Here is a 115343-nt window from a genome sequence, read left to right as displayed (position 1 = left end):
GTTTTCGGCTACTCTGGTGTATTCATTATTTTGATATTAAATGATTTTGTATTATAGCATTAAATTAATGAAAAAAAACAATTTGGAAATACTTTTGCGTTTTTTAAGTAGTTGAATTGTAGTAATTTGATGGTATTGTGTGAGTTTTATTAATGTAATAAGAAAAACACATTACTTAAGTCTAGATATTTGTTTGCTAAAATATTAATCAATTGAAATGTTAGGAACAAGCCTCTCACCGTGTTAAAAAGAAACTATTCCCGCAAACTTGTCATGCTGACGAAGGAAGCATCTCCGCAAGAAACTGACGTTAGTTGGAGTTGCTTAGTTTGTGTGGCGAAGTCAGGAGACTTCGCCTAGCAGGCCTTATTAAAAAATCAACACTTTTTTTATCTCCTCAAAGTTTTTAACCTCTATTTTGCCCTTGGTCGGAATCATATTTTGCCAAACCCAATTATAATGCTCGATTACTTTTTCAGCTTTCAAGTGTGGTCTTTCTCCAGTTGTATGACCATCTTCAACCACTATTATGTTATAATCTTTAGTTAATGCTGACTGTATTGTTGATTCAACACAAAAGTCAGTTGCACAACCTGTGATAAATAATTCATTTATATTTAGTTTGGTTAGTTTTGATTGGAGTAGGGAATTGTAAAACACATCATTAGCGTACTTGTTGATGCAAATATCAGTTGGATTTACTTTTAAATCATCTAATAATTCCCATTCAGTTGTATTTGGTTTAAATTCATTCATTTCTGTACCATCATGTTGAATAAAAATAACAGGTAAGTTAGACTCTCTAAATATTTCAGCAAGAGAATTAATTCGATCTACAATTCCATTTGTGTCAAATCGGGGTGTTTCAGGTGTGAAAGAACCTTTTTGCATATCAATTATCAATAGAGCTTTTTTGTTTTTCATAACAGTCAAAATGTTCTTTTGTAAATGTAATAATTTATAGTATTTACTCTATTTTTAGAGTATTGTTTTTGGCGTAATTTTGGAAAACACTTGCTGCTAACTTGTTTGTACTCGCATAAATTTACCCTGTTTTATTTTAAACTGGCATGTTATGCGTATGTTTTAATTTCTTTTGTTGCGTATTATTTTTTAATAACACTACACAAAAATAAAAATATTACTTACGTATGCAAAAACAGCCGCTTTAAAAACGACTGTGAATGAGTATTTTCTATTTTTTTCTCGAATCTTCGGGACTGCAATCTGCATTCTGCGTTCTGTATTCTAAAATCGAGCTATTTTTCCTTTCCAGCCCAGATACCCATTCCTTGGTAATTCATTGTCTGAATCTGCTAAAACCTGTTCGGTTTGGCTTTTATTAATTGCTGAAAGTTGTTCAATACTGCTGTAAACACCACTTTTAAGACCGGATAAATAGGCGGCTCCTAAGGCGGAAACGTCTGGATTTCGTTGTTTGTTCAACGGAATTCCTAATAAATCGGCTAAAAAATGAATGACAAACTTGTTTTGAGTCATACCACCGTTTACCGAAATTGATTTTAATGTGGCTTGCATGTCTTTTGCCATAGCTTCTACCACATCTTTTATTTGGTACGGAATGCTCTCTAAAGCTGCCCTGACAATATGATTTTTAGTAGTTCCAAAAGTCATTCCTTCAATCGATGCTTTTCGGCTCATTTGCCAGTGTGGCGCACCCAGTCCGCTAAAAGCAGGAATCAGATAAACACCGGCATTGTCCGGAATGGCTTTTGCCATGGCTTCGGTTTCAGCAGGAGAGGAGAACAATTGCAATTCGTTTTTCAGCCATTCGATAGTGGAACCACAGGAAACAATAGCGCCTTCCAGTGCATAATCTACGCGGTTTTCGGTACTCCAGCAAATGGTGGTCAACATTCCGGAATTGGATAATACGGCTTTGTCGCCAATGTTCATCATAATCGAACTTCCTGTTCCCAGAGTGACTTTGGCGGTACCTTTTTCGAAACAGCCTTCTCCAAAAGTCGCCGCATGCGAATCGCCAATTAAAGATGTAATTGGGATGGAAAGTGGGGTTTTATGGTTCAAAATTTGTCCAAAATCAACCATTCCAAAATCATGTGAAGAAGGGCAAGGTTGAGGTAAATTTAAGTTGGATAATCCCCAGGTTTCTAAAATTTCAGCATCCCATTGTAACGTATGAATATTGAAAAGTAAGGTTCGGGAAGCATTGGTGTAATCGGTTTTGAAATGAGTGCCATTGGTCAATTTGTACAAAAGCCAACAATCTATTGTTCCAAAATAGACTTCACTTTTGGTTACTTTTTCTTTTAATTCGGCGTCATTTTCCAGCAGCCAAAGCAATTTGGTACCAGAAAAATAGGGGTCTAATAGTAAACCTGTTTTTAGTTTGATAAAATCATTCTGTCCTTTTTGGATTAAGTCCGTACAAATAGAAATAGAGCGTTTACAGGCCCAAACCACAGCGGGAGCCAATGCTTTTCCGTCTTTGTCCCAAAGGACAAAAGTTTCTCTTTGATTACTGATACCACAGGAAACAATATCTGAAACAGCCAGACCTTTTTGGGTAAAATCATTCACGCATTCAGTTACGGAGTCGAGTACATTTTGGAAGATGTCTTCAGGATTTTGCTCTACAAAACCATTGTCAAAATAATTTGTTTTTAAATCAACGCTGCCTTTAGCCGCAGCCTGTCCTAATTCGTCAAAAAGTATGGTTTTGGTACTGCTGGTACCCTGGTCTATGGCGAGAATATATTTTTTCATTTTTTAGTGTAAAATTTGCCTTTTAAAAGCTCAGTTAAATAATAAACAATTTTTAAAAGAGAACATTGAATAGAAATATTTCCACCATTAAGAAGTTAAGGAGCATTAAGTTTTAATTATCTTAATTTCTTAATGGTGAAAAAAGAATTAATGTTTTTAATTGTATTTTTTGTTGTCACACAATGTTAATCGAAGTGTTTGGAATAATTATCGAAGCCAATCCCAACGTTTAGCCCAATCTAACAGGACATCACTTCTCCATTTTAAAACCGTTTTACCGCCTTGCCAAATATCATCAAAGAGTTCAGGATTTGTTCTGTCTGAATACCAATTCTTACCTAATTTGTAGTCAGTGGAATGGTGTTTCCCCGGCCAAAGATTGCCTACAAAGAAACTTCCGCTTTGCGTTTCAAATCCGGGAATATTCGAAGTAACTTTATATGTTAATTTTTCAGTACGCTTTGGACAATATCTAATCACATAATTTCCATCACCTTGGTAAAATCCGTCCCATTTTTGTTCTCCAATTTCTGCCTGTACAGTCATTGTAATACAAGCAGAATCTTTAGGAATATTGACAACGGGACCTTTAAAGTGAAATTCTAATATAGAAAATACCGGTACTGTATCTTGCACTGATGTATTTCTTTTAAATACAATTCTGGGGCTATGTGGTATTTTTATGTAGCTGCCACCCCAGCTTTCTTTCATTGGATTATTTGGGTTTCCATCCATCATATATAGTAATGATGGTGTATCACCCATTTTAAGCCTGCCTTCATAACGATTGTTTTTATAGTCTTTACCCAAAAAACCAGCTTCGTTAATATAGTTTTTATAGTAATTTTTTTCATTCAAATTCTCGGCAACATTATCTGAGAAAAAACCATAATAGGATGAATTGGATTCTATAAACCATAGGTTTGGAAATTTTTCAGCTATGTACGCATAACTATTTGCACTCCATTTTTTGTTAGGGCCGCCTATCCAGAATACTTTTATATTTTTCTGGATTTCGGGTTTGTCATGCAATGCCTGTGCTACATCTTCAAGACCTCCCCAAACCAATATCCAAAGAGGCTTTTCACTTTTTTTAAGAGCGCATTTGATAATCCAGTCAGAACCTTCCGTTGAAGTTGCAAAGCCTTTTAATGGTGCAGCTCCCTTTTTTCCTTGTTTTGTTATTGAGCGTAAGTATTCGGGAGATGCTAATCCCTGAACGTGCTTTTTTAGTTTCGGTAAATCTTTTTCGTAAAGATCAATAGTTCTGAGTATTTCTTTTTTGTTACCCTCACCGTATGAAGGCGAAGAAACAACCCCTTCAATATCAAACTTTTCATTATACATTAAGAGGTGTATCATGGATTGGTTATCATCCGGATCAGTACCTCCAATATCGGTACTTATCAGAATTCGGGGTTTAACTGGTACAGATTGTTGCGCTATTAGTTTTTTAGAAACAACGCAAAATAGAATCATAAAAATCAGTTTTTTCATATTTTCGATAGTTGTTATTTATTTTTCTGATTCATTTTATCAATAATCACCGCCAATAAAATAACGATACCTTTTACTACTTGCTGCCAGAAAGGCGATACATCCAGTAAAACCAATCCGTTGTTTAAAACCCCAATAATTATCGCACCAATCACGGTTCCGGCAACGGTACCCACACCACCTGATAGCGAAGTTCCTCCAATAACCACGGCTGCGATAGAATCCAGTTCGTAACTCATACCGGCATTAGGTTGTGCTGAATTTAGTCTCGAAGTAACTAAAACACCACCCACAGCCGCCATCATTCCGGCAATTCCATAAACAGCCAATTTGATTTTATTAATGCTGATTCCCGATAAAAACGCTGCTTTTTCATTTCCTCCAATGGCATAAATGTAGCGTCCAAAAGTGGTTTTTTTAGTTAAGAAAACGACAATTAAGACCATGAATAAGGAAATCCAAACCGGTACCGGAATTCCTAAAATCCAACCCGAACCAATAAACTCAAATTCAGGACCTAAATTTGAAATGGGAATACCTTCAGTATAAAGCATCGTTAATCCACGGGCAATTGTTAACATCGCCAGTGTTGCCACAAAAGGAGGAATGGCGAATTTGGTAATCACCCAGCCGTTGAATAAACCCAAGGCCATTCCGATAAGTATGGCTGCTAAAATGGCTCCTAAAACGCTAAAGCCTACAAATAAATCCATGGATTCAAAAGAGAGTCCGCTTTTTAATAAACCGGCACATATTGCTGCGGTAAGCCCCAATACTGAACCTACTGAAAGATCGATTCCAGCCATTAAAACTACCAATGTCATTCCGACAGAAATACAAACATTAACAGAGATTTGTCTCAATACATTCCAAAGGTTAGTGCTTGTCATGAATTTATCAGACAACAAACTGATAAATAAACATAAAAGAAACAGCGCAATTAAGGATTGCGATTTTTTGATAATAGGGTGGTTTAAGGAAATAGTCATAATTATTCAGGTAAGGCTGATTTTAATAATTTATCTTCATTGGCTTCTGCGGCTAAATAGGAAGCTTTAATCTTCCCTTCGGCCATTACTAAAATTCTGTCCGAAAGCGCTAGTATTTCGGGAATTTCAGAAGAAACTAAAATGATACTCATTTGGTTGGTTGCGAGCTCTTTTATTAGATTGTAAATTTCGTTTTTGGCATTGATATCAATTCCACGCGTAGGCTCATCCATCATTAAAATCTGAGGATTGGTTGCGAGCCATTTGGCTAAAACTACTTTTTGCTGATTTCCACCACTTAAATTTTGGCACAATTGCATTTCAGATGGTGTCTTGATGCGTAATTTTTCGATATAATCTTTCGAAGATGCCTTGTCTTTTGACGGATTCAAAAGTCCAAACGTAGGCAGATTAGTCAGGCTGATATTAGACGAAATATCCATGCCTAAAACCAATCCTTCGGTTTTACGATCTTCGGTTACAAAAGCCAATCCGTTACCAATTGCATCTTTTGGCTTTTTGTGGAAAGTGCTTTTTTCGTCAATTTCCAGATTATATTCGCTGTTTACAGGGTGCATTCCGAATATAGTTTCCAAAAGCTCTGTTCTTCCGGCTCCCATCAAACCAAAGATTCCCAGAATTTCTCCCTTTTTTAATTCGAAAGAAATATCGTGAAGGAGCTTTCTTTTTTTATTACTGGGATGAATCAGGTTTAGGTTTTCTACTTTTAGAATGGTGTTTTGAAATTGATTTTCGGTATTTTTTTTCTCGATAAACACATCACGGCCTACCATTTTCCGAATTAATTCCTGCTCGGTGGTGTTTTTCATTTCCCCGGCATCAATGCTGTTTCCGTCTCTCAAAACGGTATAGTTTTCAGCAATTTTGAATAATTCATCCATTTTATGGGAAATGTAAACAATGGTTTTGCCTTCCGCTTTTAGCTCATAAATAATGCGGTGTAAGTTGTCTATTTCTTTGTCGCTCAAGGCAGAAGTAGGTTCGTCCATCAAAATAACATCGGCATTACAAAGAAGTGCTTTTGCAATTTCGACTAATTGTTGTTCGCCTACTTTTAGTTGTTGAACCAAAGTTTTCGGACTAACGTTCAATTGAATTTTTTCAAAAATGCGCTTGGCTTCCGCTTCCATTTTTGAGGAATCTAAAAGTCCAAGGGAAGTCACCATTTCTCTTCCCAGAAATAAATTTTCGGTTACACTAAGCTCCGGAATTAAATTTAATTCCTGATGAATAATGGCAATTCCCGCATTTTGAGCTTCTTTAATATTCGAAAACGTAACGGTTTCACCATTTAATTGAATCTCACCATCGTATTGGGTGTAAACGCCTGTCAAAATTTTCAATAAGGTCGATTTTCCCGCACCGTTTTCTCCCAATATGGCATTGACTTTGGCAGGATAAAATTTAAAATTTACCTGATTCAGTGCTTTTACGCCCGGGAATTCTTTGGATATGTTAATTGCTTCTAACAATTTACTGAAGTTTAATTTGTGATGGAATAATTAAAAGATCGGTAAACAAAGTTTGTTTTTTACTTAGTTTGATGGCTCCTGAAAATGAAACACTATCGCCAATTTGTACCTTTTTAATTTCTTTTGGGATGACTTCATTTCGAACAATATCATTCAACGATTCTGACACTTTGTTAAATTGTGCATTGGTTTTAAAATCAGTCAGTTTTACTAAACCCGAAGCATCTCGCAACGCATTTCCGAAAATGTATTTGGTGTCAATGTAAACGACACCGTTTTTTTCGTCGGCTATTGTGTAAATTCCGTCTTTGATATCAATGATTTTTCCGGTGCTTTGAATCATAAAATAAGCCGAATTTCCTATTCCAAGGCGGTTTCCGTATTTTTTGAAAGCAGCTTCCTGATTGGTTTTTACTGAAGAAATCAAATTGGTTAAAGCAATCGTTTTTTTACTTTTCAAAATACCTTTGTAGTAAATCGAATCGGCGTAAGCTTTAAAATCGAAATTTTCCTTTTTGGCATTTTTTACATCACTCAGTTTTTTGAAATAAACCGAATTGTATCCTAAAATGGCGATTATTACGAAAGCTAAAATATATACATACTTTTTTCTCATCTTTAGTAGTCTTTAATGTTTGCTGCATTTACTAATTCGACTTCTACAGGAACCCTTTGAGGAAACACTTTTCTTCCTTTAAAATACTCATCGGCATATTGGGCAGCTGTTTGAGCCATCACTTTAGGAAATTGCATGCCTGTAGCTATAATTTTCTTTTCCCGAATTTTTTCAATGACATCACCAGCACCATCAAATCCAAAAATTTTGACTTTAGTTTCTTTTCCTGCCGCTTGTAAGGCTTGAAAAGCACCCATTGCCATCGCATCATTACCACAAAAAACACCGTCAATATCAGGATTAGCCTGTAGGATTGTTTCTAAAACTTCCATGGCTTTATTTCGATCGAAGTCGCCACTTTGTTGGGCTACCATTTTTAAATTAGGGAATTTATCCACCACCGAATGGAATCCTCCTGAGCGCGCCCAGGTGTTATTGTCGCCTACTAAACCTAAGATTTCTACATACTTTCCTTTTTCTTTTAATTCTTTTACAAATTCGATTCCGATAGAAACACAACCGGAGTAGTTGTCCGAAAGAATCTGGCTTGTAGCTGCATCATCGGCATTTACTTCTCTATCCATGCAAAACACAGGAATTCCAGCTGTTTTAGCTTTTAAAATATTCGAAATAGAACCGTCAGAATCGGTTGGATTTAAAAGTATGGCATCATAACCCGAAGAGATGAGGTTTTCAAAATTATCCGATTCGATAGCAGGGTTGTTTTGTGAATCAAATATTTTGGCCTCATATCCTAATTTTTTGGCGTTTTCAGCAGCTGATTCCGCCAGCATCACAAACCAGGGATTGTTCAGGGTAGAAACCACAACTGCAATTTTAGGCTTTTCAGACTTCTCTTTCGAGGAACATCCAAAAACTAAAACCAATGTTAGCAGCATTAAGGAAAGGTGTTTTATCTTCATAGGTTGATTGTATTTAAAGCAGTATTTTTTAATCCGTCGGCTGAAATACCATAATGATTGAAAATTTCGATTTGCGAACCTGAAACGGTATGATCATCAGGTAATCCTACGATTTTGAATTTATTAGAGCATCCGTTTTGGAATAATAAAGAAGCCACAGCTTCGCCTAATCCGCCATTGATGGAGTGTTCTTCAACGGTAATAATGGCTTTTCCATTTGAGGCTGAAGCCAATAATAATTTGGTATCCAAAGGTTTAATGGTGTGTAAACTGATTATTTTGCAAGAAATGTTATGTTCTTTTTCCAATAGTTTAGCTGCTTCAACACAGGGAAGTACCGCTTCACCAGTAGCAATAAAAGTCAAATCGTTTCCTTCCTGAATAACACGTCCTTTACCAATTTTAAAATCAGTATTTGAGTTTGTTGCTAAATTAGCAGGCATTGTTTTTTTACCAAAACGCAGGTAAATAGGGCTGGTCATTTCGGCAGCTTGTTTGATGGCTTCGGCAGTTTCAAAATTATCTGCAGGCGCTACAATGATAATGTTATTGATGGCTCTCAGCACCGCATAATCGTGTAAACTATGGTGTGTGGTTCCTAATGCTCCATAACTTACTCCGGCACTAATACCTATTAGTTTCACAGGATTGTCTGAATAAGCCACGTCATTTTTAATTTGTTCCAATGCTCGTGCCGTAAGAAAACAGGCTGGAGAAACGGCAAATGCTTTCTTGCCCATACTGGCTAATCCTGTGGCTACACCTACTAAGTTTTGTTCGGCAATACCCACTTCAACAATTTGTTCGGGATATTTTTGTCCAAAAGGGACTAATTTTCCTGAACCACGAGAATCACTCGTAACCACCATAATATCTCTATCGGTTGCGGCTAATGACTGAAGAACTTCAGAAAAAACTTCGAGGTTAGCGGCGTCAATTGTTTTTATTTCTTCCATTATTTTGAGACAGTTTCAAGTTCTTGTAATTGTTTGTCTAACTCTTCTATAGCCAAATCGTATTGTTCTTTTGAAGGAACGCCATGATGCCATTTCAATACATTTTCCATGTAGCTGATTCCTTTTCCTTTGATGGTATGTGCTATGATAAAGGTTGGTTTTCCTTTTTCTAACGGAAGTCCTCTTAGTGTTTGGGAAAGTTTTTCAATGTTGTGACCATCCACATGTTTTACTGCCCAACCAAAGGCTTCTAATTTTTGATCAATAGGTTCTAAGCCCATCACATCTTCATTAGCAGCTGTGATTTGAAGTTTGTTGTAATCCAAAATAGCACATAGATTATCCAGTTTATAATGAGCAGCAAACATCATCGCTTCCCAATTAGAACCTTCGGCCATTTCTCCGTCCCCTAAAATGGTAAAAACTTTTGTAGGCGAGTTGTCTTTTTTGGCAGCCAAAGCAGCTCCGGCACAAATAGGCAAACCGTGACCTAATCCACCGGTATTTTGTTCAATACCGGGAATAGATTTGGTTGGGTGTCCTATATAAGGCGATTTGTATTGGCACATAGTCAACAAGTCTTCTTCAGGAAAAAAACCTTTGTCAGCTAAAACAACGTACAATGCTTCCACACAATGTCCTTTACTCTGGATAAATCGGTCTCTGGTGTTAGAATCGAAATTCTCAGGGGAAACGTTCATTACATCATTGTACAATACATTCAGAATGTCTAAAATAGAAAGGCTTCCACCGGTGTGACCTGCCTTGGCATTGAAGATGTATTTGAGTATTTTTTTTCTACTCTCAATGGATTTTCGTTTTAAATTTTCGATGTGCATCTTGATTCTTTTAGTGTTTGTAAACTTCCCAGCCCATGTAATTTCCTAAGGCTTCTTCTAAGATGGCTGCTGTTTTTGAAGCATTCATCACCACGTGGTGTTCAAATCCGTTTTTACAAACGTATTGCATTAGTCCTTGCAAGTCAGGAATTTGTGCAACGGCTCTGTTTCCAAAAGTTTCTAAGGTATCGTTTGTCAATTCGCCTTCGCCAATGTAAACCTTAATGATTCCTTTAGGATCATCCGTACTGATTCGACCATAAGTAAGCGGCATAGCAGGTGTTCTTCCGTCTAAGGCTCCATAAGTGTTTTCTACACCTACAGTTGTTCCTAAGATAGGAGCGGTGCCCATTTGAATGTCCGGCAGGAATGATTTTGCCCAGTTTCCACAGTGGAATAAAACACATTTTTCAGGATCATCAGCATAGTTGTTATTCCAGTCTACCAATGCACTTGGAGAACCCGAAGCCAACTGCATTGCATACATACTCAAGGTTCCTGTAACGTCAACTTCACAGGCACTTGGAAGCATGTTTTCACTCATGATACTCATGCTGGTACACACGTTACAACCGTAATTTTGTTGTAATGAAGTCCAACATTGGATAGCAGTGGCGTCTAAGGCGTATTCTTCCATGAAATCTTTCAACACCACATCTAATTTTGCAATTTGAAGCATTGCTTCGTTAGGTGTTTTTCCCTGGGCAACATAGGCGTTTATGGATTCCAAATGTTTTTTTACAGCTGGATCCTCAGCGGTTAATTTATTGGCTTTACCTAAAATTTCAGATAAATCTACAGTAGTAACCGTGATGCCGTTTCTTTGTAATATTTTTTCAGAATAACGCACGGTATTAAAAGCACCCGGTCTTGCACCGATAGCTCCAATACGCACATTGCGCATTCCTTTTACGACTCTACAAACAGCAGTAAAGTCTAATAAATCTTTTTGGAAAATAGGATCCGACGGACTCATTACGTGCTGAGATGTCAACGAGTATTTGATACCGTATTGGTATAAGTTGTTGCAAACCGAGATTTTTCCACACCAGGAATCACGTCTGTTTACCACATTCATTTTTGTCAACTCATCAGGGTAAGCCTGGATTAAAACAGGAACATTTAAGTTGGCTAATTTTAAAGTGTCAGCAACTCCTTTTTCATCACCAAAATTAGGTAGCAATACCAAGACTCCCATAATTTCATCCTGGTGTTTTTTGAATAATTCAGCACATTTTTGTGCTTCTTTATAGGTTTCTACACCGCCTAGTTTAGTATCTGTACTGTCTAATAAAATAGGTTTGATGTTTAATTTAGCAAATATTTCAATGATTTCAAATCTTGCTTTTTCTACTAAACTGTCCGGGAAAAAATCTCTGTTTCCTATGATTACTCCTAATGTTGATGTTGCCATTTTCTTTGCTTTTTTTATGTTTTTTTGTGTTTTGTCTTTTATGCTACGATAACTTCAATTTCGTTATCTCTAAATACTTCTTTGTGTTTTTCTTCAATTCCATTATCGGTAATGATATAATCAATTAAGGATAAGGCGCCTAAACTGGCTAAAGCACTTTTACCAATTTTGGTGCTATCGGCCACTAAATAGGTCACTTCTGCAGCGTCAATCATCGCTTTTTTTACCACTAAATCACTAATACTAGGATAGGTAAGTCCTGATTTTAGTGAGATTCCCGCAGTGGCTAAAAATAGTTTTTGAACGTTTAAGCCTTTGAAGAAATCGGCGGCTTTTTGACCGGTTAACGATAAAGTAGGTGGTTTGAATTCGCCTCCTGTCATAATAACTTCTATATCCTGTTCAGTACCAAGTAATAAGGCAATGTTCAAGGCGTTAGTAATGACTGTTAAGTTTTTGAATCCTTTTAGTTTTTTTGCGATTTCAGTGGTTGTAGAACCGGAATCCAGAATGATAGTGTCTCCATTTTCGATAAATTCGAGACATTTTTGGGCAATAGCCGATTTTAATTCTAAGTTTTCCTGACGAATCAGCGAAAAGCTTCTTACCTGATCAGCAACGTTTTTTATACTCGCTCCTCCGTGTTCTTTGATGATAAGATCTTCGCTTTCCAGTTTTTCAAGGTCTTGACGAATAGTGACTTCGGTTACTTTGAATAAGCGCGCTAAATCGATAACTTTTGCAAATCCATCTTCTTTTAAAAGATCTAAAATTTTCTCCCTGCGTTGATTTGGCAACATAATTTGTTTTCTTTTTGTATTAGTGTTAAAACAAATATAAAAGAAAATAAACGAAAGAAAAAGAAAATAAACGATAATTTTAATTGAATGAACTAAATTTTAAGAAGTCATTTGATTATTCGAAAAAAGAAATGCTTTTTATTGATGTATCGTTATCCAATAAAAAGGAATGAACAGTTGGCTCCTACAGAGCTAAAAAAGAAAAACAACATCGATTGCTACAAACAGAAAGTCCCGATGGGACTTTGACCAACTACGCCAGAAGTGAAATGTTTGTAGAAATAATTAGCATTGCTAAAGTAAGCTCCATAGGAGCGAGCTGTTTCAAGGTGTTGTTATGAATAGAAAAACATTTAAAATTAAGTCAATGCCTAAATTAATTGTAGCAAGTATTAGCTGCAGTATTTTTTAGTCAAGGTTGTGCCAATAATGTTCGCAACCATTTTTACATTCTGTGTTTCTTCTTTCAGTGTCTGTTATTTTAAAAATCCAAACTAGTGAAATTATTGTTTTTTCTCTTTCGCTTTTTGGAAGTTCAACTAATTTATTAAGTGCAATTTTTGGAGGATAGGTTTGTAGAATTGCAATTGTAGTATATGTTGATTTTAAAGGAATTGTACTTATGGCGTTTTGATAAGTTTCTGAATTATAATCTGTTTTATTTGGGATAGAGTTAAATATATAGTCTCTTAAAGTTGCAAAAAGTTCGTCAAAATTAAATGCTTTGTCTTCCAGTAATAACTTTACTCCAAGATTAAAATCTATTTTATCTTGTGAAATTTTATTGATTGCTTTTTCTGTTAGAGTCATTAGTAGATTACAAAAATGTCATCAATTAATTTACCTTCGGAATTATATAATAAAGTATAATTGCCTATTTCAATACTTTTATTAATTATTGGAGTTTGAAAAGAATGCGAATTAATTTCGGTTAGTTTATATTTTAGGTTTTTAGGGTTAATAGATATGTTTTTGCTATTTATATCTATTTCGTCAGAAGCATTACTATAAAGCAAATATTCAAAAGACTTCTGTATTTTATCTTCGATTTTATGAATTCTAATAAATTGATTTATTTCTTCTTCGATCATAATATTCCGTAACGTTTTAGCGCTTGGCAAGGTTGAGGAAATAATAGCAGAGTATTTTCGGCTAAACGAATATATAAATAAAAACGATAAATCCAATAAAGCCCCAATATTGCCAAACGGCTGTTAGAGCCGGTTGTTGTTTTTCTTTTGACTTTTCTATATAAATATCCTTATCCTTTCTGTGGTAAATAAAATTCTACTTTTTCACATTTCGGACAAATGTATAAATCGAATTTTTCTCTGTTAACAAAGGCTTCAAATAAATTTCCAAAAAAACCAATCTTTGCACCTTCGTGAAATTTGTATTCCCCTGAAAATATTAAAGGAATTTTACATCTTAAACATTCTATTTTTCTGCTTATTCTTGTAGTTTCTTTGAATTCAATGACCTTGTTTTCAATCATACTATAATTACAATTCCAGCATAAATCCCAATTATCTTCAATTTCTGATTTGCAGTTTGGACAAGTTTTCATATTTTTTTAAATTATTCTGTATGTTATTTTGGTATTATTTCTTTACAATTGGCTCTAACTAATATATAGTCACTACAAAGTAGCAACAATCTACCCAAATCGGCTTGATTATAGCCATTAATTGCCTGATTCCTAACAAATATAGAAATAATATTTTTATTACAAAATACAGAAAAGACTATAACTGAGAAGGATTTCTAATTGTATAGAAAAGAGAATAAGAAAATAAAGAAAACCTTAAATCATCTTTTTAAGTTGGGCGATATTTTTAAGGGTAATCTTTTTACCTTTTAATTCGATTAAACCTAATTTATTAAAATCAGATAATAAACGAATACAGCTTTCGGTAGCGGTACCAATCATGCTGGCGAGTTCGTCACGGGTTAATTGAATTTTTAGGCTGCCATCTTCATTTTTGCCAAAAGTATCCTGAAGATAAAGTAGGGTTTCGGCAAGGCGTTCTTTTACGGTTTTTTGAGCCATATTCACCATTTGGCTGTCGGCTTCTTTAAGATCGCCGCAAATGGTTCTCATGACATTCATAGAAAACTGATTGTTTTTGTCGAAGAATCCCATGATTTCACTTTTCGGGATAAAACATACTTGCATGTCTTCGAGCGCTACGGCACTAAGGTTTACAGGCTCGTCACTAATCATCGAGCGTTGTCCTAAAAGTTCTCCTTTAGTAACCAGTTTTACAATATGATCTTTGCCATTTGGGCTTAATTTGGTCAATTTACAAACACCATCTTTTACGCAAAAGATACCGTTTACATTTTCACCTTCTTCAAAAATGATTTCGCCCTTTTTTACTAAACGAGACGTCTTACACTCGGCAAGTTTTACTAATTCGTCCTTGTTTAGCGCTTTCAAAGAGCTGAATTCTCTAACGATACATTGTTCGCATTTACTCATTTTAGAAAAGGTTTAATTGTATTGTAAAATTAATCATTTCTATGATATATATCATATTTTACTCAATATTCATTCAAGAGCTTTGTATCAGGTAAAATGAGCAAAGTTATGGACACACAAAACTGTTTCCATTGTGGTTTAGATATTGTAGCGGAAGCTGAAATTATTTTTGACGAAAAAACATTTTGTTGCGCCGGTTGTAAAACGGTTTACGAAATTTTTAGTCTCAATGATTTGACTTCTTATTATGATTTCGAAAAATCACCTGGAGCAACTCCGCAGGATATAAAAGGTAAATATGATTTTTTAGAAAACGAAAGCATCGTTTCAAAATTATTGGAATTTCAGGAGGAAACCACTGCTATTGTTTCACTTAGCATTCCTCATATACATTGTAGCTCTTGTATTTGGATTCTGGAAAATTTACAGCGTCTTCAGGAAGGAATAAATGTTTCTCAGGTTAATTTCCCTGATAAAAAAGTACGGATTAATTATAATCCGCAAATAGTTTCCCTTAGTAAAATTGCGTATTTGCTGAGTTCTATTGGCTATGAACCGTATATCAGTTTAGAAAATTACGAATCAGGAACGCAAAACGTTGACAGAAGTTTAACCTATAAATTAGGGGTTGCTTTCTTTTGTTTTGGGAATATTATGCTGCTTTCTTTTCCGGAATATTTTGAGGTTAAGGAATTTTGGCTGGACAATTACAAACCGTTTTTCAGGTGGTTAATTTTTGCGCTGTCATTGCCATCCTTTTTGTATTCGGCAAGTGGCTATTATGTTTCGGCTTATAAAAGTATTAAATCCAGAATGCTCAATATTGATATTCCTATTGCTTTGGGAATTATCATCTTTTTTATTCGAAGCACCGTAGATATCGTTATGGATTACGGTTCGGGTTTTTTTGACAGCCTGACAGGTTTGGTTTTCTTTATGCTTTTGGGCAAAATGTTTCAAATAAAAACCTATAGTTTTCTGAGTTTCGAAAGAGATTTTAAATCCTATTTTCCGGTTGCTGTTACCCGAATAAACACCGATGCTTCCGAAGAAAGTGTGGCTGTTTATGATATTAAAAAAGGCGACCGATTACTCATAAGAAACCAGGAGTTGATTCCGGTTGACGGAATTTTGATAAGCGAAACCGCAGCAATTGATTACAGTTTTGTAACGGGTGAATTTATTCCGATAAACAAGAATTCAGGCGATAAAGTTTTTGCCGGAGGAAAACAAATTGGTAAAGTAATCGAAATGGAAGTGCTGTTTTCGGTTTCCCAAAGTTATTTGACCCAATTGTGGAGTAATGATGTGTTTCAGAAAAATGTGGAGCAAAAACACAAAAGCATTACCGACAGTATTTCCCGTTATTTCACACCTATATTATTGTTAATTGCTTTTGCGGGATTTGGCTATTGGATTTTTAAAGATGTCAATACGGCTTTTAATGTCTTCACTGCGGTATTAATCGTGGCTTGTCCCTGCGCTTTGGCTTTGACAGCGCCTTTTACTTTAGGGAATGTATTGCGAATTGTAGGCAAGCAAAAGTTTTATCTCAAAAATGCTTTGGTAATCGAACAATTGGCAAAAGTGGATACGATTGTTTTTGATAAAACCGGAACGATAACTACCAATAAAAAATCGAATATTTCGTATGAAGGAAAGCCGCTGTCTGAGACAAATTTGATTCGGATAAAATCAGTGCTTCGTGGGTCTAATCATCCTTTAAGCCGGATGCTATATGACTTTTTACCCGATATGGGAAGAGTAAACATCAGTGATTTTGAAGAAATTACCGGAAAAGGAATTCAGTCCAAAGTGGTAGAGAGTTTTGTCAGGATTGGTTCGGCTGCGTTTACGGGGAAAACAGAGGAAAATACGGCGTTGCAAACTTCGGTTCACATTCAGATGAACGATGAATATTATGGAAAATATGTTTTCAAAAATCAATATCGTGAAGGATTAGAGGAACTTTTTAAAAGTTTGGATAGCCATTATCAAATAAAAGTCTTGTCAGGTGATAATGCGGGAGAAAAAGCCGCTTTAGAACAACTTTTGCCTAAAAGCACTGAGCTTGTTTTTAATCAAAAACCGGAACAGAAACTGGAATTTATCAAGCAATTACAGGATTCAGGAAAAAATGTGATGATGGTAGGTGATGGACTGAATGATGCCGGAGCTTTGGCTCAGAGCAATGTAGGGATTTCGATTTCTGAAAATGTGAATGTTTTTTCACCTGCCTGCGATGCTATTTTAGAGGCGACTCAGTTTCAAAAACTGCATTATTTCCTGAAACTTTCCAAGAAAGCTATGTTAGTGATAAAGATGAGTTTTGGCTTGTCCTTACTCTATAATGTGGTGGGGCTAACTTTTGCAATTACAGGCAATTTGCAACCCTTAATTGCGGCTATTATCATGCCTTTAAGCACTGTTACCATTGTGAGTTTTGTAACGGTGATGAGTAATTATTATGCGAGGAAGTTAGAAGTTAGGAGTTAGAAGAGGGAAGTTGGGAGTAGGGTAATTATACGACTTTCCCTCCTTTGGAGGGGGATCCAGCGGGCGGGGTGGTCTATTTTGAAATAACACGGTATTAAAATTCAAAGCATGATAAATGTCATAGTATGCCCGAAACAGGGAGTCTAATTTTGGGGTATAAATTTTTAAGGTATGAGTGTCATCTATTTATTAATCACCATTAGCATATTCGTTGCCGTGGGCTTTTTTGTCGCTTTTGTTATTGCGGTAAAAAGTGGGCAGTATGACGACGATTATACTCCTTCGGTCAGAATGCTTTTTGACGATGAAATTTCGAAAAACAGAACTCAGAATTCAGAAGGCAAAGAACAGAATGCAGAAGTCTAAAAAGGGACAGAAGCAATAATTTTTAAATCATTTTAATTTTAATATATGGAAATGCAGCAGTTTTATTACGACAACAAAATTGTTAAGAAGTTTATTTATGCTACCATTGTTTTTGGGGTAGTCGGCATGGCGGTCGGGCTTTTATTGGCAATCTTATTTTTATTCCCTAACCTGACTGATGGGGTTTCCTGGTTGAGTTTTGGTCGATTAAGACCTTTGCATACCAATGCTGTTATTTTTGCTTTTGTTGGTAATGCCATGTTTGCGGGGATTTATTATTCTTTGCAACGATTGTTAAAAGCAAGGATGTACAGTGATTTTTTGAGTAATCTTAATTTTTGGGGATGGCAATTGATTATTGTTGCGGCGGCAATTTCTTTGCCTTTAGGATACAGTACCTCTAAAGAATATGCCGAATTAGAATGGCCTATAGATATTGCTATTGCTTTGATTTGGGTAGTTTTTGGTATCAATATGATTGGGACTATTTTAAAAAGAAGAGAGCGTCATTTGTATGTTGCCATTTGGTTTTACCTGGCCACTTTTGTTACGGTAGCGGTGTTGCATATCTTTAATAGTTTGGCTTTACCGGTTTCGGCTTTAAAAAGTTACTCTGTTTACGCAGGAGTTCAGGATGCTTTGGTGCAATGGTGGTATGGTCACAATGCGGTGGCTTTTTTCCTGACTACGCCTTTCTTAGGATTGATGTATTATTATATTCCTAAAGCGGCTAATCGTCCGGTTTATTCTTACAGATTGTCTATTGTTCACTTTTGGTCATTAATTTTTTTATATATCTGGGCTGGACCTCACCATTTATTGTATTCTGCTTTACCTACCTGGGCACAGAATTTAGGAGTTGTTTTCTCAGTAATGTTGATTGCGCCGTCTTGGGGAGGAATGATAAACGGATTGTTGACTTTGCGTGGAGCCTGGGACAAAGTGCGTACCGAACCCGTTTTGAAATTCTTTGTAGTGGCTATTACAGGTTATGGAATGGCAACTTTTGAAGGGCCAATGTTATCACTTAAAAATGTAAATGCTATTGCGCATTTCACCGATTGGATTATTGCTCACGTACACGTAGGGGCTTTGGCCTGGAACGGATTTATGGCTTTTGGTGTTATTTATTGGTTAGTTCCAAGAATGTCAAAAGGGCCTTTGTACTCTCTTAAATTAGCCAATGTTCACTTTTGGATAGGGACTTTAGGAATCATCCTTTATACTTTACCAATGTATGTTGCCGGTTTTCTACAAGCCTCTATGTGGAAACAATTTAATCCTGATGGAACTTTGACTTATGGAAACTTTTTGGAAACGGTAACTCAGATTATTCCAATGTATTGGATGCGTGCCGTAGGAGGGACTTTATACATTACAGGGATGTTTGTGTTAGTTTATAATATTTATAAAACGGTAAAAGCAAACGATGTAATTGAAGACGAATTAGCTGAAGCTCCTGAATTGCAAAAAATCAGCAGCAGAAGAGTACAGGGAGAAAAATTCCACCCTTGGTTAGAAAGAAAACCAATTCAGTTGACTATTCTGGCTACTGTAGCTATTTTGATTGGAGGGATTATCCAAATCGTTCCTACGATTATGGTAAAATCAAATATCCCAACTATTACAAGTGTAAAACCATATACTCCATTAGAATTGGAAGGGCGTGATTTGTATATCCGAGAAGGCTGTGTGGGCTGTCATTCTCAAATGGTGCGTCCGTTTAGAAGTGAGGTAGAACGTTACGGACCACAATCTAAAGCAGGGGAATTTGTATACGATCATCCATTCCTTTGGGGATCTAAACGTACAGGACCTGATTTGTTAAGAGTAGGTGGAAAATACAATGACAACTGGCATTTTAATCACTTGTGGTCTCCACAAAGTACTTCTGCGGGTTCTATTATGCCAGGATACAAATGGTTATTTGACAATAAAGAAATGGATGTTTCTGATATCGAAGGCAAGATGGAAACAATGAGAACACTTGGCGTTCCTTATAGCGATACTGATATTGCCAATGCTCAAAAAGCAATTAAAGAGCAATCTCAGGAAATTGAAAACAGTCTGCATGCCGATCCTGATTTTGTAAAAAGTTATGAAGACAGTAAAAAGAAAGCAGTAGCCAGAGGTGAAAAATTTGTTCCAATGCAGAATAGGGAAATTGTTGCCTTAATTGCTTACATCCAAAGATTAGGAACCGATATTAAAGTGAAAGAATAGTTTTTGAGGTACTGAGTTTCTAAGTAGCTAAGTAAGCTAAAAACTTAGGAACTTAGTCACTCAGCATCTTAGAACCTTAAAATGAAAAAATATGTTTGAACAAATAAAACACAATATGGAAACTATCGCGGGAGTAGCGATATATCCGATACTATCGTTATTGATTTTCTTTTTCTTCTTTGTAGGATTAGCTTTTTGGGTTTTCTCCTATAAAAAAGAAAAAATTAAGGAGTTGAGCCAGATTCCCTTTGAAAGATAGTTTATAGTATAATTTCAAAATAATTAAAATGAAAAAACTAATTCCAGTATATGTTAGAGTGCCCGTGATTTTCTTCATCATTTTTGGTGCAATGGAATATTTTATTGACTCAGGTGATCGGGCTGCATTTATAAAATATCCTATGGTGGATCTTATTTTATTGGTGATTTTATTGCTAATAATTGCAGTAGAAATGATTGTAAGCGCCGTAGATGCTATTGTTTACCAAATATTACCAGAGGAAGAAAAAGCAAAATTAGCTGCCGAAGAAAATTTGAAATTTAAAGAGTCAGAATGGTTTAAAAATTTGATGAGCAAGTTAACCCGAACAGTGCCAATTGAAAATGAGGCTAGTTTATTGTTAAACCACGATTATGATGGCATCAAAGAATTAGACAATAATTTGCCGCCTTGGTGGGTGTATTCTTTTTACGCTTGTATTTTATTTGCCGGGATATATCTAGTGCGTTTTGAAATTCTGGGTGCTGATAATCAGGAAATGGAATTGAAAAAAGAATTGGCTCAAGCCAAAGTAGAAGTGGCCGAATACATGAAAAATGCCCCTGATTTAATGGATGAAAAAACGGTAACACAGCTTACTGAAGCTGCTGATTTAGCTATTGGGAAAGAAATTTTCACGACTAATTGTGCTGCTTGTCACAGAGCCGATGCAGGTGGACAAATTGGACCCAACCTGACAGACGATCACTGGATTCTTGGTGGTGGAATTAAAAATGTCTTTCATACCATTACTAATGGAGGTCGTGATGGAAAAGGGATGGTTTCCTGGAAAACTAATGGAATGAAACCTAGAGATATTCAAAAAGTGGCGAGTTATGTACTCTCTCTTAGAGGTAGTAACCCGAAAGATCCAAAAGCACCCGACGGTGAAATTTGGGTAGAAGATGTTCCAGTTGCTGAAGTGAAATAAATGTTTTTTGCCACGGATTAAAAGAATTTTCACAGATTTTATTTATTGTTGATTCTTAATAATTTGTGGTGTAGAAAAATAATCTGTACTAATCTGTGTAATCTGTGGCAAAATAATTTGAGACAGTTTAAAATTATAAACACCAAACAAAATGTCAAAAATAACCAACGAAGCTTTTAGTCCCGATAGCTATCGGGATACCATTGGAACAATTGACAAAGAAGGAAAAAGGAAATTTATTTATCCTAAAAAACCTTCGGGCAAATTTTACAGTTATAGAAAAGGATTGAGTTATTTTCTATTATTGATTCTAATTGCCAATCCGTTTATAAAAGTAAATGGCAATCAGTTCATGATGTTCAACATCCTGGAACGCCGTTTTAATATTTTTGGTTTTCCATTTTGGCCTCAGGATTTTTATCTCGTTGTGCTTTCTATGCTTATTGGGGTGGTGTTTGTAATCTTATTTACGGTAATATTTGGGCGTATATTTTGTGGTTGGATTTGTCCGCAAACCATATTCCTGGAAATGGTTTTCAGAAGAATCGAATATTGGATAGAAGGAGACAGAGGTGCCCAAATTCGACTAGCAAAACAAGAATGGAATGGCGAAAAAATCAGGAAAAAAGGATTAAAATGGACATTGTTTTTGATTATTTCTTTTGGCATAGCCAATGTGTTTTTGGCTTATCTGATAGGAAGTGATGCGTTGATTGAAATGATTGAAGATAGTCCGCTGAATCATTTAAAAACCTTGATTTCCTTATTGATTTTTACGGGGATATTCTATTTTATTTTTGTTTGGTTTAGAGAGCAGGTTTGTATCATTGCCTGTCCTTACGGAAGGTTGCAAGGCGTTCTTTTAGATAATAAGTCTATAAATGTGGCTTATGATTTTGTTCGTGGCGAAAAAGAAGCAGGACGAGCTAAATTCAATAAAAAAGTAGACAGGGATTCAAGCGGAAAAGGCGATTGTATTGATTGCCGACAATGTGTGAATGTATGTCCTACGGGAATTGACATTCGTAACGGAACCCAACTGGAATGCGTGAATTGCACGGCTTGTATTGATGAATGCGATTCGATAATGGAAAGTGTCGGATTTCCGAAAGGCTTGATTCGCTATGCTTCTGAAGATGAAATAGAGAAAAAAGCCCCTTTCAAATTCACCGCAAGAATGAAAGGTTACAGCGCTATTTTAATCATTTTGATAGGAATGCTAATTGGTTTATTGTTTTTGCGTACCGATGTGGAAGCACTTATTTTAAGATTACCGGGGCAGTTGTATCAGCATAAAGGAGAAAATATAAGTAATGTGTTTACCTATAAAATTATCAATAAGACTAATGACGATTTCAATGCGATTCATTTTAAACTCGATGGTATAAAAGGGACGTTAAAATTGGTTGGAAACCAAATCTTAAAAGTGCCCAAACAAGGCATGAGTAGCGGAACCTTATTTGTTGAAATCAATCAGTATTTATTGGAAAATGATAAAACAAAATTAAAAATTGAAGTGTACAACGGCAATAAAAAAATTGAAACCACCGCAACCAGTTTTTTAAGTCCGAGAACATTTGATTGATAAATAACGGAAGTTTTACTTCGAAAAGATAAGATTATGAAAATTAATTGGGGAACAGGATTAGTAATTGCCATAGCGTTGTTTATGAGTTTTATATTGTATTTTGTAATTAAAGTACAATCCAATTCAAAATACGATAATGAGCTGGTGGTGGAAGAATATTACAAACACGACGCCCGTTTTCAGGAAGAAATGGAACGCGTTCAAAACGCACATGATTTAAAGCAAAAACCAATTATTAACTATACTAGCCAAGGAATTACAATTGTTTTTCCCGAATCGTTTACTTTAAACCAAATTACAGGAACAGTGTCCCTTTACCGACCGTCTAACAAAAAATTAGATTTCGATACTCCGATTTCGTTGTCTAATCCAACTTTGCTCATACCTAAATCAAAATTGGTAGGCGGTCAATGGGACATTAATATGGAATGGCAATACGCCGGAAAAAAGTATTTGACTAAAGAACCTATTTATATACAGTAATTTGAGTTGTGAGTTATGGGTTATGAGTTAAGTGTATATTTCATAGCCCCCAACTCCCTGCTTCCAACTTCAAAAAAATGCTTTATACAGCTTTACTATTCGGACTCATAAGTAGCTTTCACTGCATCGGAATGTGCGGGGCTATTGCTATGATGCTGCCAGTGGATAGGAGCAATCCTGCAAAGAAAGTAACCCAAATTATTACCTATCATTTGGGACGAATAACAGCCTATGCTACAATTGGTTTTGTTTTTGGTTTGCTGGGCAAAGGTTTTTTTATGGCAGGAATGCAGCAAAAATTGTCGATTATTATAGGAATATTGATGATTATAGCGATTGTAATTCCCGAAAAAGAATTCGCAAAGTATAATTTTTCAAAGCCTGTTTTTAGGTTAATTTCAAGAGTAAAACAAGTTTTAGGAAGCCAGTTTAAAAAGAAATCCTATCAATCGCTTTTCACCATCGGGTTGTTGAATGGGTTCTTGCCATGCGGAATGGTATATGTAGCCTTATTTGGAGCCATTGCCATGCAGAGTAGCGGTTTAGGATTTTTATATATGGTTTTATTCGGTTTAGGAACCGTTCCGTTGATGAGTACTGTGGTGTATATCAATTCTTTTTTGACCGTTCCGGTGAGAAATAAAATTCAACAAGTGATACCTTATGTGGTGGTTTTAATAGGAGTGTTGTTTATCCTTAGAGGATTAGGATTAGGAATTCCTTATGTTTCACCTGCCACAATGAGTTTATTTGTTCAGGCAAATCCTAATTGTCATTAGGAGATTTTGATTTTAAATAGTTTTTAATGTAAAAATCTGTTTAACAATTTGTGAAACAGATTTTTTATGGTTTTATAATTTTGAATAGGTTGTGTAATAGTTTACCGTTGTTAGTAACATAATTATTTATGTCCAACTTTTGATTTAATAAATTTTAATTGTTCTAAAGTTAACTTTGTTTTGTCAATAAAATTCCCCGTTTTTTTAGTATGATATAAAATAAGAAATTTATTTATTTCCTTTTGTTTAATAATATGTGACCACAAATATTCTGCTTTACATGTTTGTCCTTCAACAGCTATTCCATTTTCCGTAAAAGTATATTTAATATCATTACTGAAACTTTCGTTTGAAATAAATTGTCTGACTGATAATACTGTAATTAATGATGGAGAAAGAAGAAGAAATAAACACATAAATATTTCAAAAGATGGCGTGTCTGTGTAGAAATTTATAATTTTTAAATAATGAAGTAGAAATGTTATAATATAATATATTCCAAGAATTGCACATACTATAAAAACTGGTTTTTTATGAAGTCCAACAAACATAATTTTAGCATATTCTTTTGTTGTCATTCGTGATTTTATAGTAAAGTTTTCCATTTCGATTGAAGCCTTTAAATTTGTTTTTAATTAGTTAAAGTATGTATTAAAAATGTCAAACTTTATTTTAATTCAAATATATCGTTTTTTTTCTTACAAATTGTTTGGAACTTTGGAATGTAAATTTCAAAAAATAACTTTATCGAGAATTTGTGGCTTTCGTGTGAAGGATTACTTCATTAATTTTATAGGAGTTCAGCGAACACACCACGAAAAAATCCGAGTTGTGGGGACAAATCGGATTTTCTAAAAGCTTTGACAAGCTTTGCATGAAAATAATATTATACCGTCATCGAAAACAAAGCAGTTTCAGGGGCTTTTCGTTTTAGGTGTAAATCAAATGCCATACAGATATTTCTAACATAGGCTTTACCTTTATCAGTAACTTGGATTCCATTTTCTTTGATAATGAGTATACCGTCTTTTTCCATTTCTCGCAATTGTTCTAGAACTTCTGGGATTTCTTTGAAATAAGTAGTGGTTTTGTCCCAGCGGGTTTCAAATTGACACATCAGGTTAAGGATGTGTTTCCTGATGATAAGATCTTCTTCGGTCAATAAATGTCCTCTGAAAACAGGCAGTTTGTCCCATTCTAAAACTTGGTAATAATCGTCCAAGTTTTTCTCATTTTGGGCAAAACTGTACCAGCTATCGCCAATTGATGAAACGCCTAAACCGATCATCAGTTTGGTTTTAGAGGAACTGTATCCCATAAAATTGCGATGCAATTGACCTTTTCTGAAAGACTGATACAAGCTATCGGTTTTTAAGGCAAAATGATCCATTCCTATTTCGTGGTAGCCGTTTTTTTGTAATAATTCTTTGCCTACCTGGTACAATATCCTTTTTTCATTGTCTTTAGGAATGTCTTCGTCTTTAAAACCGCGTTGTCCGTTTCCTTTTATCCAGGGTACATGAGCATAGCTGTAAAATGCCAATCGGTCGGGTTGTAAGGATTTTGTTTTTTCAATCGTATCGACTACATCTTCGATTTTTTGGAAAGGAAGACCAAAAATAATGTCGTGACCAATAGAAGTATAGCCGATTTCCCTAGCCCAAAAAGTCACTTTGGCTACATTGTGAAAAGGCTGCTCGCGATGAATGGCTTTTTGCACTTTTTCAGAATAATCCTGAACGCCAAAACTCACTCTTCTAAAATCTAAGTCGTAGAGTTTTTGTAAATGGGCGTGTGTAGTATTGTTAGGATGCCCTTCAAAACTAAATTCGTGATTCTCGGCTTTCACAGCATAAGCAAAGATACCATTGATTAAATCTTCTAAATTTTGAGTCGAAAAAAAAGTAGGTGTCCCTCCGCCCAAATGGATTTCTTTGATGATTGGTTTTTCATCAAGAAGATTGCAGTACAAGCGCCATTCTTTTAAAACTGCCTGAATATATGGGGATTCTACGTTGTGATTTTTGGTAATTCGTTTGTTGCAACCACAAAAAGTACAGAGGCTTTCACAGAATGGAAGATGAATATATAAACTGATTCCTTCTTCAGTATTGCTTTCTATAAATGTTTTTTTGAAAGATGAAATCCAATCTTCGTATGAAAAATCAGCTTCATTCCAGTATGGAACAGTAGGGTAGCTGGTGTATCTGGGACCAGGTACATTGTATTTTTGAATCAAAGAATTTTTCATGATAGTCTAATTTTAATCATTCAAAAGTAAATCGATTTGAAACCAATTGAAATGATATTTATCATGATTGTGGAAGATAGAAGTTAGAAGTGGGGAGTAGTCAAACATTGTATGATAAAAAAAACAGCGATTCTCAGTTTGAAAATCGCTGTTTTTTTTATCTAGCTTCTGGTGTCTGTTTTTTTACTTCTAACTTCCCACCTCTAACTTCTAACTTTTCCTGTTATTCTTGATTTAGATTTCTAAGTTGTTTTAGTTTTTCTTTCCAGGTGTCAAGGCTTTCTTTGTGAATAGCGATGTTTTTTCGAACTTCTAAAACAATAGAATTCTCTTTTTTAGCGTTTTTGGTATTGGTGAAAAACTGAATGTTATTTTCTAATTGGAAAATTTCGTTTTGTACTTCTTCGATTTTACGAATAATAAAAATCTTTTCGTTTTCTATTTTTCTGTTATCGCCACCTTCAGAAAGATTTTCTATTTTGTTAGTAAAACGCATCATATCAGAATCTTTTTTGCTCAGACTCAATTTGTCAAAAAGGGCATCTAATATTTTATTGAATTTGCCTTCGATATGTCTTCTGGTAAATGGTACTTTTCCAAAGCTTTTCCAGGTTTCAATATGCTGTTTTATGGCATCTAAATCGGTTTTGTGATCTCCTGTTAATTGAAATTCCTTTAAAGATTCCAGATAAGCTTTCTTTTTGTCAAAAGCTTCCATTTCTCCGGCATTTTCTTCACTTTTTTGCTCTTTTAATCGATCAAAATAATGATTGCAGGCTTCTTTAAATTCGGCCCAAACTTTATCAGAATATTTTCGGGGTACATGACCTATTTTTTTCCAATCTTCCTGAATTTGTTTCATGATTGGGGTAGTAGCAGCAAAATCTTCACTTTCTTTTAGTTCATTTGCTTTAGCTACTAAGGCATTTTTTTTAGTCAGATTTTCATTTTGTTCTTTCTTGATGTCTTTGTAAAAAGAGTTTTTGAAAGAATTAAAATTTCTGACGGCAGTTTTAAAAGCTGCCCAGGTTGCTTCGTTAACATCGGAAGGAACTTTTCCGGTGGAGAAAAAAGCCTCTCTTAAAGCTTCCACTTTTTCTATTTGAACGAGCCATTGTGAATGTGCATTGACTTTGATAGTAGCTAATTCTTCAATTTGGGCAATAATAGCATTCTTTTTTTCCAGATTTTCATGCTCAGTTCCTCTGATTTTTTCGAATAGAATCTCGCGTTTGTCGTGCATTTTTTTAGTCAAATCACTAAATTGATTCCAAATTTCATCGCGATGTTCTCTGGAAACAGGACCTATTTCTTCTTTCCAGATACGGTGTAAATCCTGTAATTCTCTAAACGCTTTATTGATATCCTGCTCCTGAAGTAATTCTTCTACACGTGCAATTATTTTTTGTTTTTGCTCTAAATTGTGTTTGAAATCTAAATCTCTGGCTTCACGATCTAAATGTAAATAATCGTAAAAATTCTCTACATGAAAATGATAGTTGTTCCAAACGTGGTTGTATTTGTCTTTTGGAATAGCACCTGCATTTTTCCAACGTTCTCTTAATTCGTTGAAATGTTTTAGGGTATCCTTAATGTTTTCATTTGGATTAATAAGCTCTTTTAGTTCTTCAACTATCGCTAGTCGGACTTCTAAATTGGTTTTTAGATTGTTTTGTAAGCTTTTAAAATGCGTATTTTTATTGTCTTTGTATAAATTGTAAAACTGATCAAATATTGCTTTTAAAGGAAAATGATACTGAAATTCTTCGGTGCTGTCCGGGTTTTCAGCATGGAATTCTTCTTTTTTCTCTTCGATGAAGTGGTTGTATTTAGACAGAAAAGCTTTTTTGATTTCTTCGATATGATCTCTTATAGACATCACTTTTTCATTCGTAACCAGTTTTTGCAGTTCTTTGACTAATGCTTCCATCGATAAAGTGTCGTAATCAAGCATCGGAATCTCGTGACGGGCTTTTAAGGTTTCGTCTTCATTTTCTTCTGCGTTTGATGCTTCAATTTCGTTCAAAGCTTGTTGCTTTTTACAAATTTCAGTAGCTTCATCCACCTCTGCGGAGGTTTGATTTATATCCATTTCAGGATTAGTTGTAGCCTGATCATTCGCTTGAATATCAGTGGCTAAATTTCCTCCGTCTGTCTCTTGCTGTGCTTGAGGCAGGTTATCATTCGTTTCTTCTAACATTTTTTTAAATGTTTAAGGGTTGTTAAAGTTGGTTAATTTGATGTGAAAGATACTAAAGGTCTGTTGAAAAACAAAATAAAAGCGCTGTTAATTAGTTGGCGTAGTTAATAAAGTGATAGCTTTTTAAGGAAATCGTTGTTAATTTTTTGGTTGGTTGGAGGAATTTGGAAAAAATAATTAAACATATAAGTCATATAAGTTTCTGTTTTTACTAAAAACTTATATGACTTATGTGGTAAAAAGAAAAAATTATTCAGTAACAATTGTCCTGAAGGTCAGGTTGATTCTGGGTTTGCTAACTTTTTTAGTAGGAGGAAGGCGGTGCAGCCAATGGGTTTGGGTTTCGTCTTTCATGACTAAGACGCTTCCGCGTTCCAGGATTAAAGAAACGGTTTCTTTGGTTGTTTTATGCTTGAACGCAAATTTTCTTTCAGCACCAAAACTCAGTGATGCAATTGCTCCGTTTTTTTTCAAATCTTTTTCTCCATCGCTGTGCCAGGCCATTCCTTCACTGCCATCGTGATACAAATTGAGCAGGCAGGAATTGTAGGTTTCCCCGGTTTTTTCTTCGACTAAACGTTTTAATTCTTCCAGTTCCGGAGTCCAAAGAAGGGCTTCCTTGGTTATTTTAGAATAACTATATTTAAAATTAGTATTGCCATACCAGGCTACTTTTCGTTTGGTAGTAATGAGTTGGCCAAAAATAATAGCTTCGTCATTTTTCCATTCGATGGTTTCCAGTAAACGATTTAAATAGAATTCTGTCTTGGAATAATCCATGATTTGTCCATAGTAAAGCACCGTTCCGTCTTTAGGCAAAAGATTGGTGTTTTCGTCGAATTCGGGACTAAATAAATCCATGGTTTTTATTGTTATAGCTGGTTAATTGTCAATTTGATTGCTTTCTTTTAGATTTTGTTTTAATAGCATAAAACCAATACAGCCCGCAATTAACGAAGAAAGTAAAATGATAAATTTAGCCTTGTTAATGATGTGATTATCATCAAAAGCAAGCAGGGTAACAAAAATAGACATGGTGAAACCAATTCCGGCCAGAAAACCAACACTGATAATGGTTTTCCAATTGAGATCATTTGGTAGTTTACAAAGACCGATTGATACGGCAATAAAGCTAAACAAAGCAATTCCAAGAGGCTTTCCTATTACTAATCCAAGCAAAATTCCTTTGCTATAATCTAAGCTCAAAGTCGTTCCTATATCTGAGCCTAAAAGGATTGCCGTATTAGCTAACGCAAATAGGGGAAGGATGATAAAAGCCACTGGACTGTGTAAAAAATGCTGTAATTTATACGAAATGGATTTTTTGCTGCCATCGCCAAAAGGAATCACAAAAGCCAATAAAACGCCTGTAATGGTAGCATGAATTCCCGAATTTAGCATAAAATACCACATGAAAACACCTCCTATGAGATAAAGAGTCAGGCTTTTTACTTTCATTCGGTTAAGGATAAATAAAACGAGTAAAATGCCTAAAGCAATAAGTAAATTGTTCCAAAAAATAGTCTTGGTATAAAAAATGGCAATTACCAGTATGGCACCTAAATCGTCAATAACGGCTAAGGCGGTTAAGAAAATTTTTAAAGATAATGGTACCCGATTTCCTAACAAAGACAAGACTCCTAAAGCAAAAGCAATATCAGTTGCCATTGGGATTCCGGCTCCCGATTGAGCATTAGTTCCATAGTTAAGAATCAAATAGAGTCCGGCAGGTACCAGCATTCCTCCTAGGGCTGCAAAAATAGGCAACAAGGCTTCTTTTATATTTGATAATTCCCCCAGATAAATTTCCCGTTCTAACTCTAATCCAATCAATAAAAAGAAAATGGTCATCAAGCCATCGTTAATCCAGTATTCCATGCTTTGACTTCCAATTTTAGTATGCCAGGTATGAAGATATTGTTCCGAAAATGCAGAGTTAGCCAGAGATAAAGAAACTAAGGTGCAACCAATTAGAACCAGTCCACTTAATTTTTCATTTTCAAAAAAATCTTTAAAAAGATCAGAATTATAAAGGCGGTTAATTGTCTTTTTCATCTTAGATTATTTTTGTCATTTAATTAAAGAAATGATTGATTTCTTTTACAATTTAGAAAAATGTAATGACATACAAAAATAACGAAATACTTAGTGAAATCTAGCTTTAAATTGCGGATGCTCTACAAAAATAGGGAAATGCGAAATGTTTTTTCATTGAATGCAGTTAAAAGAATTTAATTCTGCTTATTAATTTGTTTTCAATTAGTATTTTTGAATTGGATAAGAAAAAATGCCAATAGCACTTTATGAAAATAGTAATATCACCCGCCAAATCATTAAATTTTGAGAAAGAACTGCCTACAACCCAGTTTACGCAACCTTCATTTTTAAAAGAATCCAGACAAGTCCATAAAGTATTAAAACAACAATCGCCTAAGGATTTATCTGATTTGATGTCTATTTCAGATAAGTTAGCCGATTTAAACTGGCAACGCAATAAAGATTGGAAAACTCCTTTTAGCCCTGAGAATGCTCGTCCTGCCATTTATACTTTTGATGGAGATGTGTACACGGGTTTAGATGCTTATTCTATTCCTGTTGAAAAATTAGAGGTACTTCAGAGTAAATTAAGAATTCTGTCAGGTTTGTACGGAATTTTGCATCCATTGGATTTAATGCAAGCCTACCGATTGGAAATGGGAACGAAATTGCCTATTGGAGACAAAAAAAATCTATATGAATTCTGGAAAACGACCTTAACGCATTCGCTAAATAAAGAATTGAAAAAAGGGGACTTGTTCATCAATTTAGCCAGTAACGAATATTTCTCGGCTATTGATGCCAAAGCCCTGAAAGTTCCCGTAATCACACCTGATTTCAAGGATTATAAAGATGGAAAACTAAAGATGATTAGTTTTTTTGCTAAAAAAGCCAGAGGAATGATGGTGCGTTATATTATTGATACCAATGCCGAAACTATTGATGATCTGAAAGGATTTAATTATGAAGGCTATCAATTTGATGCTAATTTATCTAAAGGAAATCATTTGGTTTTTACACGATAATTTTTTTACCATATAAGTCATATAAGTTTTTAATTTTTGCCCATATTACCTTAAAAATCTAAGATCATAAAAGACAAAAAAGCCGTCTCGATTCATTTCGGGACGGCTTTTCTATTTTTCTGCTTTCTAAAATCTGCTTTCTGAGCTAGTGCATCGCATCTGCCGGATTGATTTTGTTTTTCCCTTTTTTGATTAATAAAATAAAAGGAATACAACACAAAAAGAGCAAACCGAGATACAGGAAAATATCCATATAAGCTAATACGGTACTTTGTTTCATAACTGAAAAATCCAGTACTTCATAGGCTTTTTTGAGTGATTCGTTTATGGAATAACCTTTAGCCATAAAGCCATGTTGTAACTGTGTAAGGCGGTTTTGCACTTCCAATTTACTACCATCTAAATTAGCCACTAAATTTACACGATGGCTTTGTGATAAACGGGTGATAAAAGTGGTAATAATGGCAATACCAAAAGAACCTCCCAGTTGTCGCATCATCCCGGTAAAGGCAGCTCCTTCGCCAATATTCTTTCCTTTAAGCGTGGAGAGTGATAAAGTGGTAATAGGTACAAATAGTAATCCTAGTCCAATTCCTCTCAAAATTAAAGGCCAATACATGTGCTCAACACCTGTGTCCGGAGTCATGTTGAAATACATGGTTAAAGTAAAAATAAAGAAAATTAAAAAACCTACTGCTACCATATATCCTTGTGGAACTCCTTTTTGAATCATTTTACCCACAAATGGCATCATAATGGCCGTGGTAATCGATCCCGGGATTAATAATAAACCGGCATCGGTGGCGGTCCAACCCAAAATAGATTGGGTATAGATAGGAATAATCAACGTAGAACCATACAATCCGAATCCCATGATGAAACTCATAATGGTACCAATTCTTAGGTTTCCGTCTTTTAATACACTTAAATTCACAATTGGGTATTTGTAAACCAGTTGTCTCCAGATAAAAAGTATCAGTCCAAATAAAGAAACAACACTAAGCGTAACAATTAAATCATCGTTAAACCAATCATCCTGTTGTCCGTGTTCCAATACAAATTGTAAGGAACCAATGAAGGTTGCCAAAAGAATAATTCCGTACCAATCGACCTGATTCGATTTTAATTTCTCACCATATTTTGGACTTCTAACAAACGTAAGTGTCAAAAGCGTAGCAATAATCCCTAATGGAATATTGATATAAAAAATATAAGGCCATGAAAAATTATCTACTAAATAACCTCCTAAAGGCGGACCAAGAGTAGGACCTACAATTACCCCCATTCCGTAAATAGCTTGTGCCATTCCACGTTTAGCAATAGGATAACTTTCGGTAATGATGGTTTGTGCTGTTACCAGCAAAGCTCCACCACCTAAACCCTGAACAAATCGAAAGGCTACTAACTCCCAAATATTCGTTGCATTTCCGCATAAAAAGGAGGAAACAGTAAAAATAATGATTGAAACGGCAAAATAATTACGTCTTCCAAATTGTTGCGAAAGCCAGCTTGTCATTGGGATTACAATAACGTTTGCAATGGCATAGGCAGTAATTACCCAGGCAACATCCGTTAAAGTGGCTCCCAGACTTCCTCTCATGTTGGTCAAAGCCACATTGACAATAGTGGTATCAACAATTTCCAACAAAGCACAGAGTACTGCTGTAATTGTTATGATAACTCTTCTAAAGCCATATTCTACTAAATCGTCGTCTGCTAGTACCATTTTTATTTTATATGTACATCTACATCCACATTCATTCCGGGACGTAATAGTTTTACTTTTTCGATATCATTGCTAGGATCAATACTAATTTTTACAGGCAAACGTTGGATTGTTTTCACAAAGTTTCCAGTGGCATTATCAGGAGGCAGGATAGAAAAACGAGAACCTGTAGCCGGTGAAAATGAAGTCACAGTTCCTGTAAATTCATAATCAGGATAGGCATCTACTTTTAAAGCTACTTTTTGACCCGCAACCATTTTGTTCAATTGTGTTTCTTTGAAATTAGCAATTACCCAGGCTTCGTTGTTGTTGATAATGTAAAACAAAGATTGTCCCGGTTGTACTAATTGTCCTGGTTGGATGTCAATTTTAGAAACCTGACCGTCAATAGCTGCTGTAATAACCGTATAAGTTAAGTTTAATTTAGCCGATTCTAATAAAGCTTGTGCTCTTTTGATATTAGCCGAAGCTACATCAGTTTCTTTGTTAGAAACTACCGATTTAGCCTGGATAACCGATTTTTGAAAAGCACTTGCTCTTTCTTGTTGTTGCAAAATACGCACTTGATTTTCAGCTTCTTGTTTTGCAGCTAAAGCCTGCTCGTATTGTTGTTTTGTAATGGTATGATTTTTATACAAATTGCTGTAACGGTTGAAATCATTGGTAGCCAAACCTAATTTAATTTTAGCAGATTCAATGTTTCCAGATGCCGATTTAACATTTGCATCCGATACGGAGATATTAGCCAGAATACTACCAATATCCGCTTTTGATACTTCAAAATTTCCTTCGGCTGCTGCCAATGCTGCTGTAGCTTCGTCAATTTTTAATTGGTAATCTTTTTGATCAATAGTAAATAAAGTATCTCCTTTTTTTACAAAATCATTGTCTTTAATGTAGACCTTTTTCACATAACCCGAAACCCTAGGAATAATTGGATTCATGTATTTTTCTATCTGTGCATCATCAGTTCCTTCGTGAGATAGAGAGTGAATGTATTTGTAAGAACCATATATAACGCCTAATAGAATTAAAGAACCTATTATAGCGATGAATTTTTTGTTTGTTTTTTTCTTTTCCATTTTAGGTATCGATTATATTTTAGAAAGGTTGAAAGTTTGGTTTAATTGTCCTGTTACTGAGAGTAAGTTGTAATATTTTTGAATCACATTGGCTTTGGCAACTGTGTTGTTGATTTTTGAACTCAGTTGCTCTACGTCGGCTTCTAATAAATCATTAGTATCTGCAAGTCCGTTATCGTATTTATCTTTTAAAATTCTGTAATTTTCAGTCGCCTGTTCTACAGCCTGAGCGTAAACGCCCTTTTGTTTTACTGCCAAATCATAGTCTTCAATTGCTTTTTGAACTTGAACCTTGATGTAATCGGTAAGCATCATTTCCGAAGCCTGTAATTCTTCGGCCTGGCTTTTGGCTACTTTTACTTCAGTTGCATTTTTAAAAATGTTACTTAAATTATAAGAGATTCCAACTCCAAAATTCATCGCATTTTGTACAGTAACCACATTTTTTAAATCCAGAGTAGTATATCCGCCAATGAGTGAAAGAGAAGGGTAGTAGCCACTTCGAGCTACTTTAATACTTGCCTGACTTGCTTTTTCCTGAAGACGAATGGCTTCTAAATCCTTACGGTTTTCCAATGCCGGATTTTCATCGGTAGGAATATTATTCATTTCAAAATTGTAGAAATCACTTTCTCTAATTTCGATTATCGTTTTAGGATCCAGTTTCAAAAAGCTGGTTAGTTCGTAATTTACAACACTTAAATTACTTTTAGCCTGGTCTAAAGACAATTGGACTTTAGAAAGTTGTAACTGTGTTTTTAGCAAATCGTTTTTAGGAACAATTTCGTTTTTTTCCAATTCCGTAAAATCCTTCACACGTTGTTGGGCACTTTTGTAATTTTCGTTCAGTAATTCAACTGTTTTTTGTGCTTTGTATAAAGCTGCATAATAGTTGATGACTTTCATTGCCGTTTCTTCTTTGGTTTGCAAAGCATTAGCCGTTTCAGCCTGATACAAATTATCTGAAACCTTAATGCTATTCTTTAATTTAAAGCCGGAGAAAATAGGCAAAGTGGCATTAATTTGTCCTAAAACCAATTGATCTACATTAGGTGCTTTGTTATCCGAATTGCTGTCGCTGCTGTTAGTTTTCATATTCACAGAAGCTTTGGTCAATCGTTGGTATTGTGCCGAAGCCTTTAAATCAGGATAGATGTTGTTTTTTACCGATTGCAACTCGTATTTTTTAGTCGTCACTTTGGCGTTGGCTAAATTTACTTCGTTGCTCTTCTCCCAAGCCAGATGAATGGCTTCGTCGAGCGATAAACTCTTTTTTTCCTGTGCTTCTATGGATGTTATTCCTAGAAATAAAACCCCAAAGAGTATTAAATGATTAGCTTTCATATATTAGAAGTGCTTTTATTGTTTGTTGAATGTGAGTTTTAAGTTTTGTTTGTACATAATTTTCGAAGTCTTCGTCTGTTTCCAGAACCAATAGCTTTTTGAAATAGGCTTTATTCATGGTGAAGTGAAAAAACGTACCCATTATTGTGGGAGGAATCAGCGGAATGACGACGTCTTTTCTAAAAATTCCTTTTTGTTGTCCTTCGTGAATAATGGCTTCCAATGATTTTAAATTTTTATCCCTTACTTCGTTTAAGACTTTTAATTTATCCTCTTTCTCTTCAGATGAAAATTCAAAATGTAAGATTCTGTAAATTCCTTTATTGCATCTAATACGGTTGACGTATAGTTCAATCAGTTTGTCAATTTTTTCAATAGGATCTAAGTCTTCAACAGATAGATTTTCCATTTGAATTTTTAAATCGGAAGTCCGGTAAACAATCAGTGCTTCCAATAATTTTTCTTTCGAACCAAAATAATAGGAAACCATCGCAACATTAATATCGGCCTCCTTAGCTATTGTTCTAATCGAAGTTCCCTCGAATCCATTCTCGGCAAATAGCGTTTCTGCTATCAGCAGAATTTGAATTTGCTTTTCGTTAAAATCAGTTTTCACTTGGATTTGTTTTTAATTACAGTACAAAATTAAACAACTGTTTAATTTAAACAGTTGTTTAATTTTTATTTAACGTAATATTAACATAGTAAAGCGGAGTCTGTTTCTGTGAAATTTAAGTATAAGTTATTGTTTTTAAGTTGTTTAGTGTGTTCTTGTGTTCGTGTTAGAAAATATGAAACAAAACAATAAGGAGACATTAGGCTTTAATTGGGAACGATAAATTGATGCAGTATTTGTGTTTTCTCCTTTCTTTGGTACCAGTCATTATAGACTAATTCAAGTTTGTTTACTTCAAATTTTCCAAAATCCTCGTTGCGGTATTTTTCCAATAAAGAAATGAGTTTAGTAGTATCGGCAATAGGTTTTCTAAAGCGACAAACACTAATGTGAGCGGTAAATAATGTATATCGACTATCAATACTTTGTTCCAAATTAGTGTTTTTGAATGCTTTTCGAAGTGAATCCCGAAATGAATTTAGACTTTCATTCGTTGGGAAGCCTTGAATCATAATGGTCGAATTGGATGCTGTAATTCCGTTTAGATTAATTTCTAAATTCTTCAAGTGAATTAGATTTTCCTGGATGACAGCAATATATGTTGAAGGATTAATTTGGCTTAAAGAAAAACCGTCATGGCAGGAAATGATAGATAAAACGGTGATGTGCATATCCGAATTGGGATAATAATATTGCTCAGCATCCTCTTTTTTAAGTTCGTTTAAAAACGACTGAATCTTATTTTTTATTGATTCCGACGGGCGAATGAGTAAAGTAATTCCAAAACGATTGTCGTTTTCTGCATCAATTTTAGGGTCTATTACATAATTATTATTCGAAATTGTCTCTGCCGAGTTGGTAAACAATTGATTGTAATGAGCTGCTAAATCCATGAGAAGTTATTGTGAAATGCAAAATTAAGGATTTTTTCAGCAGCTTATTTTATTAAAAGCTAAATGCTTCGTAGTAAAACGGATAGCTTTTTTGATTCAAAATTGTGAATATCTATTTTGATAATTTGATGATTATTTTGCTCTAAAATCTATCTTTGGCATCCTTAAAAAAAGAAATTATGAGCGCAATTTGGTACGAATGCAAAGTAAAATATAGAAAAACAGACGAAACAGGAAATCAGAAAGTTACAACCGAACCGTATTTGATTGATGCGATATCTTTCACAGAAGCCGAAAGCAGGATTAATGAAGAAATGAAAGCTTATATTAGTGAGGAATTTAAAATCACCAACATAAAAGTGGCTAATTATGCTGAGATTCATCCTTTTGAAAATGCTGATCGTTGGTTTAAATCGAAGATTTCTTTACTAGCTTATGATGAGGAAAGCGGTAAAGAACGCAAGACTAACATGTATTTCTTAGTTCAGGCCAATGATGTTAAAGAAGCTTATGATAACACTGTTTCCACAATGAAAGGCACTATGGGTGATTACACCATTCCGGCTATTTCAGAGTCGCCTATTATGGATGTTTTTCCTTATTTTAGTGGAGATGAAGATGAATTGGAGCAATTAGAAAAGTTCAATGCACTTAAAGCTTCTAAACCGGAAATTGTTTCAGAAATAGAAGATCACATGGAATTTGCCGTTGAAGAGGAAGAAGTTTCATAAGGCTTTAGCCAAATAACAATAAAAATCGCCAATTATAGTTTCATTTAAAATGTATAATTGGCGATTTTTTTGTTTTTCTAGTTTAGCATGACTTTAGAAAGAGTAACTATTCCCGTAATTAAAATTAATATCAAAACAATAGATTTGAATTGCTGTTCGGAGATTTGATTTAAGATTTTTTTTCCAATAAAAGTACCTGCTATGCTTACCAAAAGGAGAATAGGAATGAGGTACATGTCGTGTTTATGAACATAGCCGTTGTAGCTATAAACAATGCTTCTACTGGAGTCAATAGCCAAATCAATTATGGCAGAAGTTGCTATGAAAACTTCCATTTTAAGATTATAAGCCGCTAAGGTCATTCCGCGAATTGCTCCTCCAGTACCTAATAAACCTGCAATTAATCCCGAAAAAGTACCTCCAATGACTGAATTTGTTGTTGTTGGTTTTATGATAATGTTTTTGAAAAATAGAAACACTAAACTGGTAATAATCAGGAATGCTGCGAGAGCTATTTCAAGAGTTTTAGAGTCGATAAATTGACTGATAAAAGCCCCTGTAATCACAAAAATAACTGCCGGAATCCCAATAGAAACCAGCAGTTTTTTATCGAAGCCTTTTCTGAAAAAAGCAATTTTACTTAAATTACTTGATACATGAAATAATGCCGTAATGCCTAATACGGAATGAAAATCTAAAAAATAACTGGCAATGGGGACAAAAAACAAGGAAGAGCCAAATCCGCCCACAGTACCAAGGATTTCGGCCAATAGTGCCAATAGTATGAATAAGGCTAAGTTTTCCAATTGTTAATTTGTTATCCTTGTTAATTTAAAAAGGAATTTTGATTTAATAAATTCGGCCGATTTATTTCTTAATATCGACTTGTTTGAGAATTTCCCTTTCGGAATGGCGAACGAGGATTTTGAATTTTTCGTACCAGGGTCTCCAGTCGGTAGCGCCCATGTCTCTGGCAAGTCCTTGTTCAAAATCGGCAAGTGTGGCATAGGATGATTCAAAAATCAGTCGGTAACTTTCTCCGGTAAAGTCAGTTAAAACTCTATTTCCAGCTGTTTGTGGAAATAATCCACCCTGAGTGGCCTCATCAATCAAAGCTTTGGCATCTTTATAACGGCCAAATTGCAGATAAAAAATTTCGCGAACTATATACATGAGTACAAAAATTAGGAGTTAAACAAATAATTTTATACGTATAAAGTTAAGAAATAATACAATTGAATTGTTTTTAATGTATTGAAAAACAGCGTGTTTTTTACTGTTTGTTTTGGCTCTTCATTTTGTGTATCCAAAGAGAAACTGACCAAACTACTGTGATACCGAAGATGATAAATATTAGGGTATAATAGTCATCAAAAAAATCGTGAAAGTATGATCCGATGAAAAGATAGGCCGAGGCAATACAGAGTTTTAATGGAATAAATTCAGCGTTTGACCAACAAGTTTTGATTTTGAAAAAGTTCATATCGCTCTATTTTGGGTTATCAAAATTGATTTTTCTATTTATTTCGCACGTAAGACAGTTGAGCTTCTTTTCGATTAGCGGCGTGGGTTGCTATAAAGCTAATAATAAAAATCTGAAAAGCATGGAAAAGCATGATGGGAAGTAGAATAATTCCCATTGCGCTTGGATTAGGGAATAATATTTTGGCAAATACGGTTCCGTGTACTAATGATTTTTTGGTACCACAAAACTGAGCTGTAATTTTATCTTCGACATTAAATCCAAGTTTGCTGCTTAAAAAACCGGTAAGGAAATAGACCAAATAAAATAAACTGAAAACCGCAACTGAAATAATGACAAAATCAAAAGTGTCTATTCCGCTAAATACATTTTCTTCAAAGGAGCTGGCAAAACTTTTGTAGATAATCAATAAGATAATCGATTTATCAAATAAGGTCAGGTAACTATTGTATTTTTGAGCTAAGTTGCCCCAATAGCGATGCAACAGTAAACCCAGAATTACAGGAACGACAACTTCTACAATCAATTTGATGTAAATATCTCCCAAATCATAGCTTGCAGCGGTATTATTTAAAAAAAGTCCCAACCAAAGCGGTGTAATAACAATTCCTATTAAACCCGAAATACTGGCGTTAAATATGGCTGCTGGAATATTTCCTTTGGCCATAGAAACCATCACTACCGATGAAGAAACCGTTGAAGGAAGTGAGGCCAGGAACAAAAAGGCAAGCCAAATGGTTTTATCGTATTCAGAGTGGATTAAAGGGTGAAAACACAGAATAATGATAGGAAATACCAAGAAAGTGCAGACTTGTACCAAAAGATGTAATTTCCAGTTTTTTAATCCTGATTTTGTTTTTTCGGGGCTTAGTTTGAGTCCGTAGAAAAAGAAGATTAAGGAAACACCAATACTTCCAATTTTGTCTAATGGAATAGGACTTGATTTACTGCCAAATTGAGGAAAAAGATAGGCAAAAAGCACTACCACAATTATTGAAAGGACGAATTTGTCAATTTTAAATTTCATTATCTGTTAACCTTATAGATTTAGTAGGCAAATGTACTAACTTAACAAAGAACCAAAGAAAAATAGTTGAATTTTAGTAGCTTTTTAACGATTTAACCCACTGTATATAGCTATTGTTTATTTGATTTTCTTTTTAAAAAGTCTTATTTTTCATTTTCAAGTTGATTGATTATTCCTTTCAGCATTTTGGGAACAATAAGTTTGTGAAACGGTCTTACCGGTAAAAAATACATTCTTCCAAAGGCGTTGTGGAACTTAACTGTTGTACTGATTACCAATTTGCTTTTGTTGTGATTTTCGGTTTGTTTGTCAATAAAAAGAGAAATTCTGAAATTCAAATGTTTGTCGTCTTCACCTAATATTAGCTCGTCTTCCGTTTTGCTAAAAACTTTGAATAGTCCTAGTTGTTCACCTTCCTGACATTTAAAATTATCTAATTGTGCTTGTCTGTCATTGCTGTTTCCTGAGGTTTTAAGTCCAAACAGACTCACAATCTTGTTTCTTAACGTAAAAAGTTTTCCAACCCAATTTGGAGCACTTGTAAAAAAGGCTTTTCCTATTGTGGCACTTGTAATAGTATTTTTATTGTCGCTGAACTCTCCAACAAAACTGTCAACGAAATCATAGTTTACTCCGTCATTTTTTAAAATTGATTTATTTGGAAGTACTGTTTCTATTATTTTCATTTTCTAGGTTGTTTCTTGAAGTATAAATATAGTTGATTTGTATTACAAATATTTTTCAGAAAAGAGTTTTTGTTCCTTAAAATAAATAAAGGGGCTTAAATTGCTGTTGTTCTAGCCCCGATAGCAGCGGCATCCTTTATGTTCTTTCTTTAAGAACATAAAGATAGAGTGGAGAGCGGGAAATAGCTTCTCATTTTAGCATTTGTTATGACTATGACAGTCCTGTTTTCTGTTTTTGCAAGTCTGTCAGTCAGTTTAAAATGTCATATTGTCAGCTAATTTTGCGGCAGTTTAATATTTTATGACAATTTACAAGGGGCTTTGATATTGGCACAAAGATTGACTTAAGCAGCTTGAGTTATTAAAACGAGTATATAATAAAAATTAAATATATTAAAAATGGGTAAAATAATCGGAATTGATTTAGGTACGACCAACTCTTGTGTTTCTGTAATGGAAGGTAGTGAAGCAGTTGTTATTCCTAATGCAGAAGGAAAAAGAACAACGCCATCTATCATTGCTTTTGTTGAAGGTGGAGAAATTAAAGTGGGTGATCCTGCAAAAAGACAAGCGGTAACTAATCCAACTAAGACTATTGCTTCTATCAAACGTTTTATGGGACATTCATTTGCTGAAATTACTGAAGAAGCAAAAAGAGTTCCTTACAGTGTAGTAAAAGGAGACAACAATACTCCACGTGTGGATATTGACGGTCGTTTGTATACTGCTCAAGAATTGTCAGCTATGACACTTCAAAAAATGAAAAAAACTGCTGAAGACTATTTAGGTCAAACAGTAACTGAAGCAGTTATTACTGTTCCTGCTTACTTTAACGATGCACAACGTCAGGCTACTAAAGAAGCTGGTGAAATTGCTGGTCTTAAAGTTATGCGTATCATCAACGAGCCTACTGCTGCTGCATTAGCTTACGGATTAGATAAAAAAGGAACTGATCAAAAAATTGCTGTTTACGATTTAGGTGGAGGTACTTTTGATATCTCTGTTCTTGAATTAGGAGACGGAGTTTTCGAAGTATTATCTACTGATGGAGATACTCACTTGGGAGGAGATGATTTTGACCACGAAATTATTGACTGGTTAGCTAATGAATTCTTAGCTGAAGAAGGTGTTGACTTGCGTTTAGACCCAATGTCTTTACAACGTATTAAAGAAGCTGCTGAGAAAGCTAAAATTGAATTATCTGCTTCTGCTGAAACTGAAATCAACTTGCCATATGTAACTGCTACGGCTTCAGGACCAAAACACTTAGTTAAAAAATTATCTAGAGCTAAATTTGAGCAATTAACTGATTCATTAGTTAAACGTTCTATGGCACCAGTTGCTAAAGCATTGAAAAATGCTGGTTTATCAGTTTCTGATATCGACGAAGTTATCTTGGTAGGAGGTTCTACTCGTATCCCAAGAATCGTTGAAGAAGTTGAGAAATTCTTTGGTAAAAAAGCTTCTAAAGGAGTTAACCCTGATGAGGTTGTAGCTATTGGAGCTGCTATCCAAGGTGGTGTACTTTCTGGAGATGTAAAAGATGTATTGTTACTTGACGTTACTCCATTATCTTTAGGTATCGAAACTATGGGTGGTGTAATGACTGTTCTTATCGAAGCTAACACTACTATCCCAACTAAAAAATCTCAAGTATTCTCTACTGCTGCTGATTCTCAACCATCTGTTGAAATCCACGTTTTACAAGGAGCTAGAGCAATGGCTGCTGATAACAAAACTATCGGTCGTTTCCACTTAGACGGTATTCCACCAGCACCAAGAGGAGTTCCTCAAATCGAGGTTTCTTTTGATATTGATGCTAATGGTATCATCAAAGTTTCTGCTACTGATAAAGGAACTGGAAAATCTCACGATATCCGTATCGAAGCTTCTTCTGGTTTAACAGCTGAAGAAATCGAACAAATGAAAAAAGATGCTGAAGCTAATGCTGATGCTGATAGAGCTGCAAAAGAAAGAGCTGAAAAATTAAACGAAGCTGATAGTACTATTTTCCAAACTGAAAGTCAATTGAAAGAATTGGGAGATAAAATTTCTGCTGAGAACAAAACAGCTATCGAATTTGCTTTAACTGAATTAAGAATGGCTCACCAATCTCAAGATATTGCTGCTATCCAAAAAGGTTTAGATAATGTAAATGCTGCTTGGAAAACTGCTACTGAAGCTATGTACGCTCAAGGAGAGCAAGGTCAAGCTGCTGCTGAACCACAAGCTGAAGGTGATAACGTTCAAGACGTAGATTACGAAGAAGTAAAATAAGCAGAGAACCAATTTTTTGAATAAAAAATTGTGTGAATCGCTTATCCCGATTTTTATCGGGATCTTTTGAAGAACATAAATAATGAAAAACCGAGTCAGGAATGGCTCGGTTTTTTTGTTTATTAAACCCGACAGCTTTTTAAAAGCTGTCGGGTTTGTTTGTTAATTAAAATTATTTCCAAAACATGATTTATCTCATAAAAGAAAATAGGATTTCAAATTACTTTTGTCAGAGTTAATCCGTGTTTTTAAATTGTTAAGTTGTACTTTTTTGCCAAAAGTTTTTTGTAATATTACTGTTAAATGATTTTTGTATGAGAAAAATAAAATATAAAAAGGCTAGAAAAGTACATTTAAATCAATTAGAGTACACAGGAAAACACAAGAAGCTGGAGTCAAAAATGCAGCTGTTTGTGTATGACGATTTGGATTTTACAGAATACCAGGATTTAGCTATTTCAGATTTTAGAGAATGCATCGATAATACAAAAACAAACTGGCTTAATTTACATGGTTTAAGCGATATTAAAACAGTGGAGGGAATTGGAGAATTTTTTGATATTGATAGTTTTCTGCTTTCGGATATTTTAAATACTGCAAGAAGGACAAAAATGGAAGAATCAGCCAGTAGTTTGTTTTTTAATATAAAGTCGATATTGCCAACAGAAAACTCTGATAATATTAGTTCCGAGCAGATTAGTTTTTTGATAAAGGATGGAATTTTGATTTCTTTTCAGGAAAAAAGCAGTGATTTTTTTACGCATATTAGAGAAAGGATACGGACCCATTCAGGGGTTGTGAGAACTAAAAAGGCTGATTATTTGCTCTCTCTTCTTTTAGATGCTGTTATGGAAAATTTCTATATTACTATTGAGGATGAGGAAGAAAAGGTAGAGGAATTGATTAATCTGTCTAAGAGTAGTACTAATCCTGATATTTTGGTACGAATTGAAAAGCACAGGGATAATTTAAGTTTTTTAAAACGCTCGATTATTCCGCTTAGAGATTCATTATACGGTATTAAAACATTAAAAGAAGATGTTGTTTGCAATGTAATTCAAATGGATTCCTATGTTTATTTTTCGCGATTGCATCAAAAAAGTTTAGAGCTTTTGGAACAAATTGAATCAGATATGGGGATGCTGGAAGGTGCTTCAAATTTCTTTTTTTCTTCTCAATCGCATAAGATGAATGAGATTATGAAAACGCTTACGATAGTGTCAGCTATATTTATTCCGTTAACGTTTATTGTTGGTGTTTACGGGATGAATTTTGATTACATGCCCGAACTGAGATATGAAAAAGGTTATTATACTGTCATTGGTATAATGGTTTTAATAGGGATTCTGATGATTATTTATTTTAAAAAGAGAAGATGGTTTTGAGAACAATTATCGGTTGAATGTTGTCAGTAAAATTGTAAAAGGAATTGAAAGAATAAAATAAGTTTAAATATTTATAAAATGAACAAAGCCATTTATATCGCGACTTCAGAAAGTAATAGCGGGAAATCGATTATTACCCTTGGATTAATGAGTATGCTTATTGGTAAAACTGCCAAGGTGGGCTATTTCAGGCCTATTATTGAAGATTTTGAAGATGGAAAATTAGACAATCATATCGAAACGGTAATATCTCATTTTGGTTTGGATATCCGATTTGAAGATGCTTTTGCCATCACCAAGAGTCAGTTAATCAAGAAAAAGAATAAGGGAAAAATAGGCGATGTTTTAGATTTGATTATTGAAAAATTCAAACATTTAGAAGAGAGGTTTGATTTTGTATTGGTTGAAGGTACAAGCTTTAGTGGAGAAGGAACGGCTATCGAGCTTGATATGAATGTTCTTATTGCTAAAAATTTAGGGATTCCAACTATAATTGTTGGTTCAGGTGTTGGGAAAACTCTCGAAGAATTTTTGGATGGAGAATATCTTGCTTATGATTCTTTTAAAAATAAGGAAGTTGAAGTGTTGGCTTTTATTGCCAATAAAATCCAACCCGAAAACTTGAAATTAGCAGAGGATGGTTTGCGAAGTGTTTTGCCCAAAGAAGTTTTGGTGAGTGCTATTCCTGTTGTCTCAAGTTTAAATAATCCTACGGTTAAGGAAATAGTGGAGGAATTGGATGCTAAGATTCTTTTTGGCAAGGATTTTATCAATAATGAAGTAGGCAGTTTTAGTGTGGGGGCTATGCAATTGCGAAATTATTTATTGCATCTAAAAGAGAATGCGTTGGTCATTACTCCGGGAGATAGAGCCGATATTATTTTGGGAGCTTTACAGGCCAATGAATCGGTTAATTATCCTTCTGTTTCCGGAATAGTTTTGACTGGAAATATTCTTCCTGAAGATAGTATTTTGAAGTTAATCGAAGGTTTGAATGGAGTTGTACCAATTATTTCGGTAGAAGGAGGGACGTATCGAATAACTAATAAGATAGGTTCAATACAGTCTAAAATTTATGCCGAGAATATTCATAAAATAGAAACCTCAATAAGCACCTTTGAAAAGTATGTTGATTTAGATGAACTGTCGGATAAATTAAGTGCTTTTGAAGCCGAAGGAATGACGCCAAAAATGTTTCAGTACAATCTGGTAAAAAGAGCCAAACAACACCGAAAACATGTTGTCCTTCCGGAAGGAAATGATGATCGAATAATTATTGCGACCTCTCGATTATTAGCGATGGATGTGGTAGATATTTCTATCATTGGAAACAAAAAACAAATAGAAAATAAAGTAGCCGAATTAGGAATAGCTTTCGATTTTTCGAAAGTGAATATTATTAATCCTATAGCATCTCCTTATTATGATGATTATGTAAGTACTTATTATGAGCTTCGAAAAAATAAGAATGTTTCTATGGCTATGGCCAAAGATTTAATGGAAGATGTGTCTTATTTTGGAACGATGATGGTGTACAAAGGCCATGCGGACGGAATGGTTTCCGGGGCGGCACATACCACACAACACACCATTTTACCGGCTTTACAATTCATTAAAACCAAGCCTAATTCGAGTGTGGTTTCGTCAATATTTTTCATGTGTTTAGAAGACAGGGTTTCTATTTTTGGAGATTGTGCCATTAATCCGAATCCTACTGCTGAACAATTGGCCGAAATTGCAATTTCTTCTGCCGATTCGAGTTTAGCTTTCGGAATAGAACCTAAAGTGGCCATGTTGTCTTATTCTTCGGGTTCATCAGGAAAAGGAGATGAAGTTGAAAAAGTGCGAACAGCAACTGAAATTGTAAAGAAAAAACGTCCCGATTTAAAAATAGAAGGCCCTATTCAGTATGATGCGGCCGTTGACATGGAAGTAGGGAAAAGCAAAATGCCAAACTCAGAAGTGGCAGGGCAGGCGAGTGTACTTATTTTTCCGGATTTGAATACAGGAAACAATACTTATAAAGCTGTTCAGAGAGAAACAGGAGCTTTAGCGATTGGACCAATGCTGCAGGGGTTAAATAAGCCTGTTAACGATTTAAGTCGTGGTTGTACCGTAGATGATATTATTAACACAGTCGTGATTACAGCGATTCAAGCACAAGGATTGTAAAATGAAAATAGTTATTATAAATTCAGGAAGTTCATCTATAAAATACCAATTAATTGACATGCCATCAAAAGAAGTAATTTGTAGCGGTATGATTGATAGAATAGGTTTAGAAACTTCAAATTTAATGTATAAAACTAATAAGGATTCATTGGAAGAAATGCTACCGATTCCGAATCATAAAATAGGATTGGAGAAAATTGCTCAATTGTTGTTGGATGAAACTATTGGTGTGATTAAAAGCACCCAAGAAATTGGTGCAGTTGGACATAGAGTTGTTCATGGCGGAGCTAGTTTTTCGGACACTGTTATGATTGATGATGAAGTAAAAGAAAAGATAAAACAACTTTTTGAATTGGCTCCTTTGCATAATCCGGCCAATTTAGAAGGGATAATCGTTGCCGAGGAAGTTTTTCCTTCGGCTAAACAAGTGGCTGTTTTTGATACTGCTTTTCATCAAACTATGCCCGAAGTGGCTTATCGATATGCAATTCCAAATTACTTATTGACCGAAAATAAAATCAGAGCATACGGTTTTCATGGGACGTCTCATAAATATGTTTCGGAAAAAGCAATTGGGTTTTTAGAGAAAAGCGACAAAATAATTACGATTCATTTAGGAAATGGATGTAGCATTACCGCTGTAAAAGACGGTAAAAGTATTGATCACAGTATGGGATTTGGCCCTATGAATGGATTAATCATGGGGACTCGAAGTGGTGATATTGATCAGTCAGTCATTTTTTATATGGTAAATACTTTGGGATACAAATTAAATGAGGTAAATACGGTATTGCAAAAACAAAGTGGAATGCTGGGACTTACCGGTCATAGTGATTTAAGAGATATTCAGGCCAATGCCGAAAAAGGAGATGTGAATTGTCAGTTGGCTCTGGATATGAATGTGTATCGTATTAAAAAATACATTGGTTCTTATGCGGCAGTTTTGAACGGAATTGACGCCATTGTTTTTACAGCAGGAATAGGAGAGAACTCTGCTTATATCAGGAAATCGGTATGTGCCGACATGCAGTTTTTAGGTTTGGAACTGGATGAAGCTAAAAATGAAATCCGTTCGAGTGACATTCGCGAAATAAATACTCCAAATTCTAAAACTAAAATTTTAGTGGTGCCAACCAATGAAGAATTAGAAATAGCCAATCAGGTTTATGATTTAATTTTGAATTAAAAATGATTAAAAAGCTTCTCTGTAGAGAAGCTTTTTTTATACTTATCTATTGAATAAATCTAATTATATTTGGATATAAAACCATGAATTTTGAAAACATATATACTTAGATTAATCTTTCTCTATTTTGTATCCTCTCAACTTTATGCACAAGAGTTACTTCCTTTTGTAGAAAATTACAATAAATCGGTTTATCAGGGCGATAATCAAATATGGAATGTCGCTCAGGGTAAAGATAAGGCTATGTATTTAGCTAATAATCATTATTTATTGCGATATGATGGCGTTGTGTGGGAAAAATACTCTCTTCCTAATAAAACTATAATTCGTTCAGTTTTAATAGAAGGTGACCGAATTTATTCTGGTTCTTATAAAGAATTTGGTTATTGGTACAGAGAAAATGGCAAAATGCGCTATGTTTCTATTACTAATAAACTTCATCTGTTTAATGACAATGATAATGAGGAAATTTGGAAAATTTTCAGATATAATGGCTCATTATATTTTCAGTCTTTTAATAGCGTTTTTATTTATGATGGAAAACATATTAAAAAAATAAAATTTCCATTTTTAATATCATACTGTTTTGTAGTAGACAATAATCTTTACGTAGCTTCAGTAGAGAAAGGTCTTTTTGAAATGAATGGTTCTGGTATTATAAGCATAAAAGGCTGGGATGTCCTAAAAAATACAGTCGTTCATGCTATTGAAAAGTACAAAGGGCAAATTTATATTTTTACCCAAAAGAAAGGGGTTTTTTTAGTCGAAAATAATGGTCTCAAACCTTGGGAGAATCCATTAAATGAAACCTTAAAATCTAATGGAATAAATGTAGCTAAGTTTACTAAAACCAATAAACTGATTGTTGGTACAGGTAATAAAGGGGTTTTTATATATGATTTTAAGGCAAATACATATAAAAACATTAATCGGAACAATGTTTTGATGAATAATTCAGTTTTGTGTATTGGTTTTGATAAGGAAGAAGATTTATGGTTAGGGCTAGATAGTGGAATTGCACATGTTGAAATTAATTCGCCAATTTCATTTTTCTATGATAATTCAGGAATTTTAGGGTCAGTGTATTCAGTCGCAACAATAAACAAAGGGTATTTAATTGCGTCAAATCATGGAATTTTTGAGTTTGATTCGGGAAATTTTAAAATGTTGCCTAATACCCAAGGTCAAGGTTGGAATATTACTAAAATTGGAGAAAAATATATTATTGGTCATAATGATGGAACTTTTTGTTATGAAAAAGGAGTGCTGACCAAAATTAATAAGGTAAGCGGTGGCTGGAATTTATCGAAGAGTATTATTAATGATACTTATTTTCAGTCAACATACAGTGGTGTTTTAGTGTATGAGAATGCTTCAGAACTGAATCAAATTAAAATAATCAATGATTTTTACAAACCGATAAAATATGTAGCCCAAAATATAAAAAATGAAATTTGGGCGGCAGATAATTATCGGGGATTATACAGAGTGTTTTTAGATGAGAATTTCAAAACTAAAAAAGTTGAAAATATTACCCAACAAAGTAAAATTAAGAATGACTTTGGGGTTAAGATTTTTGAATTTAGAAAAGAAATTCTCTTCCTGATTAATAATGTTTGGTACACATTTAATTCCATTTCAAATAAATTAGAAGAAAATGAATTGTTTAATGCCAACTTTAAGAATATTTCGGATGTTGTTGCAATAGATAAGGATCATTTTATTGTACTTCAGGAAGGTATTTTATATCATATCTATGCAAATGGTAATGATTTTGTATGGAATATTATTCAGGAGAAGTATTATAAAGGAAAATTAATTAATGAAAACCTGAGAATTTTTAAAAGTGGGGATCATTATTTATTGAACCTTGATGACGGATTCATTTCACTTCAGTTAACCTATAAAAATAAGCAAAATAAAGGAGTTAAGGTTGAGGTTTATAATGAAAATGAATTGTTAGCTAAAGATGGAAAAATAAAATTTAATACTGAGCTTCGGATAAATGTAATTTCTGGAGTTTATGGTGCAAGAAAGCCAAATTTGTTTTATCGGGTTGATGATGAGAAAAAATATCTCTCGGTTTCAAATGGGGTAATTGTTTTGAACAATTTGAGTAGTGGTTCACATTCGGTTGCAATTTTTAAACATGAAGGAGCTAATTATGAAAAGGTTTCCGGTTTTGATTTTAGAGTTGCACAGCCCTGGTATTTTTCATTTTGGATGATTTTACTTTATTTATTGGGAATAGGAGTTGTGCTGTTCCTCTATTATAAATGGAATAAATTACGTTATACTCAAAAATTAAAACTGCAAGCCGAAGAGTTGAAACATCAACGTGAGATATTGGAAATGGAGTTAAATGCAAAGAATGAGTTAAATATACAGGAATATCAAAGGCATATTTTAGAACTGGAACTGAAGACTAAATCTTCAGAAGTAGCTGGAAAATCCTTATCAATAGCTAAGCAAAGTGAGATGATTACTAATATCCAACGAATTTTGGATACTGAAAATGATTTTAATAAGCTTAAAAGCGAAATTAATAAAGCAATCAAAATAAACGAAGTGTATAAACATGAGTGGGAGATATTTGAAACTAATTTAAATCAAATCCACAATGAATTCATAATTAAGCTTTCAAAAAAATATCCACATTTAACTTCAAAGGATATAAAACTTTGTGTTTATCTTAAAATGAATCTTTCGTCTAAGGAAATTGCACCTTTAATGAACATTACTTTTAGGGGTGTCGAATTGCACAGATATCGTTTAAGAAAGAAATTAAGTTTGACTCAGGATGAAAATCTGTCGATTTTTTTATTGAATATATAATATTTTGTTTTATTTTTTACATATTTTATGTTTTTTATTCTCTTTTTTTATGTAATTCTAACCCATCATTACTACATCATAACGATGTATTGGTGAATTTAGTCTTTTTTGTAATCTGTTTATTTACAGTTGTTTGTGTGGGTTTTTTGATGTAATGATGTAGCTGTGTAGTGGTGGTATTTGATGAGTTATAGGGCTTTAATTGTTAAATTTGGTTCTACTAACTTTAACAATTATTAACCATATGAAAAATTTTATTTTTAGCTTTTTAGCACTCCTATTGCTTCCAGCTTATATGTCTGGACAAGTACAAGCAATTAAAGGAAAAGTAGTTGACAGTAGTGGAATGGGGCTACCGGGAGCCAATATTATTGCAGCCGAGTCCAAAACATCTACTGTTACAGATTTTGATGGGAATTTCACTATTAATGCTAAGGCAGGAGAAATTTTAAAAATTTCGATGCTAGGTCTTGAAACAGTTTCTTTACCTGCAGAGAAAACACTAATGACAATTACTTTAAAAGAAGCAGCAGATACTGTTTTAAAAGAAGTTGTAGTAATTGGGTATGGTACCAGAAAAAAAATTGATAATACTTCGGCAATTACTTCTTTAAAAGCTGAAGAAATTACAAAAACAAAGGTTTTAAATGCATCACAGGCTATTCAGGGTAAAGCAGCCGGGGTTCAGGTTACTTCTTCAGATTTACCGGGTAGTACACCTTCAGTAGTTATCAGAGGATTGGGGACCGCTTTGGGAGGAAGAACTCCTCTTTATGTAGTCGATGGGATGCCTACAGAAAATATCAATAATATTAATTCAAATGATATTACTTCTTATGAGATTTTAAAAGATGCCTCAGCATTAGCTATCTATGGAACCAGAGCTGCAAATGGGGTTATCATTATTACTACTAAAAAAGGTAAGGGAGATAAAGTTTCTGTTGAAGTTGAAAGTTTTATCGGTTTTAGAGAACCGCTTAAAAAAGTAAAAATGGCAGGTAGTAATAAGTATGCACATTATACTAATTCGGCTTTGCAATCTACTACTTTTTCTCAGGATCAACCTATAAATACGGATTGGTTTGATGAAATTACAAGAACTGGTAATTATATCCAGAACAACGTATCTGTTTCAGGAGCAACTGAAAATATTAAATATTTTTTCAGTTTAGGTAATTACGAAGAAAAGGCTGTCTTAGATGGTTTGGCTTATGGTCGTACTACTTTTAGAAATAATAATGAATATAAAATTTCTAAAAAGCTGACTTTAAATCAAAATTTTAGTTTGACATCGACTAAATCTACCCCAAAACCATTAAGTGCTTTTACAAATGCTTACAAACAGTCTCCGATAGTTCCTGTCTATTTTCCTGATGGTAAATATGGGGTTTCAAGAGTAGGCAATGACGGTTTTGTAAGTCAATCAGGTTCATCATTTAATAATGTTGGTAATCCTGTAGCACAACTTGATTTTTTTGATGAGCAACAAAGAAGCATAACCTTGCAAGGAGGTTTAAAATTAGATTACGAAATTTTAAAATCATTAAAATTTACGTCACAATTCAACGGGGAGTTTTATACATGGAAACAGTATAATTATGAGGATAACAAAAATATCTGGTTAGCTGCAGATCCAACACGTGTAGCATCAGCTTATCCAACAACTTCAAATATAAATACTCTAACAAAAGGAAGAGAGCAATATTACAATTGGAATTTGACGAATTATTTAACCTATAATAAATTATTTGCTGAAATTCATGATGTTGAAGTAACGGCAGGTATTGAAACCAGTGTTAAAGGAGCTAGAGAAAAACTAACAATAAAAAGAAAAAATGTAAATGCAAATTCTAATTATTGGGCTTTAAAAGATGTTGAATATGCTGCAAATGTTACCAGTTATAAAGATGAGGTTTTTAACGAAACTAAATTAGCTTCATATTTTGGGCGTTTTCAATATAAGTTGATGGACAGATACCTGGTTTCAGGAACAATTAGACGTGATGGATCATCTAATTTTGCTAAAGATTACCGTTGGGGAACTTTCCCGGCTTTTGGTTTAGGTTGGATTATTTCTAAAGAAGCTTTTTTAGCAGATTCCAAAACCATCAATTTATTGAAATTAAGAGGAGGTTGGGGTAAATTAGGAAATCAAAATGTACCTCTTAACAGTCAGGCTTATGCTTCAGGTTTAAATACTTATTTAGGAGGTTCTATCTTAAATGAAGGAACAACTATTAGCTCTCAAATTGATCCAAGTTTGTCTTGGGAAATTACAGAAGAAGCTTCAGTAGGTTTAGATATTGAGTTGTTAGATCATAGATTAAAAGGTGGTTTTGATGTTTATGATAAAAAAACAACAAATGTAATTTTAAACACTAAACCTTATTTTACTTCAGGAATTACTAGTGCTTCACCAGCACATGTAGGTGAGGTCTCAAATAAAGGATTTGAGGTTTCTTTGCGTTGGGACGATAAAATCAATGATGATTTTAGTTATTTCATTGGAGGTAACTTTTCTCACAACAAAAACGAACTTACAAACTTGAAGAATGTTGTTTTATCTCCGGTTATTGGAGGAGGTTTAGGCAACGGTCAAGATACAAAGTTATTAGATAATACTACTGTTGGTCAGCCTTTAGGAAGCTTCTATATCTATGAGTATGCTGGTTTTGATAGTACAAATGGACAAATGTTATACTATAATGCAGCAGGAGACAAAGTAACCCAGGATGCATTGAGTGCAACTACAGATAAAAAGTATGTTGGCTCTAGTTTACCAAAATCTAATTATGGAGTTTCTTTAGGATTTAATTATAAAAACTTTGATTTTTCTGTTGATGGATATGGAACAGCAGGGGCAAAGGTGTATAATGGTAAAAAAGCACAACGTTTTTCAGGAGAAAATATAGAAGCATCTGTGGCAACCGATTTTTGGACACCAAATAATTTGACAGCTTCTAATCCGGCACCATTCAACCAAGTGCCTGTTGCTTCGACTTATTATTTAGAATCAGGTGATTTTTTCAGAATCAATAATATCACTTTAGGATACAAATTACCAATACAAAGCAACAGTTTTATTAATGCCTGCAGAGTTTATGTAAATGCGATTAATCCATTTATAACCCAAAAATTCTCAGGATTTTCTCCGGAATTAAATGGAGACGGAAATCCTTATGGAACTCAGGGAGTTGAGCTTGATGCTTACCCTACTTTAAGATCATTTGTAATTGGTGCTAACTTAAAATTTTAATACTATGAAAAAGATATATATGGCAACGTTTGTATTATCAGCATTGTTTTTTACTGGCTGTGCAGACGATTATTTAGATGTAGATCAAACAGAATCTATTTCAACTAATGATATTGAGTTGTTTAATAATGATGCTGGTGCAGCTTCATTTGTAACTTCAATTTATAATAAATTTTTGAATTGGGATATGACCTCATTTGGTTGGATTGGATTATCAAGTATAACATCAGATGATGCCGATAAAGGATCTTCACCAGGAGATACAGGGACCGATAAAGATGTATTGGATGCATTAACTTACAACGCATCAAATCCTTCTGCCGAAAGTACTTTTATTGCCAATTATGATGGAATCAACAGATGTAATCAGGCATTAAATATTATTCCAAAGTTAGATAAGGCTGATGCCAATTTAAGATCGAGATTAATAGGGGAAGCTAAGTTTTTAAGAGCTTTTATGTATTTCACTTTAGTAAAATGCTATGGAGGAGCGCCTATTGTGGATCATTTGCCAGTTCCGGGTTCAGATTCAGACAGAATTATGCAGTTAACACGTAAAACTTCTGCTGAGGTTTATGCTTTTATCGAAAGTGATTTGAAAGATGCTATTGCAGCATTACCGGAAAAATCGGCTTATGGAGCAAATGAAAAATCAAGAGCGTCAAAAGGAGCTGCTTATGCTTTATTGGCAAAAGTAAGTTTGTATCAAAAAAAATGGCAGGATGTGGTTGATAACTGTAATAAAGTTACAGGTTACTCAATTGTAGGTGATTACGCTTCAATGTTTAAAGCTTCCGGGAAATTTGATTCAGAATCAATTTTCGAAATTTATGCCCAAGGTGCTGTTCCGGCTAAAGGTATCGAAGGTTACTCTAACACACAGGGAGCTCGTGGAGCCGGTGGTTGGGGTTGGGGGTTCAATACACCATCTCAAAGCTTGGTAAATGCCTATGAACCTGGCGATGTTAGAAAAGCAGCAACTATTATTTTTAGAGGATCAACTTTATACGATGGAAGAGTAGTGCCTAATACTGTTGAAAACGAACGCTATAATTATAAAGCATATTCGTCTACCTATACTGATGCCTGGGAAACCGATGTAGATATCAAGTACTTAAGATATGCTGAAGTTTTATTGATGAAAGCAGAGGCTTTAAACGAATTAGGTCAAACAGCAGAAGCAATTCCGTTGTTGAACCAAATTAGAGGGAGAGCGAATTTAGGAGTTACAACAGCAACTACCCAAGCCAATGTCAGAACGGCAATTTGGAAAGAAAGAAGAGTAGAAATGGCCTTTGAACACGATAGATTTTTTGATTTAGTACGTACAGGTCAGGCCAAAGCTGCTTTTGCTGTTGATGGGAAAACATTTATCGAAGGAAAACATGAATTATTTCCTATACCAGCATCTTTCATAAAACAAGCAGGTGGTTTATCGGCTCAAAACCCTAATTATTAATCCTTAAAAACAATTAAAAATGAAAAAAAATAAATCTGTTTTCTTACTTTCTTTTGTTTTAGCTTCTATAGTTTTGGTAAGCTGTGAGGATAGTATTGATAAAGTAAATAGTCCAATTCCCTATGAATCAATTGGGGGATATGATAGTTCTGATGATGTTGCAGCGACTCATTTAGTTTCAAAATTAAGTTTTGATGGAAACATTGCAGATTCCAAAAGTGGTGTTACGGGTGGAGTAGGAACTAATGTAACCTATGGAACAGGAATAAAAGGCGAAGCTTATCAAGGGTCTTCAACTTCATTTATTGCTTATGCTAATGTTGCAAATTCCGTAATAAATTTAAAACATATCTCTGTTTCAATGTGGATAAAAACAAATCCACATACTGGTGGAGCGCAATCAATATTTATGCTTCCAAAGAAAACGGATTTCTGGGGGAACATTTTTACATTGATTGAAGGTACTGGACCTGCAACAACAATGTTGATGAAAAATCATATTCAAAAAGACGTTGTACCGAGTATTCCTTGGGCAGGACAATTTATTGAACATGCAGGAGCAAATGTTTTGAATAATATGTTTGGTGCCTGGAAACACATAGTTTGGACATATAATGGGACAAATTCCACTTACAGTCTTTATATAGATGGTCAAAAATTAGCTTTGCCTGCATCTATTTCAAAAAGATATGCAAGTGATCCTTTGACAGGAGGAGTTGGATATGGTGAATTAGCCAATTCTGAAGTTTCAAAATTTATTATTGGAGGTTATCAACAACATTTAGGTTCACCTTGGGGGACTCCTGATGGTTGGATGCTTAACTATACCGGTTTATTAGATGAATTTAGAATTTATGATTCAGCTTTAACCGATAATGAAGTTACGGCTCTTTATAAATTAGAGAAGGATAAAAGATAGAAGCCTTTAATAAAATACCTAGAGTGAAAACTCTAGGTATATTTTTTCATTTAATCAATACAATACCAAGCAAGTTTAAATATGAAAAGTAGTTTATACATAATCCTTTTTTTGAGTGTTTTTGCATCATGTTCTTCTTCTCCCGGAGGAGGGAGCGGTACAGGAACCCCCTTACCAACAAATCAGCTAAAACCTTTGACTGATGTTGAAGCATTAGATCAGGTTCAAAAAGATGCTATTAAATATTTTTGGGATTATGCTGATCCAAATTCAAAATTGGCTCGGGAGAGATACCTGACAGAAGATCCAAATTTCGAATCGAATATTATCACCACAGGAGGTTCCGGTTTTGGATTGATGAGTATTATTGTTGGAATAGAAAGAGGTTTTCTACCTAGAGCAGAAGCTGTTTCCAGACTTTCAACAGCTTTAAATTTTCTTGAAAAAGCAGATCGTTTTCATGGTGCATGGCCACACTGGATGGATAATAAAGAAGGAAAAGTAATTCCATTTGGAACAAAAGATAATGGAGGAGATTTAGTAGAAACTTCTTTTGTTTGTCAGGCTTTAATAACCATAAGGGAATATTTTAAAAATGGTAGTACTTCCGAAAAAGAATTGGCAGCCAAGGCTGATGTACTTTGGAAAGGGGTTGAGTGGGATTGGTACACCAAAGGAGAGGATGCATTATACTGGCATTGGTCGCCAAATTATGCTTGGGAAATGAACTTTAAATTAGAAGGTTATAATGAGTGTTTAATTACTTATATAATGGCTGCTTCATCACCAACACATCCAATTTCTGCAGAAGCATATCATAAAGCCTGGGCAAGAAGTGGAGCTATAGTAAACAGCGGTTCTCAATATGGAATTCCGGTTGTTTTAAATTACAATGGAGCAACAGGAAACGTTGGACCGATGTTTTGGTCACATTATTCCTATTTAGGTTTAGATCCAAACAGTTTAATAGATAAATATGCTGATTATGGAGTTTTGACTCAAAATCATGCTAAAATTATGGTACAGCATAGCATTGTAAATCCAAAAGGATGGAAGGGATACTCAGATAAATGTTGGGGGTTGACAGCAAGTTATACTAGAAATTCCGATGGGACAACAGGTTATACCGCACATCAACCTAATAATGATACCGGAGTGATTTCGCCTACAGCGGCTTTGTCCTCTTTTCCTTTTGCAGCTGTTGAAGCAATGAAGTTTTTACATTATTTATATGATGAAAATAAAGCACAATATGTAGGGATTGCAGGTCCTTATGATGCTTTTTCTCCTCATTATAATTGGGTAACGCCGCGATATTTGGCGATTGATCAGGGTACAATTGCTCCTATGATTGAAAATTATAGAAGTGGTTTATTATGGAAATTGTTCATGAATGCATCAGAGACAAAACAAGGATTAACAAAACTTGGATTTAAGTCTGAAAAATATGGGATTTAAGAATTTATATGAAGTACAAGTTAGTTTTTCTATTGCTGCTATTCGAATCATATAGCTTTAGTCAAAGTGAGATAACAGGAAAAATCAATACAGTTGTGACAAACAACTATGAGCTTGGTTATATTTTGCATCGTCCTGAAATTATTAATGACAAAAAGCCTTTAATAGTTTTTATTCCGGGTGATGGAGAAAAAGGAACTGACATTGAAAAAGTAAAAACACATGGTCCTTTAAAATATTTGAAGAGACATTTTATAGATGCTTATGTATTAGCTCCACAATGTAAAGAAGATGAAAATTGGAATATAAAATCCATTTATGAGCTTATTTTAAAAGTTCAAAAAGAGAACAAAATAGATTCTAACAGAATATATGTTACAGGTTTAAGTTCTGGGGGGTGGGCAGCATGGAATTTAGCATTTTCATATCCGGATATGTTTGCAGCAATTGTACCTATTTCTGGTTTTGTTGATTTGACTGAATTAGAAAAGGCTTGCGCAATTGCAAATATTCCAACCAGAATTTTTCACGGATTATTAGATGATGTGGTAAAGGTTGATTACGCGATATCTATATACAAAGAATTAAAAAAATGCAATGCCAAAGATGTACAGCTAAGCATTTTTGATGATGCGGGGCATGACAGCTGGACAAGGGTTTATGACAATCAGGAAATATACGACTGGATGTTTAAACAGACAAAATCGAATACAAATAAATAAATATCATAAAAATGAAAAATAAATTAGTTTTACTTTTTTTAGGATGTGCTGTTTTGGGGTATTCCCAAAAAAAGAACGCGCAAAGTATAGTAAAAATCAAACCCAAAGCTGAATTTGTAGCCGAATTGATGTCTAAAATGACATTGGAAGAGAAATTAGGTCAATTAAATTTACCCAGTTCAGGTGATTTTACTACGGGTCTGGCAAAAAGTTCTGATATATCTAAAAAAATTGCCGAAGGAAAAGTAGGAGGTTTGTTTAATATTAAATCAGTTGAGAAAATAAAAGAAGTACAAAAGATTGCAGTTGAAAATAGTCGTTTGAAAATTCCATTAATTTTTGGGATGGACGTTATACACGGTTATGAAACAACATTTCCTATTCCTCTGGGATTGTCTTGTACATGGGATATGAATTTAATCGAAAGAAGTGCTCAAATTGCTGCTCAGGAAGCAAGTGCAGATGGAATAAATTGGACATTTTCTCCAATGGTTGACATATCTCGTGATCCTCGTTGGGGAAGAATTTCTGAAGGTTCCGGGGAAGATCCTTATTTAGGAAGCCAGATTGCTAAAGCAATGGTTAATGGATATCAGCAGCATGACCTTTCAAAAAACACTTCCATTTTAGCCTGTGTTAAACATTTTGCATTATATGGTGCGCCAGAAGCGGGTCGTGATTATAATACCGTAGATATGAGTCATATCAGAATGTTCAATGACTACTTTCCTCCTTACAAAGCAGCTGTAGATGCAGGGGTGGGTTCGGTTATGGCTTCTTTTAACGAAGTTGACGGAATTCCTGCAACTGGAAACAAATGGTTGATGACGGATGTTTTAAGAAAACAATGGGGATTCAAAGGATTTGTAGTGACTGATTTTACCGGAATCAATGAAATGATTGATCACGGAATGGGAGATTTGCAAACTACTTCTGCTTTAGCGATGAATGCAGGTGTAGAAATGGACATGGTAGGAGAAGGATTTTTGACTACTTTGAAAAAATCTTTAGATGAGAAAAAAGTTGCCATGGAAAGAATAGATGCTGCCGTAAAACTTATTTTAGAAGCAAAATATGATTTAGGTCTGTTCCATGATCCCTATAAATATTGTGATGTAAAAAGAGCTAAAACAGAAATTTTTACTTCAAATAGCAGAAATGAAGCCCGTAAAATTGCCGCTCAATCATTGGTTTTATTAAAAAATGAAAATCAAACTTTACCTCTGAAAAAATCAGGTACAATTGCTCTTATTGGTCCTTTGGTTGATGCCGAAGAAAATATGTCGGGTACCTGGAGTGTGGCAACCCAAAAAGGAAGTTCAATAACTTTATTGAAAGGAATTAAAGAAGTAGCCGGAAAATCAGCAACAATACTTTATGCTAAAGGAAGTAATTTAGATTACGATGAAACTTTTGAAACAAACGCAACGGTGTTTGGTAAAACGTTACATCGTGATGCCCGTTCAAAAGAAGAATTAATTGCAGAAGCTTTAAAAGTAGCCAATCAATCGGATGTAATTGTGGCTGCTTTAGGAGAATCTGCTGAGATGAGTGGAGAATCTAGTAGCAGAACAAAATTAGAAATTCCACAAGCCCAAAAAGATTTATTGAATGAATTATTGAAAACAGGGAAGCCGGTAGTTTTAGTTTTATTTGATGGTCGCCCTTTGGTAATTAAAGATGAAAATAATACTGTTCCTGCTATTTTAAATGTTTGGTTTGCCGGTACAGAAGCAGGTTATGCTATTGCTGATGTTTTATTTGGTGATGAAAATCCTTCTGGAAAATTAACGACTACTTTTCCTAGAAGTGTTGGTCAGGTACCAATTTATTATGCACACAAAAATACAGGAAGACCTCTTTCTAATAAAGAAGGCAAATTTGAAAAATTCAGATCAAATTATCTTGACGAAAGAAATGAGCCTTTATTTCCGTTTGGATTTGGTTTAAGTTATACCACTTTTGATTATTCAAACCTGAAAATTTCTTCTGATAAGATGGATTTTAGTGGAAAATTAAAAGTAACGGTTGATGTAAGCAACACAGGAAATTTTGACGGAAAAGAAACAGTTCAATTATACATTAGAGATATAGTGGGTTCAGTAACAAGACCCGTTAGAGAGTTGAAAGGTTTCCAGAAAATAGCACTTAAAAAAGGTGAAAAACAAACGGTAAGTTTTGATATTACTGTTGAAGATTTAAAATTTTATAATTCTGATTTACAATTCGTAGCAGAATCTGGACAGTTTGATGTTTTCGTTGGAGGAAATTCAAATGCCGATAAGAAAGTTAGTTTTGAATTAACTAAATAGTTGGTTTGTTATTAGTAATGGCCCTTCGTACTGGTTATACGAAGGGTTTTTTTATAAGCAATTATAAATTTAATTTAAAAAATGAAACGAATTAAAATATTTGGAGGACTTCTTTTTACGCTATTAATGGTTCTTTTATCTTCTTGTAATGTGAAGAAAAATGCGGTTGTAGCACATCGGGGCGCATGGAAAAAAAATAATCTGCCTGAAAACTCCATTGCATCTTTAAGACATGCGATCGACTTAAAACTTACCGGTTCAGAATTTGACGTTTGGAGAACCGCCGATGATTCACTTGTAATCAACCATGATGCACATTACAACAAACTGTTTATTGAAGAAACGAATTATGCTGATTTAATAAAGTTTAAACTTTCTAATGGAGAGAAGCTGTCTACTTTACACGAATATATTACAGAAGGCAAACGAAATAATAGGTATACGCTTTTGGTATGCGAAATAAAACCGTCGGAAATCAGTAAAGAAAGAGGAAAAAAGACGGCTTTAATGGCGGTTGAAATGATTAAAAAACTGCAAGCCGGAAAAATTAGCTGCTACATTAGTTTCGATTATGACATTTTAAAACAAATCAGAGCAGTTGATGCAAAAGCTTCTTTACAATATCTGGAAGGGAATAAATCTCCAAAAGAAGTTAAAGCTGATAATATTAATGGTGTTGATTATCATTATTCGGTATTTAAAAAACATCCTGAATGGATTAAGGAAGCAAAGGAGAATAATATTATTCTAAATGCCTGGACGGTTAATGAGATTGCTGATATGGATTGGATTATAGCTCATAAATTCAATTACATCACAACAAACGAACCTGAACTTCTCAATGAAAGATTAAAGAAGAAAAAATAGATCATTATCATTTTACTTTAAGAAATGGAATTCTATAGAAATTTAAAAAGAATACAGATGAAAAAGATGTTGATGTTGCTTTTAATTACCTGTACAGTAAATGTATGGGCACAAAATACTAGTATTCCCGGAAAGACAGAATGGTTTGATCCTAATAAACCCGCAACTACTTATTGTAATCCAATTAATATTGGATACAATTATACAACATACAATCATAATGGAATTTCTGAATCGCGTCGTTCAAGTGCCGATCCTGTAATTATCACCTACAAAGGCGAATATTATTTGTTTGCTACTAATCAGGCAGGTTTCTTTTGGAGTAAAGACATGTCCGACTGGAATTTTGTATATGGAAGTTTTCAAAGACAGCCTGGTGACGATGACCAATGTGCGCCAGCCGCCTGGGTTGTAAATGACACTTTATTTTATGTGGGCTCAACCTGGAAAAGAGATCATCCAATCTGGAAAACTGCCGACCCAAAATCAGGGAGATGGATACGTCATGTAGACAAGGCTATGCTGCCAACTTGGGATCCTGCCATCTTTCAGGATGATGACAAGAAAGTGTATATGTATTATGGTTCAAGTGGAAAATTACCTCTAGTGGGGGCTGAAGTGGATTATAATACTTGGCTTCCAAAAGGAAATCAGGCAGATTATGAACAATTGTATAAAGCAACAGAAGTTGAAGATATTCAACGTCCCTATGGTCAAATTAAAGAAGTTGCTGTTTTAGATCCTTCAGCTCATGGCTGGGAGCGGTTTGGACCCAATAATGATATGGAACCGGCACCCTGGGGAAATTTTATTGAAGGAGCCTGGATGACAAAACACAACGGTAAATATTATATGCAATATGGAGCCCCAGCAACCGAATTTAAAGGTTATGCCAATGGTGTTCACGTAGGCGATAAGCCTTTAGGACCTTTTGTATATCAAAAACACAATCCGATGTCGTACAAACCGGGAGGATTTGTAATTGGAGCCGGACACGGAAATACTTTTGCTGATAATTATGGGAATTATTGGAATACAGGAACTTGTAAAATATCCATAAAAGATCGTTTTGAGCGTCGTATAGATATGTTTCCTGCCGGATTTGATAAAGACGATGTAATGTATTCCATCACTTCTTATGGAGATTTTCCAATTGTACTTCCAACGCAGCAGCGTGATCAGACAAAAGGAGCTTCGTCTGGATGGATGTTACTCTCTTATAAAAAGCCGGTTATCGTTTCTTCTTCTGAAGATTGTATGGAAGTCGAAACACACCGAATGGATAATGGTGGCAAAAAAGTTTATGAGAAATTCTGTTATGATCCTGAAAATTTAACCGATGAGAATATTCAAACTTATTGGTCTGCAAAAACCAGTAATCCAGAGGAATGGCTTCAAATGGATTTAGGAAGACAAATGGAAATTAATGCTTTGCAGATTAATTATGCCGATCATAAAGCAACACAGTACAATAAGGCGATGGATATTTATTATCAGTATAAAATCTTTATGTCTGATGATGCGCAAAATTGGACTTTAGTTGTTGATAAATCTAAAAATACAAAAGACGTTCCTCATGATTATGTAGAATTAATAAAAGCGTTCAAGGCGCGTTACATCAAAATGGTAAATATTCACAATGCGTCAGGATTGTTTGCTATTTCTGATTTCAGGGTTTTTGGGAATGGATTGTTAGAAAAACCAAAAGTTGTTGCTGCGTTTAACGTTGATAGAAATAAATTAGATTCGAGAAACGCTATGATTTCGTGGAAAAAACAAAATGATGCTGTTGGATATAACATTTATTACGGAATTGCCCCTGATAAATTATATAACAGCATTATGGTTTACGACAATAACTTATATGATTTTAGAGGCTTAGATAAAGGGACAAAGTATTATTTTACAATTGAAGCTTTTAATGAAAATGGAATTGGAAAAAAAGGCAAACTCATTGAAGTTAAATGAGGGAATTATTAAACTATCTCCACCCAATGGATGAAATGTAATTAGGGGTATTCATAATAATCTAAACTACACATTCTAAAACAACAAACCCCGTAATTGCTCAAAATAGAGTCGAAAACGGGGTTTGTTTTATAGTTGAGAAAGATATTATAATTTATTCAGAGACTGTTATTTCAAACATTTTGTCCCAATTCTTTCCTGTTACAAAAATGGTTTTGTTTTTTGGATTGTAGGCGATTCCGTTTAATACATCCTCTGAAGTTACACTTTTAAGTTGTTTGCGTAATTTCGATAAATCGATAATTCCTTCAACAGCACCATTTGTAGGGTTGACTACTGCTATAGCATCTTTTTGCCAAATGTTAGCGTAAAATTTTCCATCAATAAGTTCTAATTCGTTTACCGATTTAATTTTAGAATTTCCAGAGTAAACATTGATATGATCAATCATTTTTTGAGTAGTAGGATCCATTTTCCAGATTTTCTCTGTCCCATCCGATTGGTAAATATATTTCCCGTCATTAGTCATTCCCCAGCCTTCAATATCTTTGGTAAAAGCAAATGTTTTTTCCAGTTTTAAGGTGTTGGCATTATAAATAAAACCTGTTTTATCTTGCCAGGTCAACTGTAAAAGTTTTTCGTTTATAAAAGTAATTCCTTCTCCAAAGTATTTATCATCTAAATTGATTTGGTTGAATATTTTTCCTGTTTTATAATCGTACTTTCTTAAATAGGATTTACATTTATTTCCTGAACCTGAGCTTCCTGAACCTGTGCTTTCATATAAGGTATCTTTATAAAATTCCAATCCTTCAGTGAAAGAGTTTGTGTCGTGAGGGTATGTATTTACAATCTTGTAATTTAATAATTTAGGAGTCACATTAGAAACAACTTCAATTCTGGTTGTAGTTTCGGCATTTTCACCTTCAAAATAAACCAAAGCTTTGATGTTTTGGTAGCCTAGTTTTTGGTTTTTTAATTCAAAAGAAAGTTTTTCCAGTCCTTTTACCGTTTTAACCTTAGCATCGTTAATGTAGTATACAGTGCTGTCAACTTGTTTTGATTTGGGGTTTAAAATGCTTAAGTCAACAGTCTCTTGAGGCTGATATTGTGCCGAAATTTTAGAAGAATCAAAATTAAATATAGTGTTTTCTCTATTTTTTGTATCTCCACAATTAGAAAGGATAGTTCCTAATAAAATGAAAGATAGTAAGTTATGTTTTTTCATGTTACGAATTTTAAAAGCCCTAATATACAATGTTATTTTAAGCACACAAAAGGGCTTGCAAAAATATAAAAAGATTGTATATTTGCACCGGCAAGTCCTACACGACCAGCTCCTGCAGACTCCCCCAGGATGGGAACATAGCAAGGGTACGTGGTTGAGCGGTGCGATGTAGGTCGCTTGCCTTTTTTTATTTAATCTGTTCGACACAGTGAATCAGATTCTTTTTCAGAATTAAAACAAAAGTAGTCTTCCTTCGGGAGGATTTTTTTATTTTTGGCCCAGTCTAACAAAAAACCAATTAAACAATGAGCAAAGTAGTATTGATTACTGGAGGTTCTTCAGGAATAGGAAAATCTATTGGGGAATTTTTACATCATAAAGGCTTTATTGTTTATGGAACCAGCAGAAATCCGGAAAAGGTTTTGAATTCGGTTTTTCCGTTAGTGGCTTTAGATGTTAGAAACGTGGAAAGTATTCAGGCTGCTGTTGCTAAAATAATTGCTACAACTGGAAGATTAGATGTGGTGATTAACAATGCAGGAGTAGGGATTACAGGTCCATTGGAAGAAATTCCAACGGCAGAAATCAAAAATAATTTCGAGACTAACTTTTTTGGTCCTATCGAAGTGATGAAGGCGGCGTTGCCACAAATGCGCCAACAAAAATCAGGATTAATTATCAATGTTACTTCAATTGCAGCTTATATGGGGTTGCCATATAGAAGTGTTTATTCGGCATCCAAAGGTGCTTTGGAGTTAATTACCGAAGCCTTGCGAATGGAAGTAAAGTCTTTTGGAATTCAGATTACCAATGTAGCTCCGGGGGATTTTGCTACTAATATTGCTTCGGGACGTTTTCATGCGCCTTTAATAAAAGGTTCGGCTTATGAAGTTCCTTATGGAATGACTCTAAAAATGATGGACGAGCATGTGGATAGTGGAAGTAATCCGGATGAAATGGCTGTAGCGGTTTATAACATCATTCAGGCAAAGAATCCTAAGATACATTATAAGGTTGGTGTCTTTATGCAAAAGTTCTCAATTGTATTAAAACGTTTATTGCCAGATAAAATTTTCGAAAAAATGCTGATGAATCATTATAAATTGTAAATTTGCAAACGTCGAATAAAAATTAAGTGTAAAAAAAACACTTTTTTAAAGATGAACTAAAAACAATTAAATATATAAATTATGAAATTTTTTATTGACACGGCTAATTTAGCTCAAATTAAAGAAGCACAATCTTTAGGTGTATTAGATGGTGTAACTACAAACCCATCTTTGATGGCTAAAGAAGGTATCACAGGAAAAGATAACATCTTGAAACATTATGTTGACATTTGTAATCTTGTTGATGGTGATGTAAGTGCTGAGGTAAATGCTTTGGACTTTGAAGGAATGGTAAAAGAAGGTGAGGAATTAGCTGATTTACATGAGCAAATCGTTGTGAAATTGCCTATGACTAAAGAAGGTGTTCAGGCTGCTAAATATTTCTCTGATAAAGGAATTAAAACTAACGTAACTTTAGTATTTTCTGCTGGTCAGGCTTTATTGGCTGCTAAAGCTGGAGCTACTTATGTTTCTCCATTCTTAGGAAGATTAGATGATGTTTCTACTGACGGATTAAATTTGATTCAGGAAATTAGAGAAATCTATGATAACTACGGTTACGAAACTCAAATTCTTTCAGCTTCAGTACGTCATACAATGCACATTGTTAACTGTGCTAAAATTGGTTCTGATGTTATGACTGGACCTCTTTCTGCAATCTATGGTTTGTTGAAACACCCATTAACTGATATTGGATTGGCTCAGTTTGTTGCTGATTTCGAAAAAGGAAACAAGTAATTAGTTACTTTCTATATCAATAAAAAAAGTCCCATTTGAATTTCAAATGGGACTTTTTGTTTTATGTGATATTAAGATTATTTTCTAACGAATGGAGGAAGTAATTTGCTGGAAACTTCTCCAAAACCAATGCGAACCTGACTATTTTCGCAAAAACCTTTTATAGTTACAGTATCGTTATCGTTTATAAATTTACGTTCGCTACCATCATTCAGTTTCAGTGGTTTTTCTCCTCCCCAGGTTAATTCTAACATCGAGCCATAACTATCTTCAGTAGGGCCGGAAATAGCACCAGAACCCATCATGTCACCCGAATTCACCCGACAACCATTAGAAGTGTGGTGTGTCAGTTGTTGGTTCATAGTCCAATACATGTGTTTAAAATTAGATTTAGACACAATGGTTGGTTCAGCATCTTCAGGTTGTATCGTTACTTCAAGATTGATGTCAAAAGAGTGTTTTCCTTTTTGTTGTAAATAAGGAAGGGGACTCGGATTTTGTTTTGGGCTGGCAACTCTAAATGGCTCTAAAGCATCCATAGTCACAATCCATGGCGATATGGAAGAGGCAAAGTTTTTAGATAAAAAAGGGCCTAAAGGCATGTATTCCCATTTTTGAATGTCGCGTGCAGTCCAATCATTTAATAAAACCATTCCAAAAATATAATCTTCGGCTTCGCTGATAGGAATCATTTCTCCCATTACATTAGCGTCGGTAGTTATGAAAGCGGTTTCTAATTCGAAATCAACAGAACGGGAAGAACCAAAAACAGGAGTAGATTCTCCTTGTGGTAGTGTTTGTCCAAAAGGTCTGTGTACAGGAATTCCTGAAGGAACTATTGTAGAGCTTCTTCCATGATAACCAATAGGCATTTGAGGCCAGTTAGGTAATAAGGCGTTTTCTTCGTTGCGAATCATTTTTCCCACATTCGAAGCATGGATTTTACTCGAATAAAAATCGGTATAATCACCAATCAATACCGGCAATTGCATTTCGATTTCATCCATTTTAAATATAATGATGCTTTTGTGGTCTGGATTGTCTCGTAATGTGGAATTATTTTCGTCAAAAATATCAGCAATACGGTTGCGAACTAAACGCCATGTTTTTTTTCCATCCGAAATGAAATCGTTCAGGGTGTCCTGAATGAACATATCGTCGGTTAGTTCAATGCCGGAAAAATACCCCAGTTGTTGTAATGCTCCTAAATCAATAGCCGAATCTCCAATACGAGTTCCTACTGTTACGACGTTTTCTTTCGTTAAGAATACACCAAAAGGAATGTTCTGGATTGGGAAATCACTGTTTTGAGGAACTTCTATCCATGATTTTCTTTTGGTATCGTTGGCTGATATTGGCATGTTTTGTTAATTTTTTGTTGAAAATTATATATCAAATATATCATAATCTAACTGTTTAGCAAACGTTTTTTTGTATTTTTGCGCTAAATTATTTAAAATCTAAAAAATGCAACGCGACAAACAAATTTTTGAACTTATTCTTGAGGAACAAGATAGACAAATACACGGCTTAGAACTTATTGCTTCTGAGAACTTTGTAAGTGACGAAGTAATAGAAGCTGCTGGTTCAGTTTTGACAAATAAATATGCAGAAGGATATCCTGGTAAAAGATACTATGGAGGTTGTGAAGTGGTAGATGTTATTGAGCAAATTGCAATTGATAGAGCTAAAGAATTGTTTGGTGCTGAGTATGCTAACGTACAGCCTCACTCAGGTTCTCAAGCTAATGCATCTGTATTTCACGCTTGTTTGAAACCAGGTGACAAAATTTTAGGTTTTGATTTATCTCACGGGGGTCACTTGACTCACGGTTCTCCTGTAAACTTCTCAGGACGTGTTTACAACCCGGTTTTTTACGGTGTTGACAAAGAAACAGGTCGTTTAGACTATGATAAAATTCAAGAAATTGCTACTAAAGAGCAGCCAAAATTAATTATCGCTGGAGCTTCGGCTTATTCTCGTGATATGGATTTTGCTCGTTTTAGAGAAATAGCTGATAGCGTAGGTGCAATTTTAATGGCTGATATTTCTCACCCGGCAGGATTAATAGCTAAAGGATTATTGAATGACCCAATTCCTCACTGTCATATTGTGACTACTACAACTCACAAAACTTTACGTGGTCCTCGTGGTGGTTTGATTTTGATGGGGAAAGATTTCCCAAATCCATGGGGATTAACTACTCCAAAAGGTGAAATCAGAATGATGTCGGCTTTATTGGACTTAGCTGTTTTCCCTGGAAATCAAGGTGGACCTTTAATGCACATCATCGCTGCTAAAGCGGTTGCTTTTGGTGAAGCTTTGCAAGATGAGTTCTTTACTTATGCACGTCAATTGCAAAAGAATGCTAATGCAATGGCTGACGCTTTCGTAAAAAGAGGATATAACATCATCTCTGGAGGTACTGATAACCACATGATGTTAATTGATTTAAGAAACAAAGGAATTTCTGGAAAAGATGCTGAAAATGCGTTGGTAAAAGCAGAAATCACTGTAAATAAAAACATGGTTCCATTTGATGACAAATCTCCATTTGTTACTTCTGGTATCCGTGTAGGAACTGCTGCAATCACAACTCGTGGTTTAGTAGAAGAAGATATGGAAGTTATCGTAGCTATGATTGATAAAGTATTGACAAATCATACTAACGAAGATGTTATCGAAGAAGTAGCTGAAGAAGTAAACGAAATGATGAGCGAAAGAGCTATTTTCGTTTTCTAATAAAATAAGCTACAAAATTTTTTAAGTCGAAAGTCGAAAGTATAATTTTTGACTTTCGACTTTTGCTTTTCAGGACTTTTAACCTTAAGATTAAAAACATGGGCGTATTACGATTACAATTACCAACCGACCCAAGATGGGTAAATATTGTAGAGAAAAACATAGAGGAAATCTTGACGGATCACGCTTGGTGCGAGCAAAAAGCAGCAACAAACGCCATTACAATTATCACCAATAATTCAGAACACCAGGATTTGGTTAAAGATTTATTGGCTTTAGCCAAAGAAGAAATCGATCATTTCGAACAAGTACATAATCTAATCATCAAACGCGGATTAAAGTTAGGTCGTGAGCGTAAAGACGATTATGTAAACGAATTATACCAATACATGAAAAGAAGCGGAAACGGAAGCCGTGTTTCAGGTTTGGTCGAAAGATTGCTTTTTTCGGCAATGATTGAAGCCAGAAGCTGCGAACGTTTCAAAGTACTTTCTGAAAATATTCAAGACGAAGAATTGGCTGTTTTTTATAGAGAATTGATGGAAAGTGAAGCAGGACATTACACCACTTTTATTACTTATGCCCGAAAATATGGTGAAGGAATTGATGTAGAAAAGCGCTGGAGAGAATGGTTAGAATTTGAAGAATCCATTATTTCTAACTACGGAAAAAACGAAACGATTCACGGGTAGTTTTTAGTGATCAGTATTCAGTCTTGGTTTTGTTTGTAATCCCGAGTAAAGCCTAAAAGCGTTAAATTAGAAAGCTTGGTGAATCTCTGTGGGGTTTTAGTGAATCTTTTGCGGAATTTTTTAGAATCCGTCTCATTCACGGTTAATATATAGTTGATAAGTCTCTTTTTTCATTGCATAATTCTCGCGTAAAATTCATTACTTTTAAGAATAATAAAAGTTATTTTCCAATAACCGTTTAAAAAGTGATAATTATGCGAATAGAAACCGATTTGAAATTAGGCTTTAAAGATGTAATGATAAGACCCAAACGTTCTACACTAAAAAGTAGGGCTGAGGTTTCTCTGGAAAGGGAATTTAAGTTTTTGCACAGTACCGCTAAATGGAACGGAATTCCCATTATGGCAGCCAATATGGATACAGTTGGGACTTTTGAAATGGCTAAGGAATTAGCCAAACACAAATTGTTTACTGCCATTCATAAGCATTATTCGGTTTCAGAATGGAATGCATTTCTTGAGGATGTGGCTCCTGATTTTTATGATTATATCGCCGTTAGTACGGGAACGGGAAAAAATGATTTCAAAAAGGTAATTGAAATTATTACTGCTAATCCTTTGTTGAAATTTATCTGTATTGATGTTGCCAATGGTTATTCGGAACATTTTGTGAACTTCTTGAAACAAACCCGAAAACAATTTCCCGACAAAGTAATTATTGCCGGGAATGTAGTTACTGGCGAAATGGTGGAAGAATTACTTCTAGCTGGCGCCGATATTATAAAAGTTGGAATTGGTCCAGGTTCGGTTTGTACTACCAGAATAAAAACGGGTGTGGGCTATCCACAACTTTCGGCAATTATTGAATGTGCTGATGCTGCTCATGGACTGGGAGGTCACATTATCAGTGATGGTGGTTGTACGACTCCGGGAGATATAGCGAAAGCCTTTGGTGCCGGTTCTGATTTTGTGATGCTTGGTGGAATGCTCGCCGGACATACCGAAAGTGGGGGAGAATTACTGGAAATTAACGGTAAAAGATATAAACAGTTTTACGGTATGAGTTCTACCACAGCCATGAACAAACATGTGGGTGGCGTTGCCGAATACAGAGCCAGTGAAGGAAAGGTAGTGAAAATTCCTTTTAAAGGTGATGTGGCAGATACGGTTTTGGATATTTTGGGAGGTTTACGCAGTAGCTGTACTTATGTAGGTGCGTCCCGACTAAAAGAATTGACTAAAAGAACCACTTTTATACGCGTGAGCGAACAGGAAAACAGAGTTTTTACGAATGAATAACAAATGATAAGTATTACTAAAGCTACAGTCGCCGATTTAAAAATTATTACCGAAATAGCCCATAAAACCTGGCCGCTTACTTATGGCGAAATTCTATCCCAGGTACAATTGGAGTATATGCTCAACGCTTTTTATTCTGACGAAGCCTTGCGAGCCAATATGGAAAACGGACATGAATTTATTCTTGCTAAGGAAGATGATATTTGTTTAGGTTTTGCTTCTTTCGAACATCATTATAAAAATGAAAATACTACAAGAATCCATAAAATTTACATTCTTCCAGAAACCCAAGGAAAAGGAATCGGTAAGTTGTTGATTGATTCCGTAGCTCAATTTGCAAAAGAAAACAATGCTACTACACTTTTATTAAATGTCAACCGGTTTAATAAAGCCTTGACTTTCTATCAAAAACAAGGTTTCGAAATCATTGAAGAAATTGATATTGAATTAGAATACGGGTATTTAATGGAGGATTATGTTATGGAGAAGAGGATTTGATATATATATTATTCTAAAGCAAAGTTTTTTATTTAATATAAGATTCGGGTGTAATACAGTTCTAAGTTTCCACAAACAATTTCAGATCTTCCAATTTCTTTATCCTCTCCAGTATTTACTTGTCTTAGTTTATTTGTTTTTGGATTTACAGAAAAGTACCAAATTTGATTGTCAGAAAAAACAAATTCGTAGGAATAAAAATTTTCGTTTATCCCTTTTGAGAAATTCATTTTTTCTGATTTGACTAATTTAATTTCTTTGGTTTTTACATTTTTTTCGTAAAAATGAAATTTGTTTTCGTCAATAATTAAAATTTTTTCAATCAAAGTATCTTGAGTTTTTTCCATTCCCCAATTAGAACCTGTTTCAGCTAATTTCCATTTTCCAATTAAGCTTTCTTTCAATTTTTGTCTTGCGATGGGTCTTAATGAATCTGATTTTTTTAATGCTATTTTTCCAATTTCATTTTTAGGATTTAATTCATTTACATACTGGAATGCTCCGGCGGCACTAGAATATTCTAATTTTTTTAAATATTCATTAGCTTCATCAAATGTTTTTTTCTGGTATTCAAGTGATTTATTTTCTTGACTCCAAGTTTGAAGAAATAGGAGAGTAAATAAAATGGAGAAGTTTTTTTTCATTTTAAGTTTTAGGTATACAGTTTGTTTTTCATAAACGTCTAGCTACTACAGTAGTTTCAGGACTTAATTAATTCTATTATTCGGATTTGACAAATCATCCCAAATACAAAACCAACTTTCCATTAAGCAAATTGCCCAAATCCGTTGTATTAGTTGTTATGCACAGTATTTTATCGTTCAGATTTTTCTAATCTTTTGTATTCTATTTTGCCTTGTTTTATAAATTTTGAAATACTGTCATTATTATCTAAATCTAATAATGAATTTGCAATTTTCAAATTATAAAGAGAATCATTTTTGATTGTACATTCAATTAAAAAATAAGATGTTCCGATTCCTCCTTGTATGTAAGACAATCTCCATTCGTTGTTTTTCACAGCTAATAATTTTAACTGTCTAATTGGTAAATTTTCATTTCCTATATTGTCTGTTGCTTCAAAATCTTCATTCGGATTTGCAATTTTCAGATTCCCATTTATAGAAAGTAATACATTGTTAAGTTGTTTCGGAATTGAATCTTTGGTGTTAATTTCTCTCCAATCATTATTTACGCTCTCTTTCTTCGAGCAACTCAAAAACAGTAATAAAAAAATGATAGATATATTTTTCATTGAAGTCTTTTTTCTACGTCGGTTCTGAATATTGTGCATAACTCGTTTATATGTATGACAAAATCATATAAAGCCACATGTTTTTGGGTAGATATGTATGACAACTGTTATAAATTATTTTTTAGCTAATATATAGATAAATCATTACAAAAATTAAAGTAGATTTATTATTTCCGAAAGCAATTGGGAAGTTATTGATGGATATATAGCTCCGTTTACAAAAGAAAATACAATCTGTATCATATTAGCAGTTTGGCTGATTTTTGTGCATCGTTAACGAGTTAATCAATAATTTTCTTTAACAAAATCATAAAATTAATTTTTTACTTTCAATCTTTGCTTACATTTGCTACCGAAATGAGAGTAACTGTATTTTTTATTTTTCTGTGTTCATTATTTTTTTCTAATAGAACACATGCTGTTGTTAACAAGGCACACTTTTACAGTGTATGCCATTCTTCGTCTCATAATCAAAACCTTGATCAATCATATTCTTTAGATAATTCGGTAGATTCAAACAGAATTATTGAAGATTCTAATGAAGACAATACTAATTTTGATAAGTCAAATAAAATTTGTTCTGTTAGCAATGATTTTGCTAATCAATGGCAATTGGACTTTTTAGGTTTAACTTTCTTCAAAAATAATTTTAAAGGCAATAAATACTTCAAGCCTTTACATGCCTATTCGCAGCCAATTTATATTTTACAACGCGTTTTAAGGATTTGATAATACACACTTATCGGTTTTAAAAGCATGATTTATTGCTATTCATGTAAATAAATTAATCCGTAGGTCGTATTGTTTTATTGAATTTTTTGTTCTGTCATTCTGAGCGAAGTCGAAGGATATTCTGTTAAAGAACTGGATTGTTCCAATTGACGAATAATTATCATAAAAACGATTAATTCTGTTGAAACCAAAGGTTTCTCGCTAACTTTTATTCGATACAAAGTAACATTATGACTTTGTTTTGTTTTTTCATAAAAAACATTCGAATGCTTGTTTGAATAATTTACCCTATGGAATATTTACTAAAGCATTCTTAAGCTTTTAATGGTCAGCAATGACCTTTTTTAAAAATTAAATTTCCAAACACTAAATATCAATTATTCAATTTCTTTAAAAAAATTATGAAGAGAATTGCCATTTTATCAGGGTTTATAGCCCTTGTATGCTTAACGAGTTGTAACTCTAAGAAAGAAGAAAAAGAAGAAGCTGAAAAATTCACGGTAACTAATCCGGTTCGAATTGACACTTCATTTACCAAAGAGTATGTTTCACAAATTAGATCTTTTAGAAACATTGAAGTGAGAGCTCTTGAAAAAGGGTTTTTACAAAAAATATATGTTGACGAAGGTCAATATGTGAAAGAAGGTCAGGTATTATTCCAAATTTTACCAACGATGTATGACGCTGAATACCAAAAGTCAAAAGCTGAAGTGAGAACAGCGGAGATTGAACTTCAGAATACAAAAAGCCTTTCTGATAAAAATGTTGTTTCTAAAAATGAATTGGCTCTTGCGCAAACCAAATTAGATCAGGCCAGAGCTGAAATGGCTATGGCTAAATTTCATTTGTCTGCCACAGTAATCAAAGCTCCATTTTCAGGAACTATTGACAGACTTCCAAAAAAATTAGGAAGCCTTATCGATGAAGGTGAACTGTTAACGAGCCTTTCTGATAACTCTCAGATGTTTGCTTATTTTAATGTTTCTGAACCGGAATATTTGGATTACGAAACCAATATAAAAAACAGAGCCGATAGCAAAGTGAGCTTACTTTTGGCTAATGGTGAGCGTTTGAAATACAAAGGAAACGTAGAAGTTATCGAAAGTGAATTTAATAGCGAAACAGGAAACATTGCTTTTAGATCCCGTTTCCCTAATCCTGATAAATTGCTTAAACACGGTGAAACCGGTAAAGTATTGATGGAAGTTCCTTTGCATAACGTAATTGTTATTCCACAAAAAGCTACTTACGAAATTCAGGATAAGAAATATGTTTTTGTGGTAGGTAAAAATGATGTGGTAAGTTCCAGAGAAATCAAAATTAAAGGTGAAATCCCTGATTTATATATGATTGAAGGAGGGATAACTGAAAATGACAAAATTTTATTGGAAGGTGTTCAGAAGGTAAAAGAGAAAGATAAAATTAAATATGAATTCCAATCTCCTCAAACAGTAATTAATCATTTACGAGTAAAAGCAGAATAGGTATAATTGGTTTAATCATAAAAAAATAAAAACAAATGTTTAATAAATTTATTCAAAGACCAGTTTTGTCGATAGTAATATCGCTCATCATTGTCTTTTTAGGGGTGTTGTCGGTAATAAGTTTGCCTATTACCCAATTCCCTACCATATCGCCACCAATGGTGAATGTTACTGCCGATTATCCTGGGTCTAACGGGGAATTGATGGTTAAATCGGTTATCATTCCTTTAGAAAGAGCTTTAAATGGAGTTCCGGGAATGAAATACATGAGTTCTGATGCAGGAAATGATGGTGAGGCTAATATAAAAGTGGTGTTTAACTTAGGTACCGATCCTAATCAGGCCGCGGTTAACGTTCAAAACCGTGTAGCTTCGGTTACTAATAAGCTACCACCATTAGTAGTAAGAGAGGGACTTAAAATTTCCCGTGAGGTTCCAAGTATGTTGATGTATGTTAACCTTTATAGTACGGATAAAAATACCGACATGAAGTTTTTATACAACTATGCCGATATCAACGTATTGTCAGAATTAAAAAGGGTAAATGGTATTGGATCCGGAGATATCTTAGGAACACGTGAATATGCCATGCGTATTTGGTTGAAACCTGACCGTATGCTGGCTTATAAAATTTCTGCTGAAGAGGTAATGGAAGCTTTATCAAGTCAGAGTTTGGAAGCCTCTCCGGGTAAAACAGGGGAAGCCTCAGGGAAACGTTCGCAGGCATTTGAATATGTATTGAAATATTCAGGTCGTTTTACAACTAAAGAGCAATATGGTAATATTGTATTAAGATCGAATCCAAATGGGGAAATTTTACGTTTGAAAGATGTTGCCAATGTGGAATTTGGTAGTTCGATGTATGATATTTATTCGAACTTAAATGGAAGACCATCAGCGGCAATTGTATTGAAGCAATCTTTTGGTAGTAATGCCAATCAGGTTATTGAAGAAGTAAAAGCCAAACTGGAAAAAATAAAACAAAAGTTTCCAAAAGGAATGGATTATGAAATATCGTATGACGTTTCTAAATTCTTAGATGCTTCTATCGAAAAAGTAATTCACACCTTAGTGGAAGCCTTTATTTTGGTGGGATTGGTTGTGTTTATTTTCTTGGGCGACTGGCGTTCCACTTTAATCCCGGCCATTGCGGTACCGGTATCGTTAATTGGAACATTTGTGTTCATGACATTTTTCGATATTTCGTTGAACTTAATTACATTATTTGCTCTTGTTTTAGCTATTGGGGTCGTTGTCGATGATGCCATTGTGGTTATCGAAGCCGTACATGCTAAGATGGAGGAAGAGCATCTTTCGGCTTTAAAAGCAACTAAAAAAGCCATGCACGAGATTGCAGGGGCAATTGTGGCTATTACGTTCTTGATGGCGGCGGTATTTGTTCCGGTAGCGTTCATGTCAGGTCCGGTTGGGGTATTTTATCGTCAATTCTCTATCACAATGGCAACAGCTATTATCCTTTCGGGAATTGTGGCATTGACATTAACACCGGCACTTTGTGCGATGATGTTGAAAAACAATCACGGTGCTGCTAAAAAGAAGACGCCTATTGATATGTTTTTGGATGCCTTTAATAATAAATTCAATTTTATTTCAGATAAATACCAAAAGCTATTAAGAAAGATTGTCAGCAGAAGAACAGTTACTATGGTAACCTTGCTTGCTTTTTGTGCCGGAATATGGATTACCAGTAGTACGGTTCCTTCCGGATTTATTCCAAATGAGGATCAAGGGATGTTTTATGCCGTTATTCAAACGCCTCCGGGTTCATCACTAGAAAGAACGAATAATATTGCCGAAAAGCTGCAAAAAATTGCAGAAGGTGTAGAAGGAGTGAAATCAGTTTCTTCATTGGCAGGTTATGAGATTTTGTCTGAAGGTACAGGTGCCAACTCAGGAACCTGTTTGGTTAACCTTAAGGATTGGAACGACAGAAAGCAATCTGTTCGTGAGATTATGACCGAATTAGAAGAAAAATCCAAAGACATTTCAGGAGCTAATATTGAGTTTTTCCAACCACCTGCTGTACCTGGATATGGAGCTGCAGGAGGATTTGAACTTCGTTTATTGGACAAAACAGGTTCAGGGGATTACAAAAAAATGGAGAAGGTAAATAATGAATTTGTTGCCGAATTGAACAAGCACAAAGAGTTATCTAACGTATTCAGTTTCTATAGTTCCAGTTTCCCTCAGTACATGATGAAGGTTGACAATGATTTGGCACAACAAAAAGGAGTGTCTATTGAAAATGCGATGAATACCTTATCTACTTTAGTGGGAAGTAACTACGAGATCAGTTTCATTAAATTCGGTATTAACTACAAGGTAATTGTTCAGGCAGCACCGGAATACCGTGCCTTGCCAGAGGATATTTTGAAATTGTATGTGAAAAATGACCGCGATGAAATGGTTCCTTTTTCAGCTTTTATGAAATTGGAAAAAGTGTATGGTCTATCGGAAATTACAAGACATAATATGTACACTTCTACGCAGATTAGTGGTTCTTCGGCACCAGGGTACAGTAGTGGAACGGCCATTAAAGTTATTCAGCAAGTGGCTGCTGAGAAATTACCTAGAGGTTATGATATTGACTGGGCGGGTATCTCTGCCGATGAGGTAGCACAAGGAAACCAGGCTATTTGGGTTTTCTTGATCTGTTTAGGATTTGTATATCTGGTTTTGGCAGCACAATACGAAAGTTTTATTTTACCATTATCAGTAATTCTATCGTTGCCTGCGGGAATCTTTGGTGCGTTCATGCTGTTAAAATTAACCGGTTTAGAAAACAATATTTATGCACAGGTTGCCATGGTAATGTTGATTGGTTTATTAGGTAAAAATGCCGTTTTGATAGTAGAGTTTGCTATACAACGACGTCTTGCCGGAAAATCAGTGCTGGAAGCTGCCATGGAAGGTGCTAAAGCAAGGTTCCGTCCTATTTTGATGACTTCCTTTGCGTTTATTGCTGGTTTGATTCCGTTAGTTTTTGCTACCGGACCAGGAAAAATTGGAAACAGAACCATCGGTACGGCAGCAGCAGGAGGAATGCTTGTAGGAACAATTTGCGGAGTATTCATTATTCCGGGCTTGTACTACATATTCGCTAGAATTTCGGAGAAATACAAGATGATTAAAAATGAAAATGAAAATCCATTAACTGAAGAAATTGATAACAATCATGTATAAAGTTCAGCTAAATAAATACGTTGTTGTACTTGGTTTAAGTGCACTAGTAGTAGGATGTAAGGCTCCATCGATTATGGAAAGCACTGCTAAAACGGTGGTTCCTGAAGCATATAATTCGAGTAAAGACACTACCAATACCGCTACGGTACAATGGAGAAATTTCTTTACTGATACCAATTTGCAAAGCTTAATTGATACTGCCTTACAAAACAATCAGGAGTTGATGATTACCTTACAGGAAATCGAAATTGCTAAAAACGAAGTTCGTCTTAAAAAGGCGGCTTTGTTCCCAACCGTAGGTTTGCGTGCCGGTTCAGGAATTGAAAAAGTAGGACGTTATACCAGTCAGGGTGCAGGTGATGCTTCTACTGAAATCACTCCGGGAAAAGAAATGCCGGATCCATTAGGAGATTTTATTGTTGGAGCTTATGCGAATTGGGAAGTGGATATTTGGCACAAACTCCACAACTCTAAAAAAGCAGCTTTAACAAGATATTTGGCCACTGTAGAAGGTAAAAACTTTGTGTTGACTAATTTGGTTGCCGAGGTCGCTAATTCGTATTATGAATTACAGGCATTGGATAACCAATTGCTGATTGTGCAACAAAATATAGCCATTCAGAAGAATGCTTTAGAAATTGTGCAATGGCAAAAAGAGGCTGCAAAAGAAACTGAATTAGCAGTACAAAAATTCAAGGCTGAAGTCTTGAAATCAAGAAGTTTGGAATTTGATATTCGTCAAAATATTAAAGAGACTGAAAACAGAATCAACTTTTTGTTAGGACGTTATCCGCAAGAAATTCCTAGAGATAAAGCTTCAGTTTTGAGTGTTGTTCCTAAAACAATTGCTGCGGGTATTCCATCACAGTTGTTAAGCAATCGTCCGGATATTAAACAAGCCGAATTAGAATTGGTAGCAGCCAAAATTGATGTGAAAGTAGCCAGAGCAGAGTTTTTCCCTTCTTTGGAAATTTCGGCAGGAGTAGGATTCAATGCGTTCAAACCTTCTTATTTGTTTAGAACTCCAGAGTCTTTACTGTACAATTTGGTAGGCGATTTAGCTGCACCTTTGATTAACAGAAATGCAATTAAAGCCGAGTTTAACTCTGCTAATGCAAGACAACTTCAAGCTTTGTACAACTATGAAAAAACGGTTTTGAATGCTTATTTAGAAGTTTCAAACCAACTTTCTAAGATTGATAATCTGGAAAAAAGTTATGATTTAAAATCACAACAGGTAGCTGCCTTAGATCAGTCTATCAATGTTTCCAATGATTTGTTTAAATCGGCGAGAGTTGATTATTTAGAAGTTTTACTAACGCAGCGCGATGCTTTAGAAACGAAACTGGAATTGATTGAAACTAAAAGAGACCAATTGAATGCCGTGGTTAATGTGTATAAAAACCTTGGTGGAGGTTGGAAGTAACAACATTTCCCCATTTTTATAAACGAAGAGCCGAACATCACGTTCGGCTCTTTTTTGTTTAGTAATTTCTTTATTTAAGGTTGTTTATTATTGACTCGGTTGATTCCTGACTGAGATTCTTGTAAGACTGCCCCGTCCATAGGTTAACGTATTCCAATAGCTGTGCATTTCTGGCTGCTTTTCTAAATGGAGCAGTTAACTTGTTTTGATAAGGATAAGGCAGTACATAATCAGAATTTTCAAATAGCTCTATAAATTCATTTTTTAAACCTCTTGCATAACGACCTGAAAAACTTCGGGTGAGGATAATTTCTTTCTCAGAAGCTTTAAGTAATCGTTGTTTTTCGGCGGATGTCAGAGCACTTTCTTTCGAACACAGAAGGAGGGTTCCTATCTGAAAACCATCGGCACCTAAAACCGACAGGGATTCCATTGTTTTTTTACTGGTAATGCCACCGGCATATATTAAAGGAATATCGGTTATAGCTCTAACGTTTTGTAATAATGACAAACCGCCAATTTTAGGAATGTTTTCGGTGCTGAATGAACCCCGATGACCACCTGCCTCAATACCCTGAAGACTGATAATGTCAATTCCGGAGTTAATCAGGAGTTGTGCTTCTTTTTCGCTTGTACAATTTCCTATTAGTACAATTCCATGGTTTTTTAATGTATTGATGGAGTCGTTGTCCAGATTTCCGAATGTAAAACTCAGGATTTTAATGTTTTCGTCTATTATTGCTTCAATTTGTTGTTGGTATCCTGCAGGTTTAATTTTTTCTATCTCAGGTAAATCAACTTCGAGATAGAGTTTTTCCGCCAATTGGTAGAGATAGTCTTTTGTTTTGCTGTATTTGATTTTCAATTCCTCTGTGATTGGAGGTATCTCATTTACAAAAATGTTTGCGGCAAAATTAGCAGCGGTTAAATTTTTACACTCCCTAAGGATTTGTATAGTGCTGTTGTAATCTAAATCGCCAAGAGCAGCCGATCCTAAACATCCTGCTCTATTCGCCGCAGCGACCATTTCGGGAGTAGTCACACCAAACATGGGAGCCTGGATAATAGGATAACTTATCCCTAACTTATTTAGTAGTATAGTACTCATTAGTGATTTAAAATTTGGTAAGCGCGGAATTATTTAATTATTTTTCCATCTTTCCAGCTTAGGAATGCCTTTTGTAAAGAATCCAGCTAAGAAACCTGGAAAACCAAATTCTTTAAGTTTTCCTTTTACCAGCTCTTTCATTTCGTCAACTGTTATATCTGGTAAAGTGAAATTTCCATTCTCAAAACATTTTGAACAAAACATTCTACTTTTTGTCCCGTCTGCATTAGTCCCCCCGCCATTCTTGTCTTTATTCAATGGCATTCCACAACTTTGGCAATTTTTATATGTTTTCTCCATATGTCTATCAAGATTATTTAGAGTTATATTTAATGTTACGCATAGTAGTGTTTTACTAATTTAGTTTTAAAGATAAGTAAAAATTCAACGTACTAATTAACTGCTGAAAAACTACAGAACTATGGTTTTAAACAACTTTTAGTGCAGCTGTTTCTTTTTAGTAACAGATTTAAAGCCAAATAACCACATCTATTTCTTTTTCGGCTTCTATATTTTCTTTTTTTCTTATTTCAGCTTTTATCGGCAACAAATAAATTTTATTTTTTGTATCAAACCATATAGCCGTTTTCCATTCACTTTTTCCAATCTTAGCTATTGCTTTTAATCTTCCTCAGCCTTCTTCTTCAGATTTTAACACGCTTCTGATTTCTTTTGACATTTCTTTTGGAAGCGAAACAAAATACCAACCTCCAGATGAAGAATGTCGCCATGGCTTTTCTGAAAACTCATATTTTATTTTTCCGTTCATTTGGATTTTGTTTAGAGGCCGATTTTGAAAACAATTATTGTTAATTTGTATGTATAATAGAGACTTGCTCCCCACTATTATAGATACATTTATGGTTAGATTCTAGTAGTAATTTACTTTTTTATTTCAAATATATTAAAATATTCTTACAAAATGTATTTGGGAAAGGATGGGTGGATTTTTTGGAATAGTCGTAAAAGATTAAACACCTTAAAACATAAGTTTTTCAGTGTTTTGTTGAGGTTTGTTAACCTTTTTGAGTAGAAAGAGATGGATCTCAATGAAAATTAAGTCTTGTCACCTTAATTTTTGGAGGTACCTCAATGGTTGTTTTTCTTGTTTTTCTAGCCTTTTTAGACCTCAGGATTCATAACCTTGAGGTCACGGATTAACTCTTGTATTTTAGATTCAGTTAGCTGTATAAAACTAAAAAACCCGAAATTTTCATTTCGGGTTTAAAATACTGGCGGAGAAAGAGGGATTCGAACCCCCGGACCTGTTACAGTCAACAGTTTTCAAGACTGCCGCATTCGACCGCTCTGCCATTTCTCCAGTATGTCGCTATCATTTTGTGATTGCGAGTGCAAATATAGGAGGTTTTTCCAGATAAAAAAATATATTTGGATAAAAAAATCAGCTATTTTTTGATAGCTGATTTAAATGATTTATTCTGTGTGAGTTAATGGGTTTTGCTTTTTTAGAATAATTACTTAATAGTGTACATATTCTGTAATTTCTAAGCCATAACCAATCATTCCCACACGTTTGGTTTGGGTACTATTAGATACCAATCTTATTTTTGAAATATCTATATCGTGTAATATTTGTGCTCCAATTCCGTAATCTTTGATGTCAATAACAACTTTAGGTGCTTTCATGGTTCCTTCGGCTTGTAGTGTTTTCAATTCGGTGATACGGTTAAGCAAGTTTACAGCTGACATATCCTGATTGATGAAAATTACTGCTCCACGACCGTTTTCGTTGATTATTTTAAACATATCGTCTAATTGTTGGTCAACGTTATTGGTTAAAGTGCCTAATAAGTCGTTATTTACCTGTGAAGAGTGAATTCTTGTCAAAATAGGCTCTCCTGTATTCCAGGTTCCTTTTGTTAAAGCAATATGGATTTGTTTATTTGTTATTTGTTCGTAAGCTCTTAAGCGGAAAGTACCAAAACGGGTATTGATATCAAAATCTTCTTTTTTAACAATGATACTGTCGTGTTGCATTCGATAGGCAACAAGAGCTTCGATCGAAACAACTTTGATGTCGAATTTTTTAGCAATTTTAACTAATTGTGGTAAACGAGCCATAGTTCCATCCTCGTTCATTACTTCAACAATAACACCGGCTGGTTTAAAGCCTGCTAATCTGGCAAAGTCTATCGCAGCTTCAGTATGTCCGGTTCTTCTTAAAACACCACCTTCTTTTGCAATTAAAGGGAAAATATGTCCTGGTCTGGCTAAATCCTGTGGTTTTGTTTTAGTATCGATTAAAGATAGTACCGTTTTTGCGCGATCGGCAGCCGAAATACCTGTAGTTACTCCATTCCCTTTTAAATCAACTGATACCGTAAAAGCAGTTTCCATATGGTCGGTATTATTGGTGACCATTGGTTTTAAATCTAATTCTTTACAACGTTTTTCGGTTAGTGGGGTACAAATTAATCCACGACCATGTGTGGCCATAAAGTTGATCATTTCAGGAGTTACTTTCTCAGCCGCTGCTAAAAAATCGCCTTCATTTTCCCTGTCTTCATCATCAACAACTAAGATTATTTTTCCTTGACGGATATCCTCGATTGCTTCTTCAATTGTGTGGAGTTGTATTTTATCGTTGGCCATTTTTGGTAGTTATTTTTTGTTAGGTATGAATTTCTGTAGTAGTTTCTGTAGTGGAGCCAATACAACATCCATGTTGATTAAACCAATGTCGTTTGTGGCTCTGTAAGTTAGTAATATAGCGAGTGGAGATAAGATAAAGGAAGACATCCAGGCTCCTAAGAAAGGAGTCATTCCGTTTTCCTGTGAAAATCTTTTTCCAAAAGTATTAATAAAGTGAAAGGTAATAAAAATTAATACGGCAAAAATAATTGGCAGTCCAAGTCCTCCTTTTCTAATAATTGCCCCTAATGGTGCTCCGATAAAAAACATCATAAAACAGGCAAAAGCAATTACAAACTTGTCATAGAAAGCCAATAAGTGGTTGTTGATGTTTTTTTGTTTGGCTTGCAAATTGGTTCTGCTGCCGTCTATACTATAACCAATACTGCTAAGATTACTGCTGGCTGTTTTTAAAATTTCTGATTTCTTTTTGTTATCATATAAAGACAGAATATCAGTAGGAAGTGTTTTTCTTTTTCGAACCAGTTCTTTGTTTGCTAAATCATTAAAGGTTTTGTTTTCAATGGTGGTTCTTAAGCTGATGTTTTCGGAATAAGAGGCTACTTCGGTTTTGAAATTTTTGTTTAATGAATCTAAGGTGTAATTCAGTTCATTAACCGTTAACATGGTATTGGTATTGTTAACTTTTTCGTCGTCTACATTTGCTTTGTTTAAGTATGACAAATCAATGTTTATTGTGTATTTTTTAAACGAACTTTTAGCAAAAGGAATTTTATTTCGGTCTGAATAATTTTTAGGAGTAATGTCTTCGTAGTAGTTTCCGTCATTCAATACCATTTGTAAAACACTTGAATTTTCGCTACTAATCAGTTCTCCTTTTTTAGCTTTTATGACTGTTTTACTGCCATCGCCGTTCATTGATTTTTTATGAATGGTAATTCCGGTTAGTTTATTCCCATTTTCGCCTGATTTTTTATTGACTTTGATATTGTAATAACCCACATCGCTAAATTGACCTTCGGTGATTGCCATTGCAGGTTTCAGTTGGGCAATGTTTTGTCTAAAATTGATAAATTTATATTCGGCAAAAGGGATTACATTATTGGCAAAAAAGAAAGCCACAATACTCAATACAACAATGAATAAGGTAAGGCTTCTCATGGCTCTCTGTAATGAGATACCAGAGGATTTCATTGCTGCAAATTCGTAGTTTTCAGCCAGATTTCCAAAGGTCATAATCGAGGAAAGCAGAATAGATAAAGGCAATACCAACGGAATAATTCTAGGCATTGAAAATAGTAAGAACTTAATAACTAATCCAACATCTAAATCTTTTCCGGCCAGCTCAGCAATAAAAAGCCAAATGGTTTGAAGTATGAATATAAAAAACAAGATTACAAATACCGTGGTAAATGTAATCAGGAATGTTTTTAATAAGTATTTGTCAAGGATTTTCACGAAATGAATTAATCTAATTTATTGATGTAGTAATTTGGATATTTGCTAGCTACAAAGGTAAATTGATTTTTTGACAAAGGCTGATTGGTTTTAAAAGAATTAACGGTTAAAGTTGTTTTTGTGCCTTTTTTACCGGTTTCTATTAAATTGTAGATGTGTTTGGTTTGTACATCAATACCCAACAAAATTTCTTTTCTTTGATCCTTAGAGCTTGTTGGAATCAATTTTACATATTGTATTTTTCGACCTTTTACATTTTGTAAAATATCCATAGAATATTTGTAACCACTGTTAAAGAAAGTCAGCATTTTTGAAGGAGTAACGGCGTTGTCATCTTTCTCATTTACTGTCGAAATATTTACTTCTTCGTCTTCAGGAACAATAGTGTAGGTTTTTTTTCCATCAAAAATTTTGGTCATTCCCATGAAATTCAACACATATTGATTGTTTTTTAAGGTAACATTTCCTTTACTGTCTTGATTAATGTTTTCTCTGCTGTTGTTTAGTGAATATTTAAAATCGATTACAATGTTATCATAACTTTTTACTTTGGCGGTAACTTGGTCTAAAAGGCTTTTTGCTTTTTTGTCCTGTGCCTGTACAGAAAAACAAATTAGTAAGATAAATGTAATTTGGATAAACTTTTTCATTGTATTAATTATTTTCTTCATTATTAAAAAACTGATCAAGAGCATGCATGTCCAGAATGTTTACGCTGCGGGCTTTACTTCCTTCAAAAGGGCCTACAATTCCTGCGGCTTCTAATTGATCAATTAATCGACCGGCTCTATTGTAACCTAGTTTCAGTTTTCGCTGTAACAAAGAGGCCGAACCTTGTTGCGCGTTTACTATAATTTCTGCAGCTTCTCTAAACAGCGTATCTCTTTCAGAAATATCAATATCAAGATTAATGCCATTTTCCTCTCCTATATATTCAGGAAGCAAATAAGCGGTTGCATAGGCTTTTTGAGAACCAACAAAATCTGTAATTTTTTCTACTTCGGGAGTATCGATAAAAGCACATTGTACACGTACCACATCATTTCCATTGGTGTATAATAAATCCCCGCGACCTATTAACTGATCGGCTCCCTGAGTATCCAAAATGGTTCTGGAATCAATTTTAGAAGTTACTCTAAAGGCAATTCTAGCCGGGAAATTAGCTTTGATTAAACCTGTAATTACGTTTACCGAAGGTCTTTGGGTTGCAATAATTAAGTGGATACCAATGGCACGGGCTAACTGGGCCAAACGCGCAATAGGAACTTCAACCTCTTTTCCGGCAGTCATAATCAAGTCGGCAAACTCATCGACAACTAATATGATGTAAGGTAAAAAGCGGTGTCCGTTTTCAGGGTTTAATTTTCGAGATTTGAATTTTTCGTTGTATTCTTTGATGTTACGCACCATGGCGTCTTTTAACAAAGAATAACGGTTGTCCATTTCCACACAAAGCGAATTTAAAGTGTTTACCACTTTAGCATTATCGGTAATAATAGCGTCTTCGGTGTCTGGTAATTTGGCCAGATAATGTCTTTCAATTTTATTAAAAAGAGTTAATTCTACTTTTTTCGGGTCAACCAATACAAATTTTACTTCGGCTGGATGTTTTTTGTATAAAAGCGAAGTTAAAACCGCATTTAATCCAACCGATTTTCCTTGTCCTGTAGCTCCGGCCATCAATAAGTGAGGCATTTTAGCCAAATCGACAACAAAAGTTTCATTTGAAATGGTTTTTCCAAGAGCGATTGGCAATTCCATTTCAGCTTCCTGGAATTTAGCCGAACCAATAACAGATTTCATCGAAACCATAGTAGGATTCTTGTTTGGAACCTCGATACCAATGGTTCCTTTTCCGGGAATAGGAGCAATGATACGAATTCCAAGTGCCGAAAGAGACAATGCAATATCGTCTTCTAAGCTTTTGATTTTAGAAATTCGAATTCCTGCTTCTGGCACAATTTCGTATAAAGTTACCGAAGGTCCTACTGTTGCTTTAATTTGGGCGATTTCAATTTTATAATTACGAAGCGTATCTACAATTCGGTTTTTGTTTTCTTCTAATTCTTCTTGATTAATGGTAATTCCGCCAGTTGAATATTCTTTTAATAAATCAATTGTTGGGAATTTATAATTCGATAAGTCCAGTGTTGGGTCAAATAATCCAAAATCAGAAACTAAGCGGGCAGCCAGATTTTCTTCGATTACTTCTTCTTCAGGAGCAGTTTCGATAACAAAATCGTCATTGGCTACAGCCATTGTTGTTACAGCAGTTTTTTCAACTGCAAGCGGTTTAGAAATTGGATTTAAATCAATTTCAGATGAATGATTAATGGTAGGTTTTAGCGCTTCTTTGTTGATTTCGAATTGAGAAGGTTTGAATTCCGGAATTATTTCTTTTTCAGGTTCAGCTTCTTCTTCAGTAACCGCAAATTCTTCTAAGTTATAAGCACTGTCATCGGTTTTTTGAGAAAAAATAGTGTTGGTATCTGAGATAATCTCTTTTTTGTTGTTTTCAAAAAAAGACTGCACTTTTTCAGTAGATAATCTTAGTTTGAAAATAACATAAATAAGAATTCCAAAGAGAAGCAACAATAGAGTTCCTGTTTTTCCAATGTAATCTTGTAGAAATAAATTCAATTCGTAGCCAATTGTTCCGCCTAATTCAGGTAATGAAGTGGCAAAAAAGCCAAATAATACGGATACATTAATCATGACAAATAAATCCCAAAACCAGATGTTTTTTAGTTTTCGGCTGGAAATACCCAGTATTAGAAAGATTCCCGTTAAGAAAAATAATCGGACGAATAGGAAAGAAGCCAATCCGAAGCCTTGGTATACTATTAAATCAGCCAGGAAAGCACCAAACTTTCCTAGCCAATTTTTTACAGTTTCTGTTCTGTTTGTTAATTCTAAAACAGCACTTTGATCTTCTTGTCCATAAACATAGAAAGATACAAAAGCAACTAATAAAGCAATAGAAAATAAGATGAGTAAACAGCCTAAAATTGTTTTATGCTGTTTAGATATTTCCCATGATTCGAAAACTTTAGGGCTAGAATTGTCTTTCGGATCTAAAGATTCTTTTTTTGTTGTTTTTGCCATTCTATATGTAACTAAGCCTCTAAATAAAGTGAGGTACGTATATGATTAAACCAATAATTATTGCTGTAATTGCTGCAAAAAATACTGAACCGGCAGCAATATCTTTTATAAAACCAATTCTTTCATGGTAATCCGGATGAATAAAATCGGCTACTTTTTCTATTGCTGTGTTTAGTCCTTCAATACTTAAAACTAAACCGATAGCAAAAGTTTGAAAAAGCCATTCGGTAGGAGTAATTCCTATTACAAATCCTGCCACTGTTAATATAACTCCCAAAGAAGTTTGCACCATCACACTGTGTTCAGTAGTGATTAGTTTTATAGCTCCTTTTAGGGCATAGCTTACACTTTTTAATCTTCCAGTAACAAAGGTATTGTCTTTTTGAAATGCCATTAAGTAGAGATTAAAGTACCGCTAAAGCAGCTTCGTAATTTGGTTCGTTTGCAATTTCAGCAACTTGCTCTGTATGTAAAATTGTTCCTTCAGCATCAGCAACAATTAATACTCTTGAGTGTAATCCTGCTAAAGGACCATCAACGATTTCTAATCCGTTAGCCTTTCCAAAACTTCCTTCCTGAAAGTCAGATAAATTAACTACATTTTCAATTCCTTCTGCTCCACAAAAACGTTTTTGAGCGAATGGTAAATCTCTAGAAATACATAAAACAGCAGTGTTATCTAATTTAGCAGCAGCTTCATTGAACTTTCTTACTGAAGTAGCACAAGTTCCTGTATCGATACTTGGGAAAATATTTAAAACTAATTTTTTTCCGCTAAAATCGCTTAAAGAAGCAACAGAAAGATCGTTTTTTACTAATTTAAAATCGGCAAGTTTTGAACCTACTTTTGGTAATTCTCCTGCAGTGTTTATTGGATTTCCTCCTAATGTGATTGAAGCCATAATTAAATTTTTTAATGAGGTTCAAAAGTATGAAAATTATTTAAGAATTAGGATTTCTAATTTAAGATTTTAAAACCCTGGAGGAATCAGTTTTAAAGTAATGTTTATTTGGAGAGTAGGGATAAATGCAAAAAAAATGCAACTGTCTGAGATGCATTTTAGTTGCTGTTTTTATAACAGTATTATTTGTCGATAGAACCCAATACTCTTTTCATAAAAGTATTTAGTGCTTCTTTTTTATCGGTTCCGTTTTTGACTAATTTATGTACTTCAAGTGCACCGTACATATTCGAAATTAACTCACCAATAACATCTAATTCTTCATCTTTAAGTGAAGAAATCTCAGTCAGTGCTTCTAAAACTTCAATGGTTTCGATGATGTAATCCTGGTCGTTTTCTTCGATAAATTGAGTCAGTTGTTTTATTACGGGTAATTTCATTTTTTGTTTGAGGTTTGTAGTTTGTTGTTTATGGTTTGTTGTTAGAGTTTTGGGTTGAACCATAAACTATAAACAACAAACTCTAAACTTTTTAAACAATTTCGTTTACTAAATCAATTAGTACTTCTTGTTTGTTAGTTTGGGTTTCGTTTACCAATTTTCCGTTTACAAAAGTAGCAAAGGTTGGTAAGTTGCTTACATTGGCTAATTTTCTTGATTCAGGAAAATTTTCTGCATCAACTAAGGCAAAAGTGATGGATTCATTTTCGGTAGCCAGTTTTTTGAATTTTGGTTTCATAATACGGCAATTACCACACCATGATGCCGAAAATTGAACTACTACTTTTTCGTTTTCAGCAACTAAATTTGCTAAAGTGTCTTCGTTTAATTCGATTAACATATCTTAAAAAATTTCAATGTCAATTTCAATGTCAAAAAACAATTTTTGGATGATACAATTTCATGATAAGTCTTTCAATCTTGAAATTGTTATTGATTTTTGCAATTGCAATTGAGATTATTGTTATTGATTTTTTTGAAGTGAAATTTCAATTTAGAAATTCCAAATCCCAAAATTGGAATTTGGAATTTCAAAAAATTGAATTTATTCTTAGTTAGCGCTTAAGTAAGCAGCAGTACTGTTTCTGTCAGCAGTCATTGCTTCTTTACCAGATTCCCAGTTAGCAGGACAAACTTCACCTTTTGTTTGTACGTGAGTGTAAGCATCTATTAGACGTAAATATTCGTTTACATTACGACCTAATGGCATATCATTTACACTTTCGTGGAAAATTTTTCCGGTTTCGTCCACTAAATAAGTAGCTCTGTAAGTTACGTTAGAACCTTCTACTAAATAAGTATCAGCATCTTCGTTGTAAGCACCAGCTTCAGCATCTAAAATTCCTAAAGCAGCAGATAAATTTCTTGTAGTATCAGCTAAAAGAGGGTAAGTAACACCTTCGATTCCACCGTTGTTTTTTGCAGTGTTTAACCACGCAAAGTGTACTTCGTTAGTATCACAAGAAGCACCAATTACAACTGTGTTTCTTTTTTCAAATTCTGGTAAAGCAGCTTGAAAAGCGTGTAATTCAGTTGGACATACGAAAGTAAAATCTTTTGGATACCAAAACAAAAGTACTTTTTTGTTGTTGTTTACTGCTTCTTCGAAGATGTTGATTTTTAAATTATCACCCATTTCAGAAATGGCGTCAACTGCAATACTTGGGAATTTTTTTCCTACTAATGACATATTATTTATTTTTAAAGTTATTATTTGTTGCTGCAAAAATAAGTCTTAAAAAACGGTTTTAATAATAGTAGTTGATTATTAATATTTATTTAATAATAATTTTTAACTATATTAAACTTGTTTCTTAGTTTAATTTATTGAATTTCAATAGAAACAGGGAGTTTCCCAAAGCAATCCGCATCAGATAAAAATTGATTCGCTGCATTGATTTGAAATTCGCTAAAATCCTGATACGCCTCAATAAGTCTTGAAGCCTTAGATAAATTAGGAATTAAAGGCAAGGCATACGGATTTCCAAAAACGTAAATCGCGCATTTTTTTGTAGCCAATAATTTTTCCAATAATTTAAAAATGGCATCATCAATTTCAAAATTATTCAGCGGTTTTGCCTTTGGAACAAATAGCGAAATAATGAGGTAATCAAAGGATGCTGCTATTTTTTCGAAAGTTGCAAAATCAAAATCCAATATCGATTCAATCGTAAATTGAGGACAATGCAATTTGGAATTGATGGTTTTTGAAAAATCATTTTCCGCATTTTTATAGATAGATAATTGGGCTACTTTTTTCTCGGTATTGGCTTTTTGTATGCTTTCGAAATCAATGTTGTCAATAATTTTTGTAATACTGAACTTAGCGATTTGATTATTTAAAATCTTAGCTTTTTCGAAATTCAGAATGCTATCATTTTCAGGAACAGGGTTTAAAATCCCAACTTTTTCCTTGCATTTCATAATTCGATTAAAACTTTCATCGATGCGTTCCGCAGAAGCATTTTCTAAAATAGCTTGGATTCCTTCGGGAACATTTTCGGCAAAACACAACACATCGTTTCCGGCGTTGAAAGCTTCCCATTCCAGTTGGCCTTTAATGTCGTATAATTTAGAAACACTGTGCATGTTCAAAGCATCTGAAATAATCAAACCATCATAACCCAATTGCTCTCTTAAAAGTGTTTGGATAATATTTTTAGACAAGGTTGCCGAAGTATCTTTTCCTTCATTTAAAGCAGGAACAGCCAAATGTCCAATCATAATTGAATCGACATTATTCTCGATTCCTTTGATAAATGGATACAATTCGTTTGCCAATAATTGTTCCAGGTTTTCTTCTAAAATAGGCAATCCTAAATGGGAATCGACATTGGTATTTCCATGTCCAGGGAAATGTTTCAAACAGCCTAAAACGCCTGCATCAGTTATTCCGCGTAAATATTCAAGCGCAAAATTGGCGACTTTATTTTTGTCTTCGCCAAAAGAACGATAGCCAATAACAGGATTATTTGGGTTGTTATTGATATCAGCCAAAGGAGCCAAATTATAATGAATCCCCGCCGATTTTAAGTCTGATGCAATTTGTTTTCCAACTTCATAAACCAAGTCTTTTTGCTCTTCTGGTAATGCGCCTAAAGTAATTGCATAAGGATATTGCGGTGTTTTTTCGACACGCATGGCTAAACCCCATTCGGCATCAATACTCATCAAAAGTGGAGTGGAAGCGCATTTTTGATAACGGACAATTAATTCTTTTAATCGAAAGTAACTGTCATCGTTGAATTCAATTTTTTTCTTCGATTCGTAGTTTGTAGCTGCACTGGCACGACTGTGAAAAAAAGTCAATCCTCCAATGTTGTATTTTCTTATTAGTTCTTCGGTTGTCTGGATATTTTCTTCGCTGTCATTGATAAAAACAGCAGGAAAAAAGAATTGTCCTATTTTTTGTTCTAATGTCATTGTTTGGAATTTTGCATTGGTTAAAATTATTTTAATTTACTCAATGCATTTGTATTGATAAGGGATTTCATTTGGCTAATAGCAATTTCATTCAGTTTTATAAGCCGTTGCTGTTGTGTTATTTCTTGTTGTATTAGCATTGCATTGATACTTTCAAGATTGGATAATAAGACTAATTGTTCGATTGTAGCGGTATCTCTAATGTTTCCTTTTTCGTTTGGATTTTCGGTACGCCATTCTTTGGCAGTTTTACCAAATAGCGCCACGTTTAGTATATCGGCTTCGTCTGCATAAATAAAATTCTTTTGATTTGCCGTCAGACTTATCGGAATTAGATTTTCTTTTATAGCATCGGTATGAATTCTATAATTGATTTTTGAAATGGTTCTTTGTAAATTCCATTCGAGTTTTTTGCTGCTGTTTTCTTCTTCTTTTAAACGTTGAAACTCTTTAACTAAATAAATCTTGAATTCGGCACTAATCCACATCCCAAATTCAAAAGCTATATCTTGATGAGCGTAAGTTCCTCCATACCTTCCAGAAGTAGCTTTAATACCTACGGCATTAGTTTTTTCAACCCACTCTTTTACACTTAACTTGTAATTGTTTAAACCTGCTTGACTTTTAATTATGGCAAATTCGCCATAATTAAAATCTGGATTATGAATTCGCTCCCAGATACCTAAATATTCAATGGTGTTTCTATTTCTTAACCAATCTGAAATAAAGAAGTCTCCATCTTTAGCTTTTAACATATCGGTAATAGAAATATAATCCTGATTGTTGGATTGAATTATATTTATTTCTTTTCCTTGTACGTTTAATTTTGCCATATTTTATTGTATTTAATTCCATCGAATTCGATGGAATTAGAAAAACACTATTCCACCTTCTTCCCAAAATCCTTTGGAAAAATTAAAAATCGGGATAAAATTAATCCCGGAATAGTAGCTATTAAAACCCAAATAAAGAAGTTGCCATACCCTAAATATTCCTGAATGTAGCCGCTAAGCATTCCCGGAAGCATCATTCCTAATGCCATAAAACCAGTAGCAATAGCATAATGTGAAGTTTTTGATTCGCCTTCGGCAACATAAATTAAATACATCATAAAAGCGGCAAAACCAAATCCGTAACCAAACTGTTCCAGAATAACTACCGCATAAATGTAATATACCGAAGCAGGATGAAAATTTGCCAGTAAAATAAAGCCAATAATAGGCAAGTGCATGGTTAAAATCATTGGTAGCATCCATTTTCCTAAGCCTTGTTTAGAAATCGCTATTCCGCCTAAAATTCCACCAACAGTAAGTGCAATTAATCCGAAGGTTCCATATATTAATCCCACATCTTCAGTTTCTAATCCCAATCCGCCAACATCAGTTTTATCAACTAAAAAAGGAGTCAGCATTTTAAGTAGTTGGGATTCTCCTAAACGAAATAAAAGGATGAAAGCAAGAGCCAATCCGATTTGTTTCTTTTTGAAAAAACTGGCAAAAACAGTTGCAAAATTTTTCTCTTCGGTTTCTCCTGCTTTAATTGGTAATTCGGCTTTTGGAGTAGCAAAGTAGTTGTAAATCGTTAAAAAGGTCATTACCAATCCAACGAATACCATCGTGTATGACCAGGCTTTTTGATTGTCGCCATATTGATGTTCTAAATAACCCGCCAATAGGATAATTAGTCCATTTCCGGTTAGCATAGAAGCTCTGTAAAAAGTGCTTCGGATTCCTAAAAAGAATGATTGTTGGTCTTTAGTTAAGGCTAATAAATAAAAACCGTCACTGGCTACATCATTAGAAGCAGAAGCAAAGGCAGCGACCCAAAAAATAGCCAGGCTCAACATAAAAAACTGGCTCGTTGGAATAATAAAACCAACAATTAAAAAGGCAATGGAAATGAATAATTGCATACTCAAAAACCATTTTCGTTTAGTGCCGTGTAACTCAATAAACGGACTCCAAAGCGGTTTAATTACCCAGGGCAAGTATAGTAAACTGGTGTATAAACCAATGTCCTCATTGCTGATTCCGAGGTTTTTGTACATTAATACCGAAACGGAAATTATAATTACATACGGAAAGCCCGAAGCAAAATTTAATAATGGAATCCAATACCAAGGGTTTTTATCTGTCTTCATTCGTTTTTAGGTTTTGATTGTTTGCCTTCAATAAAGTCGCCTGACTTTCATTTCCAAAATAATCAACAAAAGTTAATGCACAGTTGTTGTGCTTTTCAAGATACAGTTTTGGTATTTTGACAGCAATGCTGTCCTTGGTTTCTTTAAAAGCGATTTTATCAATAATCTGGCTTGGATCATTAACGTTAATCAGGTTTTTATTAGTACTACCATAAACGATTACATAACGAATTTTACTTTGCGTTGGAAAACCTAAAGTAACTACAGTGCTGTCACTCTGATTATTGATATTAGTTACATTAGGCGTGTCTAAAACTTCTTTTTTAGAATTTGGAACTACAAAAGCTAAAGCCGGATATTGGTATTGATTGTCTTTTAGCAATTGGGTTACAGCATTGTTTTTATTTACAAAAGACTTGGCACTGAAAAAAGCATTTCCATTGATATTATTGAAACTACGGGTTAAATCAATTTGATTAGGAATTTCATTTGGATCGGACCATCTTTTATCCGAATCGGCGTTGATTTTATAACTTCCGTTTCCAATATAAAGTGCGGTATTTTTATTGGTGTTTTCTGACCACCATTTCGATAATTTAGCATAAGAAGCTTTCGGATGGTCGATGCTCCAATACAATTGAGGCAAAAGATAATCAATGTAATTACCTTCCATCCAGGCCATTGGGTCGGCATACAAATCATCATAGTTGGTTTGTCCTGCCTGAGTGTCAGAACCTTTAGGATCAACGGATTTGTTTCTCCAAACTCCAAATGGACTGATGCCAAACTGTACCCAGGGTTTTAGTTTTTTGATGGAAGCATAAGTGTTTTTTAAATAAGTGTTGACATTATCACGACGCCAATCTTCAAGTCCCATGCCTTTTCCGTATTTTTTGTAAGATGCAGTATCGTTAAATGATTCTCCCGGTATTCTGTATGGATAAAAATAATCGTCAAAATGGACGGCATCCACATCATATTTACTCACAACTTCGTCAACTACATTAATTAAATGTGCCTGAACTTCAGGCAAAGCCGGATTGTAATAGTATTTTCCACCGTATTTAATCATCCATTCAGGATGTTTGATTATATCGTGAGTTCTGCTCAATTCAGCTGTGTTTAAATCCATGCTCGCTCTGTAAGGGTTAAACCAGGCATGAAATTCAAATCCGCGATTGTGGGTTTCAGTAATCATCCATTCCAAAGGATCATAAAAAGGGTAAGGAGCTTGTCCTTGTTTGCCGGTTAGATATTTAGACCAGGGCGCTAAATCAGTTGGATACATGGCATCGCCTGTACTGCGAATTTGCACAATAACCACATTGTAATTCAGCTTTTTATAAGTATCTAAAATTTCAATAAAATCGGCTTTTTGTTTTTCGACAGCATCGGTGTTTTTTATGGGCCAGTCAATATTGGCAACCGTTGCAATCCACACGGCTCTGAATTCGTTTTTTGGATTAGCGGTTTTATTTTGTGCCTGGCTGTAGCCAAAAGACAACAACAAAACGGAGATAAATAAGCAGATTTGGTTTTTATGATTCATTGAATTCGATGTTTTAACAGTTACCAAAAATAGTTTTTTTAGCGAAGTTTATCAGATAATTTAGGATTAATTTTCCTTATGTTTTTTAGTTATACAATTTTTTTGCCAAAACCGGAAGTAGCATATTTTTTTCTTTGTTAAGGCCACAGGACAATAAAAAATATTAAATAGAGTAATTATGATTTTTTAAAAACTGATATATTTATATTTGTCAAATAATTTTTTAGAACTGTATTAAATACACAAAAGATATTCTATTTATGTCTCATTCACACTCGTTAAAGCAATTGTCCGATTCTTTAGAAGGAAGCCTTTTATATGATGATCTTCATAAAACTTTATATGCCACTGATGCTTCGGCGTACCGAATTGTTCCTTTGGCGGTAGCTTTGCCAAAATCAACGGAGGATATTGTAAAATTAGTGCGTTATGCCATTCAAAATAAAACGACATTAATTCCCAGAACCGCTGGAACTTCTTTAGCGGGGCAAACTATTGGTGACGGAATTGTTGTAGATGTATCGAAACATTTTACAAAAATTGTCGCTTTTGATGCCCAAAAAAAGACCGTTACAGTACAACCGGGTGTTATTAGAGACGAATTGAATTTGTATTTAAAACCACATGGCGTGTTTTTTGGCCCTAATACTTCTACTTCTAATCGTTGTATGGTAGGAGGAATGGTGGGGAACAATTCATCAGGAACTACTTCTATCCGTTACGGAGTAACCCGTGATAAGATTATTGAGATAAAAACGGTGTTGGCTGATGGTTCCCAAGTTGTTTTTAATACCATTACTTCGGCTGAATTCGTAGAAAAAACCAAAGGCGATTCTTTAGAAAGTGCTATTTACAGAAAGCTTTATGAAGAATTGTCCAATGAAGCCAACCAGCAAGAGATAAAAAACGAATTTCCAAAACCGGAAATCCACAGACGAAATACCGGTTATGCGGTTGATGTGTTGTTGAAATCGGATTTGTTTGGAGGAACTGAGCCTACGATAAATGTAGGGAAGTTGCTTTGCGGTAGCGAAGGAACATTGGCTTTTACAACTGAAGTTACTTTACAATTAGACGATTTACCGCCAACGAATAACATCATGGTAGTGACTCATTTTACCAGTATTCAGGAAAGTTTAGAAGCGGTAATGATTGCTATGAAGCATCATTTGTATACCTGCGAAATGATTGACGATACTATTTTAGATTGTACGAAACACAACAAAGAACAAAGCAAAAATCGCTTTTTTATTCAGGGTGAACCCAAAGCGATTATGATGTTTGAAGTGGCTTCCTATATCAGTATGGATGAGGCCGAAAAACAAGCAGAAGCTTTGATTAAAGATTTAGAAGACAACAATTTTGGTTATGCTTCGGTAAAATTATATGGAGCCGATGTTGATAAAGTAAACGAACTCCGCAAAGCAGGACTTGGGCTTTTAGGAAGTATTGTGGGCGATGACAAAGCAGCCGATTCTATTGAAGATACTGCGGTGGAGTTGAGTGATTTGCCTAATTATATTGCCGATTTTTCGGCTATGATGAAACGCCACGGACAGGAAGCTATTTATTATGCTCATGCCGGTGCGGGAGAATTGCACCTGCGTCCGGTGTTGAATTTAAAGACTAAGGAAGGCGTTTACCAATTTAGAAATATCGCTACCGAAGTGGCTATTTTGGTAAAAAAATATAGAGGTTCCTTAAGTGGAGAACACGGTGACGGAATTGTAAGAGGGGAATTTTTGCCTTTTATGATTGGTGAAAAAAATTACGGATTATTAAAGCGTATCAAATTGGCATTCGACCCGAATTCGGTTTTGAATATGGGGAAAATTGTCAATGCGCTAAAAATGGATGAGAATTTCCGTTTTGAAACCGATAGGGTAGAACCGGATATTAAAACCATTCAGGATTTCTCAGACAGCATGGGGATTTTGAGAGCTGCCGAAAAATGCAATGGTTCCGGTGATTGTAGAAAATTGCCTTCGGCGGGAGGGACTTTATGCCCGAGTTATCGCGCTACCCGAAATGAAAAAGATACGACCCGTGCCCGTGCAAACGCTTTACGCGAATATTTAACGCATTCTGAAAAAGACAATAAATTTGATCACAAGGAATTGTATGAAGTTTTTGAATTGTGTGTAAGCTGTAAAGCCTGTGCCAGCGAATGCCCGTCTAATGTGGATGTGGCGACTTTAAAAGCCGAGTTTTTGTACCAATACCAAAAAGCGAATGGTTTTTCGTTTCGAAATAAAATCTTTGCCAATAATGCCAAGATGAATAAGATGGGAAGTCTTTTTCCTGCCCTTACTAATTTTGTTTCCAATCTTTCCATTGTGAAAAAAGGAATGGGAGTGGCACAGAAACGTGAAGTTCCGCTATTAGCCAAACAGACTTTTAGAAAATGGCTTAGCAATAACAATGTCAATAACAATAAGGAGTATCCAAATGGTAAAGTGGTTTTATTTTGCGATGAATTCACTAATTATTATGATGTAAATGTCGGGATTGATGCCTTCGAATTGTTGACAAAATTAGGTTACGAAGTGGTAGTTGTGGAGCATGAAGAAAGCGGAAGAGCTTATATTTCGAAAGGATTCCTGGAAGAAGCTAAAATGATAGCCATTAAAAACGTAGCTACTTTTGCACCGATTATTTCAGATGATTGCCAGTTAATAGGGATTGAACCTTCGGCAATATTGACTTTCAGAGATGAATACTTACGATTGGTAGAAGACAAAACTGCTGCTGAAAAGCTGGCTAAGAACGTTTTAACTATCGAGGAGTTTTTCAAGAAAGAAATTGGAGCAGGGAAAATCCATGCGGGACAATTTTCAACCAACGAAAAGCAGATTAAAATTCACGGACATTGCCACCAGAAATCATTGAGTGCTGTTGAAGCTACTTTTGCGATGTTGAATGTGCCTAAAAACAATTCGGTTACTATTTACAACTCCGGTTGTTGCGGAATGGCGGGTTCTTTTGGCTACGAAGAAGAACATTACGAAATAAGTATGCAAATGGGGGAAGATACCTTGTTCCCAAAAATCAGGGCTACCGATGAAAATGTGTCTATAGCAGCAGCAGGAACCTCTTGCCGCCATCAAATTTATGACGGAACCAGCCGAAAAGCACAACATCCCGTATCGATTTTAAAAAGTTGTTTACAATAAAAAAAAGATTTTATACTTATTAGTTAAAAAACACAAAAGCCATGAGTAAGTTCATGGCTTTTGTGTGTGCGGTTTGTAAAACCGTATTAACGTTTGTATATACTGAGTGCGACAGGTATTTTTTATCTAGTATAAAAATCGTAATGAGTTTTTTATTTACAACTTCGATTATTACCCTCCACCTCTTTTTATGTTATATTTTCCATTAGTTATCCTGATAATTTTGTTTTCTGAATTTATCAGTTCAAGATCAAAAGTACCATTGATATCAAAAATGGTTTGTTCATACCATTTACCCGTAAAAAAATCAAATACTTTATATGTTGAGTATATTTTACTTGTGTATGTTTGATTTCCAGATTTATAAAAGTAAACGGAGACAGGGTCAATAGGAATTCCATTTAAAGTAAGTTGACATTGGAATAATTGATCAAGATTATTGTGTACAGGGCTAAAAAAAGTGCAATTGGTATCCTTAAAAAGTATAACACCACCAAAAATATCGGGTCTATTGATCCAAATGAAATTGTCTAATGCAATCCATGGATGTTCTGGCCCAACTACTCCGCCTGTTCCGTTGTTGAATTCACCTAAATCGTATTGTTTACCGTTATAAGTAAAACTAAAATAACTTTTAGGAATTTCTGTGTTATCATCATTCGTATCACAAGACGTTAAGAAAAATTGTATTGTATATATTAATATGATGTAAACGTAAAATATAGATTTCTTCATGTTTCAATATATTTAGTGTTTTTCTATGATAATTATTGCAGAAAAATATAATTGATATACAAATAACAAAATTAGGAGTCTAACCTAAAAGAGATTGTTGATTATGTTAATTGAGGGGGTAGGGCTTTATTAGTCTATAAATTTATGAATTAAGACGTTTTAAATTAGTGTGTTATGTTTTTTGTTGTGAAAAAGTGGATTTGTTTAATGGCTTTTTTTATTTCTACTTATTTAATTCTGTTACCGATGCTGATGTGGCTATTGCCGCAGCAGAAACCAGTTGTCGTCATCAAATTTTTGATGTTACCAGCCGAAAAGCACAGCATCTCGTATCAATTTTAAAAAGCTGTTAAGGCAAAAAAGAATAGTTTTTTAGACTACATTGTTTTTTAGTTGATCGCTGGTTTTATTTTTCAAAAACAACTTCATCAGCAGTTGCACCCAATTCAATCAATAAATTGCTGATGTTTTTTACAAAAGCAGATGGCCCACAGATGTAAAAATGTTGACTGAAATCGGCAATATTTTCTATCAGGTATTTACGGTCTATTCTTTTACCCACAAATCCGGTGACGTTTTCCCGGGTAAAGATATTTATGAAATCATCGTTGAGCATTTCCTGTAATTCCTCAGCAATGATGACATCTTCCGAGGTTTTATTGGAGTAGATGAGTCGGTTTCCTTTTAGTTGGTTTTTTTGGTACAAATCCCTGAAAATAGCAATAAAAGGAGTGATTCCTGCACCTCCGGCAATAAATATTCCCGGTTTTTTGTATTGGATAGCACCCCAAACATCGCGAATAATCAATTCGTCACCTTTGTTAACACGGCCTAACATGGCAGTAACCCCTTTATGGTCGTTGTAAATTTTAATTATGAATTCGAGATGGTTCTCCTCTCCTAAACAGGTAAATGTAAAAGGTCTTAATTCATCTTTCCATTCCGGCAGATTGATGGAAACTTCTGTTGCCTGACCGGGAATGAAATGATATCCTTCCGGTTTTTCAACAACAAAACGTTTTACATCATGGGTGATAAAAACAGCTTGCAAGACTTTAACAACATAGTTATCCATGGTAATTGTTTTTTGATGGTTAAACTCAAGTGGATACCAAAACTTTAAAAACGAGTATTAAATTTACGAAAAAAATGATTAAGTTTTGTGAAATTACAAGTGGTTAAGTGGTTGTTTTTTAGATTTATAATTTGTTTTTTAGTTGGTTTGAGAATCCAGAACACTCTGATTTACCACAATCGTTAGCGTAATTTTGTTATGTATTGGGATTGTGCCCACAAATTATAATAATTCAAAAAAGTTTTAACCGCAAAGTGCGCAAGGTTTTTTCTATTGCTTGTGTTGAGAAACCGCAAAGTATACAAAGCTTTGCGCACTTTGCGGTTAAAAAAAATAAGCAATTTACACCATATCTTCCGGTTTTACCCAGGCATCAAAATCCTCAGCAGTTACATAGCCTAAGCGAACTGCTTCCTCTTTAAGAGTTGTGCCGTTTTTATGGGCGGTTTGCGCTATTTCGGCGGCTTTATAATATCCTATTTTAGTGTTTAATGCGGTAACCAACATCAACGAATTATCTACTAATTCTTTGATACGTTTGTAATTCGGTTCAATGCCTTGAGCGCAATGTTCGTCAAAAGAAACACAAGCATCTCCAAGCAATCGAGCCGATTGCAGGAAGTTGGCAGCCATCAAAGGCTTAAAAACATTCAATTCGTAATGACCTTGCATGCCTCCAACGCTGATGACAACATCATTCCCCATTATTTGAGCGCAAACCATAGTCAGGGCTTCGCATTGGGTGGGATTTACTTTTCCGGGCATGATGGATGAACCGGGTTCGTTTTCAGGAATCAGGATTTCTCCAATTCCCGAGCGTGGTCCCGAAGCCAGCATTCGAATATCATTGGCAATTTTATTTAAAGAAACAGCCAGTTGTTTTAATGCACCATGCGATTCCACAATAGCATCATGAGAAGCTAAGGCTTCAAATTTATTTTCGGCGGTTACAAATGGAAGTCCTGTAAATTGAGCGATGTATTCAGCCACTTTTACATCATAAGCTTTGGGTGTGTTTAACCCTGTTCCGACTGCTGTTCCGCCTAAAGCAATTTCGGATAAATGGGCTAAGGTGTTTTTCAGTGCTTTTAATCCATGATTTAATTGCGCTACATAGCCTGAAAGTTCCTGTCCTAAAGTCAATGGAGTGGCATCCATTAAATGGGTTCGACCAATTTTTACCACTTTTTTGAATTCATTTGCTTTAGCATTGAGTGTATCACGCAATTTTTCAACTCCAGGAATTGTGATGTCAATAACAGCTTTGTAAGCCGCAATGTGCATGGCAGTAGGGAAGGTGTCATTAGACGACTGTGATTTATTGACATCGTCGTTGGCCTTGATAAATGGTTCTCCCTGACCAATTTCAAATCCTTTTAGTACCTGGGCACGATTAGCAATCACTTCGTTCAGGTTCATGTTGCTTTGCGTTCCGGAACCTGTTTGCCAAATAACCAAAGGAAATTGTTCGTCTAATTTTCCAGCGAGGATTTCATCACAAACTGCGGCAATGGAGTCTCTTTTTTCGATGGATAAAACGCCCAAATCACAATTAGCATAAGCAGCCGCTTTTTTTAAATAGGCAAAACCGGCAATGATTTCCTGTGGCATCGAGGCTGATGGGCCTATTTTAAAATTGTTTCTTGAACGCTCGGTTTGGGCGCCCCAGTATTTATCGGCTGGGACTTTCACTTCGCCCATGGTGTCTTTTTCAATTCGGTATTTCATAGTTGTTGTTAATTAAATAATTTTAGAAAATAAGTTCTTGATGAAAACTATTGCTATAGCCCTGACCTGTCTGCCGACAGGCAGGTGGAAACGGCATCCTTTTATGTCTTTCTTTAAGACATAAAAGATAGAGTGGACAGCAGGAAGAAGCTCCTAAAAACAAAAAGTAGCTTAAATGTACGCATAAATGTATTTTTATGAAAATTGAGTGTTGTTTTTATTGCTAAGAAAAAAATTAACTATTACATTTGTGGCTACATTCAAAATTCCGGAAAACATGTTTGAATTTTCACAGTATTTAGGCTTTTTACTTTTCTTAACCATCCTTACAATGGGATTTTGGTTAATGTTTTTCCTTGTTAGTTTCGTATCTTACTGGGTAGGAGGAGCAACTTGGGAAAGATTCAAAGAAAAGAGAGCAAAAAAACAACAATCACTATAAATTTTTGATTGTTCATAAAAAAGGATTCGTGAAAACGAATCCTTTTTTTATTCTAAAAAAATTAAATTCCAATAAAAAAATTCCAAATTCCAACTTTTACATTTTGGAATTTGGAATTTTTTTATTGGAATTTTCTATATATTATCCAGGGAAATCTCCGCCGCCTTCACCGCCGCCATCTCCATTGTTTTTTGGCATGTTTTTGTCTTTGTCTGTTTTTTTCATGTTCAGACGGTAAGTGAATGACAGATTGAATTGTCTTCTTCTAAACTGAAATTCACTGTATGAACTAACACTTGGTAAATTAGTTTCCGATTTCATTCTTCTGGAATTGAAAAGATCACTTACGTTAAATGCAATAGTCGCTTTGTCTTTTAGGATGTCTTTGCTAAAAGCTGTGTTAACCACATAATTTCCTAAGCTTTTTCCCTGAGCTGTATTTCGTGGTCCAAAATACATTCCGGTTAATTGCCAGTCAATTTTGGCAGGAAGTGTTAAACGGGAGTTTAGTCTTGAAAACCAGGAGAAAGTCTCGTTGTTTAAGTTTTGAGTAATTTCTATGTTTTTAGAATTTTCATAAGTATATGATCCCGTTGTTTTAACGTTAGCAAGGTTAAAACTACTGTTGATTTTCCATTTTTTTAGTGGAGTATAGTTTAGGGTAAATTCAAAACCAAATTGTTGCTCCTTAGCTAAATTGATTGGAGAACTTAAAATTACTGGATTGTTTCCAACATATTCTCCTGTTTCTGTACGAACAAATGAGAATACATCTTTAGTGTTTTCAAAAAACATTGAAGTACTGAAAGTGACTTTTTCCCATTTTTTCAGGTATCCTAAATCAAATTTATCGGTGAAAGAAGGATTTAAATCAGGATTACCTCTAAACAAGTTGATGTTACTCGAATAGTTAGTTGCAGGGTTTAAGAAACGTCCTCTAGGTCTTGATAAACGCTTGCTATAACTTAAAGAAAGACTGCTTTCATCTGATATTGCATAGTTTATAAAGGCACTAGGAAAGAAATTGTTGTATTTTTTAGTATTGAAATCATTAGTATCTAATAAGTTCACATTAATTTTAGTGTCTTCCCAACGTAAACCAAATAGGTAAGAGAATTTGTTTAATTTAAAACCATATTGAGTGTACAATGCATTGATACGCTCATTGTATTCTAAGGTATTAGAAAGATAACCATCGATAGGATTTCCGCTATTATCAGTAGTAACATTATATTTGTTATCCAGATTGTTAAAGTTTCCTTTGTAACCGGCTTCAAACTGGCTTCCATTTTCAAAAGGTAATACATAATCAGTTTGTAGCTGTAACTGATTTTGTGTTTGGTTGTTAAAAGTAGTGTTGTATGTAGCTGGGTTTCCACTTCCTATAGTTTCATCGGTAATAAGAGCGTTTTCGTTGTCTTTATTAGTAGCATAAGAGAAATCCATAGTTAACTTATGACCTTTGTCGTTGAAATTCTTTAAGAAATTAGAAGCAAATTCCAAGTCTTTTCCATTATCATCCCCTTCGCTCAAACGGTAACGGGTATTAGTGAAATTATTGTTAGCATCAAATGAGTTGTAGTTTACCAAATCATTGTTAGAACCTCTATTATCACGGTAACTGATAGAGTTTGTCCAAAAAGTGTTAGGAGCTACAGTCCATTCTACTCCTGTTTTGGTAGAAATTCCTTTTCTTAGACGTTCAGTATTCTTGTCTTCATTAGTGTAGCCAATAATGTCTTTATTACTATCTAATAGTTTTGAGTTAGTCAAACCTTTACCTTTGCTTGTTCTGTAATCGTATCCTGTAGAGGTGAAAAAGTTTAATTTTTCGGTTTTGTAATTCAAATTGGTACTTAATCCATAAGTTTCTGGAATTCCAGTTGAAGCAATAAAACTTCCGTTGAAGCCCTGATTTCTACCTTTTTTCAAAATAATATTTAGAATTCCGGCTCCACCTTCGGCATCATAACGTGCAGATGGATTGGTAATTACTTCCACTTTATCAATCGCATCAGCTGGAATTTGACGCAAAGCATCGGCCATATTCAAAGAGTTTGAAGGACGACCATCGATAAAAATACGCACGTTTTCGTTTCCACGCAAACTTACATTTCCTTCAACATCTACCGTAACCGAAGGAACATTTTCCAGTACATCACTTACTGTTCCTCCTTTTACAATCATGTCCTGACCTACATTGTACACTTTTTTATCTAATTTAATTTCGACAGTCGATTTTTCGGCACGAACTACCACTTCGTTTAGTTGCGCTACATCTTCGGCAAGGGTAATAGTTCCTAAATCGGTGTTTTTTTGTATGTCACGTTGATTAAATTGAACTGACTTGAAAGAAATAAATTCAATTTTTATGGTATAGATTCCCGGAGCGACTTCTATGGAAAAATTACCTTTAGCATTAGTAATTCCACCGGCAATAGGCTTTGGATTTTTAGTATCGGTAATGGTTATTGTAGCATATTCAAGGGGTTGTTTGCTTACTTTTTCAATTACTGTCCCTGATATTTTTACTTTTTCTTTAGCAGGGTCTATTACAGGATCTCCTATTTTAGCAAAACTGCTCAGAAAGGTAAAAAGTAAGCTGAGACTTAAAATGAATTTTAATGGTTGACGCATTTTCTAAAATTTTATGTTTGTGTTAGGAATCGAAAAACACAATTTGGTTTAACAGTGATATATTAAATAAATGTTAAAATGACTATTGTGCTTCGAAAAAAGCTTCTATTTTATCGGCTTCTCGGGCTATGATTGCCTTGTTCTCTTTTATGATTATGGGTCTTTCAATCAAAGTAGGGTGTGTTATCATGGCTTGAATTATAGCTTCGTCGCTCATTTCCTGATTTTTAAAATTATCAATCCAAATTTTTTCTTTTTGACGAACTAATTCAATAGGTTTGAGGTCTAATTTTTTTAATAAAGAAGTAAGTTCTTCCTGGGTAGGAACGTCTTCCAGATATTTAATGATTTTATATTCTTGGTTTGAATTTTCTAAAAAAGCCAGACAATTTCTTGATTTTCCACAACGCGGATTATGATATACTTCAATCATGAGTACTATTTTTAAAGTTAGAAACGAGTTTAAAATAAAATAAGTATTTTCGAAGAGGCAAAAATAGCTTTTGAAAGTTAAATAGTACTACTTTAATTCATAAAATAGATGTTTATAGAACAGGGGATTCGTCCGGAGAATAAATTTTGGAAATATTTACTGGGCTCAGTATTTATTATTACTGCTTCTTTTGTAGGACAGCTTCCTTTGTTAATAGCTGTTATTGGAAAAACAATTCTGACAGGAGCCACTTATCCGTCAACCAATGATGGAATTATGCGCTTTTTCGAACCTAATCTGACTTTTTTCCTGCTCTTAATTTCATTTGTATTCGCTTTGGCAGGCATTTATTTTGTGGTCAGGTATTTGCATCAGCAAACATTTCTTTCGGTAACCACTTCCAGAAAAAAAGTCGATTGGAGCAGGATTTTATTTTCATTCGGGCTTTGGGCTGTATTTTCGATTGCGTCTACTATGGTGTTTTATTTTTCAAATCCAAGTTTATATGTTTTAGATTTTAAACCTGTTCCTTTTGCCATTTTGTTTGTTATTGCCGTGGCGCTGGTTCCTATTCAAACCAGTACCGAAGAATATGTGTTTAGAGGATATTTGATGCAGGGTTTTGCTAATTTGGCTCAAAATAAATGGTTTCCTTTATTGATGACTTCGGTTATTTTTGGAGGAATGCACTTTTTTAATCCCGAAGTGGAAAAAATAGGAAATATCGTTTTTGTCTATTATATAGGGACGGGATTGTTTCTGGGAATTATCACTTTAATGGATGAAGGTCTCGAATTAGCTTTAGGTTTCCATACGGCCAACAATCTAATTGGAGCTTTACTGGTTACTTCCGATTGGTCGGCTTTTCAAACGCATTCTATTCTTAAGGATTTGTCAGAACCTCAGGCCGGAATAGATATTATTTTGCCGGTGGTGTTGGTTTACCCGCTGCTTTTATTTATTTTTAGTAGAAAATACCAATGGACGCATTGGAAGGAGAAATTGACAGGAAGAATCGATGTAAAGCACTAATTCATGAAAAAAGTTACTTATAAAAATATTCATAATTTTTTTAAATTCAATGGCGTTCATTTTGATAGTAATGGATTGCGAATAGCCGCTTATTATTTGATAAAAGAAGGAAATGAGCAGGAAAAGGCTATTGGGGATTTTTTACTCGATTGGTTTGATGAGAATCCGTATATCGATTTGAAAACTTCCGGAACTACGGGAGTACCTAAGATAATTCGAAAAAGTAAACAGGCTTTGGTTAATTCGGCTTTAGCAACCGGAGATTTTTTCGAATTAAAACCCGGAGACAGTGCTTTGTGTTGTTTGCCTGTTCAATTTATTGCCGGAAAGATGATGCTGGTAAGAAGCTTTATTTTAGGTTTAGCAATTGATGTTGTTTCACCAAATTCACATCCTCTGGCAACTATTGATAAAGAATATGATTTTGTTGCCATGGTTCCCTTACAGGTTCAGAATTCATTGAACGAATTGCATAAGGTTAAAAAGCTCATTATTGGCGGTGCTAAGATGGCTAATTCTTTAGAAAATAAACTCTTAAATGTTAGCACTAAAGTTTACGAAACCTACGGGATGACCGAAACGATTACACATATAGCCGCTAAGAAAATAGGGGAACGGGCTTTTTCTATTTTGCCCAATGTAAGCATTTCTCAGAATGAAAATGATTGTTTGGTTATTGATGCGCCACAGGTGAGCGAGGAACGTTTGTTTACCAACGATTTGGTTCAAATAATCAATGATAATCAGTTTGTGCTTTTGGGGCGTATTGACAATGTGGTGAATAGTGGTGGTGTCAAACTGATTCCTGAAAAAATAGAAGAAAAATTAGCCGATGCAATTGCGGCTCGTTTCTTTGTAGGTGGTATTCCGGATGCTGATTTAGGAGAAAAATTAGTTTTGCTTGTTGAAGGAGAAAAACAGGAGCTTGACGAATCTATCTTTGCTGTTCTGGATAAATACGAAAAACCCAAGGCAGTATTTTTTGTCCCGGAATTTGACACAACCGAAAGCGGAAAAATCAAGCGAAAAGCCATTTTGACGGCTTTAGAATAGTTTTTATTTGTGCTCTATAATTTCGGCATTCAGTTTGTCCACTTGCAATAAACCAATTTTTTTATTGACTATTTTGATAACACCTTCTTTCTTTAAACTTGAAAGAATACGCGTTACCTGTTCATCAGTAGTTCCGGCAAAATCGGCGATTTCTTTTCTTGAAAGATTGATGTTTAACAGGTTATTAGTGTGACCAAATTTTTTTAGCAAATACAACAAGATGTCGATGACTCTTTCGCGCACATTCATTTGGGCGATTTTTTTGACCCTGTTTTCACTTTTATTCAATTCTTCAGCATAAAAAAGCATCATGTCATAGGTAAACTCAGGAATCGATTTTAGAATGGAGTGCATAACATCATTACTAAAATTGCACAAAACAGTATCTTCAATAGCTGAAGCGGCAATCAAATAACGATTACTGGTTCCAAAACCCCTGAACCCCAACGTATCTCCGTCAGTTGTAAGACGCACAATTTGTTCTTTTCCGTAAATACCTGTTTTTAGAACCTTTACTTTTCCTTTGTATATAAAATAAAGTCCTTGCATAGGAGCACCTTCAATCATGAATTGTTGTCCTTTTTTGCAGGTATAATTGGTTTTTTCTAAAACAAAATCCTGCATCTTTTCCAGATGCAAATGTTTTTTTATAAAACAATTAGCATTGATACAGCTAGTACAGTCGGTAGTAATTCCTCTCATTTGTTCTTTAATTGATGAGTTGAACTCAAGTTTGAATAGAACAAATGTAAGATAAAAATAAGTATAAATACGTATTTTTAAATCAAAATTACTTAGATTTAGATGTTTTTATGGATTTAGAAATTGAAGTGCTGCTTTTTACAGGAATCTTATTTTTTAGATTAAAAATCTATCAGATTCCTATTGTAGTTGTTTTTATTCGAATTCCTCATACATTTTTAGCAACTGATTTACCGTATTCCAGTTTCGGATTGTGGCAATGAGATTCAGTTTTTTCTCGATATATTTTTGATCTAATCTGGTTTTTCCGGCTGAAACAGCATATTTAATGTAAATTCTGTTTTTGTCAATATGAACTTCATCAGGTTTTACAGCACTCATTTTAAGGTCGTGAATTCGGTCTTTGTGTAATTCCATCGATACAAAAGCCACATAGAGTTTTTTAGTATCAACCTCTTTTTCTTTTAGAAAGAGATTGTTATTTAAACAGGATTCTAAATCGGCTTTATTGATTACCACTACAGGAACATCGTGACCAAAGGTTTTGAAGATTTCCTGTTTGATTTTGAAACCTACAGCGGCCGGATTTTCTTCTTCGGTTGTTACGAATACATTTCCAGTTTGGATGTAAGTGGTTACGTTGGTGAATCCAATGTTTTCGAGCATTTTTTGCAAGGCATCCATTTTCATCATGTTGTGCCCAGAAACATTAATACCGCGAAGTAAAGCCAGATGTGTAGTCATAATTGAGTTATTGTAAAAGTAAATTAAGTTGCGCCATATCATCAAATAGCGGAATATTCATTTGCTGTAAAGCATCAAAATTAGCGTAATTTGTAAAACCAAAAACGTCAAAACCTCCAGCTAAAGCAGCCTGAACACCGGCAGGACTGTCTTCGATAATAACGCAATCTTTGACTTCAAATCCCATTGAATCTGCAGCATGAAGATACAATTCGGGATTGGGTTTCCAACTGTTAATGTCGTAAGCACTAAAAATATTCCCCTCAAATTTATCAATCAATTTTGTGGTGGTTAAATTGAGTCTTATTTTATCGGCAGGACCATTGGAAGCTACGCCTATTGGAACGTTCATTTTGGCTAATAATTCATGAATTCCTTTTATAGGTTTCAAATCTTTTTGAAAAGCTTCGAAAGTGCGTGCTCTAAATTCCTCTTCAAAATTAGCCGGCAATTTTTTGTTAGCCAAATCAGCAATATAGTCGAAACAAAATTCAAGTGATTTTCCTAAAAACAATTGGTGTGCTTCGGTTTCATCGATGATTGCTCCATGTGATTTTGCCATGCTCACTAAGGTGCCAATAGAAATTGCTTCGCTATCTACCAGTACGCCATCGCAATCAAAAATGATGCATTTGTATTTCATAGTTTCTTTCAAATTATAAAAGTTCCAATAATTCCAGTGGATGATTGATGATTGATTGAGCACCTTCGGCAACTAATTCTTCTTCTGGTCTGTAACCCCAAAGTACACCTACTGCATGCATATTGGCATTTTTTGCCGTTTGCATATCAATACCAGAATCACCAACATAAAGGAATTCTTCAGCAGAAAAGCCTAAATCTTTGCTGATTTCAATGGCAGCTGCCGGATTTGGTTTTTTTGTTGCCTCGCTCTTTAAACCCATTACAATTTCAAAATAATCAGGGAATAATGTAAGTCCAATTTTCTTGGTCAGCTCATCGGCTTTATTGGATAATACAGCTAATTTGATATTTTTAGATTTTAACTCATCTAAAAGTTCTATAATTCCGTCGTAAGCTATGGTTTTGTTGGTACAATTCTCGCGGTAGTTTGTCATCATGGCTTGAAAAGTACTTTCGATAGTTGCTTCGTTTTTATGGGTTTCCGGAAGTGCTTTGGTAACCAAATTTCGAAGTCCGCTACCTATAAAATCATTAATAACGGCATAGCTATGAGTAGGGAAGTTGCTTTCTTGAAGCACCTTGTTAATCGAATCGGCGATGTCTATAAGTGAGTTAACCAGGGTTCCGTCCAAGTCGAATAGTACTGCTTTAAATTTCATTTTTGTATGTTGATATTGCGTAATAATTTTAACCGCAAAGTTCGTCAAGTTTTTCGCAAAGTTCACAAAGTTTAAAATAAAAAAAAGTTTTACACAGATTTCACTAATTAGCACAGATTTGAATGCAGCTAAATTGTAATTACACAGATTTTTTCTGCCTTTGGCAGATTCGTGAAATTAAAACTAAAAGTATTTCGTGTAAATTAGTGTAATTCGTGTGGAAACATAACGTCTTACTTTTTATCCACCACAATTCGGTTTTCTCTATTGGCTAATTCCCAGGCAATGTTAAATGCCAATTGGGCTCTTTTTGCCAAAGCATCGTATTCTATTTTATCAGGTGTATCTGTTTTTCTGTGATAATCAGCGTGTACGCCGTTGAAAATAAAAACTGACGGAATGCCGTTTTTGGCAAAATTATAATGGTCTGAACGGCGATAGAAATTATTAGGGTCGTTTAACGCATTGTATTTGTAATCCAAATTCAAATGAACATATTTTTCATTAACTGAGGTGCATATTTGATCCAATTCAGTCGAAAGTCTATCAGCTCCAATTAAATAAACATAGTTGTTTGAAGTAGCGTGCGCTTCGTCACGCCGACCTATCATGTCGATATTAATATCGGCAACGGTGTTTTTTAATGGAAATAAAGGGTTTTCGCTATAGTAGCGTGAACCATGCAGGCCGTGTTCTTCGCCGGTAACATGTAGAAATAAAATAGAACGTTTTGGGCCGTGTCCTTCTTTTTTGGCTAATTGGAAAGCTTCAGCAATTTCGAGCAAAGCCACAGTTCCGGAACCATCATCATCGGCGCCATAAAATATACTATTGTCTTTTTTACCTACATGATCATAATGTGCAGAAATAACAATCACTTCGTCTTGTTTTTCAGAGCCTTCTATGTAGGCCCAAATGTTTTCAGAATCGGGTAGGTTATCATTATTTTTAGCATTAAGATATGCTGCAGGAATGTGCTGGTAATAATTTTGAGTTCCTTTAGGAAAAGGGATTTTGTCTTTTTGATATTGACTAATGAGGTATTTGCCTGCTTTTTTTTGTCCAATAGAACCTGTTTCTCTTCCTTCCATAGAATCGCTGGCCACAATGTACAGATGTGTTTTTAATTCATCGGCAGTAATGGTATTGCTATATTTTATTGGAGAAAACAGGCTTTTAGTGGCTGTTTCTTTAGTACTTTGACAAGATGCGATACAGCTAAAGGCAAGAAAGTAAATTATTTTTTTCATCTTATAAATGCTAACAATTAAATAAGGGCTTATTTACAAATATCTGAAAATTAATTTAATAAAATAAGAATTAGCTATATCTTAGAAAAACTTCTTTTTATCGATTGAAAATAGCGCAATTGTCTTCTTTTATTGGTGTTCGAACTCTTTGACTAAGGTTTTGATAGGCAATAAAATATACGTAATTTTGTAATCTTAGAATATAATATAAATACCATGGAACAAATACAACAAATTCTCTCTTCAAAATCAGAAGCCTTAATTAATAAAGAAAACAATTATGGGGCACATAATTACCATCCGTTACCTGTAGTTCTTGATAGAGGCGAAGGAGTATTTGTTTGGGATGTTGACGGAAAGAAATATTATGATTTTTTGTCGGCTTATTCAGCAGTAAATCAGGGGCATTGTCATCCTAATATTGTAGGTGCGATGATTCAACAAGCGCAAAAATTAACACTGACTTCCCGCGCTTTTTATAATGACCAATTGGGTGTTTATGAAGAATATGTCACCAAATATTTTGGTTTTGACAAAGTATTGCCAATGAATACAGGTGCCGAAGCAGTGGAAACGGCTTTGAAATTGTGTAGAAAATGGGCGTATGAAGTAAAGAAAATTCATGAAAATCAAGCGCAAATTATTGTTTGCGAAAACAATTTCCATGGAAGAACGACTACCATTATTTCGTTTTCTAATGACGAAACGGCTCGTAAGAGTTTTGGTCCTTTTACCGATGGTTTTATAAAAATTGAGTATGATAATCTGGATGCTTTAGAAAAAGTATTGGAATCATCTAAAAATATTGCCGGATTCCTGGTTGAACCTATTCAGGGCGAAGCAGGAGTTTATGTTCCCAGCGAAGGTTATTTGGCGAAAGCCAAAGCATTATGCGAAAAGTACAATGTATTATTTATTGCTGATGAAGTACAAACCGGAATTGCGCGTACCGGGAAATTATTGGCTGTAAACCATGAAAATGTGCAACCCGATATTTTGATTTTAGGGAAAGCAATCTCGGGAGGTGTTTATCCTGTTTCGGCAGTTTTGGCTAATAATGCCATTATGAATGTGATTAAACCAGGACAACACGGTTCTACTTTTGGCGGAAATCCTGTGGCAGCAGCTGTTGCTATTGCTGCGCTTGAAGTGGTAAAAGAAGAAAAATTAGCCGAAAACGCTGAACGTTTAGGAGTAGTTTTAAGAGACGGATTGAATGCTATTGCTTCAAGAAATCCTTTAATTTCTTTGGTAAGAGGAAAAGGATTATTGAATGCCATTGTGATTGATTGCGATGAAGAATCTGATTTGGCCTGGGAAATTTGTTTGAAATTCAGGGATTATGGTTTGCTTGCCAAGCCTACTCATGGAAACAAAATTCGTTTGGCTCCGCCATTGGTTATCACCGAAGATCAAATTCAGGATTGTCTTTCTATTATCGAAAAAGCGTTAAACGATTTTAAATAAAACACTATGGATCGGGTTGTTAAATTAATAAAAAATCGCTCGGATATTGGTGGTGGAACCCGTGGTTCTGATTTAGGGGTTGATGCATTGGAAGTTGCTGCAATTAATCACGGGAGTGAGTATTTTAACCAATTTACTTTTGAAGATGTAAAAACGCATAACGAAAGTATTTATGATAAGAATAGAAATACATTTGCTAAGCGAATCGAGTTTGTTTTAGAGCAATGTACCCGTGTTTCCTATACCATAAAACGAAATTTAGAAGCTGATTTTTTGCCTATCGTTTTATCAGGAGATCATTCTTCGGCATTGGGGACAATAAGCGGTATTAAAGCCGTTTATCCTCATGAAACCTTAGGTGTGGTTTGGATTGATGCCCATGCCGATTTGCATTCGCCTTATACTTCTCCATCTGGAAATATTCACGGAATGCCTTTGGCGGCAGCCTTAGCTTTGGATAATTTGAAATGCCAAATTAATGAAGTCATTCCCGAAACTCAACAGCATTGGGAGGAGATGAAACACATTGGGATTGAAGCGGCTAAGATTGATCCGGAACATCTGATCTATTTTGGTGTTCGCGATACTGAAGAGGCAGAAGACAAACAAATCGCCGAATTAGGTATTAAAAATTTCAGGGTCGAAGAAGTTAGGTATAAAGGTTTAGAAAATTGTGTCGAAAAAGCTTTGTCACAATTGTCTAATTGCGATATGATTTATATTTCTTTTGATGTGGATTCTTTAGATTGTGATTTGATTTCTAATGGAACAGGGACTCCTGTTTCAAAAGGTTTTGATCAATATGAGGTGATTGCAATGATCAATCAAATTATCATGTCACGAAAAGTAATTTGTATCGAATTTTGCGAAATCAATCCGCTTGTAGATACTAAAGGAAATAAAATGGCTGAAACTGCTTTTGAGATTTTAGAACAAATTACATCCAGTTTGGTTTTGCCTAATGAATAGCTTTTTAGGCGGTTTTAGCAAACAAAATTCTAAATTTAAAGTGCTTTTGTGAAAACACACTTTAAAGATTTGTAACAAAAAGCAATTAAAAATTTGTT

98 protein-coding genes, 1 tRNA gene, 1 other RNA gene and 1 pseudogene are annotated in these 115343 nt (G+C 34.6%); 40 read left to right on the top strand and 61 right to left on the bottom strand.

The annotated features are described in order from the left end of the window. Positions 1-369 precede the first annotated feature (369 nt). The 11 genes from EOD40_RS08745 to EOD40_RS08695 form a co-directional block, all read right to left on the bottom strand. Positions 370-924 (bottom strand): isochorismatase family protein, encoded by a 555-nt coding sequence (locus EOD40_RS08745; RefSeq protein ID WP_128194664.1) that lies wholly within the window; start codon positions 922-924, stop codon positions 370-372. 324 nt (positions 925-1248) lie between these two features. Beyond that, a complete protein-coding gene (locus EOD40_RS08740) occupies positions 1249-2748 on the bottom strand; it encodes an FGGY family carbohydrate kinase (RefSeq protein WP_128194663.1) in 1500 nt (499 codons plus the stop codon). A gap of 207 nt (positions 2749-2955) precedes the next feature. Further along, positions 2956-4245 (bottom strand): nucleoside hydrolase-like domain-containing protein, encoded by a 1290-nt coding sequence (locus EOD40_RS08735; RefSeq protein ID WP_128194661.1) that lies wholly within the window; start codon positions 4243-4245, stop codon positions 2956-2958. Positions 4246-4259: 14 nt separating this feature from the next. Next, positions 4260-5234: an ABC transporter permease gene (locus EOD40_RS08730; protein WP_071185843.1), complete on the bottom strand. Its 975-nt coding sequence runs from the start codon at positions 5232-5234 to the stop codon at positions 4260-4262. Positions 5235-5236: 2 nt separating this feature from the next. Next, a complete protein-coding gene (locus EOD40_RS08725; protein WP_128194659.1) occupies positions 5237-6727 on the bottom strand; it encodes a sugar ABC transporter ATP-binding protein in 1491 nt (496 codons plus the stop codon). 1 nt (position 6728) lies between these two features. Beyond that, on the bottom strand, positions 6729-7343 hold the full coding sequence (locus tag EOD40_RS08720; RefSeq protein WP_128194658.1) for a DUF2291 domain-containing protein: 615 nt from the start codon (positions 7341-7343) through the stop codon (positions 6729-6731). Positions 7344-7345: 2 nt separating this feature from the next. Then, complete coding sequence (locus EOD40_RS08715) at positions 7346-8266, bottom strand: D-ribose ABC transporter substrate-binding protein (protein WP_128194656.1); 921 nt, start codon at positions 8264-8266, stop codon at positions 7346-7348. Continuing rightward, positions 8263-9222 (bottom strand): transketolase family protein, encoded by a 960-nt coding sequence (locus EOD40_RS08710; RefSeq protein WP_128194654.1) that lies wholly within the window; start codon positions 9220-9222, stop codon positions 8263-8265. Before EOD40_RS08710 ends, EOD40_RS08715 begins: the two co-directional genes overlap by 4 nt. Continuing rightward, positions 9222-10061, bottom strand: coding sequence for a transketolase (locus EOD40_RS08705; protein WP_128194653.1), 840 nt, complete (start codon positions 10059-10061; stop codon positions 9222-9224). Before EOD40_RS08705 ends, EOD40_RS08710 begins: the two co-directional genes overlap by 1 nt. Positions 10062-10071: 10 nt before the next feature. Continuing rightward, positions 10072-11475 (bottom strand): L-fucose/L-arabinose isomerase family protein, encoded by a 1404-nt coding sequence (locus EOD40_RS08700; protein WP_128194651.1) that lies wholly within the window; start codon positions 11473-11475, stop codon positions 10072-10074. A gap of 38 nt (positions 11476-11513) precedes the next feature. Then, positions 11514-12275, bottom strand: coding sequence for a DeoR/GlpR family DNA-binding transcription regulator (locus tag EOD40_RS08695; RefSeq protein ID WP_071185836.1), 762 nt, complete (start codon positions 12273-12275; stop codon positions 11514-11516). Positions 12276-12490: 215 nt separating this feature from the next. On the opposite strand from EOD40_RS08695, the gene EOD40_RS18285 reads away from it, so the two are divergent. Further along, positions 12491-12616 carry a hypothetical protein gene (locus EOD40_RS18285; RefSeq protein ID WP_262707531.1) on the top strand — a complete coding sequence of 42 codons (126 nt, stop codon included), beginning with the start codon at positions 12491-12493 and terminating at the stop codon, positions 12614-12616. A 67-nt stretch (positions 12617-12683) separates the two neighbouring features. Here EOD40_RS18285 and EOD40_RS08690 read toward each other — a convergent pair whose 3' ends face one another. From EOD40_RS08690 to EOD40_RS08675, 4 genes are all read right to left on the bottom strand, one after another. After that, a complete protein-coding gene (locus EOD40_RS08690; RefSeq protein WP_128194650.1) occupies positions 12684-13085 on the bottom strand; it encodes a DUF5958 family protein in 402 nt (133 codons plus the stop codon). Continuing rightward, positions 13085-13366 carry a hypothetical protein gene (locus EOD40_RS08685; RefSeq protein WP_128194648.1) on the bottom strand — a complete coding sequence of 94 codons (282 nt, stop codon included), beginning with the start codon at positions 13364-13366 and terminating at the stop codon, positions 13085-13087. The genes EOD40_RS08690 and EOD40_RS08685 overlap by 1 nt, the downstream gene beginning before the upstream one ends. A gap of 170 nt (positions 13367-13536) precedes the next feature. Further along, the gene (locus EOD40_RS08680; protein ID WP_128194646.1) at positions 13537-13842 is read right to left on the bottom strand and encodes a hypothetical protein; all 306 of its coding nucleotides are present in this window, start codon (positions 13840-13842) and stop codon (positions 13537-13539) included. 237 nt (positions 13843-14079) lie between these two features. Next, the gene (locus EOD40_RS08675; protein ID WP_128194644.1) at positions 14080-14757 is read right to left on the bottom strand and encodes a Crp/Fnr family transcriptional regulator; all 678 of its coding nucleotides are present in this window, start codon (positions 14755-14757) and stop codon (positions 14080-14082) included. Between the two features lie 108 nt (positions 14758-14865). On the opposite strand from EOD40_RS08675, the gene EOD40_RS08670 reads away from it, so the two are divergent. From EOD40_RS08670 to EOD40_RS08635, 8 genes are all read left to right on the top strand, one after another. After that, positions 14866-17253, top strand: coding sequence for a heavy metal translocating P-type ATPase (locus EOD40_RS08670; protein ID WP_128194642.1), 2388 nt, complete (start codon positions 14866-14868; stop codon positions 17251-17253). A gap of 171 nt (positions 17254-17424) precedes the next feature. Then, positions 17425-17619 (top strand): cbb3-type cytochrome oxidase assembly protein CcoS, encoded by a 195-nt coding sequence (gene ccoS, locus EOD40_RS08665; RefSeq protein WP_128194640.1) that lies wholly within the window; start codon positions 17425-17427, stop codon positions 17617-17619. A gap of 45 nt (positions 17620-17664) precedes the next feature. Then, positions 17665-19842, top strand: a complete 2178-nt coding sequence (gene ccoN / locus EOD40_RS08660) for a cytochrome-c oxidase, cbb3-type subunit I (RefSeq protein WP_128194639.1) — start codon at positions 17665-17667, stop codon at positions 19840-19842. 91 nt (positions 19843-19933) lie between these two features. Beyond that, a complete protein-coding gene (locus tag EOD40_RS08655; RefSeq protein WP_128194637.1) occupies positions 19934-20101 on the top strand; it encodes a CcoQ/FixQ family Cbb3-type cytochrome c oxidase assembly chaperone in 168 nt (55 codons plus the stop codon). A 28-nt stretch (positions 20102-20129) separates the two neighbouring features. Next, positions 20130-21032: a cbb3-type cytochrome c oxidase N-terminal domain-containing protein gene (locus EOD40_RS08650; RefSeq protein WP_128194635.1), complete on the top strand. Its 903-nt coding sequence runs from the start codon at positions 20130-20132 to the stop codon at positions 21030-21032. Positions 21033-21183: 151 nt separating this feature from the next. Continuing rightward, positions 21184-22617, top strand: a complete 1434-nt coding sequence (gene ccoG, locus EOD40_RS08645; RefSeq protein WP_128194633.1) for a cytochrome c oxidase accessory protein CcoG — start codon at positions 21184-21186, stop codon at positions 22615-22617. 36 nt (positions 22618-22653) lie between these two features. Beyond that, entirely contained in the window at positions 22654-23103 is a 450-nt protein-coding gene (locus tag EOD40_RS08640) for a FixH family protein (RefSeq protein WP_128194631.1), read from the top strand. A 77-nt stretch (positions 23104-23180) separates the two neighbouring features. After that, positions 23181-23882 (top strand): sulfite exporter TauE/SafE family protein, encoded by a 702-nt coding sequence (locus EOD40_RS08635; protein WP_128194629.1) that lies wholly within the window; start codon positions 23181-23183, stop codon positions 23880-23882. Between the two features lie 122 nt (positions 23883-24004). Here the strand turns inward: EOD40_RS08635 and EOD40_RS08630 are convergent, their stop codons facing one another. From EOD40_RS08630 to nhaA, 5 genes are all read right to left on the bottom strand, one after another. Further along, on the bottom strand, positions 24005-24460 hold the full coding sequence (locus tag EOD40_RS08630; protein WP_196781425.1) for a YcxB family protein: 456 nt from the start codon (positions 24458-24460) through the stop codon (positions 24005-24007). Between the two features lie 308 nt (positions 24461-24768). Continuing rightward, positions 24769-26133: an oxygen-independent coproporphyrinogen III oxidase gene (gene hemN, locus EOD40_RS08625; protein WP_128194626.1), complete on the bottom strand. Its 1365-nt coding sequence runs from the start codon at positions 26131-26133 to the stop codon at positions 24769-24771. A gap of 223 nt (positions 26134-26356) precedes the next feature. Further along, the gene (locus tag EOD40_RS08620; RefSeq protein WP_128194624.1) at positions 26357-28333 is read right to left on the bottom strand and encodes a DUF349 domain-containing protein; all 1977 of its coding nucleotides are present in this window, start codon (positions 28331-28333) and stop codon (positions 26357-26359) included. Positions 28334-28582: 249 nt separating this feature from the next. Further along, positions 28583-29194: an alpha-ketoglutarate-dependent dioxygenase AlkB family protein gene (locus EOD40_RS08615; RefSeq protein ID WP_128194623.1), complete on the bottom strand. Its 612-nt coding sequence runs from the start codon at positions 29192-29194 to the stop codon at positions 28583-28585. A gap of 21 nt (positions 29195-29215) precedes the next feature. Further along, positions 29216-30388, bottom strand: coding sequence for a Na+/H+ antiporter NhaA (nhaA, locus tag EOD40_RS08610; protein WP_128194621.1), 1173 nt, complete (start codon positions 30386-30388; stop codon positions 29216-29218). 248 nt (positions 30389-30636) lie between these two features. On the opposite strand from nhaA, the gene yaaA reads away from it, so the two are divergent. Next, positions 30637-31395, top strand: coding sequence for a peroxide stress protein YaaA (gene yaaA / locus EOD40_RS08605; protein ID WP_128194619.1), 759 nt, complete (start codon positions 30637-30639; stop codon positions 31393-31395). 145 nt (positions 31396-31540) lie between these two features. On the opposite strand, the gene EOD40_RS08600 is transcribed toward yaaA, so the two are convergent. The 5 genes from EOD40_RS08600 to EOD40_RS08580 all read right to left on the bottom strand — a co-directional run bounded on the left by EOD40_RS08600 (position 31541) and on the right by EOD40_RS08580 (position 37056). Further along, a complete protein-coding gene (locus tag EOD40_RS08600; protein ID WP_128194617.1) occupies positions 31541-33121 on the bottom strand; it encodes an MDR family MFS transporter in 1581 nt (526 codons plus the stop codon). A 2-nt stretch (positions 33122-33123) separates the two neighbouring features. Continuing rightward, positions 33124-34203 (bottom strand): HlyD family secretion protein, encoded by a 1080-nt coding sequence (locus EOD40_RS08595; RefSeq protein ID WP_128194615.1) that lies wholly within the window; start codon positions 34201-34203, stop codon positions 33124-33126. Between the two features lie 12 nt (positions 34204-34215). After that, a complete protein-coding gene (locus EOD40_RS08590) occupies positions 34216-35547 on the bottom strand; it encodes a TolC family protein (protein ID WP_128194613.1) in 1332 nt (443 codons plus the stop codon). Beyond that, the gene (locus EOD40_RS08585) at positions 35537-36163 is read right to left on the bottom strand and encodes a TetR/AcrR family transcriptional regulator (protein WP_317127911.1); all 627 of its coding nucleotides are present in this window, start codon (positions 36161-36163) and stop codon (positions 35537-35539) included. Before EOD40_RS08585 ends, EOD40_RS08590 begins: the two co-directional genes overlap by 11 nt. Positions 36164-36369: 206 nt before the next feature. After that, a complete protein-coding gene (locus tag EOD40_RS08580) occupies positions 36370-37056 on the bottom strand; it encodes a 2'-5' RNA ligase family protein (protein WP_128194610.1) in 687 nt (228 codons plus the stop codon). A 179-nt stretch (positions 37057-37235) separates the two neighbouring features. On the opposite strand from EOD40_RS08580, the gene EOD40_RS08575 reads away from it, so the two are divergent. Continuing rightward, positions 37236-37787 (top strand): DUF4494 domain-containing protein, encoded by a 552-nt coding sequence (locus EOD40_RS08575; RefSeq protein WP_128194608.1) that lies wholly within the window; start codon positions 37236-37238, stop codon positions 37785-37787. A 77-nt stretch (positions 37788-37864) separates the two neighbouring features. Here EOD40_RS08575 and EOD40_RS08570 read toward each other — a convergent pair whose 3' ends face one another. The 4 genes from EOD40_RS08570 to EOD40_RS08550 form a co-directional block, all read right to left on the bottom strand. Next, complete coding sequence (locus EOD40_RS08570) at positions 37865-38593, bottom strand: sulfite exporter TauE/SafE family protein (protein WP_128194606.1); 729 nt, start codon at positions 38591-38593, stop codon at positions 37865-37867. A 61-nt stretch (positions 38594-38654) separates the two neighbouring features. Beyond that, a complete protein-coding gene (locus EOD40_RS08565) occupies positions 38655-38960 on the bottom strand; it encodes a hypothetical protein (RefSeq protein ID WP_128194604.1) in 306 nt (101 codons plus the stop codon). Positions 38961-39304: 344 nt separating this feature from the next. Further along, on the bottom strand, positions 39305-40297 hold the full coding sequence (locus EOD40_RS08555; RefSeq protein ID WP_128194600.1) for a bile acid:sodium symporter family protein: 993 nt from the start codon (positions 40295-40297) through the stop codon (positions 39305-39307). Positions 40298-40440: 143 nt separating this feature from the next. Then, the gene (locus tag EOD40_RS08550) at positions 40441-40983 is read right to left on the bottom strand and encodes a DUF2867 domain-containing protein (RefSeq protein WP_128194598.1); all 543 of its coding nucleotides are present in this window, start codon (positions 40981-40983) and stop codon (positions 40441-40443) included. 399 nt (positions 40984-41382) lie between these two features. On the opposite strand from EOD40_RS08550, the gene dnaK reads away from it, so the two are divergent. The 13 genes from dnaK to EOD40_RS08485 all read left to right on the top strand — a co-directional run bounded on the left by dnaK (position 41383) and on the right by EOD40_RS08485 (position 63799). Next, positions 41383-43260, top strand: a complete 1878-nt coding sequence (gene dnaK / locus EOD40_RS08545) for a molecular chaperone DnaK (RefSeq protein WP_128194596.1) — start codon at positions 41383-41385, stop codon at positions 43258-43260. A 314-nt stretch (positions 43261-43574) separates the two neighbouring features. Continuing rightward, positions 43575-44645, top strand: coding sequence for a magnesium/cobalt transporter CorA (gene corA / locus EOD40_RS08540; RefSeq protein WP_128194594.1), 1071 nt, complete (start codon positions 43575-43577; stop codon positions 44643-44645). Positions 44646-44723: 78 nt separating this feature from the next. Further along, positions 44724-46817: a phosphate acetyltransferase gene (pta, locus tag EOD40_RS08535; RefSeq protein WP_128194592.1), complete on the top strand. Its 2094-nt coding sequence runs from the start codon at positions 44724-44726 to the stop codon at positions 46815-46817. 1 nt (position 46818) lies between these two features. Further along, positions 46819-48003: an acetate/propionate family kinase gene (locus EOD40_RS08530; protein WP_128194590.1), complete on the top strand. Its 1185-nt coding sequence runs from the start codon at positions 46819-46821 to the stop codon at positions 48001-48003. Positions 48004-48093: 90 nt separating this feature from the next. Then, positions 48094-50838, top strand: a complete 2745-nt coding sequence (locus EOD40_RS08525) for a helix-turn-helix and ligand-binding sensor domain-containing protein (protein WP_128194588.1) — start codon at positions 48094-48096, stop codon at positions 50836-50838. A 244-nt stretch (positions 50839-51082) separates the two neighbouring features. Then, the gene (locus EOD40_RS08520; protein ID WP_128194586.1) at positions 51083-54094 is read left to right on the top strand and encodes a SusC/RagA family TonB-linked outer membrane protein; all 3012 of its coding nucleotides are present in this window, start codon (positions 51083-51085) and stop codon (positions 54092-54094) included. Positions 54095-54098: 4 nt separating this feature from the next. Next, complete coding sequence (locus EOD40_RS08515; protein ID WP_128194584.1) at positions 54099-55553, top strand: RagB/SusD family nutrient uptake outer membrane protein; 1455 nt, start codon at positions 54099-54101, stop codon at positions 55551-55553. A 19-nt stretch (positions 55554-55572) separates the two neighbouring features. Then, positions 55573-56472: a LamG domain-containing protein gene (locus EOD40_RS08510; protein WP_128194582.1), complete on the top strand. Its 900-nt coding sequence runs from the start codon at positions 55573-55575 to the stop codon at positions 56470-56472. 81 nt (positions 56473-56553) lie between these two features. Next, positions 56554-57930: a glucoamylase family protein gene (locus EOD40_RS08505; protein WP_128194580.1), complete on the top strand. Its 1377-nt coding sequence runs from the start codon at positions 56554-56556 to the stop codon at positions 57928-57930. Positions 57931-57938: 8 nt separating this feature from the next. After that, positions 57939-58652, top strand: a complete 714-nt coding sequence (locus EOD40_RS08500; protein WP_128194578.1) for a carboxylesterase family protein — start codon at positions 57939-57941, stop codon at positions 58650-58652. Positions 58653-58663: 11 nt separating this feature from the next. Further along, the gene (gene bglX / locus EOD40_RS08495; protein ID WP_128194576.1) at positions 58664-60964 is read left to right on the top strand and encodes a beta-glucosidase BglX; all 2301 of its coding nucleotides are present in this window, start codon (positions 58664-58666) and stop codon (positions 60962-60964) included. Between the two features lie 81 nt (positions 60965-61045). Beyond that, entirely contained in the window at positions 61046-61831 is a 786-nt protein-coding gene (locus EOD40_RS08490) for a glycerophosphodiester phosphodiesterase family protein (RefSeq protein ID WP_231129600.1), read from the top strand. A gap of 57 nt (positions 61832-61888) precedes the next feature. Next, positions 61889-63799: a discoidin domain-containing protein gene (locus EOD40_RS08485; protein WP_128194574.1), complete on the top strand. Its 1911-nt coding sequence runs from the start codon at positions 61889-61891 to the stop codon at positions 63797-63799. A 154-nt stretch (positions 63800-63953) separates the two neighbouring features. Here the strand turns inward: EOD40_RS08485 and EOD40_RS08480 are convergent, their stop codons facing one another. Then, positions 63954-65027: a glutaminyl-peptide cyclotransferase gene (locus tag EOD40_RS08480; protein WP_128194573.1), complete on the bottom strand. Its 1074-nt coding sequence runs from the start codon at positions 65025-65027 to the stop codon at positions 63954-63956. 88 nt (positions 65028-65115) lie between these two features. Here EOD40_RS08480 and ffs point away from each other — a divergent pair. The 3 genes from ffs (at position 65116) to fsa (ending at position 66874) form a co-directional block, all read left to right on the top strand. Then, positions 65116-65213: signal recognition particle sRNA small type (gene ffs, locus EOD40_RS08475), an RNA gene on the top strand. A gap of 119 nt (positions 65214-65332) precedes the next feature. Next, positions 65333-66136: an SDR family oxidoreductase gene (locus EOD40_RS08470; protein ID WP_128194571.1), complete on the top strand. Its 804-nt coding sequence runs from the start codon at positions 65333-65335 to the stop codon at positions 66134-66136. Between the two features lie 81 nt (positions 66137-66217). Continuing rightward, entirely contained in the window at positions 66218-66874 is a 657-nt protein-coding gene (gene fsa / locus EOD40_RS08465; RefSeq protein WP_128194569.1) for a fructose-6-phosphate aldolase, read from the top strand. A gap of 77 nt (positions 66875-66951) precedes the next feature. On the opposite strand, the gene fahA is transcribed toward fsa, so the two are convergent. Then, positions 66952-68235, bottom strand: a complete 1284-nt coding sequence (gene fahA, locus EOD40_RS08460; RefSeq protein ID WP_128194567.1) for a fumarylacetoacetase — start codon at positions 68233-68235, stop codon at positions 66952-66954. A gap of 106 nt (positions 68236-68341) precedes the next feature. On the opposite strand from fahA, the gene glyA reads away from it, so the two are divergent. The 4 genes from glyA to EOD40_RS08440 all read left to right on the top strand — a co-directional run bounded on the left by glyA (position 68342) and on the right by EOD40_RS08440 (position 72104). Continuing rightward, entirely contained in the window at positions 68342-69616 is a 1275-nt protein-coding gene (glyA, locus tag EOD40_RS08455; protein WP_128194565.1) for a serine hydroxymethyltransferase, read from the top strand. A gap of 98 nt (positions 69617-69714) precedes the next feature. Next, positions 69715-70308, top strand: coding sequence for a tRNA-(ms[2]io[6]A)-hydroxylase (gene miaE / locus EOD40_RS08450; RefSeq protein WP_071185853.1), 594 nt, complete (start codon positions 69715-69717; stop codon positions 70306-70308). A 254-nt stretch (positions 70309-70562) separates the two neighbouring features. Continuing rightward, positions 70563-71606: a GMP reductase gene (locus EOD40_RS08445; RefSeq protein ID WP_128194563.1), complete on the top strand. Its 1044-nt coding sequence runs from the start codon at positions 70563-70565 to the stop codon at positions 71604-71606. 3 nt (positions 71607-71609) lie between these two features. Beyond that, positions 71610-72104: a GNAT family N-acetyltransferase gene (locus EOD40_RS08440; protein ID WP_128194561.1), complete on the top strand. Its 495-nt coding sequence runs from the start codon at positions 71610-71612 to the stop codon at positions 72102-72104. Between the two features lie 32 nt (positions 72105-72136). Here the strand turns inward: EOD40_RS08440 and EOD40_RS08435 are convergent, their stop codons facing one another. After that, entirely contained in the window at positions 72137-72748 is a 612-nt protein-coding gene (locus EOD40_RS08435; RefSeq protein ID WP_128194559.1) for a hypothetical protein, read from the bottom strand. A 170-nt stretch (positions 72749-72918) separates the two neighbouring features. After that, positions 72919-73359, bottom strand: a complete 441-nt coding sequence (locus EOD40_RS08430; RefSeq protein ID WP_128194557.1) for a hypothetical protein — start codon at positions 73357-73359, stop codon at positions 72919-72921. A 357-nt stretch (positions 73360-73716) separates the two neighbouring features. On the opposite strand from EOD40_RS08430, the gene EOD40_RS08425 reads away from it, so the two are divergent. The 4 genes from EOD40_RS08425 to EOD40_RS08410 all read left to right on the top strand — a co-directional run bounded on the left by EOD40_RS08425 (position 73717) and on the right by EOD40_RS08410 (position 80204). After that, a complete protein-coding gene (locus EOD40_RS08425; RefSeq protein WP_128194555.1) occupies positions 73717-74088 on the top strand; it encodes a hypothetical protein in 372 nt (123 codons plus the stop codon). A 404-nt stretch (positions 74089-74492) separates the two neighbouring features. Then, the gene (locus EOD40_RS08420) at positions 74493-75575 is read left to right on the top strand and encodes an efflux RND transporter periplasmic adaptor subunit (RefSeq protein ID WP_128194553.1); all 1083 of its coding nucleotides are present in this window, start codon (positions 74493-74495) and stop codon (positions 75573-75575) included. A gap of 35 nt (positions 75576-75610) precedes the next feature. Further along, on the top strand, positions 75611-78778 hold the full coding sequence (locus EOD40_RS08415; protein WP_128194551.1) for an efflux RND transporter permease subunit: 3168 nt from the start codon (positions 75611-75613) through the stop codon (positions 78776-78778). Beyond that, positions 78771-80204 (top strand): TolC family protein, encoded by a 1434-nt coding sequence (locus EOD40_RS08410; RefSeq protein ID WP_128194549.1) that lies wholly within the window; start codon positions 78771-78773, stop codon positions 80202-80204. Before EOD40_RS08415 ends, EOD40_RS08410 begins: the two co-directional genes overlap by 8 nt. 70 nt (positions 80205-80274) lie before the next feature. On the opposite strand, the gene EOD40_RS08405 is transcribed toward EOD40_RS08410, so the two are convergent. From EOD40_RS08405 to EOD40_RS08325, 18 genes and pseudogenes are all read right to left on the bottom strand, one after another. Continuing rightward, entirely contained in the window at positions 80275-81312 is a 1038-nt protein-coding gene (locus tag EOD40_RS08405) for an NAD(P)H-dependent flavin oxidoreductase (RefSeq protein WP_128194547.1), read from the bottom strand. Positions 81313-81345: 33 nt separating this feature from the next. After that, positions 81346-81612 (bottom strand): zinc ribbon domain-containing protein, encoded by a 267-nt coding sequence (locus tag EOD40_RS08400; protein ID WP_128194545.1) that lies wholly within the window; start codon positions 81610-81612, stop codon positions 81346-81348. 169 nt (positions 81613-81781) lie between these two features. Then, positions 81782-81931 (bottom strand): annotated as a pseudogene (locus tag EOD40_RS18230) (DUF1905 domain-containing protein); the annotation flags it as partial. Between the two features lie 12 nt (positions 81932-81943). Beyond that, complete coding sequence (locus EOD40_RS18225) at positions 81944-82081, bottom strand: hypothetical protein (RefSeq protein ID WP_231129599.1); 138 nt, start codon at positions 82079-82081, stop codon at positions 81944-81946. A 464-nt stretch (positions 82082-82545) separates the two neighbouring features. Beyond that, positions 82546-82633 (bottom strand) — tRNA-Ser (locus EOD40_RS08390). 158 nt (positions 82634-82791) lie between these two features. Continuing rightward, the gene (gene ribB / locus EOD40_RS08385; protein ID WP_128194543.1) at positions 82792-83925 is read right to left on the bottom strand and encodes a 3,4-dihydroxy-2-butanone-4-phosphate synthase; all 1134 of its coding nucleotides are present in this window, start codon (positions 83923-83925) and stop codon (positions 82792-82794) included. 9 nt (positions 83926-83934) lie between these two features. Beyond that, positions 83935-85383, bottom strand: a complete 1449-nt coding sequence (locus EOD40_RS08380; RefSeq protein ID WP_128194541.1) for an LptF/LptG family permease — start codon at positions 85381-85383, stop codon at positions 83935-83937. An 8-nt stretch (positions 85384-85391) separates the two neighbouring features. After that, complete coding sequence (locus EOD40_RS08375) at positions 85392-86033, bottom strand: LolA family protein (RefSeq protein ID WP_128194539.1); 642 nt, start codon at positions 86031-86033, stop codon at positions 85392-85394. 4 nt (positions 86034-86037) lie between these two features. After that, positions 86038-88488, bottom strand: coding sequence for a DNA translocase FtsK (locus EOD40_RS08370; RefSeq protein WP_128194537.1), 2451 nt, complete (start codon positions 88486-88488; stop codon positions 86038-86040). Positions 88489-88507: 19 nt separating this feature from the next. Further along, positions 88508-88882, bottom strand: coding sequence for a diacylglycerol kinase (locus EOD40_RS08365; RefSeq protein ID WP_128194535.1), 375 nt, complete (start codon positions 88880-88882; stop codon positions 88508-88510). Positions 88883-88892: 10 nt separating this feature from the next. Beyond that, the gene (tpx, locus tag EOD40_RS08360; RefSeq protein ID WP_128194532.1) at positions 88893-89390 is read right to left on the bottom strand and encodes a thiol peroxidase; all 498 of its coding nucleotides are present in this window, start codon (positions 89388-89390) and stop codon (positions 88893-88895) included. Between the two features lie 182 nt (positions 89391-89572). Then, positions 89573-89830 (bottom strand): DUF6952 family protein, encoded by a 258-nt coding sequence (locus EOD40_RS08355; protein ID WP_128194531.1) that lies wholly within the window; start codon positions 89828-89830, stop codon positions 89573-89575. Positions 89831-89921: 91 nt separating this feature from the next. Further along, the gene (locus EOD40_RS08350) at positions 89922-90230 is read right to left on the bottom strand and encodes a thioredoxin family protein (RefSeq protein WP_128194529.1); all 309 of its coding nucleotides are present in this window, start codon (positions 90228-90230) and stop codon (positions 89922-89924) included. 210 nt (positions 90231-90440) lie between these two features. Further along, the gene (locus EOD40_RS08345; RefSeq protein ID WP_128194527.1) at positions 90441-91079 is read right to left on the bottom strand and encodes a peroxiredoxin; all 639 of its coding nucleotides are present in this window, start codon (positions 91077-91079) and stop codon (positions 90441-90443) included. A gap of 134 nt (positions 91080-91213) precedes the next feature. Then, on the bottom strand, positions 91214-92812 hold the full coding sequence (locus EOD40_RS08340) for a glycoside hydrolase family 3 protein (RefSeq protein WP_128194526.1): 1599 nt from the start codon (positions 92810-92812) through the stop codon (positions 91214-91216). Positions 92813-92838: 26 nt separating this feature from the next. Then, on the bottom strand, positions 92839-93645 hold the full coding sequence (locus EOD40_RS08335; protein WP_128194524.1) for a KilA-N domain-containing protein: 807 nt from the start codon (positions 93643-93645) through the stop codon (positions 92839-92841). 47 nt (positions 93646-93692) lie between these two features. Then, positions 93693-94952: an MFS transporter gene (locus EOD40_RS08330; protein WP_128194522.1), complete on the bottom strand. Its 1260-nt coding sequence runs from the start codon at positions 94950-94952 to the stop codon at positions 93693-93695. After that, positions 94939-96501, bottom strand: coding sequence for a glycoside hydrolase family 10 protein (locus tag EOD40_RS08325; protein ID WP_128194520.1), 1563 nt, complete (start codon positions 96499-96501; stop codon positions 94939-94941). The genes EOD40_RS08330 and EOD40_RS08325 overlap by 14 nt, the downstream gene beginning before the upstream one ends. A gap of 260 nt (positions 96502-96761) precedes the next feature. Between EOD40_RS08325 and EOD40_RS08320 the strand changes: the two genes are divergently transcribed. Beyond that, positions 96762-99674 (top strand): FAD-binding and (Fe-S)-binding domain-containing protein, encoded by a 2913-nt coding sequence (locus EOD40_RS08320; protein ID WP_128194518.1) that lies wholly within the window; start codon positions 96762-96764, stop codon positions 99672-99674. A gap of 171 nt (positions 99675-99845) precedes the next feature. Here EOD40_RS08320 and EOD40_RS08315 read toward each other — a convergent pair whose 3' ends face one another. From EOD40_RS08315 to arsC, 5 genes are all read right to left on the bottom strand, one after another. Then, positions 99846-100409: a hypothetical protein gene (locus EOD40_RS08315; RefSeq protein WP_128194516.1), complete on the bottom strand. Its 564-nt coding sequence runs from the start codon at positions 100407-100409 to the stop codon at positions 99846-99848. A gap of 406 nt (positions 100410-100815) precedes the next feature. Then, on the bottom strand, positions 100816-101484 hold the full coding sequence (locus EOD40_RS08310) for an FAD-binding oxidoreductase (protein WP_128194514.1): 669 nt from the start codon (positions 101482-101484) through the stop codon (positions 100816-100818). 342 nt (positions 101485-101826) lie between these two features. Further along, positions 101827-103212, bottom strand: a complete 1386-nt coding sequence (gene fumC / locus EOD40_RS08305; protein ID WP_128194512.1) for a class II fumarate hydratase — start codon at positions 103210-103212, stop codon at positions 101827-101829. Between the two features lie 583 nt (positions 103213-103795). Further along, positions 103796-106291 (bottom strand): outer membrane beta-barrel family protein, encoded by a 2496-nt coding sequence (locus EOD40_RS08295; RefSeq protein WP_128194508.1) that lies wholly within the window; start codon positions 106289-106291, stop codon positions 103796-103798. Between the two features lie 82 nt (positions 106292-106373). Then, positions 106374-106724, bottom strand: coding sequence for an arsenate reductase (glutaredoxin) (arsC, locus tag EOD40_RS08290; protein WP_128194506.1), 351 nt, complete (start codon positions 106722-106724; stop codon positions 106374-106376). A 108-nt stretch (positions 106725-106832) separates the two neighbouring features. Between arsC and EOD40_RS08285 the strand changes: the two genes are divergently transcribed. Both EOD40_RS08285 and EOD40_RS08280 read left to right on the top strand, forming a co-directional pair. Beyond that, the gene (locus tag EOD40_RS08285) at positions 106833-107756 is read left to right on the top strand and encodes a CPBP family intramembrane glutamic endopeptidase (RefSeq protein ID WP_128194504.1); all 924 of its coding nucleotides are present in this window, start codon (positions 106833-106835) and stop codon (positions 107754-107756) included. 3 nt (positions 107757-107759) lie between these two features. After that, entirely contained in the window at positions 107760-108809 is a 1050-nt protein-coding gene (locus EOD40_RS08280; protein ID WP_128194502.1) for an AMP-binding protein, read from the top strand. Positions 108810-108812: 3 nt separating this feature from the next. Here the strand turns inward: EOD40_RS08280 and EOD40_RS08275 are convergent, their stop codons facing one another. From EOD40_RS08275 to EOD40_RS08255, 5 genes are all read right to left on the bottom strand, one after another. Then, positions 108813-109511: a Crp/Fnr family transcriptional regulator gene (locus EOD40_RS08275; RefSeq protein ID WP_231129598.1), complete on the bottom strand. Its 699-nt coding sequence runs from the start codon at positions 109509-109511 to the stop codon at positions 108813-108815. A gap of 195 nt (positions 109512-109706) precedes the next feature. Next, the gene (locus tag EOD40_RS08270; protein WP_128194500.1) at positions 109707-110255 is read right to left on the bottom strand and encodes a DUF1697 domain-containing protein; all 549 of its coding nucleotides are present in this window, start codon (positions 110253-110255) and stop codon (positions 109707-109709) included. Positions 110256-110262: 7 nt separating this feature from the next. Then, the gene (locus EOD40_RS08265) at positions 110263-110898 is read right to left on the bottom strand and encodes an HAD family hydrolase (protein ID WP_128194498.1); all 636 of its coding nucleotides are present in this window, start codon (positions 110896-110898) and stop codon (positions 110263-110265) included. A gap of 13 nt (positions 110899-110911) precedes the next feature. Continuing rightward, a complete protein-coding gene (locus EOD40_RS08260) occupies positions 110912-111559 on the bottom strand; it encodes an HAD family hydrolase (protein WP_128194496.1) in 648 nt (215 codons plus the stop codon). A gap of 233 nt (positions 111560-111792) precedes the next feature. Then, positions 111793-112809 carry a M28 family peptidase gene (locus EOD40_RS08255; RefSeq protein ID WP_128194494.1) on the bottom strand — a complete coding sequence of 339 codons (1017 nt, stop codon included), beginning with the start codon at positions 112807-112809 and terminating at the stop codon, positions 111793-111795. Between the two features lie 216 nt (positions 112810-113025). Between EOD40_RS08255 and rocD the strand changes: the two genes are divergently transcribed. After that, positions 113026-114276: an ornithine--oxo-acid transaminase gene (gene rocD / locus EOD40_RS08250; protein ID WP_128194493.1), complete on the top strand. Its 1251-nt coding sequence runs from the start codon at positions 113026-113028 to the stop codon at positions 114274-114276. 6 nt (positions 114277-114282) lie between these two features. After that, positions 114283-115245: an arginase gene (locus tag EOD40_RS08245; RefSeq protein ID WP_128194491.1), complete on the top strand. Its 963-nt coding sequence runs from the start codon at positions 114283-114285 to the stop codon at positions 115243-115245. Positions 115246-115343 lie beyond the last annotated feature (98 nt).

This window comes from Flavobacterium sufflavum (assembly GCF_004016525.1).
Lineage (GTDB): Bacteria > Bacteroidota > Bacteroidia > Flavobacteriales > Flavobacteriaceae > Flavobacterium > Flavobacterium sufflavum.
This window is presented reverse-complemented; position numbering and strand designations above follow the sequence as displayed.

What these genes read in the sequence shown, in the direction of transcription:
- EOD40_RS08415 (WP_128194551.1), top strand. Translation starts at nt 75,611, where the DNA reads ATGTTTAATAAATTTATTCAAAGACCAGTTTTGTCGATAGTAATATCG.
- EOD40_RS08480 (WP_128194573.1), bottom strand. Translation starts at nt 65,027, where the DNA reads ATGAAAAAACATAACTTACTATCTTTCATTTTATTAGGAACTATCCTT.
- EOD40_RS08680 (WP_128194646.1), bottom strand. Translation starts at nt 13,842, where the DNA reads ATGAAAACTTGTCCAAACTGCAAATCAGAAATTGAAGATAATTGGGAT.
- glyA (WP_128194565.1), top strand. Translation starts at nt 68,342, where the DNA reads ATGCAACGCGACAAACAAATTTTTGAACTTATTCTTGAGGAACAAGAT.
- EOD40_RS08375 (WP_128194539.1), bottom strand. Translation starts at nt 86,033, where the DNA reads ATGAAAAAGTTTATCCAAATTACATTTATCTTACTAATTTGTTTTTCT.
- EOD40_RS18225 (WP_231129599.1), bottom strand. Translation starts at nt 82,081, where the DNA reads ATGAACGGAAAAATAAAATATGAGTTTTCAGAAAAGCCATGGCGACAT.
- EOD40_RS08485 (WP_128194574.1), top strand. Translation starts at nt 61,889, where the DNA reads ATGAAAAAGATGTTGATGTTGCTTTTAATTACCTGTACAGTAAATGTA.
- EOD40_RS08420 (WP_128194553.1), top strand. Translation starts at nt 74,493, where the DNA reads ATGAAGAGAATTGCCATTTTATCAGGGTTTATAGCCCTTGTATGCTTA.
- EOD40_RS08410 (WP_128194549.1), top strand. Translation starts at nt 78,771, where the DNA reads ATGTATAAAGTTCAGCTAAATAAATACGTTGTTGTACTTGGTTTAAGT.
- miaE (WP_071185853.1), top strand. Translation starts at nt 69,715, where the DNA reads ATGGGCGTATTACGATTACAATTACCAACCGACCCAAGATGGGTAAAT.
- dnaK (WP_128194596.1), top strand. Translation starts at nt 41,383, where the DNA reads ATGGGTAAAATAATCGGAATTGATTTAGGTACGACCAACTCTTGTGTT.
- EOD40_RS08580 (WP_128194610.1), bottom strand. Translation starts at nt 37,056, where the DNA reads ATGGATTTAGCAGCTCATTACAATCAATTGTTTACCAACTCGGCAGAG.
- EOD40_RS08265 (WP_128194498.1), bottom strand. Translation starts at nt 110,898, where the DNA reads ATGAAATACAAATGCATCATTTTTGATTGCGATGGCGTACTGGTAGAT.
- EOD40_RS08720 (WP_128194658.1), bottom strand. Translation starts at nt 7,343, where the DNA reads ATGAGAAAAAAGTATGTATATATTTTAGCTTTCGTAATAATCGCCATT.
- EOD40_RS08745 (WP_128194664.1), bottom strand. Translation starts at nt 924, where the DNA reads ATGAAAAACAAAAAAGCTCTATTGATAATTGATATGCAAAAAGGTTCT.
- nhaA (WP_128194621.1), bottom strand. Translation starts at nt 30,388, where the DNA reads ATGAAAAAGACAATTAACCGCCTTTATAATTCTGATCTTTTTAAAGAT.
- EOD40_RS08635 (WP_128194629.1), top strand. Translation starts at nt 23,181, where the DNA reads ATGCTTTATACAGCTTTACTATTCGGACTCATAAGTAGCTTTCACTGC.
- EOD40_RS08370 (WP_128194537.1), bottom strand. Translation starts at nt 88,488, where the DNA reads ATGGCAAAAACAACAAAAAAAGAATCTTTAGATCCGAAAGACAATTCT.
- EOD40_RS08555 (WP_128194600.1), bottom strand. Translation starts at nt 40,297, where the DNA reads ATGAAATTTAAAATTGACAAATTCGTCCTTTCAATAATTGTGGTAGTG.
- EOD40_RS08705 (WP_128194653.1), bottom strand. Translation starts at nt 10,061, where the DNA reads ATGCACATCGAAAATTTAAAACGAAAATCCATTGAGAGTAGAAAAAAA.
- EOD40_RS08275 (WP_231129598.1), bottom strand. Translation starts at nt 109,511, where the DNA reads ATGAGAGGAATTACTACCGACTGTACTAGCTGTATCAATGCTAATTGT.
- rocD (WP_128194493.1), top strand. Translation starts at nt 113,026, where the DNA reads ATGGAACAAATACAACAAATTCTCTCTTCAAAATCAGAAGCCTTAATT.
- ccoN (WP_128194639.1), top strand. Translation starts at nt 17,665, where the DNA reads ATGGAAATGCAGCAGTTTTATTACGACAACAAAATTGTTAAGAAGTTT.
- EOD40_RS08730 (WP_071185843.1), bottom strand. Translation starts at nt 5,234, where the DNA reads ATGACTATTTCCTTAAACCACCCTATTATCAAAAAATCGCAATCCTTA.
- tpx (WP_128194532.1), bottom strand. Translation starts at nt 89,390, where the DNA reads ATGGCTTCAATCACATTAGGAGGAAATCCAATAAACACTGCAGGAGAA.
- EOD40_RS08590 (WP_128194613.1), bottom strand. Translation starts at nt 35,547, where the DNA reads ATGAAAGCTAATCATTTAATACTCTTTGGGGTTTTATTTCTAGGAATA.
- EOD40_RS08735 (WP_128194661.1), bottom strand. Translation starts at nt 4,245, where the DNA reads ATGAAAAAACTGATTTTTATGATTCTATTTTGCGTTGTTTCTAAAAAA.
- EOD40_RS08500 (WP_128194578.1), top strand. Translation starts at nt 57,939, where the DNA reads ATGAAGTACAAGTTAGTTTTTCTATTGCTGCTATTCGAATCATATAGC.
- EOD40_RS08710 (WP_128194654.1), bottom strand. Translation starts at nt 9,222, where the DNA reads ATGGAAGAAATAAAAACAATTGACGCCGCTAACCTCGAAGTTTTTTCT.
- EOD40_RS08655 (WP_128194637.1), top strand. Translation starts at nt 19,934, where the DNA reads ATGTTTGAACAAATAAAACACAATATGGAAACTATCGCGGGAGTAGCG.
- EOD40_RS08280 (WP_128194502.1), top strand. Translation starts at nt 107,760, where the DNA reads ATGAAAAAAGTTACTTATAAAAATATTCATAATTTTTTTAAATTCAAT.
- EOD40_RS08255 (WP_128194494.1), bottom strand. Translation starts at nt 112,809, where the DNA reads ATGAAAAAAATAATTTACTTTCTTGCCTTTAGCTGTATCGCATCTTGT.
- EOD40_RS08440 (WP_128194561.1), top strand. Translation starts at nt 71,610, where the DNA reads ATGATAAGTATTACTAAAGCTACAGTCGCCGATTTAAAAATTATTACC.
- EOD40_RS08505 (WP_128194580.1), top strand. Translation starts at nt 56,554, where the DNA reads ATGAAAAGTAGTTTATACATAATCCTTTTTTTGAGTGTTTTTGCATCA.
- EOD40_RS08575 (WP_128194608.1), top strand. Translation starts at nt 37,236, where the DNA reads ATGAGCGCAATTTGGTACGAATGCAAAGTAAAATATAGAAAAACAGAC.
- EOD40_RS08595 (WP_128194615.1), bottom strand. Translation starts at nt 34,203, where the DNA reads ATGGAAAAGAAAAAAACAAACAAAAAATTCATCGCTATAATAGGTTCT.
- EOD40_RS08365 (WP_128194535.1), bottom strand. Translation starts at nt 88,882, where the DNA reads ATGGCATTTCAAAAAGACAATACCTTTGTTACTGGAAGATTAAAAAGT.
- EOD40_RS08350 (WP_128194529.1), bottom strand. Translation starts at nt 90,230, where the DNA reads ATGTTAATCGAATTAAACGAAGACACTTTAGCAAATTTAGTTGCTGAA.
- yaaA (WP_128194619.1), top strand. Translation starts at nt 30,637, where the DNA reads ATGAAAATAGTAATATCACCCGCCAAATCATTAAATTTTGAGAAAGAA.
- EOD40_RS08320 (WP_128194518.1), top strand. Translation starts at nt 96,762, where the DNA reads ATGTCTCATTCACACTCGTTAAAGCAATTGTCCGATTCTTTAGAAGGA.
- EOD40_RS08675 (WP_128194644.1), bottom strand. Translation starts at nt 14,757, where the DNA reads ATGAGTAAATGCGAACAATGTATCGTTAGAGAATTCAGCTCTTTGAAA.
- EOD40_RS08330 (WP_128194522.1), bottom strand. Translation starts at nt 94,952, where the DNA reads ATGAAGACAGATAAAAACCCTTGGTATTGGATTCCATTATTAAATTTT.
- fumC (WP_128194512.1), bottom strand. Translation starts at nt 103,212, where the DNA reads ATGAAATACCGAATTGAAAAAGACACCATGGGCGAAGTGAAAGTCCCA.
- EOD40_RS08670 (WP_128194642.1), top strand. Translation starts at nt 14,866, where the DNA reads ATGGACACACAAAACTGTTTCCATTGTGGTTTAGATATTGTAGCGGAA.
- arsC (WP_128194506.1), bottom strand. Translation starts at nt 106,724, where the DNA reads ATGATTGAAGTATATCATAATCCGCGTTGTGGAAAATCAAGAAATTGT.
- EOD40_RS08685 (WP_128194648.1), bottom strand. Translation starts at nt 13,366, where the DNA reads ATGATCGAAGAAGAAATAAATCAATTTATTAGAATTCATAAAATCGAA.
- ccoS (WP_128194640.1), top strand. Translation starts at nt 17,425, where the DNA reads ATGAGTGTCATCTATTTATTAATCACCATTAGCATATTCGTTGCCGTG.
- EOD40_RS08515 (WP_128194584.1), top strand. Translation starts at nt 54,099, where the DNA reads ATGAAAAAGATATATATGGCAACGTTTGTATTATCAGCATTGTTTTTT.
- EOD40_RS08520 (WP_128194586.1), top strand. Translation starts at nt 51,083, where the DNA reads ATGAAAAATTTTATTTTTAGCTTTTTAGCACTCCTATTGCTTCCAGCT.
- EOD40_RS08405 (WP_128194547.1), bottom strand. Translation starts at nt 81,312, where the DNA reads ATGAGTACTATACTACTAAATAAGTTAGGGATAAGTTATCCTATTATC.
- EOD40_RS08295 (WP_128194508.1), bottom strand. Translation starts at nt 106,291, where the DNA reads ATGCGTCAACCATTAAAATTCATTTTAAGTCTCAGCTTACTTTTTACC.
- EOD40_RS08640 (WP_128194631.1), top strand. Translation starts at nt 22,654, where the DNA reads ATGAAAATTAATTGGGGAACAGGATTAGTAATTGCCATAGCGTTGTTT.
- EOD40_RS08695 (WP_071185836.1), bottom strand. Translation starts at nt 12,275, where the DNA reads ATGTTGCCAAATCAACGCAGGGAGAAAATTTTAGATCTTTTAAAAGAA.
- EOD40_RS08740 (WP_128194663.1), bottom strand. Translation starts at nt 2,748, where the DNA reads ATGAAAAAATATATTCTCGCCATAGACCAGGGTACCAGCAGTACCAAA.
- EOD40_RS08270 (WP_128194500.1), bottom strand. Translation starts at nt 110,255, where the DNA reads ATGACTACACATCTGGCTTTACTTCGCGGTATTAATGTTTCTGGGCAC.
- EOD40_RS08550 (WP_128194598.1), bottom strand. Translation starts at nt 40,983, where the DNA reads ATGAAAATAATAGAAACAGTACTTCCAAATAAATCAATTTTAAAAAAT.
- EOD40_RS08400 (WP_128194545.1), bottom strand. Translation starts at nt 81,612, where the DNA reads ATGGAGAAAACATATAAAAATTGCCAAAGTTGTGGAATGCCATTGAAT.
- EOD40_RS08620 (WP_128194624.1), bottom strand. Translation starts at nt 28,333, where the DNA reads ATGTTAGAAGAAACGAATGATAACCTGCCTCAAGCACAGCAAGAGACA.
- EOD40_RS08700 (WP_128194651.1), bottom strand. Translation starts at nt 11,475, where the DNA reads ATGGCAACATCAACATTAGGAGTAATCATAGGAAACAGAGATTTTTTC.
- EOD40_RS08425 (WP_128194555.1), top strand. Translation starts at nt 73,717, where the DNA reads ATGAGAGTAACTGTATTTTTTATTTTTCTGTGTTCATTATTTTTTTCT.
- EOD40_RS08600 (WP_128194617.1), bottom strand. Translation starts at nt 33,121, where the DNA reads ATGGTACTAGCAGACGACGATTTAGTAGAATATGGCTTTAGAAGAGTT.
- EOD40_RS08470 (WP_128194571.1), top strand. Translation starts at nt 65,333, where the DNA reads ATGAGCAAAGTAGTATTGATTACTGGAGGTTCTTCAGGAATAGGAAAA.
- EOD40_RS08345 (WP_128194527.1), bottom strand. Translation starts at nt 91,079, where the DNA reads ATGTCATTAGTAGGAAAAAAATTCCCAAGTATTGCAGTTGACGCCATT.
- EOD40_RS08690 (WP_128194650.1), bottom strand. Translation starts at nt 13,085, where the DNA reads ATGACTCTAACAGAAAAAGCAATCAATAAAATTTCACAAGATAAAATA.
- EOD40_RS08355 (WP_128194531.1), bottom strand. Translation starts at nt 89,830, where the DNA reads ATGAAATTACCCGTAATAAAACAACTGACTCAATTTATCGAAGAAAAC.
- EOD40_RS08490 (WP_231129600.1), top strand. Translation starts at nt 61,046, where the DNA reads ATGAAACGAATTAAAATATTTGGAGGACTTCTTTTTACGCTATTAATG.
- pta (WP_128194592.1), top strand. Translation starts at nt 44,724, where the DNA reads ATGAACAAAGCCATTTATATCGCGACTTCAGAAAGTAATAGCGGGAAA.
- EOD40_RS08650 (WP_128194635.1), top strand. Translation starts at nt 20,130, where the DNA reads ATGAAAAAACTAATTCCAGTATATGTTAGAGTGCCCGTGATTTTCTTC.
- bglX (WP_128194576.1), top strand. Translation starts at nt 58,664, where the DNA reads ATGAAAAATAAATTAGTTTTACTTTTTTTAGGATGTGCTGTTTTGGGG.
- EOD40_RS08445 (WP_128194563.1), top strand. Translation starts at nt 70,563, where the DNA reads ATGCGAATAGAAACCGATTTGAAATTAGGCTTTAAAGATGTAATGATA.
- EOD40_RS08430 (WP_128194557.1), bottom strand. Translation starts at nt 73,359, where the DNA reads ATGAAAAATATATCTATCATTTTTTTATTACTGTTTTTGAGTTGCTCG.
- EOD40_RS08335 (WP_128194524.1), bottom strand. Translation starts at nt 93,645, where the DNA reads ATGGCAAAATTAAACGTACAAGGAAAAGAAATAAATATAATTCAATCC.
- EOD40_RS08310 (WP_128194514.1), bottom strand. Translation starts at nt 101,484, where the DNA reads ATGGATAACTATGTTGTTAAAGTCTTGCAAGCTGTTTTTATCACCCAT.
- fsa (WP_128194569.1), top strand. Translation starts at nt 66,218, where the DNA reads ATGAAATTTTTTATTGACACGGCTAATTTAGCTCAAATTAAAGAAGCA.
- EOD40_RS08340 (WP_128194526.1), bottom strand. Translation starts at nt 92,812, where the DNA reads ATGACATTAGAACAAAAAATAGGACAATTCTTTTTTCCTGCTGTTTTT.
- EOD40_RS08435 (WP_128194559.1), bottom strand. Translation starts at nt 72,748, where the DNA reads ATGAAAAAAAACTTCTCCATTTTATTTACTCTCCTATTTCTTCAAACT.
- EOD40_RS08715 (WP_128194656.1), bottom strand. Translation starts at nt 8,266, where the DNA reads ATGAAGATAAAACACCTTTCCTTAATGCTGCTAACATTGGTTTTAGTT.
- EOD40_RS08245 (WP_128194491.1), top strand. Translation starts at nt 114,283, where the DNA reads ATGGATCGGGTTGTTAAATTAATAAAAAATCGCTCGGATATTGGTGGT.
- EOD40_RS08260 (WP_128194496.1), bottom strand. Translation starts at nt 111,559, where the DNA reads ATGAAATTTAAAGCAGTACTATTCGACTTGGACGGAACCCTGGTTAAC.
- EOD40_RS08615 (WP_128194623.1), bottom strand. Translation starts at nt 29,194, where the DNA reads ATGGATTTATTTAGTCCCGAATTCGACGAAAACACCAATCTTTTGCCT.
- ribB (WP_128194543.1), bottom strand. Translation starts at nt 83,925, where the DNA reads ATGGCCAACGATAAAATACAACTCCACACAATTGAAGAAGCAATCGAG.
- EOD40_RS08325 (WP_128194520.1), bottom strand. Translation starts at nt 96,501, where the DNA reads ATGAATCATAAAAACCAAATCTGCTTATTTATCTCCGTTTTGTTGTTG.
- EOD40_RS08285 (WP_128194504.1), top strand. Translation starts at nt 106,833, where the DNA reads ATGTTTATAGAACAGGGGATTCGTCCGGAGAATAAATTTTGGAAATAT.
- ccoG (WP_128194633.1), top strand. Translation starts at nt 21,184, where the DNA reads ATGTCAAAAATAACCAACGAAGCTTTTAGTCCCGATAGCTATCGGGAT.
- EOD40_RS08315 (WP_128194516.1), bottom strand. Translation starts at nt 100,409, where the DNA reads ATGAAGAAATCTATATTTTACGTTTACATCATATTAATATATACAATA.
- EOD40_RS08530 (WP_128194590.1), top strand. Translation starts at nt 46,819, where the DNA reads ATGAAAATAGTTATTATAAATTCAGGAAGTTCATCTATAAAATACCAA.
- EOD40_RS08510 (WP_128194582.1), top strand. Translation starts at nt 55,573, where the DNA reads ATGAAAAAAAATAAATCTGTTTTCTTACTTTCTTTTGTTTTAGCTTCT.
- fahA (WP_128194567.1), bottom strand. Translation starts at nt 68,235, where the DNA reads ATGCCAATATCAGCCAACGATACCAAAAGAAAATCATGGATAGAAGTT.
- hemN (WP_128194626.1), bottom strand. Translation starts at nt 26,133, where the DNA reads ATGAAAAATTCTTTGATTCAAAAATACAATGTACCTGGTCCCAGATAC.
- EOD40_RS08630 (WP_196781425.1), bottom strand. Translation starts at nt 24,460, where the DNA reads ATGACAACAAAAGAATATGCTAAAATTATGTTTGTTGGACTTCATAAA.
- corA (WP_128194594.1), top strand. Translation starts at nt 43,575, where the DNA reads ATGAGAAAAATAAAATATAAAAAGGCTAGAAAAGTACATTTAAATCAA.
- EOD40_RS08565 (WP_128194604.1), bottom strand. Translation starts at nt 38,960, where the DNA reads ATGTATATAGTTCGCGAAATTTTTTATCTGCAATTTGGCCGTTATAAA.